Raw genomic sequence first — 115,343 nt, 5'->3', positions numbered from 1 at the left:
CCCGCTCAGGAGGCGATGCGGGACGCGCTGGCCCGACAGACGACGCTGATCGGCTCAACGGCGGACGTGGTCGCCCGCTCGGGCGGGCAGCAGTCCGCCCAGGCGGATGCGATCGCCGTGGCGGCTCGGACCCAGTTGGAGGCCCTGGGCGGGGTGTGGGACCCGTGGGCGACGCCGGTGCCCACCACCTATGAGACGGTCTCCCCTGCGCCGTCGGCCGCCGCGGATGCCGACGTCGACGACCTGGTCTCCGCCCTGACCGACGGGTTGGGGCAGGCGCGTGCGGCGGCGGCCGCCTGCGAGGATGCCGCGACGGCACGGCTGTACGCCGCCCTGGCGGTGGCGTGGTCGCTTCAGGCGCGCACGCTCAATGCGGATGCGGTGGAGGTGAGCGGCCGTGACGCCTCGGCCCTGGCCGAGGCGCTGCCCGGCGTGCTGCTGGCCGCCTACGACGCGACCCGCTATGCGCTGGAGGAGGTGGCCGCGCGTTCGAGTGACGAGGCCCGCACCCGTGCCGAGGCGGACGTGGTCTACACCAAGGCGGTCATCAGCGCGTCGCTGGCGCTGGGCGGGGAGGACACGCGGCTGGCGGCCTACGCCGCCCCGACGCAGGCGGCGGACTCCGCCACCTCCCTGGACGTCACTTGGGCGCGGCAGGCGTGGCTGCGGGTGGAGGAGACGGAACTGGCGCAGGTCGCCCCGGCGGGCGGCGAGGCCACCGAGGCGGCGATCGACGCGGCCCTGTATGCGGCGGAGCGTGCCCGCGCGTGGGGCGCCGCCGCGGACGACCCGCTGCCCGGCTACTCCGCCTGAGGGGGCGGAGCATCGATCCAGGCGCGTTCACGCACGGCATGCACCAGTTCGCCGGCGCCCAGTGGTCCCCGCGCCGCGACCAGGGCGTGCAGGTCCCCCTCTTCACGCACCAGGCGCAGGCGACAAGGACCGGTCTGCAAACTCCAGGACTCGACGAAGGCCGTGACCACCCGTCGGGATCGCCCCAGGGTGCGCGGTACCGCCAGGTACAGGCGGTCGCGTCCGCGTACCCGGTCCAGGGCGTCCAGGCCGCGGGCGAGCAGTCGTCGCAGCCTCCCGGGCGGGGTGGTCACGCGCAGGGTCCAGCGGGGCACCTCGAGCACGAACCGTGGACGGTGCTTCGGTGCGGATACCAGTTCGACGAGGGTGTCCGCTGCCAGTCTGCGGTCGGCGGCGGCCCCGCCGGTGAAGGCGATGCGCGACGCGCCGGCCTCCGTCAGGCTGAGGGCCCCGATACCGGCATCGGCGTCAATGCGATCGGCGGCGATGAGTCCGGCCAGGACGCTACACGCTGCGCCGTACCACAGCTCGGCGGGATCGCCGCGCCGTAGCAACCCGTCCTCGGCGGTCAGTACCACCGTCTGCGCCTCCTCGCCCAGGCTCTCGAGTGCCGAAACGCGCTCCTCTGCGACGGTGGCGGACGGCGGGGTGCTCCAGGCACGTCGCTCCCACTCGCGGGGGCCGAGCACCGTCGCGGCATTGAGGGCACCGACAATGTCGGCATCTGCGCCGCCCGCGACGGCGCCGAGCAGGCGGCGCTGGTGCGGTTCCAGGGCGGCGTCCAGCCCGGTGCGAATGGCGGCGGTACCGGCCTCGGGATCGGGGACGGCACTCCACAGGTATTCGTGGCGTCGCCGGAGCCGGTCCAGGTCGCCTCCGGGGCCCGCTCCCGCCCGGCGGGGCAGCAGGCAGGTGACGGACCAGTTGTGGGCGGTCTTGTCGGGCCAGGCGGAGTCGAGCCGCAGCGTGCGCCCGCGCAGCTGCTGAACGGAAGTGGCGGTGGTCACGGTGGTCAAGTCGATCAGGGTGTTGACGGCCGGGCAGTCCCACCCCTCCCCCAACAGGCCGCGGGTGCCGACGACGAGCTGCACGGCTCCCCGGTCCATCAGCGTGCTCACGGCGCGCACGAGTCGAGCGGTGCCAGCACCCACGCCCTGCACGCGCAGAGTCCAGCCGTCGTCGATTGCGGGCAGTTCCAATCCGGTGTCGGCACGCAAACGGTCGAGCAGCTCGTGGTCGGCCGAGGCGAGTTGCAAGTGTCGGCCGGTCAGAAGCACGGGGTGCAGTTCACGCACCAGGGCGTCGGCCAGGATCGTCATGTAACAGCGCAATGCACCGCCGCGTGAGGCCCGTTCCTCCGAGCCGGTGGGCGGTCCGAGGACGTCCAGAGCGCGGTGGGCGGCCGAGCGCTCGGCCGCATCGGTGACCACCACGGCGCGCAGCCTGTCCCCAAGGCAAGCGTGTTCGGCGTGCAGGATGTCCACGACGGCTACATCCTTCGCCCTGGATGCCGCGCATATCGCGTCCTGTGGCGAGCGGCCGGGACGCAGTCCGGAGTCGGTGAGCCGGTAGCCGTAGCCGGCCAACAGCTCCTTGACATCCTGCCACTGACGGCGGCGCCCCGGGACGGGCAGCAGCCGGGTCAACGCGTACCGGCCGAGCAGTTCCAGGTTCTCGACCACGTCCAGCACGCGGGTGGCCGGCAGGAGAGGCACCAGCGCCGTCGTCTGCTCGGTGGGGACATATTCGCCCAGGCGGTCGCGCAGCAGTGCTCCGGCCGCGATGGCGGCCTGCGGATCGGCGTCAAAGCCGGCTACCAGGCGGACGGTGAGGGCGTCGTCGTCGGTGGCCGTCGGCTCGGGCAGATCATCCACGGGAGGCGCCACGGTGTGCACCAGGAAGTCCACACCGTCCGGGGCCAGCAGGAGCTCATCGAGGCGATGGTCCAACTCGGCACCGGCGTCGGCCAGGAATGCCCGTTCCTGTTGATCCGGGAGGGTGAAGCGCACCAGGCTGCGGCTCGGTGCGAGACAGCCGGCACGAACTACGGCGGGAACCGGGATCTCGTAGTCGACCTCGCCCAGCAGCGCTTGGTACCGGCTGCGGGAACGATCCTCCACAGACGGGAGCGTGGCGGTGAGCCCGATAAGGGTGGGACGGGCGCCGACCGAGTCGAGACGGGCCAGCAGGTAATGGATGACGGCCGCCCAGTGGGCGCGCAGATGGTGACATTCATCGACGACGACGGTGGCCACGCCCGCCTTCACCAGCGCGTCGATCCGAGCCCGGGCCGTCGGATGCAGCAGGGAGGCCAGGTGATCGGCGTCCAGCGAGGCCAGCGAGGCGCGAACGGCGGAGGCTCGACGGGAGATGCCGGAGCGGTAGGCCGCAGGGTTCTTCGCGGCCAGGTCCTCCAGCCACGCCTCGGCGCCGCCCGGAGCCTGTCCGGAGTCAGCGAGTTCCTCGAGCCAGCGCTCTCGAGCGGCCGCCCGCCAGGGCGCGGCGGTGTCGACCACGGCCAGGGACTGGTAGGTCAGTACCGTCAGGTCTGCGGGGACCGTGGAGCCGTAGTCGTCTAGGGATGCATCTTCGCCGTCGCTCACATGGTCGCGCACGCGTGGCGGGCGGCCGTCGACGTCGCGTAAGTGCCCCCTGGCCTGCTCACACCACTGCTGACGGATCAGGGTGGTGGGGGTCAGTACGAGAGCCCGCCGCCCGTTGGCGCGCGCGAGGGCCAGGCCAATCAGTGTCTTGCCGGATCCCGGTGGCGCCACCAGGTGCAGACGCGCGCCGTCGACGGGATCCACGGCGCGCAGCATGTCCACCTGATAGCCGCGCAAGTTCGCCGTCAGAGTCCAATCGGACAGCGGGCGCGGCGGGCGGATCGCCCCGCTATGGGCGGGCGGCATCGTCCCCGGCCAGCGCCGCCTGCACCAGTTCGCGCACGCGGTCGGCGGCCTGCGCCACCGGCACGGAAACCCGCTCGCCGCTGCGGCGGTCGCGGATCTCCACGGTGCCGTTCTTGGCCAGGTCGCGCCCGACCACCACGATGAAGGGCATGCCGAGCAGCTCGGCGTCCTTGAACTTCACGCCGGCGCTGACCCTGCGGCGGTCGTCGTACAGGACCTCCACCCCGGCCCCGTCCAGCGCGGCGGCGAGGGATGCGGCGGCCTCGAAGACGGCGTCGTCCTTGCCGGTGGCCAGGACCTGCACCTGGTAGGGGGCAACCTGGATGGGCCAGGCCAGGCCCTGCTCGTCGTGGTTGGACTCGGCCAGGGCCGCCAGGGCGCGGGTGACGCCGATGCCGTAGGAGCCCATGGTGACGATGCGGGACTTGCCGTTCTCATCCAGCACGGTCAGGTCCAGGGCGCGCGCGTACTTGCGTCCCAGGGCGAAGATGTGCCCGAGCTCGATGCCGCGGGCCAGGTGCAGGGGGCCGGAGCCGTCGGGGGCGGGGTCGCCCTCACGCACCTCGGCGGCCTCGATGGTGCCGTCGGCGGTGAAGTCGCGGCCGGCCACCAGGTCGAGCACGTGCCGCTGGGGGGCGTTGGCACCGGTGACCCAGGCGGTGCCGGGCACCACCCGCGGGTCCAGCAGGTAGCGCACCGAGCCGGTGAGCACCTCATTGCCCTCCGCGTCCCGCTCCACGCGGCGCTTCGGCGAATTGGGGCCGATGACGGCGGGGCCGATGTAGCCGCGCACCAGCTCGGGGTGGGCGGCGAAGTCGGAGTCGGTGGCCATCTCCACCTCGGCGGGGGCGACGGCGGCCTCCAGGCGCCGCATGTCGACGTCGCGGTCCCCGGGAATACCGACGACCAGCAGCTCCCGCTCACCGCCGGGATGAGTCAGGGCTACGACGACGTTCTTGAGCGTGTCCGCGGCGGTCCAGGCGCGCCCGTCGGCGCGTGGGTGTTCAGCATTGACGAAGTCGACCAGGGTTTCGATGGTGGGGGTGTCGGGCGTATCCACCTCATGGGCGGGACCGACCCCGGAGGCGTCCACGTCCGCGGGCACCGGCGTGGTAACCGCCTCCGCGTTGGCCGCGTAGCCGCCGTCGGTACGCACGAAGGTGTCCTCACCGATGGGCGAGGGATGCAGAAACTCCTCGGAGTGGGAGCCGCCCATGGCACCGCTCATGGCGTTGACGATCACGTACTCCAGGCCCAGCCGCTTGAAGATCCGCTGGTAGACGGCGCGGTGCGCCTGGTAGGAGGCCTCCAGGCCGGCGTCGTCGATGTCGAAGGAGTAGGAGTCCTTCATGACGAACTCGCGGCCGCGGATGACGCCGGCGCGCGGGCGGGCCTCGTCACGGTACTTCGTCTGGATCTGGTAGATGGACACCGGCAGGTCCTTGTACGAGGAGTACAGGTCCTTGACCAGGAGGGTGAACATCTCCTCGTGCGTGGGTGCCAGCAGGTAGTCCGCGTCCTTGCGGTCGGTCAGCTTGAACAGGGTGGGCCCGTAGTCGTCCCAGCGGCCGGTGGCCTTGTAGGGCTCCGCGGGCAGCAGTGCCGGGAAGAGCACCTCCTGGGAGATGGTGTCCATCTCCTCGCGGACGATCGCCTCGATCTTGCGCAGGGTGCGCAGGCCGAGCGGCAACCAGGTGTAGACGCCCGGGGCGGTACGGCGGATGTAGCCGGCGCGCACCAGCAGCTTGTGGCTGTCTACCTCCGCGTCGGCGGGGTCCTCGCGCAGGGTTCGGATGAAGGCCTTGGACATGGTCTGAAGCACGGGGCCGATCTTACGTGCTGACGGCGCGGGGCCAAGTCGAAGACCCGCCGCCACGGGAGTCAACCGGCCGAGGCCAAGTGCGGCCACGGCCCGCGTCGAGGCGGAGCCGCACCCGACGAGCGCCGCAACCGATGAAAACAGACCGAGCACCATGGGTTTGCGTCACAAACTAGTTCGTGTACACTTAAAGCAGCGGTTTGCGTGGCCAACCACTTTGTTCTACTTAAGGAGCAGTCATGGACCCGACACCGGTTTCCCCCAACAACGCAGACGGCGGACTCGAGCCCGCCGCCGCACTCGCCACCATCAGCGAGCAGCAAACCGCCTACCTACGGCACATGGAGGTCCACTCCGCCCCGCTCTACCTCGCCTGGGGCCTGGCCTGGCTGATCGGGTACGGCGTCTGCGGTCTCAGCGTGGGCGGCGATTATGAACTCCCCCGCAATTCCTGGCTAGCCTTCATGGGCTGCCTGGCGGCCGCCGCCGTCTTCACCTGCGTATACATCGCCCGACGCTCACGCGGACTGCGCGGCCGCACCTCCTGGATCGGCATGCTGTACGGACTGGCCTGGGCGGGCGGCATGATCCTGGCCTTCACCACCACCGCCAGGCTGGGAGCATTCCTCAACGAACTGGGGACCGCCCAGGCGGCGAATGTGGGCTCAATCGTCGCCAACGCCCTGCCGTGCCTGGTGGTCGGGGTACTGTTCCTCGCCGGAGCCGCCATCTGGGAGGAGACCACGATGGCCGTCACCGGCGGCTGGATACTGGTAGTCACCACAGCGGCCACCGTCGTCGGCGGACACGCGCTGTGGGCCATCATGGCCCTGGCCGGCGGAGGTGGCCTCCTGGCGGCAGGGATCCTGACGGCGCTCCTCGGCCGCCGTCAGAGCGCAGCCGTGCGGGACTGACGATGCCCACCAGCGAACCGCTCGACCCGGTCATTCACGCCCAGTCCCGCCTGCGGATCATGGCCACCCTGGCCGCGGTCCCCCAGGGAGACGCCCTGGTCTTCCCCCGTCTGCGCCAGCTGCTGGGCATGACGGCGGGCAACCTGTCCACCCACCTGTCACGGCTGGAGGAGGCGGGGTACGTGGAGCAGAACAAGACCTTCTCCGGGCGCATGCCCGCCACGTATGTCTCGCTCACGCCTCGAGGCCGCGCGGCCTTCGCCGAATACACCCAGCAGCTACGCGCCTTGCTGGATGCCGAGTGACGGCGACGCCCGCTGTGAGTGCACCAGACACCTGGTGCACTCATAACACATCACTGTATGATGCAGTCATGCGCACTACCGTCGATCTGCCACCCGCCGTACACAGCCAGATCAAACGGCTCGCCGAGGAAAGGAAGACTTCCATATCCTCGCTGGTGGCGGATCTGACGCGTCGCGGTTTAGAACAACTCGAGCCCGAGATGCCCCTAGAGATCGATCCCGAGACCAATCTTCCGGTCATGCATGTTGGACATCGGGTCACCGCGGCAGATGTTGATGCCTTTCTGGCGGATTCCGAATGACTACGTATCTCTTGGACGCCAATGTCCTCATAGCTTTGCTGGTTCCGGAGCACGAACACCACGATCCGGCTCGCGCCTGGCTGGTGTCCTGCCCGGATGAGGCGGCGTTCGTGCTCAGCCCCATCACCGAGGGGGCCTATTGCCGGTACATGGTCCGCTGCGGTTACTCCATAAAGACATCACAAGCCGCCTTGAACCATCTCCATTTGCTGGAACAATGGGCCTTTTGGCCGGACGACGCATCGTATGCGGACATCGACATGAATGACGTTCATGGGCACAAACAAGTCACGGACACATACCTGGCTGAGTTGGCCCACTCCCATGGCGGGCTACTGGTCACCTGCGATCACTCCTTGGCACAGCGCCGTCAGAGCACAACCATGCTCATTCCCGGAGTCATTCCCGGCGCCTAAGCCGCTCGACGCCTCACCGGGCCCCGATTATCGGTTCTTCAGGTTTGGGGTGTGGTGGTTGTCTCGGGCTGCGGCAGGAGTGCTGCCGATGTCCTGGGATATGGCATGGGGTGGGGTGGGTGGCGTGGGGTGTCTGGTGCGCCGGCTGGGCGTTAACAACGCTACTTAACGCTCTGCTGTATACCCCAGGGGCCTTCAGCAGACGGTTAACTGGCGTTGTTAACCCCGAAGTGGCGTAGCAGACGGCGAAGCGGCGCAGTAGACCGGGAAGTGTCGCAGCAGACGGCCCCGCTCCCGGGCGCCGGAGCTATCGGCAGCCAAGTGCAGCCAGGCCTGGCATGACGAGCCGGCGCCGTGGAGGTTTAACCCGCGTCCTCGAGCACTCCGCCTGGCCGCGGCGAGGGCGTCCCTACCGGGCCGAGGACGTCCTCGCCAGCCCGAACACGACCCCGCCGGCCACATGTCCTCGTCAGCCTCAGAACGTCCGCGCAGACCCCACGCCGACCTCGTGCGCCCGGGCACGACCACCCGCGGGCCCGAACCACCACACCCACAAACCGCAGCGCCCATGAACATTCGATGGTGCTCCCAGCTGTCACAGATTGCACCACTTTGCTGGGACATGCCGGAACCTTGGTCGACAGAACCGCATGATTTCAACGATGTGCGCTAGGTGGCTCGTGTCCGGGCAGGTAAAGTGGTGCAATCAGTGACAGCTGGGCGGCGGTCACCGTGGTGAACCGGCAGGCCCACCGGTTTCCTCACCCGGAGACACGCCGGCCGCCACATCCACAAGCACGACGAGCCGGTCCGGATGGCCTGGCGGGGTTGTTCAAGGACACGCCCCGGCCCTCGAGGACGCCTCCCGGGAGAGCGTCCTAGGCGGCCCGACGACGTCCCCGCCGACCCGAGCACGCCCCCATCACCCCAACCACCACCCCACACCACAGCCCCGGCCGGACCCCACACCCGCAAACCGGAAGCACCCGATTATCGGTGTGAACGTGTTGCTTTAGGTCGTGTTGTGCAAGTCGGCGTGGTGTGCGGGATAGGGTGAGGCCTTTGGGGTATCACGGGTGGCGTGAGAACAGAAGGACCGCAACGCCGTAGAGCGCTGCTTCGGTCAACTCAAGCAGAACCGGGCCATGGCCACCAGGTACGACAAACTCGCCGTCCGCTACCGAGCCACCACCCACATCGCCAGCATCGATCACTGGCTCAAACGACCTATATAACACGACCTCGACGTCTTCCCGCATCCACTCACCGATTCCATACCCACAGTTGACAGTTGCATGCTATACTCTATGTGCGGGGTATTTCTCGCCACTTCAACGTCGAAGGAGATCATCATGCGCCCCCCATCAAGATTGCCGCATTGATTGCCGTATTCTGCCTGGCACTGCTCGCGCCGCCGAGCCAAGCCGCGACAACCGCCGATGAACAAGCACCGCGGGACTGGTTGACCTCATACGGGGTTCCATCCGAACTGCAGCAGTACGCGATCGACAAGGTCAAGAACGACGAGACGCTTGACGCCGACAAGGAGGGAAGCGCTCCCATCATTACAGAGGACAGAACATCGGGCACATCTATCATTCACGTCAAGATCTATGCCGACGGCTCCTTCACTGCCGACCAGGAGTATACGGCATCTAGCCAAGCTACGGGTCACGGATCACTAATTTCTGGGGCGCAGGCGGTGATGCGACCTATGGCGGTGGCTCCTTCCGCGCTCAGCGAGTCGCCTCGAACAGAATTCTCGTCCTCGGAGACTTCGCTAGTTACGGCGGTTCGGGAACCCACACCAGGGGAATGTACGTCACACCGTACGGTTCACATCTCACAACGTCGTCCTACTACTGAGCACTGACGGAATCAGGACAAAGGAGGGTGTCGAGGAGCCATGACGACTTGGGTTGACTACTGGACTCTAATCCAGGATCTAGTTGTTTTCATCGGTATCATTGTTGGAACCTGCACGCTCGTAAACATCGCTCGGTCACTAGGTGAAATAGTGCGCATGTTGCGGCATCAAGAAGAGTCGAACAGATTGAGGGACGCCAACAGACTCGCTCACAAGCATTGAGGCCAACACTCCTGCGGCAGAAAACACGCACAGGCGCGCTCTCCCTCACAGCAGCACGGTGGCGAAGGTGCCCACGCGTCTGAAGCCCAGACCGTGGTACAGCCCCAGGCCGGCAGCGTTGAAGGAGTTCACGTACAGGCTCACCGCACCGTCGGCACCCACGTGGTCGCGGCGCACCGCGTCCACCACGGCTGCGAGCGCCACCGAGCCGATGCCGCGCCCGCGCAGGTCCGGGCGGGTCCACACACCGGTCAACTGCGCCACCGAGCCGCCCGGCCGCAGCCACAGGGAGCCCACGTCGACCTTGAAGGCCACGGCGGCTCCCCCGCCGGCAACCGCATCCGGCCCGACGGGACCGCCGGCGCCGTCGTCGAGCAGCACATAGCTGCGGCCGGAGCCCACCAGCCAGCCGACGTGCCGGGCGTAGGAGGACCCGGAGGTGGTCGGGTCGTAGCCGAGCTCGCCGGTGAACATGGCCACGCTCGCCGGCAGCACCAGCGCCTCCTCCGTCGGCGCCGCCCGATGCACTCCCGCCGCCACCCAGGCCAGTTCCGGGCGCCGTGCCAGGGCGTCGGCCGCCAACGTGCCGCCCGTCCCCCGCGGCGCCACCAGCAGCGGCTGCTCCCAGCGCTCCTCCCGCGAGCGCATGCCGGCCGCCGCCAGGTGCTCCCACACGGCGGCGACGTCCGCCACCAGTCCGGCCACCGAGCCGCGGCGAGTCAGGCGCCGGAAGGCGTGGTCCGCGAGCGCGCGGGCCACCTCGTCCCCGGCGCCCGGGTGCCCCAACTCCGGCCGGGCGGCCAGGCCGAAGGGCATGAGTGAGCCGGTGGCCCAGGCGCCGGCCACAGGCCGCCAGGGGTCGGCGGCGACCACCACATCCCCGCGCGCCCAACTGGGCCAGCGCAGCACCTGGTGCGCCAGGGCGACGCCGGCGACCGGGTCGAGGGCGCACAACTCGAGCAGCCCGTCCAATTGGGCCGGGTCGAGCGGGGTGAGCGGCGACGTCGGGCGGCGGCCGAACAGGTTCACGCGGATGCGGGCGGTTGCAGGAATCGGAGCATAACGGCGGGGCTCAGACGCTGGCGACCACACTCGGTGAGGTGCCGGCCAGAGCCGCCTCGCCGAACTCGGAGCGCATCTGCTCGGCCATGATCTGGGCCTGCTCCAGCAGCGTGTCCACCACCTGGTCCTCGGGAACCGTCTTGATGACCTTGCCGCGCACGAAGATCTGGCCCTTGCCGTTGCCCGAGGCGCAGCCGAGGTCGGCCTCGCGGGCCTCACCGGGGCCGTTGACGACGCAGCCCATCACGGCCACGCGCAGCGGGGCGGACACGTCCTTCAGCCCCTCCTCCACGGATTCGGCCAGCGACCACACGTCCACCTGGGCGCGCCCGCATGACGGGCAGGAGACGATCTCCAGCTTGCGTTCGCGCAGCCCCATGAACTCCAGCAGCTTGGTGCCGACCTTGACCTCCTCCACGGGCGGGGCGGACAGGGACACGCGAATGGTGTCGCCGATGCCCTGCGCCAACAGGATGCCGAAGGCGGCACAGGACTTGATGGTGCCCTGAAATGCCGGGCCGGCCTCGGTCACGCCCAGGTGCAGCGGCCAGTCGCCGCGCTCGCTGAGCATTTGGTAGGCCTGCACCATGGTGACCACGTCGTGGTGCTTCACGGAGATCTTGAAGTCGTGGAAGCCGCACTCCTCGAACAGGCCGGCCTCCCAGACGGCGGACTCCACCAGGGCCTCGGGGGTGGCCTTGCCGTACTTCTTCAGCAGGCGCGGGTCCAGGGAGCCGGCGTTGACGCCGATGCGCAGGGAGGTGCCGTGGTCGGAGGCGGCCTTGCAGATTTCGGCGACCTTGTCGTCGAACTTGCGGATGTTGCCGGGGTTGACGCGCACGGCCCCGCAGCCGGCCTCGATGGCGGCGAACACGTACTTGGGGTTGAAGTGGATGTCGGCGATGACGGGGATGCGCGACTGCTTGGCGATGATCGGCAGGGCCTCGGCGTCCTTGTCCGTGGGGCAGGCGACCCGCACGATGTCGCAGCCGGCCGCCGTCAGTTCCGCGATCTGCTGGAGGGTCGCCCCCACGTCGTGGGTCTTGGTGGTGGTCATCGACTGCACGGAGATGGGGGCTCCGCCCCCGACCTCCACGTCACCGACGCGGATCTTGCGGGTGGGCTTGCGGGGCGCCAGCACCGGGGGCTCCTCACGCACGGTTGGCATGCCTAGGGCGATCGCTTCTGTCACGCCTCACAGTATGGCACCGGGCGAGCCCGGTCGCCGTGGTGGCCGGCTCACACCGGGGTGCGATTCGCCTCCCGGGGCGGCGTTTCCGCAGCCCGCGCCGCCCACCGCTCAAATGGGCGCGACGATGTCAACCCAGATGAGTAGCACGGCCATGAGAATCAGCAGGTAGAAGACGACCTGCCCGACCGGCAGCATCCTGGCGGTATCGGCGTAGCCGGGATCGGGGTTGCCGTGAGCGCGGGCCCACAGGCGACGGATGCCCTCCCAGCAGGCGCCGGCGACGTGCCCGCCATCCAGCGGCAGCAGCGGAATGAGGTTGAAGGCGAACAGGGCCAGATTCAGCGAGCCGAGCAGGCTGAGCATGGAGAACAGGCGCACCGAGAAGGGCAGTCCCATATCCGTGCCGGTGCCGGCGCTGGACACCTCCCCGGCGATGCGCCCCACCCCGACCAGGCTGACCAGGCCCTCGGCGTTGCGCTCCTCCAGGCCCAGTCCGGCGGCGACGGCGTGGTACAGGCCCGCCGGCAGGGTCACGATCGCCTTCAGGGTCTGTCCGACTGCGTCACCCACCACCCGCGGGATCTCCCCGGCCGGGGTGCGCACCGTTCCCAGCGAGGGGCCGATGCCCACATACGGGCGCGGCTCGGTAATCACCTCTCCGGAGGCGTCGGTGGCGGGGTTGCCCTCGGCGTCGTAGACGGTGCGGGGCACCTCCACGGCCGTGATGGTCAGGGTCAGCGCCTGCCCATCGCGCTCGACGACGACGTCGGCCGGCTCGGTGCCGGAGGCGGCGATGGCCGCCTGCACCTCGGCCCAGGTGGCGGTGGGCTCACCGTCCCAGGACACGATCGTGTCGCCTACCTGCAATCCGGCCGCGGCGGCCGGGGAGGTGGGGTCGGCGTCGGTGCACGCGGCGCCGGCGTCGATGTCGGAGGAGACGCATTCGGACACCGACGCGAGGGTGGCGGTGTAGGCGGGCTGCCCGATCACCCCCAGGGCGACGGTCAGGCAGATGACGCCCAGGGCGAGGTTGGTGAGGATGCCGCCGGCCATGACCAGCAGCTTCTTCGGGACGCTCAGGCGGTAGAAGGCGCGGTCCTGCTCGTCGGGGCCGAGCTCGTCCAGGGACTCCGCGCGCGCCTCGGCGACCATGGAGCCGGGCTTGTCCGGGTGGCCTGGGCGGGCGGGCGGCAGCATGCCCAGCAGGCGCACGTAGCCGCCCAGCCAGATGGCCTTGATGCCGTACTCGGTCTCACCGCGGCGGGTGGACCACAGCTTGGGGCCGAAGCCGATGAAGTACTCGGGTACCTTCACGCCGAAGTGCTTGGCGGGCAGCATGTGGCCCAACTCGTGCAGGGCGACGGACAGGCCGATGCCGATGATGAGGATGACGATGCCCAGGATGTAGGCAAGGGTGTGGCTCAAGGGGTCTCCTGGTCAGCGGGTACGGGCGGCGATCAGCTCGTCGGCGCGGGCGCGCGCCCAGGCGTCGGCGGCCAGCACGTCATCGAGGCCGGGGTCGGCGTGCCCGGTGTGGGCCTCCAGCACGGCGGCGTCGATGGCGACGATGTCCAGCCAGCGCAGGCGCCCGTCCAGGAAGGCGGCGACGGCCTGCTCGTTGGCGGCGTTGAAGACGGCCGGGTGGGTGGGTGAGGCGGCCACGGCGGCGCGGGCCAGGTCCACGGCCGGGAAGGTATCGGCGTCGAGCGGCTCGAAGGTCCAGGCGGTGGGATCGGTCCAGGGCTGGGGCCGGACCAGGCCGGCCAGGTCGGGGCGGTGCGGCCAGGTCAGGCCCAACGCGATCGGCAGGCGCATGTCCGGCGGGGAGGCCTGGGCGATGGTGGCGCCGTCGATGAACTCGACCATGGAGTGGACCACGGACTGGGGGTGTACGGCCACGGTAATGTCGGCGGGGTCGACGTCGAACAGCAGGTGCGCCTCGATCAGCTCCAGCCCCTTGTTGACCAGGGTGGAGGAGTTGACGGTGACCACGGGGCCCATCGCCCAGGTGGGGTGGTTCAGGGCCTGGGCGGCGGTGACGCCCGCGAGTTCGGCGCGGGTACGGCCGCGGAAGGGCCCGCCGGAGGCGGTCAGGATCAGCCGTCGCACTTCGCTGCGGCCGGTGACGTCGGGGCTGGTCAGCCCCTTCTCGTGGACGCCGGCGCGCAGGGCCTGGGCGATGGCCGAGTGCTCGGAGTCGACGGGCACGACCTGTCCGGGACGGCGCAGGGCGCGCTTGACCAGGGCACCGCCGACCACCAGGGACTCCTTGTTGGCCAGCGCGAGGGTGGCGCCGGAGCGCAGGGCGGCCAGGGTGGGGGCCAGGCCGACCGAGCCGGTGATCCCGTTGAGGACCACGTCCCCCTCCCCCACGCCGGCGGCCTGAATCAGCTCGGTGGCGGCGTCGGGGCCGGCGAGGATCGCGGTGACGGGGTCGGGCCGGCCCGCACGGGCGGCGGCGTCGGCGAGGGCCGCGCGCAGCCGGGGTACGACGTCGTCGGCGGAGGCGGACACCGCCAGGCGGGGCACGCGGTGGGCGACAGCCTGCTCGGCCAGCAGTTCCAGGCGGCCGCCGCCGGCGGCCAAACCGGACACGCGCGGCGCCGGGACCCGGCCGGGTTCACCCGGGGCGCCGGGGTGGGCGGCCAGGTGGTCGATGACCTCGAGGGCCTGGGTGCCGATGGAACCGGTGGAGCCGAGCAGGACGACGGCGCGCGCGGGATCACCCGAAGCGGTTGCGGTCATGGTGTGCCCTACTCCACCGACAGCAGGACCTCGACGGTCCGGGCGAGAAAGCGGTCGACGCTGGCCTCGTCATAGGCCTTGTCCCCGCGGGCGGCGGGGAAGACGGCGGCACGCACCTGGGTGGAGGTCAGGGCGCCGTCGGAGTCGAAGTAGGCGGCAATGCGGTCCATGAGGGCGTCGACGGCCTCCTTTTCGTACCCCCGCCGGGCGGCGGGGGCGAAGCGCTCACCGGCCGGGCGCAGCAGCCGCGGGTACAGGGTGGTGGCCAACTGGGCCACCTGGTCCATCCAGGCCTTGCGGCCGTTGGTGGCCACGTACTCGGCGCGGCGGCGCTGCAGGAAGGCGGCCTCGAGCCGGTCCAGCGCGGCGTCGACGGCGTCGGGCCGGTAGCCGCCGTGGACGATGTCGAAGGCGACGGTGCGCACCCCCTCGGAGTCCATCTCGGCCAGTTCGCCGGCGTCGTAGATCTCGTGGGCGGTCTCGAAGTAGCCGTCCACCTGCTCGACGCGGTAGCCCTGCTTAAGCATGCCGACCCTGGGGAACATGTCGCTCATCGCGTGTGCGCCGCCCTTTCCTGCTTGAGCACCTCGGTGGCCAACTGGCCGCAGGCGCCGTCAATGTCGCTGCCACGAGTGTCTCGCACCGTGGTGGTGATGCCGGCACGCCGGAGCGTGTCGACGAAACGGTCCTGGACCTCCGGCTCGGAGCAGGTCCAGATGGAGCCGGGGGTGGGGTTCAGGGGAATGGGATTCACGTGGGCCCAGCCGTGGCCGCGGCGGTTGAGCTCGTCGGCCAGCAGCTGCGCGCGCCAGGCGTGGTCGTTCATGTCCTTGATCAGGGCGTACTCGATGGAGACGCGCCGGCCTGTGGCCTCGAAGTAGTCGTGGGCGGCGTCCAGCAGCTCGCCGACCTTCCACTTGGAGTTGACGGGAATGAGGGCGTCGCGCAGTTCGTCGTCGGGGGCGTGCAGGGAGACGGCCAGGGTGACCGGCAGGCCCTCACCGGCGAGCTTGCGGATCAGCGGAACCAGGCCCACGGTGGAGACGGTGACGCCGCGGGCGGACAGGCCGAAGCCCTCCGGGGCGGGGTCGATGATTCGGTGCAGGGCCGCCACCACGTTCTTGTAGTTGACCATCGGCTCGCCCATGCCCATGAACACGACGTTGGACAGGCGGGCGGGGCCACCGGCCAGACCGCCGGCCTCGGACAGGGCGCCGGCGTGACGAATCTGCTCGATGATCTCCCCGGTGGACAGGTTCCGGGTCAGCCCCATCTGGCCGGTGGCGCAGAAGGGACAGGCCATGCCGCAGCCGGCCTGGGAGGAGACGCACAGGGTGGTGCGGTCCCGATAGCGCATGAGCACCGACTCCACGCGCACGCCGTCGTAAAGCTCCCACAGGTGTTTGATGGTGCGGCCGCCGTCGGCGCGCAGGGCACGCACCTCGTGGATCAGGTCGGGCAGCAGTTCGGCGCACAGTTGCTCGCGCTGGGCGGCGGGCAGGTCCGTCATGTCGGCGGCGTCGCGGGTGAAGTGAGTGAAGTAGTGGCGTGAGAGCTGGTCGGCGCGGAAGGCGGGCAGACCGGCCTCCCGCAGTGCCTGCTTGCGGCCGGCCAGGTCCAGGTCGGCCAGGTGCCGGGGGGCCTTGCCACGGGCGGGGGGAACGGCGAAGGACAGGCGGGGGCGAGCGTCGGGGCTGGTGGCGCCCTCGGGCGGCTGATCGGTGGGCAGCACCTGGACGCGGTCGGAGTCGCGGCGCGGCGTGGCCGTACGGGCGGCCCCGGCACGTGGGCCGCGTGCGCGGATGACGGCGGAGGTGCTGCTCACTGGGGCCATGATCCTTCCGATTGTGAGAGTCGAGCGCGTTCGCGGACACGAGCGGCCGAAGCGGCAGCGTACTCGGGCCAAGCCGCCACTGCCACGGCGTCGGTCACAGTCCCGGGGCGACGGCGCAGCATCTGGTGCATCGCCGGGTCACCCGACCAGGAGGCTGAATACGTAGACCACCGGGGCGGCCACCAGGATGGAGTCGAGCCGGTCCATGAGACCGCCGTGGCCGGGCAGGAGGGTGCCCATGTCCTTCAGTCCGAGGTCGCGCTTGAGCAGGGACTCCCCCAGGTCGCCCAGCGTCGAAATGACCACCACGGTGGCGCCCAGCAGCGCGCCCGCCCACACCGGCCCGTCCAACGCCCACAGGCAGACCGCGCCGGCGCCGACGGCGGCCAGCAGGGAGCCGGCGAAGCCCTCCCAGGACTTCTTCGGCGACACGCTCGGCGCCATGGGATGCCTGCCGAAGTTGATACCGGCCAGCCAGCCGCCGGTGTCGTTGGCGACCGGCAGGGCGATCAGGGTCAGGACCTTGCCGACCCCGTGCGTCTGGGCGACCAGCAGCACGGCGAACCCGGCGAGGAAGGGCAGGTAGGTGGCGGCGAACACGGAGGCGGAGGCGTTCACGGAGCGGGAGCGACGCACGGCGTCGTGGGCCTCGGTGCGCAGCACATCATGGCCGGCCTCCTCCAGGGCGGTGCCGGACTCGGCCTCCGCCTGATCCAGGAAGCACCAAACCACGCAGGCGCCGGCGGTGGCGATGTAGGCGCCCAGGGCGGCCTCCGCGCCCGCCCGCCAGGCGCACACCGCCACCCCGAGGGTGCCGATCCACAGCGGTGCCAGCGGCAGTCGGATGCCCTTGCGGGCGAAGGCACCGGCCAGTTCCCATAGGGCCCCGCACACGGCCACGACCACCACGCCGACGAACACGATCTTGTTGAAGACCAGCGAGGCCAGGATCGCCCCGATCAGGACGACGGCGACCCCGACGGCGGCGGGCAGGTTGCGTCCCGCCCGCCCGGTGGCGGGTAGGGGGGCGCGGTTGCGCGTCGGCGGCGGGGCGAGCAGGGTGGACAACAGGCTCACGGTGGGCGGCGTACTGGTGCGGTTCGGGGTCGAGGCGGGGCTCAGACCTCGAGGAGCTCGGCCTCCTTGGTGGCCAGTGCGGCGTCGATCTGCTCGACGTAGCGCTTGGTCAGGGCGTCCAGCTCCGCCTCGGCGCGCTTGACGTCGTCCTCGCCGGCCTCGCCGTCGCGCTTGATGGCCTCCAGCTCCTTCTTGGCCTTGGCGCGCACACCGCGCACCTGCACGCGGGACTCCTCCGCGCGGGAGCGGGCGAGCTTGACGTAGTCGCGGCGACGCTCCTCGGTCAGCACGGGCAGGGTCACGCGGATGACGGTGCCGTCGTCGGTGGGGTTCACGCCCAGGTCGGACTCGCGGATCGCGGTGACGATCTCCTTCATGGCGCCGCGGTCGTAGGGGCTGACGATCACGGAACGGGCCTCGGGAATGGTGATGGAGGCGAGCTGCTGCAGGGGCGTGGGCGCCCCGTAGTAGTCGACCACGATTCCGTTGAACATGGACGGGTTGGCGCGGCCGGTGCGGATGGCGGCGAGTTCGTGCTTGCCGGCGTCGAGGGCCTTGTCCATCTTGTCCTCGGCATCGAGCATGACGTCGTCGATCATGGTTGGTTCCTTCGGTTGTTAGCAGTGTTGATGGGCTGTCGGTCGGCTGTGGTTCAGCCTTTGGCGCGTTCGCCCGTACGGCCGAGCGCGGAGGGCGCCGCGCGGATGGCGCGGCCGGAGGCTAGTCGCGGGTGACGAGGGTGCCGATGTCCTCCCCCAGCAGGGCGCGGGTGATGTTGCCGGGCTCCCCCATGCCGAACACGCGCATGGTCAGGGCGTTGTCGCGGCTGAGGGCGAAGGCGGAAGCGTCGGCGACCTGCAGCCCGTCTGCCAGGGCGCGCGCATAGGTGAGGCGGTCGAGCTTGACGGCCTCGGGGTCGCGGCGCGGGTCCGCGGTGTACACGCCGTCGACCCCGTTCTTGCCGACCAGCAGCTCGTCGCAGTGAGTCTCCAGGGCGCGCTGGGCGGCGACGGTGTCGGTGGAGAAGTAGGGCATGCCGGCGCCGGCGCCGAAAATGACGGCGCGGCCCTTCTCCATGTGGCGGATGGCGCGCAGGGGAATGTAGGGCTCGGCGACCTGGGTCATGGTGATGGCGGACTGGACCCGGGCGGGTACACCGGCCTTCTCGATGAAGTCCTGCAGGGCGAGCGCGTTCATCACCGTGCCGAGCATGCCCATATAGTCGGCCCGGGCGCGATCCATACCCCGGGCGGACAGTTCTGCGCCGCGGAAGAAATTGCCGCCGCCGACCACGATGGCTACCTGCACGCCCTGCTTGATGGCGGTGGCGATCTGCTGGGCGGCGTCGGCGACGACGTCGGCATCCAGGCCGACCGCCCCACCGCCGAAGACCTCACCGGAGAGCTTCAATAGCACCCGCCGGGGATGGGTGCCGTGGGCGATGCGGTCGTCGCGGTCCGGGGACTCGCTCATGCGTGGTGCCTCCTGCTGGGTGCGGACGGTTCAGCGGCTTCGATGCGGGCGCTGCGCACAGCCTACCTGCACAGGGTGGTTCCGCGCCGGAGGTAACGATAGAGTCAGGGAGTGACGAAGCGTATACCGACGGGGTGAGCAGCCGTGTTCGGATTCAGACTCAGCGAGGCGTCATCCCCGGAGGAATGTCGGCACCTGACCGACAGGACGACGTGCCAAGACACTGACGCCAACGCTATCGAGGTACGCGCGCTGAGCAAACGCTTCGGCGGGCCCACGGTTCTGAACGAGGTCACCCTGGATGTCCGCTACGGCGCCATCACCTGCCTCCTCGGCCCCAATGGGGCGGGCAAGACCACGCTTATGCGGATCCTCGTCGGACACGAGTCCATCAGCCGCGGGAGTGCTCGCATCGTGCTGCCGGAGGACGGCGCGCTCGCGGACCGCACTGTCGGATACGTTCCCGACTCTTCGCTGGTATACCCGCTATTGACTGTGCGCGAGCATCTGCGGCTGGTGGAGGCGTTGTTCGGCCTCAGCCGGTTCAGCCGGGCGCAGGAGGAACAGTTTCTGAAGGCGCTGGGACTGGATGAGCACGCGGACCTGCTGGCCAGCAAACTCTCGAAGGGGTTGAAGAAGCGGCTGATGCTCGCCTGCGCGGTGCGCCAGGGCGCGCGAGTCCTCGTCCTGGATGAGCCCTTCGATGGGCTCGATCCGGCGGGCCAGGAGATGCTCATGTCGCTGGTGGAGCAGTTGCGCGACCAGGGGTGCTGCGTGCTGGTGTCGACGCATCGGCTGGACATCGCCGAGCGGGTAGCCGACGAGCTGTTGGTCCTGGACCACGGTGAGCTCGTGTTCTCCGGCACGCCCACCCAGTTCGTGCGTCTCGGCGAGCCCTCCCCCAACAAGACTGCCTTCGAGGCCGCCTTCGCCGCCGTCAGCCGCCGCTCCGATTCCCGACCCCGGCTGGCCGAATTCGACGGGACGAGTCCATGACCGCCGACGTTGTTCCCACCGCCGCGCGCCAGCGTGCCCGACAGCACGTCTCGCGACTGGTACTGGTACTGCTGGAGGCCCGTCTGCGCGGCGTTCGACACAAGGCGGTCGGACTGCTTAAGAGCTGGCCGGGGCGTCTTGCTGGTATCGCCGTGGTGGTCGTCAGCGGCCGGTTGCTTTGGATGCTGGTAGCGCCCCCATCCGGGCGCGCATCTGCCATCCCCGACTGGCTGCTGCGAGATGTGCTCGGCGCTGTACTGGTCGGTGCCCTCACGGTCTGGGGCGCCCATTCAGTCGCCCGGCCTCCCGTCATTCTGGGCACCGGTGATATCGGCGTTGTGGACTCCGGCTCCTTGATTCGCGTATCACTAACCGCGGGCATTCTCGCCCGTCTGTCGGCCTCCGTAATCGGCGGCCTGTACCTGGCCGCCGTACTCTCCGGGGTGGCCCCCACGCAGTGGGCGGAACTGGAGTCGCGCCTGTGTTTGTGGACAGTCCTGAGCAGTCTCGGAGTCTGGATGACCAGCGCGCGCTTGGCCTGCGGCTGCGCAACGTGGGCTTTTCCCCGCACGCGCCCGCTCCTGACCCTGGCATGGTGGAGTCCGACGACAGTATTGGTATGCAGTGTGCTCGCCCGCGTGTCGGAACAGGGGGTGAGGGCACTGAACCTGCTGGGCGACATCTTCATGACGCTGACCGGGCACTGGCGATCGGCCATACTGCTCGCCGCTGCCGCCGCCTTGATCTACGCGGTGGTGATCGCGGTGGCGCCCGGGCTGACTCCGCTGTGGGCGGCACCCGCGTACCAGCTGGCCGCAATCCTCGACCTGGCCGACAGTCGGGACGCCTCGGCGGCATTGGCCCTTATGCGCCCGGCACATGCGTCCAGCGGGAACATGCCCGCCGTCGTCCGTGGGGCGGCCGCCTTAGTAATCCGCCAGTGGTGGGAGGCGGGACGCCGCCATTCCGGCAGGGTCCTCGTATTCGAGGCGCTGGCGGCCTATGGGGTCGGCCGGCTGATCGGTTGGCTGCTCCCGGAGTGGTGGCCAATCGCGTTCCTGATCGTAGGCGGATTTGCAGCTTCCTCATGCGCGCTGGACGGCGCCCTAGCGGAAGCACGCTACCCCCTGTTCTCTGCGGCGAGCAGTACCCGCTGTAACGCACTGTACGTGGGTGCGTGGAGCTGTCTGTTGCCCGCATTACAAACGTGCCTGATCTGCCTGCTGACCGTCCTCGGCGGCGCCCAGGCTCGCCTGCCCGGCGGTGCCGTGGCCATCGCACTCGGTTGCGCATTCACCTGGCCGCTGTTCGCCGCGGCGTGTTCCGTGTCCGCCGCGCTCCTAGCAGCGCGAGGCATTTCGAACCACCTGACCAGCGGCGTCGGCGGGCTTGCCGCCCTCGGAGGGCCGCTGGTCCTCGCCGTCGGCCAGGGCACGGCAGCATTGGCACCCGGGTTTGCGGCAATCGCCGCTCAAGTCGGGGCCACCGCATTGGCCTCGTGGGCACTGCTGCACATCGCCCTCGCAAGCTGGTCCGCCTCGCGGTACGCGGTACGCATTGACAGCCGGACGGCCGCCAAACACCTCAACACAACCACTCAAAGTCCCGCCGAAACGGAGGAATGATCATGGCAGGAATGGACGAGAGCGCCAAGACGGTGCTCAAGGACGCCCGCGCGGTGGCGAAGGAACGGGGGGCAGGCAACGCCGAGCCCCTGGATGTGTTCGTCGCCGCGCTCCGCACCAGCCCCGAGGTGGAGGCGCTCGTCGGCACGCCCCACCAACTGAGCTGGGAGGAGTTGGTGCAGGAGGCGACCGCCGACGCTCCCCGCCGCGGCCTGGGGCGGCTACTGCCCCGGCCGATCGGCTTCGACGACCGCGCCAAGGCGGCCTCGGTGCGGGCGGTCGCGCTGGCGGTCGACTCCGATGTCTCCGCGCGTCATCTGGCGGCGGCCGCACTGGAGCAGGACGACGCCCGCCTGAATGAGTACCTCGTTGCCCACGGCACCAGTTGGAACCGGCTCGTCGAAATACTGGTGGCCTGAGCGCCCGTAAGCACCCGAGATATAACACGGGGTCCCCGCGAGCATGCGCTCACGGGGACCCCGGTGCTTGATCGCGTCAGCTCAGGCGCCGACGCGGAAGCGGACGAAGCCGTTCAGCTTGCCGCCGGTGGCCGTGATGACCTTGCCGACCGTGGTCTTGGGGTCCTTGGCGTAGGCCTGGTCCACCAGGCAGTTCTCCTTGTAGAAGCCGTTCATACGGCCCTCGACGATCTTCGGGATGGCCTTCTCGGGCTTACCCTCGGCGCGGGTCGTCTCCTCGGCGATGGCGCGCTCCTTCTCCACGGTCTCGGCCGGGACGGAGTCACGGTCCAGGTACAGCGGGGAGTAGGCGGCCACGTGCATGGCGACGTCGTGGGCGACCTCGGCGGCCTTGGCGTCGGTGCCGACCAGCACCCCCACCTGGGCGGGCAGGTCGGGGTTGGTGCGGTGCAGGTACAGCTCGACGTGGTCGGCGGCCAGGCGGCCGACGCGGCGCACGACGATCTTCTCGCCGATGACGGCCTGCATGGAGTCGGTGAGCTCCTTGACGGTGGTGCCGTCGACGGCGACCTCGGCCAGCGCCTCGGCGGTCTCGGCACCGGAGTCGATGGCGGCAGTGAGGACCTTGTCGGCGAACTCGATGAACTTCTCGTTCTTGGCGACGAAGTCGGTCTCGGAGTTGATCTCCACCAGGACGCCCACCTGAGCGTCGTCGGTGTCGACCACCTTGGCGGCGATCAGGCCGGCGGAGGCGGAGCGGCCCTCGCGCTTGGCGATGCCCTTCAGGCCCTTGACGCGGATGATCTCGATGGCCTTCTCGGCGTCACCGTTCGCCTCGTCGAGCGCCTTCTTGACGTCGAGCATGCCGGCGCCGGTCTTCTCGCGCAGCGCCTTGATGTCAGCGGTGGTGTAGTTGGGCATGGATATCTCCTGAAATTGCTGAGATTGGAGTGAACGGGCGGCTACTGGACTCAGGCCTGCTCGGCGGGAGCAGGCTCGCTATCCGAAGGAGCCACCGGAGCCTCACTCTGGACGGCCTCGGTGGCCGACTCAGCGGCAGCCTCGGTGACCGACTCTTCGCTCGGGGCGGCCTCGGCCTCGGCACCGGCCAGCAGCTGGGCCTCCCACTCGGGCAGCGGCTCGGCCTCGGCGGCGGGGACCTCCGCCTCCTCACCGGTGCGGGCGCGGCCGGCGGAGCGCGACACGAGCCCGTCGGCGACGGCGTCGGCGATGATGCGGGTCAGCAGCGCGACGGAGCGGATGGCGTCGTCGTTACCGGGGACGGCGTAGGTGACCTCGTCGGGGTCGCAGTTGGTGTCCAGCACGGCGACGACGGGGATGCCCAGCTTCTGTGCCTCGGAGATGGCCAGGTGCTCCTTCTTGGTGTCCACCACCCAGATGGCGGCCGGCGGCTTGGCCATGTCGCGGATGCCGCCGAGGGTCTTGACCAGCTTGTCCTTCTCGCGGCGCATCATGAGCAGTTCCTTCTTGGTGTGGCCGGAGCCGGCCACGTCGTCGAAGTCGATCTGCTCGAGTTCCTTCATGCGGTCCAGGCGACCGCGCACGGTGGTGAAGTTGGTGAGCATGCCGCCCAGCCAGCGCTGGTTGACGTAGGGCATGCCGACGCGCTGGGCCTGCTCGGCCACGGCGGCCTGGGCCTGGGTCTTGGTGCCGACGAACAGAATGTTGCCGCCGCGGGCGACCGTCTCCTTGACGAAGTCGTAGGCGGTGTTGATGCCGTCGATCGACTGCTGCAGGTCGATGATGTAGATGCCGTTGCGCTCGGTGAGGATGAACCGCTTCATCTTGGGGTTCCAACGGCGGGTCTGGTGGCCGAAGTGCACACCGTTCTCGAGTAGCTGGCGCATGGTGACAATCGCCATGAGGGTCCTTTCAGGCACGCCCGGCGGGCGTGCAGTCGAGGGGCGGCCCGCCGCGGTACGGACGGGGCGCCCGGTTATGGGTGGTTTTTCCCCTTTGACCGGAGGCCCCGTGGGCGGGGCGCGGCTGCCCGGAGGCCGGGCATGGGGCCTGGTGCCCGCGACGCCGGGCCACCCACCGTGCTTACGCAATGCGGGACCTCGGCCGTGGCGCTCGAAAGGACGTTCCCGCCCCGCCGACGGCGGAACGGGCGCGGACACGCGAAGTCAGCCACGCAACGGATCGACTAAGGCCGCCGAACCCGCGCGGGGCTGCGGGCGCGAGGTTATCACAGCGCCGGCGCGGATCATGCGGGCGGGGCCGCCGGGCAAGCCTCGTGGCACGGGACGAATCCGCAGGCCACAGCGGGGTGAGTCCGTGGGCGGGTGCGCTCGGCCGGAGGGGCGGGCACCTTCGGATTGGCGTACCGGCGTCCACAGGTCCGATTGGCGACATCCAACCGGATCGGTTATCCACAGGCGGACCATGCCGCAGATGCGCTCGGGGACCTACCCGCGCACGCTGGTGTCCATGAGCAACTTCACAGCCGCCGACACCGCTGTCGGCACCTCCGCTTCAGCCGTTACCGTCAACACGCCCCCCACGGATGGGCACTCCCCCGCGGCCCCGGGCGGGCACACCCGCCAGGATCCGGCCGACCGCTCCCCCGGCGAGGTCTCATCCGGCGGTCCCCCTCCACCGCGCCCGGGAGGGGCGCGACGTCGGGCCCGGCGCCTGGCGGCGACTTGGGCCGCGCTTACCGTCGGCGCCGCCCTCGCCCTGTCGCCGACGCCGGCCTCCGGAGTGGACGCAACATCCTTGGGGTCCGCGACCGTGCCGCGGCAGGTGGTGATGGCCTGGCGGGGCGGCGAGCCGAACCCGCTGCAGGCATTCGCGGCCGGGACGGCGGCGGAACCCGCCACGCCGCTGCCGGGGGTGGTGGCCACGAGGGTGCGCTACGCCTGGCCGACGGGCATGGCGACGACGGTGCTGGCCGATTTCGATCCGCCTGCGGTGGTCTGGGGCTCCGGGCACCGCGGCGTGGACCTGGCGCTGGCGGCGGGCTCGCAGGTGCTGGCGGCCGCGGACGGGACGGTCGCCTTCGCGGGGATGGTGGCCGGACGACCGGTGGTGTCCATCGACCATGCCGACGGCATCCGCACCACCTACGAGCCGGTGGATCCGTGCGTCGAGGCCGGCGAGGCGGTTGCGCGCGGCCAGGTGATCGGCACGCTGCAATCCGGCCACCGCGCCGACGGCGCCGACGCCCTGCACTGGGGTGCCCGCACCGGCCCGAAGACCTACGTCAACCCGCTGCGCCTGCTTCAGCCCGCGGTGATCCGCCTCAAGCCGCTGGGCTGACTGGAGGCCGACTTGCCGGCCGGGCCGAGCGGGGTCGGTGTCGCATACTCGGTAGCCGGGTCGTCAAGCCCTTGGGAAGGCCTGGGCGTAGACGGCGCGCAGGCGCTCGGCGGATACATGCGTGTAGCGCTGGGTCGTGGCCAGCGACGAGTGCCCGAGCAGTTCCTGCACGCTGCGCAGGTCCGCTCCCCCGCTGAGCACGTGGGTGGCGGCCGAGTGGCGCAGCCCGTGGGGGCCCAGGTCGGGCACGCCGGCGCGGGCGGCCGTGCGGTGGACAATCTCGCGTACGGCCCGCGGCCCGATGCGGCGACCGCGGGCGCCCAGGAACAGGGCCGCTCCGGCGTCGGCGGCGGCTACGGCGGGGCGTGCGTCCGCCCAGTCCTCCAGGGACGCGGCGGCGGGGCCGCCGTAGGGCACCGTGCGTTCCTTGTTCCCCTTGCCCAGTACCCGCATGGTGCGACGCGCGGCGTCCACGTCCCCCAGGTTCAGGGCGCACAGTTCGGACACGCGCACGCCGGTGGCGTACAGGATCTCCAGAATCGCCCGGTCGCGCAGCGCCAGTGCCCTGGCCACGTCGGCATCGGTGCCGTCATCCGCCGTCGTCCCGGCCGCGGCGACGGCGTCGGCCGCCGCGTCCAGCAAGGCGGCGGCCTGGGCGGGGGTGAGCACGGAGGGCAGGCGAGCATCGGCGCGGGGCGAGCGCAGCCGGGCGGCGACGTCGGCCCCCAGCAGTCCGTTGCGGTAGGCCCAGTTGGAGAAGGTGCGGCAGGCGGCGGCGCGGCGGGCCAGAGTCGCGCGGGCGGCGCCGTCGGCGGACATGGTGGCCAGCCAGGCGCGCAGGTCCGGCAGGTCCAGGCTGCCCAGGGCGGGCCCCACCGGCTCGTCGTCTCCCTCGCCGACGCCGAGGAAGGTCAGCAGCTCCGCCAGATCGCCGAGGTAGGCGCGCACCGTGTGCGCCGACAGCCCGCGTTGCAGGTCCAGGTAGCGGGCGAACGCGTCCAGCAGCCCGGCCCGGGTACCGCACCCGCTCCCGTTCGTCGGCCTCATCTGTTGTCCCACCGCCGGGGCCGCCGAGGAGGCCTCACCAGCCTTGGGATCCGCGCGCACGCCATCAGTCTAGTGACTCTTCTGGTTTGAGGATGTGGGTGGGACGCGGCTCGGCCCTTGAGCGCCGCCACGACCGGCATTGTCGCCATCCGGGACAAACGCACGCCGCCGGACCGGTCGCCGATCTTGAAGCCGCATAATTCCAACGATTCTGGAATCGAGGGCCGGTGCTCCAAGTATGTTTGTCCCGGATTCGGACAATGTTCGCCCCGACAAGCCAGGGAACACGTGACCAGGCCCGGTGTCCGGCTCACGGACCGGTATTGCCCCTCCGATATTGCCTCGGTAGCGTACTCAGAGATGCACTTCGCGCCCGCCGGGTGCCGAATGGGCACATGCCGTCGGCTCGGGAGGACTCATGTCGGCAGTTATCGCCACTCATTCGCTTCACAAGCGCTTCGGAGACGTGCATGCGGTGCGGGGCATCGATCTGCGGGTCGAGCGCGGCTGCGTGTACGGACTGATCGGCCCCAACGGGGCCGGCAAGACCACGGTGCTGCGCATGCTGCTCGGCATCATGCGCCCCAGCAGCGGCGGCATCTCCGTGCTCGGCGCCTCGCCCACCACGGACCGCCCACAGCTGCGCCGTCGCATCGGCTACCTGCCGGGTGAGCTCAACCTGGGCGAACGCACCAGCGGCGCCGCGCTGTTGAAGCATCTGGCCGAGCTCAGCGGCCCGGTCGCCCCAGGTCGGATCGAGGGCCTGGCCGAACGCCTCGATCTTGACCTGAGTCGCCCGGTGCGGTCACTGTCGAAGGGGAACCGGCAGAAGCTCGGGCTTATCCAGGCGTTCATGCACTCCCCCGAGCTGTTGATCCTCGACGAGCCCACCAGCGGACTGGACCCGCTCATGCAGCGCGAATTCTTGAACCTGGTACGGGAGGCACGCGACGCCGGACAGACCGTGCTGCTCAGCTCTCATATCCTCAGCGAGATTCAGCATGCCGCGGATGCGGCTGCCGTGCTGTCCCACGGCAGCGTTGTGGCCGAGGGCGAGGTCTCCTCCCTGCGCCCGGCGGCCGTATCCCGAGTGCGCGCGGTGCTCAGTGAGGTCACCGCGCGGGAGATTCGCGGCGGCCTGGCAGAGCCCGGGATATTGAGTGATCTGCAGATCGAGCCGGCGCCGGGCAACCAGTTGCGCGTTCAGGGGGCGTTCCGCGGACGGGCGGACGAACTCGTCAAGGCCCTGTCGCGATTCACGGTTCAGGAACTCACGATCGAAGAGCCCGATCTGGAGGAGTCGATCCTCAACCTGTACGCCCAGAAGGAGCAGGAGGAGTCAGCATGAGCGCTTCCAACACGCGGGCCGCCATTTCCGGTGCGGAATCCCGCGCCGCCGTGCCGATCCTGCGCCGGCACCTGGCCGAGGGCGCCCGCTCGCTGCTCGGCTGGAGCGTCGCACTCGCCGCGGTGCTGGCTCTGTACCTGCCGGTCTACCCGTCGCTGCAGACGCCCGAACTCGCGGACATCCTCGACACCCTGCCCACGGAGCTCGTGTCCCTCCTGGGGTACGACCAGATCGCCACGGGTGCGGGCTATGCCCAAGCCACCTTCTTCGGGCTGCTCGGCTTCGCGCTCGGAGCCATTGCCGCCACCGCCTGGGGTGCGCGGTTCATTGCGGGCATGGAGGAGAGCGGACGCCTGGAGCTCACGCTCGCTCACGCCGTGGGCCGCGTGCAGTACGTGGCAGAGACCGCCGCCGCATTGGTCATACGGGTGCTTGTGCTCTCCCTCGTCACGGTAGCTGTGTTACTGGTGCTCAACCCAGTCGTCGAGCTGGCGCTGTCCATCCCCAACGTGCTGGCTGCAACGGCCTCCTGGGCGGGTCTCGCCGTGCTCTCCGGAACTGCCGCGCTGGCGGCCGGCGCGCTGACAGGCCGGAGCGCCTGGTCGCTCGGTGCCGGCGCCACGGTGGCCGCGCTCGGCTACGCATTAAACGCAATCGGCGGCATGTCCGCCGATCTGGACTGGCTCGTGCACCTGTCGCCGTATTACTGGGCTTTCGACGAGCGCCCTCTGAGCAATGGCGTCGACTGGGGCGGCCTGGCGCTGCTATGGGGGTTCAGTGCCCTGCTGGTTGCAGTCGCCTGTGTGGCGCTATCACGCCGCGACATCGGGCGCTGAGACAAGGGGTAGGTGCCGGCTGCGTCCACCACTGGGCGCCGCAGCGCCTATCACCGGGTGGGGAAGCCACGGACGGGTGGGGTCTACTTAGCCCCCTCGGTGTTTACCAAGTCTTCGTGCTTGGGGACGCGACGGGCTGATGGGCAGCGGGTCGCCGGGGGTGGTGGACGCACGCGTGCCAGTTGCGTGGTGCGTGGCGCGATTGGTGGGAGTGCGCGTTGGCTGGGGGTGCGCGCTGGACCGCGGTGGGCCAGGCACGACGGCTCGTGCGTTCGGGTCAACGTTCACGCCTTCGCCTGACGCCGCCCCCGACGCCGCCCTCCACCGGCCCGACATCGTCCCCGCCGCCCCGAGAACGTCCTCATCAGCCCGACAACGACCCGGGCTCGACCAAAACGACCTCGTCAACCCGAAACCCTCCCGAATGTGGAGGGTTTGGGGACGACGAGGTCGTATTCGGCAAACCGGCGCCCGCCGAACACGACCTCGTCAGCCCGAACACGACCTCCCACACCCGAACACGACCACCTGGCGGGCCGGCTCTTGTCGAACAGGGCCCCGAACACGACCACCACACAGCAGCCCGGGCCCGCGCCCATAAACAAACACGAAGAGGCGGATTAGTGGCGCCTTCGGCTTGGCGGTTGTGGTGGGCCGATCCGGGGTGTAGGCCGCAGTGGAATGTCCAGATTCGGCACGAACGGTGCCAGCCGTGTCAACGGCCGCGAACAAAACGTTGAAATCATGCGGATGCCGCATCAGACTGCATCCGCATCGACGGCGTTAGTGCCGAATATGGACATTTCCGGCCTCCGCCCGGCACCACGCAGTGCGCAGCCGCGAGTCCTTCACAACCGTCGGCACCCCACCATCCGCACACCCGTACCCTCCCCGCCATCACGCCCTCGAACGCCAAGAGCCGAACCCGCGCACGGGTGGGCCCGGCGACGACCAGGACGCCCCGATCCGGGGCATGGCGCCGAACCCGCGCCCGGGTGGGTCCGGCGTGAGCACGCGCCGCACGCTCAGTTGTGGAGCTGTTCTAGCGATTTGGCGTTATTACGCGGATAACACATCAACCGGTGAACAGTGCGGCCGGCTCCCATGTGCGGTGATCCCCGCGGCGCACATGGGAGCCGAAGGGCCTCCGCCTGCCCAAAACCAAGAACATTGAAATACCAGGCAAAACCCGCCGACCGGTCGGAGCGGCAAGGTGATCGAGCGTGCGCCACCCCCGGGGCACTCACCCGACCCGCCCCTAACCACCCCCGCCTGGCACCAACACCCACACATACACGCCCACCCGAACCCACCACACCCCAAACAAACACGAAGAGGCGGATTAGTCCCCGCAGGCCGATACGTGCAACCGGCAGAAGATTACCGGACCACCGCTTGGCACCCCTCATACTTCATTTCAATGAAGTCGAAGACTCCCCCGTTGGTAACCTGTTTAAAGGAACGCACTCTACGAAATCCGCTCCGACGGTACACCGCAATTGCACGCTCATTGAAGCAGGCCACGCTCAAGCGAATCTCCCGACCGGGTAGATTCTCCTCCAGCCAGCCCAGATTACACTTCATGAAGCTTAACCCGAGGCCACGACCAGTGAGATCAGGCCGCGTCCCCACCCCAATCTCCAACACGCCTTCACCATCATCGACGTCAGCGGACAAGAATCCGAACAGCTCGCCCCTTGAGCGGACCTGCATGAGGACGTCGGGCCACTTCTCGGGAGTCACGAACTCCTCGTAGTCCTCTGGATCCGCCGTCATGTCATAGAAGTCATACGGTGGTGGATACTTCCAGCCGTCAGCAATCTCCAAAGCAGCCTGGAGGGTCATCGCACTGTACGACAGCTCGAGATGACTCCTACCGCTTCCCCCCAAACATTGCCCCCACCTGGATCACGCCGCGATGATACTCCGAGCCAATAAAGCTGATGCGGCGGTATTCTCGTCCTCCATCCTCGAACTACGACGATGGCTCCTTCCGACTGTGCTCCGTTCATTTGAGCCGAGATACAGAGCACCCTCCAATCGGACGAGTCCGCGAGACGCCGTCACGCCGAGACATAGGGTGGTGAGACTTGTCGGTGCTGGGGCGGTAGGCGGCTACTGGGCATTGACGAGGGGTGGTCCGGTAAGACTCGTCGGTGCTGGGGCGGCAGCGGTGCCAACCGGCATCGAGTTCACCGGTGCCCGCGGGCGCGGCGCCAGGCGGCGCCACGGCGTTCCACCCGGCCCTCGAGTTCCAGCAGTCCCAGGGCGGCGATGGTCTCGCGTTCGGTGAGCCCGGCGGCGCGCACGATCGACTCCACGCTGGCTTCGGCGCGGGCGGGTAGCGCGTCCAGGACGACGGCCGCGGGCCCATCCAGGCCGTCGAGCAGCCCGGATCCCGCATTGGCGGGGTCCGCGGCCTTGGCCGCATCGGGGTCGGTGGCTCCCAGGGGTGCGACCAGTTCCAGGGCCTCGTCGGCGTCGGTGACGCAGACGGCGCCCTGCCGCAGCAGCCGGTGACAGCCCACCGACGCCATGGAGGTGACCGGCCCGGGCACGGCCCCCACCGGCCTGCCCACCTCCAGGGCGTGATGGGCGGTGGACAGGGCCCCGGACCGCCAGGCGGCCTCTACGACGACGGTGGCGTCGCTCATGGCGGCGATCAGCCGGTTGCGAGTCAGGAAGCGGTGGCGGCCGGGCTGGCAGCCGGGCGGCACCTCGGCCACCAGGGCACCGGTGGCGATGACCTCCTCCAGCACGTCGGCGTTGCCGGCCGGGTAGAGCCGATCCACTCCCCCGGCGGACACAGACACGGTGACGCCGGTGCGCAGGGCGCCACGATGGGCGGCGGCGTCGATGCCGAAGGCGCCGCCGGAGATGACGACGACACCCTTCGCTGCCAGCCCACTGGCCATATCGAAGGTGACGTGCTCGCCGTAATCGGTGGAGGCGCGCGCCCCGACCAGCGCCAGCGCGCATCCGGCGCCGGGGCCGTCCGGCACCAGATCCTCGCGGGCCCGCGGCAGGGCGACGTCGGGCGCGCCACGGCGGGCGACGAGTAGGGCGGGATCGCCGCGCACCCATAGGCAATGGGGTGGGCGCTCCAAGTCGTTCAGCCCCGTGGGCCACCCCGGGTCGGTGGGGATGAGCAGGCTGCCGCCGAGGCGTTCCAACACATCCAGTTCGCGGCGGATGTCCAGGCCTTGCAGGCGCGGGGCCCAACGGGCGGCGGCCGTGGCCCAGTCCGCACTGGCGCGGGCGGCGTCTCCGTGGGGCGGCAGCGGCGGACGTGGGGCGGGCCGGGGCTCCCCGTCGGCGTCGAGGGCCTCATGGGTGAGCCAGTCCAGGGCGGCGGTGGCGCCGAGGCGGCCGACCAGGGCGCAGGCGTGGGCGTCTGCGGGCTCGGCGAGCCGCGACCAGGTGGCCCGGGCCAGGGCCTCGGCGTCGCCATCGACAGTGGCCTCGACGCCGACATCGGAGGCGGGCGGTGGGTCCGCGCAGGCGACGTGTGCGGTGGAGCCGGCGGCGGATGTGTTCGCGGCTCTCATGGGCGGGCTCCTCTCGTGCGCAGCGCCAGAGCGGCGCCGATATCGGTGGGGGTGGGCGCGGGGCGGGCGCCGAGGTCGGCCAGGGTCCAGGCCAGCCGCAGCACCCGGTCGACGCCGCGCAGGGTCAGGTCGCCCCGGTCCAGGGCGGTCATGAGCGGGGTGAGCAGAGAGGGGTCGGTGCCGGAGGCGGGCGAGCGCAGCCAGCCCCCGGGGACCTCCCCCATCAGTCGCCAGGGGGTGTCGGCCAGCCGCCGGGCGGCCCGTGCGCGCGCCTCGGCGACGCGGGCGGCGACGACGGCGCTGGGCTCGCCGGCGGTTCCGGCGGCCAGGTCATCGGCGGTGACGGCGGCGACCTCCACCTGGATGTCGACCCGGTCCAGCAGGGGGCCGGACAGGCGGGAGAAGTAACGGCGCCGCTGCAAAGAGGTACAGGTGCACTCCAGACCACGCCCCGTGGCGCGCCCGCAGGGACAGGGGTTGGCTGCCAGCACCAGTTGAAAGGCCGCCGGGTAGGTGGCGCGCCCGCCCACCCGGTCGATGGTCACCACTCCGGACTCCAGCGGCTGGCGCAGGCAGTCGAGCACGCCGGCGGAGAATTCGGGGGCCTCGTCCAGGAACAGCACGCCGCGGTGGGCGAGCGACACGTCACCGGGGCGGGGTGTGCCCGTGCCGCCGCCCACGACGGCGGCGCGCGTGGCGGTGTGGTGGGGCGCGCGCAGGGGCGGGCGGGTGAGCAGGCCGGCGTCGGCGTTGAAGGTTCCGGCCAGGGAATGGATGGAGGTGACGGTGACGGCGTCGTCGGGACTCAGGGGCGGCAGGATGGAGGGCAGGCGCTCGGCGAGCATGGTCTTGCCGGCGCCCGGCGGGCCGATCAGCAGCAGGTGGTGTCCGCCCGCGGCGGCGACCTCCAAGGCATGACGCGCCTGGGTCTGTCCCACCACATCGGCCAGGTCGGATTCGCGCACCCGGTCTCGGCCTCCGGCGGGGCGGGGAGCGTGGGCCGCCTCACGGCGGGCGCGGCGCATGAGTTCGCGGGCCCGACCGGGCAGCTTCCCGCCGTAGCGCTCCAGCAACTCGCCGATGTGACTGACGGCGGTCACGTCCACGCCCGGTACCAGGGCCGCCTCCCGGCCCGCGCCGGAGGCCACCACCACCTCGGTCACGCCGGCATCGGCGGCGGCGCGCACGGCGGGCAGGATGCCGCGGACCGGGTGGATGGAGCCGTCCAGACCGAGTTCCCCGATGTAGACGGTGCGGGCCATGTGGGCGATGGCACGAGCCGGCAGCTGGCCGCGGGCGCCCAGGACCGCAAGCGCCAGGGCCAGGTCGAAGCCGGTCCCGGTCTTGGGCAGGTCGGCCGGAGAGAGATTGACGGTCAGCCGGTGCTCGCCCCAGGTGACTCCGCAGGTGGACAGGGCGGCCCGGACGCGCTCGCGCGACTCGCGTATGGCCGCGTCCGGAAGGCCGACGAGGGTGAATCCGGGCAGTCCGTGAGCGGAGTGGGCCTCCACGTCCACCAGGTGTCCGGCCAGTCCGGTCAGGGTGACGGCAAGGGTGCGTGCCAGGCCCATTTCAATCCCCCACTCCCCGGTGGTGGCGCAGCAGGGCGGGACGGCCGGCACGCAACTGAACGGAGACGACGTCGAGGCGCAGCCCCGCGTGCGGCACCGGGTGTGTGGCGGCCCAAGCGACGGCCAGGGTGCGCAGGCGGGCTAGCTTGCGCGCGTCGACGGCCTCAGCCGGCGGTCCGGCGACGGCGGAGGTGCGGGTCTTGACCTCCACGATCACCAGCGTGCCGAGGCCGTCGGGATGTGGTTGCAGGGCAACGATGTCCACCTCGCCGCGCAGGCAGGGGCCGGGCCGCCAGTTGCGGTCCAGAATGCGCCAGCCAGAGTCGCTCAGATAGTGGGCGGCAATGGCTTCGCCGCGCTGACCGATGAGCCGGCGCGGGTCGGTCGGCGTAGTGGTTGGTGCTGGTTGCATGGGCTTGACCTCCACCACCAGCGTGCCCGTGGGGGCGTGGCGGGGCCAGCGCGCGATTTGATCTCTGTGGATTAGGGGTGCACGAACGATGCCTGTGGGATCTGGTGAATCCTCCGCGCGGTCATTTCAGGGCCGGCGGCCGGTCAGGAGGGGATGTCCATTTCCGGCTTGGTCAGCTCCTCGACGTTGACGTCCTTGAAGGTGACCACGTGCACGGACTTCACGAATCGGCTGGCCCGGTAGATGTCCCACACCCAGGCGTCCTCGAGGGTCAGCTCGAAGAACACCTCGCCGCCGTTGGTGCGCACCTGCACGTCCACGGCGTTGGCCAGGTAGAAGCGGCGCTCCGTCTCGACGACATAGGAGAACAGGGAGATGACATCGCGGTACTCGCGGTACAGGTCGAGCTCCAAGTCGTTCTCATACGACTCCAGATCTTCAGCACTCACCCGTCCATCATGCCCAATGGGCGTCCCTTCCGGCAGCAGGTCCCGCGGGCGCGTCGGCCACAGCCACGGTCCGGGTCGGCGCCTGTACCGGGGCGGCGGCGCGCAGCGGCGCGGGGTCGGCCCCGGCAGCCCGGGCCGTGAAGCGATCCAGTCCGGGCAGGTGCCAGGAGCGGCGGTGCTGATCGCTGGCGCCCAGGCGGGCCAGGCCCTCGATGTGGGCCGGCGAGGTGTAGCCCTTGTTGCGGGCCCAGTCGTAGCCGGGGTCGGGCAGGGCGGTCATGAGCGCGTCGCGCTCCACCTTGGCCAGAACGGATGCGGCGGCCACCACCGCGCAGTGAGCATCCGCCTTGACGGAGGTGTACACGGACGGGATGGGCCGCGCGGCGGACGCTACTGCAACGGACGCGGCCGGCCCCACCGGCGTCACCGCAGCCGGCGCCGTGGTCTGCTCGGCCGCGTCGGCCGGGGCAGGGCCGGTGGGAGGGCGCAGCCAGTTCATGGTGCCGTCCAGGATGATGGCGCCGGGCAGGTGACCGCGTAGGGCGACCTCGGCCAGGGCCCGCTGCCCGGCCAGTCGCAGTGCGCCGATGATGCCGACGGCGTCGATCTCCGCAGGCGCGGCGTGACCGACGGCGTGGTCAACCGCCCAGGCGCGGCAGGGCTCCACGAGCGCCTCCCGACGGCGGGGCGTGAGCTGCTTGGAGTCGGCCAGGCCCGCGGGGAAGGCAGCAGGCGTGGCCCGGGAGACGACGGCCAGGCCGACGCTGACGGGTCCGGCCAGGGAGCCCCGGCCGACCTCGTCCATGCCACCGACCAGCGGATAGCGGACCAGCAGCCGCTCCTCCAGGGCGCGGTCCGGCAGGATGCGGGCGCGGGTCACGGACCGGTCCCGGCGGTGGTGCTCGTGGCGGCGTCGGGAACGGCGTCGAAGGCGCCGCCGTCGTCAAGGGTCTCCAGGCGTGACAGCGGCCAGAGCACGACCTTGGCGACCCCGACCACGTCGTCCAGCGGGACGAATCCGCCGTTGGCGTCGTCCTGGTGGAAGCGGGAGTCGGCGGAGTTGGCGCGGTTGTCGCCCATCACCCACACATAGCCGTCGGGGACGGTGACGTCGAAGGCGACGTCGGAGGCGGAGCGGCCGGACTTCAGGTAGGGCTCGTGGACCTCGACGCCGTTGATGGTCAGCGACCCCTCGCCGTCGGCGACGATGCGGTCCCCGGCGACGCCGATGACGCGTTTGATCAGGTGGTGGCCGGAGTCCTCGGGCAGCAGGTGCAGGACGATGAGTGCGTCCTGGACGAAGCCCCTCAACCCGGTGGGCTCGGTGACGGTGAGCCAGTTGTCCGGGTCGGTGAATACCACGATGTCGCCGCGGTCGACGTCGTCGGCGTCGTACATGGTCACGGCCACCCGGTCGCCCTCAAGCAGGGTGTCCTCCATGGAGCCGGAGGGGATGCCGAAGGTCTGCACCACGAAGGTCTTGACCAGGGCGACGACCACCAGCACCGCGAGCACGATCAGCAGGGTGGAGCCGCGGCGGCGCGGCGCGGGCTCGGCTTCGGCCCGCTCGGGTGCGGCCAGTGGGGTGGGCCGGTGGACCGGCTCGTAGGAGGGGGGCAGCTCGTCCGCGCCGTCGGTGGCATCCGCGGCCGCGGGAGCGGAGGTACCGGCTTCAGGCAGGTCTTCGGCGTCTTCCTGCGGTGCGGTCACCGTTTCCCTCTCGAATAGTGGCTGGGCGGTTTCAGGGTTGGGGTCGGGTGGATGCGCCGGTGCCCGGGACCCGTGGGCCCCGGGCACCAGGGCTCGGAAGTGTTCCGGGCCGTCAGTTGGCGCGGTACTCCTTGATCTTGGCGGCCTTGCCGTGCAGGTTGCGCAGGTAGTACAGCTTGGCGCGGCGCACGTTACCGCGGGTGACGACCTCGATCTTCTCGATCGTGGGGGTGTGCAGCGGGAAGGTACGCTCCACGCCGACGCCGAAGGAGACCTTGCGGATGGTGAAGGTCTCGGAGACCCCGGATCCCTTGCGGGCGATGACGACGCCCTGGAAGACCTGGATGCGGCTGCGGGACCCCTCCACGACCTTGACGTGCACCCGCAGGGTGTCGCCGGCCCGGAAGTTGGGGATGTCGTCGCGCAGGGAGGCGGCGTCGATCTCGTCGATCAGGTTGGTCATTGATTTCTCTCCACGCCCGTGCCACTGGTCAGCGAGCGTTTAACAGGCGGCGCCGCCGGCCGGGGTGCCGGTCGGGCGGCTCGTGCCGCATGCGGATGCCAGCGGGTCCTACTCCTGACCGCCTCCCCAGTGGCAGGGGCGGTCCGAGGCCCGAGGCCGGTCCAGTCTGCCACAGGGGCCGCGCCGTCAGAGGGCTACGACGGCGCTTCGTGCCGGATTTCACGTCCGCCGGCTGCGCGGTGCGCCTCCCGCCGGCGGCCAGGTAACGTCTACGCGGCCGTTTCCTGCGGGTTAAGGGCCATGACGACGTCGCGGCAGCGCTCCCCGCCGACCTCGTAAGTGCGGGTACCGACCTTGCGGAAGCCGGCGCGCCGGTAGGCCTTCTGGGCGCGGCGATTGGCGTCATTGGTGCCCAACCACAGCGCGGTGACCCCCATGGTGGCGGCATCACAGACCGCCTCTGCCAGCAGGGTCGGGGCGATGCCGGAGGCACGCAGGCGGGCGTCGACGTACACCTTGGACAGTTCCGCAGCCAACCCACCGACGTCGTCGGGGCCGGTCGGGACGCCGACGGAGGGCGGGCGCGGGTCGAGTCCGGCGGGAAGGGCGCCGGCGGCGTCGAGGGACTCGGCGACCACCGCGCTGTAGCCCACCAACGCGCCGGGCGGCAGCGCCGAGGTGCCGGGGACCTCGGGGGGCGCGGGCAGGCCGTCGGGCAGCTCGGCCACGGTCAGGACCACGCGCGGGTCCGCCAGCCAGGTGGCCAGGCGCTGAGGGGAAAGATTCACGGCAATGTGGGCGGCGATCTGTTCGCTCGTCAAGAAGCTGGGGCAGGCGTCGGGGAAGGTGCGCGCGGCCAAGTCCGCGAGCGCAGGCAGATCCGCTTCCAGTGCGGGACGCACCACCAACGGCACCGGGTGGGAGGCGCCGGCCGGCGCGACCCAGCCGTTGCGGGTCAGGGCGGCGCGGTCGCCGGCGTCCAAGCGGGCCGGGTCCAGTCGGGCCATTAGGTCGGGGCGGCGCACGGCGGTGCGGGCCACCGCCTGGTCACGACGGTGGCGATCGATGCGGGCGTGGTCGCCCGACAGAAGCACCGGCTCGGTGGCGGCGAGGTCCAGGCCGCGCCAGGCCACGGGGCGGGTGTAGACGGGGTACTCCAGCAGGCCGGCGCCCGTGTGGGACTCCTCCACGATCGACTCGGGATTGCCCAGCACACCGGGGCGCAGGCGGGCGATAGCCTCGATCATGACCAGGACGGCGGCTTCCCCGCCGTTGAGCACATAATCGCCGATGGAGAGCTCATGCACCTCCACGCCGGACGACGCGTAGTGCTCGGCCACGCGGGCGTCGATGCCCTCGTAGCGGCCGCAGGCGAAGACGAGCTGGTCGGCGCCCGCCAGGTTCTCGGCGGTGCGCTGGGTGAACAGTTCACCGGAGGGGGTGGGGATCACCAGCACGCGCCTGGGGGCGGGCAGGCTCGCAACCTTCGTGGGCTCCGCGACCTCAGCGCTGGCCGGGGCGGCGGGCAGAGGGGCGGCCAGCACGTCGTCGAGGGCGGAGCCCCACACGTCGGGTTTCATCACCATGCCGGCGCCACCGCCGATGGGGGTGTCGTCCACGGTGCGGTGGCGGTCGTGGGTCCAGTCACGCAGGTCGTGGACATGCAGGTCCAGCAGCCCGTCGGCGTGGGCTCGTCCGATCAGGGACAGGTCAAGCACGCGCAGGTAGTCGGGGAAGATCGTCACCACGTCCAGGCGCAGGGGCCCGGAGGCGGACGCCGGGAACGCCTCCGCGACGGGCATCGGGGACGGCGCCGCGACGGCCTCGGTCTGGTCCAGGCGGTTCACCGGGCCTCCTCCGCCTCTCCCAGGCCGGGGAACAGGCCGCCGGGCGGGTCGATGGTGACGGTGCCGGCGTCGGGGTCGATCTCGGGGACGAGTTGCTCGACGAAGGGGACGGACACCTCCTGTCCGTCGGGGGTACGCACCAACAGGCGGTCCTGGGCGACACCCGGCTCCAGGCCACTCACCTCCCCCAGCTCCTGGGTGCTGCCGTCCGCCAGCACCCGGATGGCCCGCAGGCCGATCAGCTCGTGGGCGTACCAGGCGTCGTCGTCCTCCGCTTCCTCGGCGTCCGTCTCCACCAGCAGCTTCACCCCGCGCAGGGCCTCGGCGGCGGTGCGGTCCGGGGCCTCGACGAAGGCGGCGTACCAGCGGGTGCCGTCGAAGCGCAGCCGGGAGACGGTCAGGTGTCCAGCGGCAGCGGGGCCGGTGGCGGGATCGACGGGCAGCACACTACCGGGGGCGAGCCGGCCCTCGGGATCGTCGGTGCGGATTTCGAGGCGCACCTCGCCCTTGAGGGCGTGGGCGGGGCCGATGACGGCGACGGTTAGCAGCACGCACCCAAACCTACCGTGCGCGTCACCACCGCAAGCACCACCATGCGCGCCACCACCGCAAGCACCACCATGCGCGTCACCACCGCAAGCACCACCATGCGCGTCACCATCGCAGGCGCCACCACCGCAAGCACCCTCTGCTGCGAGCTTTTGTACCCTGGTGTGCGGCAAATACCCGCACACCAGGGTACAAAGGCTCGTAGTAGGCGCTAGCGCTGGGTGTGCGTGTCAGTTGGTCGTGGTTTGTGTAGGGTGCCCGTCCCGGCTTGATGCAGGAGAGTGATACTGCACGACCTCGGGCCGCGTTCCACGACCTTGGTGCATGTTGCACGACCACCCCGGGGTCGTGGAACGAGCACCAGGGTCGTGCAGTGTCGCCCAGGGTCGTGCAAAAACACGCCCCCCACACGCCGCCGGGCCAAAACACACGTCCGTGCCGACAACCCGACCTAAAGCAACACGTTCGCGCCGATAACCCACCCTCACGCCAATCCTCCGCGTCCGAGTTATCGAGTTATCGGCGGACACTGTTGAAAACGCCGCCGCCCGCATCCCGGGGTGGGATGCGGGCGGCGGCGCTGGTGAGACTTCGCGCCGGTGTCAGCGGCGGTCGGTGTCCACGACGTCCACGCGCACCGGCGAGTCGTCCAGCGCGCCGACGACCGTGCGCAGTGCGCGGGCGGTGCGTCCCGACCGGCCGATCACGCGGCCGAGGTCATCGGGGTTGACCCGGACCTCCAACAGGTCGCCGCGGCGCAGCGTGCGGGCGGTGACGGTGACGTCGTCGGGGTTGTCGACGATGCCGCGCACGAGGTGTTCGAGTGCGTCGGCAAGCACGTCAGGCCTCCTCGGCGGGGGCCTCGGTCGGCTCCTCGTCCGCGGCGGCCGCCTGGGCCTCGGCCTGCTTGACGGCGGCGTCGGCCTTGCGCTTCTCGGCGTCGTCGGCAACGGCCTTGACGGCGGCCTGCTTGGCGGCGACCTCCGCCTCGGCGTCCTTGACCTTCAGGCGGGGCTTAACGCCCTTCAGGCCCTTGAAGGTGTGATAGTCGCCGGTGATCTTGAGCAGGTTGAAGACGGCGTTGGAGGGCTGTGCGCCTACGCCGAGCCAGTACTGGGCCCGCTCGGAGTCGATGCGGATGAGCGAGGGCTCCTGCATCGGGTCATAAACGCCGATCTCCTCGATGACACGGCCATCGCGCTTCTTACGGGAGTCGACGACGACCACCCGGTAGAAGGGTGCGAACTTCTTGCCGAGGCGCTTGAGGCGAATCTTGACTGCCACTTGGAAAAAACTCCTGGTTCTCGATGGTTTGGCCCATGCCGATTCCCGGTGGGGTTACAGCAACGGGGGCCGGTTAGGGCCGAGACGCGATCGCACCGGGAGAGGGACCGGGAACGGTCGAGTACAGCCGTGCATTCTGCCAGAGCGACGCCGCCGCATGCCAGCCGTGGGACGCCCGCACCGCACCGATTCGGTGCGAGATCGCCCACAGAGCACGCCGCGGTCCGCCACTCCCCCGAACCGAGTGGCCCCCGCTTACGGCGCGGCGGCGTCTCCCGCACGGCGGCGGCACCGGGACCGGTTCAGATCTCCTCGTGGAGGCTGTCCTGTCGCAGAATGGCCCGGTCGGCGGTCCAGACGTCGCCGTCGAGCTCACCGGGCAGCAACGGGTTGCCGGAGGCGATGAACACCGGCTCGGCCACGCCGTCGCGCATCTGGGCGTCGTAGTCCCTCAGCGTGGCCACCACCCAGCCGGACAGCCATAGCACCGCCACCAGGTTCAGGATCGTCATCAGCGCCAGGGCCACATCCGCCATCACCCAGGCCAGATCCAGGGTGACCAGCGCACCCAACCCGGTGGCGACCGTCATGGCCAGACGCAGAGCAACGCCGGCCTGTTGCCCGCCGCCGAGGTAGCTGACGTTGATCTCGGCGAAGGCGGAGTAGCCCAGCACCGAGGAGTAGGCGAAGGTGAGCACCACGAAGCTCATGAACCAGATGACCCAGTTGCCGGGCACGGCGTCGCCCAGGGCGTGCTGTACCAGGGTGGTCTCCGCCCACTGCGGCTCTACCCCCGGCGCGTAGACCGCCGGAGAGGACAGCAGAATGGTCAATCCGGTGGCGGTGCAGATCAGGATCGTGTCCACGCATACGCCCAGCGCCTGGATGAGCCCCTGGGTGACGGGGTGGGCGACGTCGGCCGTGGCGGCGCCGTTCGGGGATGACCCCTGGCCGGCCTCATTGGAGAACAGGCCGCGCTTGGTCCCGTTGAGGAAGGTGGCGAAGATCCCGCCGCCGGTGCCGGCCAGGCCGGAGCGCAGGTTGAAGGCGCCGGCGAAGATGTCCATAAAGGCGCCGGGCACCCGGTCGATGGATACAACGATGACCACGAGTACCACCACCAGGTAGGCCAGGGCCATCAGTGGGACCAGCCACTCGGTCACCTTCGCCACCATCCGCATGCCGGCCAGGAGGATCGGGGCGGTCAGCGCCATAAGCACGATCGCCGTGACCGAGGTGCTCACGCCGTGCGCCTCACGCAGGGTCAGGGCGATGGTGTTGGACTGCACCATCGGGAAGATGAGCCCGTAGGAGAACACCAGCATCACCGCGAACACGACGCCCATGTAGCGGCCCAGGCCACCGCCGATGCCGCGCTGCATGTAGTAGGCGGGACCGCCGCGGAAGATGCCGTCGACGTTGCGGACCTTGAACACCTGGGCCAGGGTCGACTCGGCGAAGCTGGTCGCCATGCCGAGGATCGCCACCACCCACATCCACAGCAGGGCGCCCGGGCCGCCGAGGGTGACGGCCAGGGCCACGCCCGCAATGTTGCCGGTGCCCACGCGCCCGCCCAGACCAATCACGAAGGCCTGGAAGCTGGACAGGGAACCGCGTTGGTGACGGGAGTGGGCCACGAGGCGAAGGGCGCGTACGAAGAGCCGCAGCTGGACGGCGCGCGTGCGCACGGTCAGGTACAGGCCGGTGCCCAGGAGGATCCAGATCAGAATATTGCCGGAGACGAAGCCCTCGAAATTGGACAGGGCTTCGGTGAGTGCAGCGGACACGGTGGTTTCCGTCCGTCGGGGATGGCGGGGCGGGTGTGAGGTTACCGCAGACGGCGGGCGCAGATAGCCGACGTGCAAGGAGTGGGACGCAAGTCCGAGACCGAGTGTCATGATCGGGGACAAACGCCTGCCGCCGGCTCGGTCTCCGATCGTCGAGCCGCATGACTCCAACGAGTCTGAAACCGAGGATCGGTACTCCAAGCACGTTTGTCCCGGATTCGGACAATCCACCGGCACGCTTGACCATACCGTAATGTTTGGGGCATGAGTGTGTTCTCCCGACGCGGTATCCGTCCTCCCGGCGCCCCCAGGTCTATCCGCCCGCCACGTCAACTGATCGGCTCCAGCCCCGTGCGCCCGGCAACCGCGGATGGGGAGCCGACCGCCCCCACACGGCCGAGCCCTCCAGCCGGTAGCACACCCCGCAACTCACATGGCCTCAACCAACCGCCGCGCAACACGGGCAGCCTGCCGCAGTACGTATCAAGCCGCAGACGCTCACGGACTCTCCCCGCCGGCATCATCGCTGTCGCCGCAGTCGTCATTGTGTGCGCCAGCGTTCTCGGCAACCGGTTCGGGTCAGCCACCGAAGCTGAAATCACTCCTAGCCCCGCATCCCCCACGCCCCGCACCGTGAACGCCGTCGTGGAACCACCCGCACAAACCGGCTGCTCGACGACGGCCGTCCTGGACACCCCCACCGACCCGACCGGCTGGGCGGAGGAATGGCGCCTGGACAGTGGTCGAGGCGATTTGCTGGACGTGCCGAACTGGCAGGCGTTCTCCGCCGGAGACTGCCTGGTGATCGTCTCCGAACGACACCTGGACACGCCCGCCAAGGTCACCGGTTATCACCTCACCAGCACGGGCGCCGAGGAGCTCTGGACCCGCTCCGGCGATGACCCTGACGGCAAAGACATCAACAGGCTGTACCCGGGTGAGTACGCCCAGTGGTGGGGCGGGTATCTGGCGACCGGGCGCCTGCTGCTCGACCCGTCGACCGGCGACCTGACCCAAGCTCCCTGGGCCGATGAGTCAGGCGTCGTCATCTCCATTGCCGAGGAACTGGCCATCAATTGTCGCCACGCCTACAGCAGCTCCGCCGCCACCTGCTCCGCCTGGGACTGGAATGATGGCAATCCATCACAGCGGTGGAAGCAGGACTATGAGGAAGACATGGTCTATCCGACTATCGGCTTCGGAATGAGCGGCAACGTACAGGATGGCTCGCTCGTGGCCAATACGGAATCCGACGCCGAAAACACCCGCACCTACACCCTGATGTCTCTGGCGGACGGCTCACTTCACGGTAACTGGCCCAGATCAACGGACGCCGGCGGCTTCCCCGTATTCATTCCAGCACGTGACGGCTGGCTGCTGCTGTCCAAATCCCAGAATCAGGCCGCATTGATCACTTCAGGCGGGGAGGAGGGACAACCGTTCCCGGTCATCGCCGAGCTCCCCACGGTGCTGCTGACCGACGGCGAGCTGCCAATGCTCGCGCAGTTGCGCGCCGCCTACCGCGACGGAGACTTCGACTGGGCGGATGTGGTCCTGCAGTGCCGGGACACTTCTGCGTGCACATTGAACGGGAACGAGGTTGACCTGCCCGAAAGCGTGCTCATAGATACGTATCTCCAAGGCGGCTACTACCAGAGGATGGCGGCACTCACCGCCGATGGTCGCAGCCTGGTACTCCGTTCACGGCCAAATGTGAACGCATGGGCCATTGTCTTCGACACGGAGTCGGGAGAGGTGCTGGTCCCGGAGTATTCGCAGGATCGTTCCAAGGGCCGAGCCCTGGTACGCACGACCGATGACCTGATCCTCATGGGCGTCGATTCCGAGGTAATCGCCTATACCCCGTCCTGACTGATTCGAACGCCGTTCCGGGCTGTGCGCACACGCCGGTCCGCCGGCGGCTCCGCCCGCTCGGGAAGCGGGCGGAGCCGGAGTCCGCGTGACGCATCGGTTTTGCCGATCGGGTCCGGACGGCGAAAGACCGACGAGCCCCTTGCCGTGCCGGTGGCCGTCGGCGGGCTTACAGGCCCAGGTGACGGCGCAGATCCTCCGGCAGGGCGGCCATGGCGTCGGCCACCTCGTCGTCACTCGACTGCGGCTGGGGCTGTGAGGCGTTTGCCGCCCCCTGCCCCGGCATAATGCCGTAGCTGGGGGCCGCCGCGGCTGGCTGGCCCAGTCCGAAGGCGGAGCCGGCCGGGGCGGGCGCGGGGGTCTCCACGGCGCCGTCGGCCCTCTGCGCGCGGGCAGCGGCCGCCTCACGCGCCTGCCGGGCGGCCTTGGCGGGGTTGCCGGAGCGCCCCTTCTTGCCGCCCTTGCGCTTCTTGCTCTTGGGGGCCTGCCGGGCCTTGGCCCGCTTGCCGGTGGAGGGCAGCGAACCCATGCCCGGGACGCCGCCGGGACCGCCCATGGCGCCCGGGCCGCCGCCGGCCGTCATGGCCTCCATCATCTTCTTGGCGGCCTCGAAGCGGCTGACCAGCTCGTTGACGGCCTGCACGGTGGTGCCCGAGCCCTTGGCGATGCGGGAGCGGCGCGAGCCGTTGAGGATGGACAGGTCACGGCGCTCGGCGGGGGTCATGGAGCAGACGATCGCCTCGATGCGGTCGACCTCGCGCTCGTCGAAGTTCTCCAGGGCCTCGCGCATCTGCCCCATGCCGGGCATCATGCCCAGCAGCTTCTTCATCGACCCCATCTTGCGCAGCTGGCGCAACTGGGACAGGAAGTCGTCCAGGGTGAAGGTGCCGGAGGCGAGCTTGGCGGCGGCGTCCTCCGCCTCCTTCTCGTCGAAGGCCCGCTCGGCCTGCTCGATCAGGGTGAGCAGGTCACCCATGTCCAGGATGCGGGAGGCCATGCGGTCGGCGTGGAAGCGCTCGAAGTCGTCCAGGCCCTCGCCGGTGGAGGAGAACAGGACGGGGGCCCCGGTCACCCCGCGCACGGACAGGGCGGCACCGCCGCGGGCATCGCCGTCGAGCTTGGACAGCACCACGCCGGTGAAGCCGACCCCGTCGCGGAAGGCGACGGAGGTGTTGACGGCATCCTGACCGACCATGGCGTCCAGGACGAACAGGATCTCGTTGGGGCTGACCGCGTCGCGGATGCGGATGGCCTGGTCCATCATCTCCGCGTCGACGCCCAGGCGGCCGGCGGTGTCGATGACGACGACGTCGTAGCCGTTTGCCCGCCCCTGCTCGACGCCGCTGCGGGCCACCGCCACCGGGTCGCCCACGCCATTGCCGGGCTCGGGGGCCCACACGTCCACGCCGGCGCGCTCGGCCACCACGCTCAGCTGGGTGACCGCGTTGGGGCGCTGCAGGTCGGAGGCGACCAGCAGGGTGCGCTTGCCCTGCTGCTTCAGCCAGCGGCCGAGCTTGCCCGCCAGGGTGGTCTTACCGGCGCCCTGCAGACCGGCGAGCATGATGACGGTGGGGCCGCGGTCCGCCCAGTTGAGCTCGCGGGATTCGCCACCGAGCACCTCGATCAGTTCGTCATTGACGATGCGGACGACCTGCTGGGCCGGGTTCAGGGCCTGCGAGCGGGCGGCGTCCTTGGCCTTCTCCCGCACGGCGGCGGTGAAGGAGCGCACCACCGGCAGGGCGACGTCGGCCTCGAGGAGGGCGCGGCGGATCTCGGAGACGGTGGCGTCCACGTCCGCTTCGCTCAGGCGGCCCTTGCCGCGCAGCGAGTTGAACGAGGCGGTGAGCCGGTCGGAGAGGTTGCCGAACACGCGGGGTCCTTCCTTGGCGCCGGGGCGCAGGTGGTTGGAGGAACGGATGGTGCGCGCCGACGCCGGGGCACGGCGCACGCTTCAGTTCAGGATAGCGGGGAGGGCCCGCGCCGTCCCACCCAAGGGGACGTGCGGGCCCTCACGGCGATGGCCGGGCGGCGTCAGATCGCGGCCTCGCCGCGCTCACCGGTGCGCACCCGGACCACCTCCTCCACATCGGTCATCCAGATCTTGCCGTCGCCGAGCGCACCACCACCGCTGGAGCGGGCAGCGCCGGAGATGGCGCCGATGATGGCTTCTACCTGCGCATCGGTGGTGAGGATCTCCAGGCGGAGCTTGGGCACATAGTCCACCTGGTACTCGGCGCCGCGGTAGACCTCCGTGTGCCCCTTCTGCCTGCCCGCGCCCTGGGCCTCGGAGATGGTCACGCCGCTGCTGCCTGCCAGTTCCAGCGCGGAGATGACGGCGTCGAGCCGGTAGGGCTGGATGATTGCGGTGACGAGTTTCATGGCTCAGGCCTCCTCGGCTGCGGCGGTAACGGGACGGTGCTCCCGGCGGGCGACGACGGTGGCCAGGCGGCCGCCGGTGAGCGACTCGTAGGCGGACTCGTAGTGCTCCGCCTTGTCGGCCCCCAGGTGCTCAGCGTCGGCGGACAGCCGCCAACCGCCCGGGGTGCGGGAGACGATGAACCAGCACAGGGTGGTGATCACCAGGCTGAACCCGACGGCGACGAGGGCGACCAGCACCTGGACGACCAGCTGGGCGGGGCCGTGCCCGTACAGCAGCCCGGTGTCCGCGGAGAGGAAGCCGACCAGGACCGTGCCCGTGAGCCCGCCGACCAGGTGGACGCCGACGACGTCGAGCGCGTCGTCGTAGCCGAAGCGGTACTTCAGGCCCACGGCCATGGCGCACAGGGCGCCGCAGATCACGCCGAGCACCAGCGCGCCCACGGGAGTGACGGAGCCGGCGGCCGGGGTGATGCCGACCAGGCCCGCGACGACGCCGGAGGCCGCCCCCAGGCTGGTGGCGTGGCCGTCGCGCAGGCGCTCGACCAGCAGCCAGCCCAGGACGGCGGCGCAGGTGGCCGCGGAGGTGTTGACCCAGGCCAGGCCGGCCAGGCCGTCCGCGGTGAAGGCGCTGCCGGCGTTGAAGCCGAACCAGCCGATCCACAGCAGGCCGGAGCCGAGCATGGTCAGGGGCAGGTTGTGCGGCCGCATGGGCATCCGCCCGAAGCCGCGGCGCCTTCCGATCAGCACCGCCAGGACGAAGCCGGCGACGCCGGCGTTGATGTGGACCACGGTGCCGCCGGCGAAGTCGATGGGCTCGGCGATGGAGGCGAACCAGCCGTCGCCGGACAGGGCGCCGCCGCCCCAAACCATGTGGGCCATGGGGAAGTAGGACAGGGTCACCCACAGCGGCACGAAGGTCATCCAGGCGCCGAAGCGGGTGCGGTCGGCGATGGCGCCGGAGATCAGGGCGACCGTGATCACCGCGAAGGTCATCTGGAAGGCGACCCCGACGATGACGGGCACGCCGTAGTCGTCGAGCAGGAACTGGCCGGATGAGTCGGTGATGGCGCCGTGCAGGCCGAGTTGGTCGAACGGGTTGGCCAGTATGCCGGCGATGTCGGTGCCGCCGTAGGACATGGACCAGCCGTACAGGATGTACAGGACGCCGACGACGGCGGTGCCGCCGAAGGACATCATCATCATGTTCAGGACCGACTTGGATCGGCTCATGCCGCCGTAGAAGAGCGCGAGCGCGGGAATGGTCATGAGCAGCACGAGCGAGGCGCTCACCAGCATCCAGGCCGTGGCTCCGGTGTCGAGGACCATGAGATCTCTCCCTTCAGTGTGCGAGGGGTTCGCACAGGAGGGAGCCAATCAGGGGCGCGTTCGCCGCCGGTGACGCGCCGGTGACGCGTGCGTGTCAGCACCTTGCAAGGTATTGCAACGGTGTTTCAGGCGAGCAGGGCGTCTACGAAGCCCTCGGGGTCGAAGGGCGCCAGGTCGTCCGCACCCTCGCCGAGCCCGACGAGCTTGACGGGCACGCCCAGCTCCCGCTGCACGGTGACGACGATGCCGCCCTTGGCGGTGCCATCGAGCTTGGTCAGCACGATGCCGGTGATGCCGACCGCCTCGGAGAAGACCTGCGCCTGGCGCATGCCGTTCTGCCCGGTGGTGGCGTCCAGCACCAGCAGCACCTCGCCGACGGGGGCGACCTTCTCCATGACCCGCTTGATCTTGCCGAGCTCGTCCATGAGTCCGGCCTTGTTCTGCAGGCGGCCGGCGGTGTCCACGAGCACCACGTCCACGCCGTCGCGGGCGGCCGCGCGGGTGGCGTCGTAGGCGACGGAGGCGGGGTCGGCGCCCTCCCGTTCGGAGCGGACGACCTCGACGCCGACGCGCTCGCCCCAGGTGGTCAACTGGTCGGCGGCGGCTGCGCGGAAGGTGTCGGCAGCACCCATGACGGCCGTCCTGCCATCGGCGACGAGCACCCGGGCCAGCTTGCCGCAGGTGGTGGTCTTACCGGTGCCGTTGACCCCGACCATGAGCACGGCAGCGGCCGGCTCGCCGTCGGCGGAGTTCCAGCCCGCGGCGGGGGTGGGCTTGGCCAGGTTCAGGGAGCGGTCCATGGACGGATCGACCAGCTTCAGCAGCTCTTCGCGCAGCACCCCCCGGATGGCGGCGGGGTCGGAGGTGTCCAGGACCTTCGCCTGGGTGCGCAGCTCGTCCATCAGGGAGGTGGTGACCTCGATGCCGAGGTCCGAGGTGAGCAGGGTGTCCTCGATCTCCTCCCAGTCGGCCTCGGTGAGGTCGCCACGGGACATGACGGCGAGGACGGCCCGGCCGAAGCCGCCGGCGCCGGCCAGGCGCGAGCGCAGGCGCTGCATGCGGCCGGGGATGGACTCGGGGCGCTCCAGGGTGGCGGGCGCGGCCGCCTCCGGCGTCGGCCCGGCCGGGGTCTCCGCTTCGGCGGGGGCCTGCTCCTGCGGCGGGGCGAGCAGGATGTCGTCGGCGCTGGTGGGCTTGTGAGCACTAACCTCCGGCGGCACCTCTCCGCCGCGGTTGCGCCCCGCGTAGAACCAGATACCGCCGGCGACGGCGAGTACGACGACGACGATGAGGACGATCAGCAAGGGATCCATGATCCCATCATGCCTGATCGCCTACGGGGGCCGGCAAGTGCGTGCGCCCGACGCCGGGCGCCGGCAGGGGCGCTAGTGCTGCGCCGCCGTCTCCCGGGTGCGGCGGGCCGCGGCGGCGTCCTTGTTGCGACGCACCTCGGCGGCCTTGGACTCGGCCGTGTCCATGGCCTTCTCGACCACGTCCACGAGTCCGGAGAAGGACTCGGTGCCCACGTATACGGCGGAGTCGTCCCGGGTCATGAGGTCCTCAAGGCGGGCGTCCTGCGGCACCACCTTGACGGGCTCCTCCTTCTCACGGGCCACCCCCGCCAGGTCACGCAGCCGGTCGCGCCAGGTGGCGACCGGGTAGCGCTCGGCGACGACCAGGCCGAGCACGATCAAGGCGGCGACGAGGACGACGGCGAGGGGGAAGATCATGGAACCCATGGGCATAATTGTGCCTTCCGTTTGTCACAATGCCGCCAAGGTGGGCGCGCTGTGTCGCCCACCGGACAGCGCCGTGTTGGTCACAGTCGGTCACGGTTACCCGCGCCGGCTGCTCGCCCACATGCTGAGCCCGGCTACTGGGCGGCGGATGAGAGCCGTTGGGAAACCGCCTGAGTCACGCCGTCGCGCATGGTGATGCCGTACAGGGCGTCGGCGATCTCCATGGTGCGCTTCTGGTGGGTGATGATGATCAGCTGACTGGAGGCGCGCAACTCGGTGAAGATGTCCAGCAGCCGCCCCAGGTTGGTGTCATCCAGGGCCGCCTCCACCTCATCCATGACGTAGAACGGCGAGGGCCGGGCACGGAAGATCGCCACCAGCAGCGCCACGGCGGCCAGCGAGCGCTCCCCACCGGACAGCAGCGACAGGCGCTTGACCTTCTTGCCGGCGGGGCGGGCCTCAATGTCGATGCCGGTGGTGAGCATGTCATCGGGGTCGGTGAGCACCAGGCGCCCCTCGCCGCCGGGGAAGAGCCGGTCGAAGACGATCGCGAACTCGCGGGCGGTGTCCGCGTAGGCCTGAGTGAACACCTCCTGCACGCGCTGGTCCACGTCTTCAACGATGCGCATCAGGTCGGCGCGGGACTGCTTGAGATCGGCGAGCTGCTCGGCCAGGAAGCGGTGGCGCTCCTCCAGAGCCGCGTGCTCCTCCAGGGCCAGCGGGTTGACCTTGCCCAGCCGCGCCAGGTCCCGGTTCGCCCGCGCCAGCCGCTTCTCCTGCTCGGCGCGCACGTAGGGCCGACCGGTCGGGTGCGCGGCGGGCTCGGACCGCCCCGTCCGGGTGTTCTCCTGCGCGTCGGGCGCGTCGGCGGCGCCGTCCCGGTCGGCAGCGGCCTCGGCGGCGGCTTCCGCCTCCGCATCCGGCACGAGCATGTGGGGACCGTACTCCTCCACCAAGGGGTCCAGCTCCAGGCCAAGCTCGTTCATGGCGCGCTCGGCCAGATTCTCCAGGCGCAGCTTCTGCTCGGCGCGGGCGATCTCGTCGCGGTGGGCGGCGTCGGACAGGGCGGCGAGTTCACCGGCCAGAGCATCCAGCTGCTTGCGCACATCGGCGGCCGCGGCGGCGGCATCGGCACGCTCGGCCTCGATACGGGTGCGTTCGCTCTGGGACTGTTCGACCCAGGTGCGAGCGGTCTCGGCGGCGGTGCGGGCCTGGTCGCGCACCTGCGCCGCCGTTGCCAGCCGCGCCTTGCGGGCCTGCTCCGCGCGGGCGGCGGCGGCGCGCTGCTCGCGTTCGCGCCGGGCGGCTCGGCGCAGGGAGTCGGCGCGGCCGCGGCCGCTGCGCTCCCGCTCCTCTGCGGTGCGCAGGCTCAGCCGCGCCTCCGTCTCGGCGGTGCGGGCCGCGGAGGCGGCTGTGGCAGTGGTCTCACGGGTGGCGCGAGCGGCATCGATGGCGGCGTCGAGGTCATTCTCCCCGGTGGGTGCGGCCCTGCCTCCGGGCGCGGACAGGACCGCCGGCGCCTGGTTCTCGACCTCGGCGAGGGCGGCCTGGGCGGTGGCGAGTTCGGCGGCGCGCTGCGCGGCCTCCGCCTCGGCGCGCTCCAAGACGCGGTGGGCACGACCGGTCTCCTCGCGGGCGGCGCGGGCCGCGGAGTTCAGCCGGGCGCGGTTCTCGGCCACGCGAGCGGCCTCGGCGTCGGCGGCGCGCAGCCGCTCCAGCGCGGTGGCGACGGCCTTGCGCGCGGCGGCCTCCTCGGCGCGGGCGGTATCGAGCTCGTCGGCGGCGGCGTGCTCGGCCTCCTGCGCGGCGGCGGCGCGAGCGGCGGCCTCGTCGTGGGCAGCGGCCAGGGCGAGCACGGAGGAGGCGCCCTCCCCGGCGCCGGTGGCCCAGGTGGGGGCGAGCACGTCGCCGTCGCGGGTGGCGACCACGGCGCCGGGTTCGGCGGCGCGCAGGGCCTGGGCTGTCTCCAGGTCGGGTACCACCCAGGCGTCGGCCAGCAACGCGTTGAGGGTGCGGGTCAGCGCGGCGGATTCGGCGGTGACGAGCGCGGCGGCCGGCCGAGCACCGGCGGGGGCAGCTTCCGGGACCGCGGGTTCGGCAGCGGGCGGGTCTGCCGCGCCGTCGGCGTCGGGACCGGAAATGATCAGCCGCAACCCGCCGCCGTCTTCGCTGCGGGCGTGGGCGAGGGCGGCGACGGCGGCGTCGGTGTCGGCGACGACCGCGGCTCCGGCCAGCTCGCCTAGCAGGCCGGCCAGGGCCTCTTCCCAGCCGGCGGCTACCGTGACCGCGCCGGCGAGCGGGCCGAGTATGCCGGGCAGGCCGGCGTCGGTCAGGTCGGCGGTGGCATCCTGAGCGCGCAGGGACAGTGCGAGGGCGTCACGGCGGGCGGTCCAGGTGGCCAACTCGGCGGCCGCCTCACGACGGGTGTCGGTGGCGGTGGCGACGACGTCGCGGACGGCGTTCAGCGCGGCGGTGGCCGCCGCGTGGGCGGCGGCGGCACGGGCCTGCTCGCCGGCCGCGGTGTCGGGCCGGTCGGCGTCGGCCGATGCTTCGGGGCGGTCCGCGTCGGCGGACGTGGCCTCCTCCAGGGCCCGGAGGGCGGCGGCGTCGCGCCCCTCCGCGGCTGCCAGAGATGCCCGGGCCTGCTCGACGGCGGCGCGGGCGGCCTCGTGGCGGGAGCGGGCCGAAGCGACGCGGCCCCCAGCGCGGGCCAGCAGCTCGCGATGCTCGGCGCGCCGGGTCTGCAGCGCCGCGAGCGCCTGCTCGGCGGTGGCGGCGGCGGCCTCGGCGTCGACGCGTTCGGCGGTGGCGTCCGTCAGCGCGGTACGGGCGGCCTCAATGGCGGCGGCCAGTTCCGTCTCCTCGGCGGCGGCCTCCTGGGCCCGGCGCTCCAGTTCCTCCGGGTCGGTGCCGACGGCGGGGCCCGGCGCGGCGGCCAGCCCGCGCACGCGCTCCGCGGCGACGTCGGCCAGGGCGGCCAGGGATTGGGCGGCGCCCGTCAGCTCCTCCCAGGTGGCGGTGGCGCGGGCCAGCCGCTGCCCGGAGGTGGCCTCGACGGCGGTAAGTTCTTCCAGCCGGACGCGGGCGACTCGCTCGGACTCCTCAATGCCGGCGCGGCGGCGGTCCAGGCGGGCCCGATCCTCCTGGCCGGCGTCCAACAACGACTGGACCTGCACGACGTCGTCGGCCAGCAGCCGGGCGGTGGCGTCGCGGACCTCCGCCTGGATGACGTGGGCGCGGCGGGCGACGGCGGCCTGCCGGGCGAGGGGGCCGAGCTGTCGATGCAGTTCGGCGGTAAGGTCGGTGAGCCGGGTCAGGTCGGCTGCCATGGAGTCGAGTTTGCGCAGCGCCCGCTCCTTGCGGCGCCGGTGCTTGAGAACGCCGGCGGCCTCCTCGATGAAGCCGCGCCGCTCCTCCGGGGTGGCGGTGAGCACCGCGTCGAGCTGTCCCTGACCGACCACCACGTGCATCTGCCGGCCCATGCCCGTGTCGGACAGGAGTTCCTGGACGTCCAGCAGGCGGCAGGTGTTGCCGTTGATCTGGTACTCGCTGCCGCCGCCACGGAACAGGGTGCGGGTGATGGTCACCTCGCTGTAGTCGATGGGCAGGGCGCCGTCGGTGTTGTCGATCGTCAGGGAGACCTCGGCGCGGCCGAGCGCGGGGCGGGAGCCGGCGCCGGCGAAGATGACATCGGCCATGGAACCGCCGCGCAGGTTCTTTGCGCCCTGCTCCCCCATGACCCAGGTCAGGGCGTCCACCACGTTGGACTTGCCCGAGCCGTTGGGGCCGACCACGGCGGTGATGCCCGGCTCCAGGCGCAGGGTGGTCGACGAGGCGAAGGACTTGAATCCCTTCATCGTCAACGTCTTGAGGTGCACACGCCAACGATAGCGGGAAGCGGGCGAAAACCCGCAGTCCGCCGCCATGAACACGCGTTTGCGTCAGGCTCACGAGTTTTAGAGCTTTGCGGGCGCTGCGCACGTGCAAACCTCTAAAACTCGTGTATTCGAGAGGAAGGCGTGTGCGTCTGGCGCAGAGGGATGTTCTTGACGCACCGGCGTACGCGGTGCCCGGCGCTTCGCCCCTCACGGCGGTGGGGACAGCGAGCGCTCCAGCAAGCGACCTTGACACCAGCGCTTGCGGTCGAGCAGACTCTCCACGTCAAGCGGACTTAACACTACCCATCCCGATTGGAGTGCCCGTGCTCGACATTGCGAACCTGTCCAAACGCTTCGGGAGCCTGCAGGCTCTCGACGCCCTGTCCCTGCGCCTAGGTGACGGTGAGATCGTGGGCTTCGTGGGTGCCAACGGCGCCGGCAAGTCCACCACCATGCGCATCGTCATGGGGGTGCTGACCGCCGACGCCGGCTCCGTGACCTGGGACGGCGCGCCGGTGGGTGCCGCCGAGCGTCGTCGCATCGGCTACATGCCCGAGGAGCGCGGCCTGTACCCGAAGATGAAGGTCGGTGAGCAGCTGACCTACCTGGCCCGCCTGCACGGGGTGACGGCCGACGCCGCCCGGCGGGCCGGCGAGCAGTGGACCGAGCGGCTGGACATCGCCGCCCGGCGCGACGATGAGGTGCAGAAGCTCTCCCTGGGCAACCAGCAGCGCGTCCAGTTGGCGGCCGCCCTGGTCTCCGACCCCGACCTGCTGATCCTGGACGAGCCCTTCTCCGGCCTGGATCCGGTGGCCGTGGACGTGATGAGTCAGGTGCTGCGCGAGCGGGCAGCGGCCGGGGTGCCCACGCTGTTCTCCTCCCACCAGCTCGACGTCGTGCAGCGGCTGTGCGACCGCGTGGTCATCATCCGGGAGGGCCGGCTGGTTGCCGACGGCACCGTGGCCGAGTTGCAGGCGGGCGCCGAGCCGCGCTGGCGCGCCGTCGTCGAGGTCGCCGGCGAGCCCGATGCCGCCGTCGGCGCCGCCACCGCCATGCTGGCCGGAACCCCCGGAGTGGAGGCGAGCGCCGAGCCCATTGCCGAGGGTGCGCGGGTGACCGTCGTGGCCGGCGGCCCCGACGAACAGCGATTGTTGGAGGCGGCCCAGCGCCTGGGACGGCTGCGCGAACTGGGGCCCGTGACCCGCCCGCTCACCGAGATCTTCCGCGACGTGCTTGCCGCCCCCACCGCATCCCCCGCCCCCACGACCGGACAGGAGGCCTGAGCCGTGCCCGCCCCCGAACACTCCAACACCACCATCTCCCGCTCACAGGAGATCCGCCTGGTAGCCGGCCGCGAGCTGCGCACCCAGTTGTTCAAGCGCTCGGCGGTGATCTCCACACTCATCATGCTGGTCCTCGCCGTCGGCGGCATCCTCGTGGTCGCCCACCTGACGGGCGGCGAGGACGAGCCCTACCGGCTGGGCGTTTCCGCGCCCGATGCCGAAACAACCACGGCACTGGTCTCGGTCCTGGGCCAGGTCAGCGACAGCAACGGCCTGACCGTCCAGGTCACCGATGTCTCCGACACCGACGCCGAGGCGGCGCTCGGCATCACCACCGATGACGGCGACGTGGACATGGTGCTCGACCTGACCGGCCCCTCCCCCGCGCTGAAGGTCAGCGAGGAGGGCAACGCCGACCAGGCGGTGGTCGCCGCCGTAACGAACGTGCTCCAACAGTCGGCCCTGTCCGAACAGATCACCGCCCTGGGCGGCGAGCCCACCCAGGTGGCGGCATCGGTGGCGGGGGCCGTGCCCCAGGTGGAGGCCCTCGACCCGCCCGACCAGGACTCCGCCGACTTCGGCGCACGCTACTCCGTCCTGCTGATCGTCGACATCCTGCTGTTCATCATCGTCATGGGCGGCGGCCAGACGATCGCCATGGGCGTGGTGGAGGAGAAGTCCAGCCGCATCGTGGAGATCCTGCTGGCCTGCGTGCGGCCCACCTCCCTGCTGGCCGGCAAGGTGATCGGAACCGGCACCGCGGTGCTGGTCTCCTACGGGTTGATAGGGATCATCGCCGGCGTGACGGCGAAGCTGAGCGGCGTACTGCCCGAGGGCGCGGTCGACATCGATACCGTGCTGGTCGCCATGATCGTTTGGATGATCGTCGGCTACGCGATCTACGCGGTCGGCTACGCCGCCGCCGGCGCGCTGGTCAGCCGCCAGGAGGACGTGGCCAGCGCGGTCATGCCGCTGACGATGACGCTGATGATCCCCTACGTGCTCTCCTTCGTGATGGCGCTGGGCGACTCCTCATCCCTGCTGTACCGCGTGCTGGCCTACCTGCCGCCCTTCTCCCCATTCCTGATGCCGGCGCGGCTCGTGCTCGGCGTCTCGTCCTGGGGCGAGCAGGCGGCAGCACTCGTGCTCGCACTGGTGTTCATCCCGGCATTCGTGTGGCTGTCGGCGCGGATCTACACGCGGGCCGTCACGCGCACCGGCGCCCGGGTCCCCCTGAAGGAGGTCCTGTCCCGGCGTCCCGCCTGACAGCGGGCCCGTTCCCCGTCCCCTCACCGCATCGCCCCCTCACCGAGGTCGGCGGATGTTACGTACCGAGGTCGGTCTGAACGGCATGTGGGGTCGCCACCGCACTGGTGGCGACCCCACATGCCTTCCCGCTGCGTCCGCAGCTCGGTTCAGTTCGCCAGCTCGGGGAACCAGATCGCGATCTCACGCTCGGCGGAGGCGGGCGAGTCCGAGCCGTGCACCAGGTTCTGGATGGCGTTGGTGCCCCAGTCGCGGCCGAGGTCTCCGCGGATGGTGCCGGGCGCCGCGGACGTCGGGTCGGTCGCCCCCATGAGCGAACGCACCCCCTCCACCACGCGCTGTCCCTCGGCGACGGCAGCGACGACCGGGCCACGGGTCATGTACTCCACGACCCCGGGATAGAAGGGCTTATCGACGTGCTCGGCGTAGTGGGCAGCCAGAACCTCGGCGGTGGGGAGCACCAGTTTCAAGGCGGTGAGCTCGTAGCCCTTGGCCTCGATGCGGCGCAGGATCTCGCCGACCAGGTGCCGCTCCACGGCGTCGGGCTTGAGCAGGATGAGGATGCGTTCGGGGGCGTCAGTCATGACGTTCCTTCTGTCGTAGCGAGGACTGGAGAGCGTCCGCAGGCGCAAATGCCGACGGTCCGACCGAGTGTAGATGGTTCCGGCGACGCGTAGTGCCGGGTGCGGCGCCCCGGACGCGCCGGGACGGGCCATCATCTCCGACCAGGCCTTCCTGGACTGGGCGGCGCCCCGGACGCGCCGGGGCGGGGCTCAGGCCTTGCCGAACAGGGCGCGCGCCTCGGCGGCGAGCACCACGGACCCAACAATCAACACCCCGGAGGCAGTCATCGGGGCGTCGAAGCCCTCGGACAGGTTCACCGCCTGCTCCACACCGGCCGCCAGCGTGGGGGCCACCACCACCCGATCCGCGCCGAACACCTCGCGCGCAACCGCACCCAAGTCCTCCGTGTCCATGGCACGTGGGGAGTCAATGGGCACGCACACGACGGCGTCGCAGGCCGGCTCCAGGACGGACAGAATTCCCTCCACATCCTTGTCCTGCATGGCGCCGACGACGGCGACCAGGTGCTGGAAGCCGAAGGCCTCCTCGACCGCCGGGATCAGGGCGGCGACGCCGTGGGGGTTGTGACCGGCGTCGACGATCACGGTCGGGCTGGAGCGCAGCACCTCCAGGCGACCGGGGCTGGTGACGGAGGTGAAGCCGTCCTCGACGATCTTGGCGGGCAGGGGCCGGCCGCCGAAGACGGCCTCGGCGGCAGCCAGGGCGAGCAGGGCGTTGTGGGCCTGGTACTCCCCGTGCAGGGGCACGAACACGTCCTCGTACACGGCGGCGGCCGTGGCGAAGGCAACCATCTGGCCGCCCACCGCCAGGGCGCGGTCGAGCACGCGCAGCACGCCGGCGTCGGGGGCCTCGGGGTCCTCCTCCGGGTCGAGCTCACGACGCCACACGACCTGATGCTCGGCGGCGGCCGCGGCGATGACCTCCTGCACCGGCTCAAGCTGCCGGGAGGAGATCAGCGTGGCGCCATCCTTGATGATGCCCGCCTTATTTGCGGCGACCTCCTCCAGGGTGGTACCGAGCCAAGCGGCGTGGTCGAGCCCGATCGGGGTGATGACCTCGACGTCGCCGGGAACCACGTTGGTCGAGTCCCAGGTACCGCCCATGCCGACCTCGATCACCGCGACGTCCACGGGGTGGTCGGCGAAGGCGGCCAGTGCCATCACGGTGAGCACCTCGAAGAAGCTCAGCCGCGGCCCGCCGGCGGCCCGGGAACGGGCGTCGACCATCTCGATGTAGGGGGCGACGTCCTCCCAGGCGGCGATGAAGTCCTCCTCGCTGATGGGCTCACCGTCCAGAGCGATGCGCTCACGGATGGTGGCCAGGTGCGGACTGGTGAAGCGCCCGGTGCGCATGCCGGTGGCGGCCAGCAGCCGCTCGGTCATGCGAGCGGTAGAGGTCTTGCCGTTGGTGCCGGCGATGTGCACGATCCGGTAGCTGTGCTCGGGGTGGCCCAGGATGTCGAGCACGGCGGCCACCCGGTCCAGCGAGGGCTGCACCTGGTGCTCGGGAGCGCGGGAGAGAATCTCCGCCTCAACCTCACGCAGTCGCTGGGACACTTCGACGGCGTGGGCGGCCGCGGTCAGGTCGGCCCGGTGACGCTCGGCGTCGGAGCCGACCGCGGCGTCCGGGGTGGTATCGGGCAGGACCGGTTCCCAGTCCTCCCAGTCGTCGTTTTTATCGTCGTCGACCTCCGCCAGCAGGGCGTCCAGGCGCTCGAGGTCGCCGCCGGGCACCATGTTGGCGGCCACCAGCTCGCGCAGGGCCGCCAGGTCCTCCGCCTCGGCCTGCGCGCGGCTGCGGTCGGCGGCCGCATCGGCGTCGGCAACCTCGGCCAGAGACCGCCCGTCGGTGGCGTCGGCAGCCTCCAGATATGGCAGCAGGTCGGGGTCGATACCGGAGTGCGTACCGCCGGGCCCGTAGACGGCGTCGACGACGTCCTCCCCGCTGGCGCCGGCGGGGATGCCGAAGGCCGCGCCGGGGTGTGACTCGGCCTGGCCGCCGGCGTGAGCACCCCGGTCGTGTTGCTGCTTGCTGCTCATGTGCTGCTGTTCCTGCTTCCTGCTCGACGACGCGGGCCAGCCTAGATGATCGGCTCCGGGGAGGGCGGGGCAGGTGCTGGCGCCCTGACCGGAACCGGAACCGTATTGACCGGCCCGGTGGTAACAACGACCGATCTCGGTGGTTATTTCTACCGACCTCGGCGAGAGGCGGTGGCCTCGGCCACCCGGCCTCTCAGCGCTCGGCCTCGACCAGCTCGATGAGTTCGCCGATGCCCCCATGGATGCCGAAGGGCCGGAAGGGGAAGGCCTCGACCTGCTCCAGAGTGGTCGAGCCGGACAGCACCAGGTGCGTGCGCAGGCCCGCCTCGACGCCCGCCTGAATGTCGGTGTCCATGCGGTCCCCCACCATTGCGGCCGCCTCGGAGTGGGCGCCGATCTTGTTCAGCCCGGCCCGGATCATCACCGGGTTGGGTTTGCCGACGAAGTAGGGGGAACGACCGGTGGCCGCCTGGATCATGGCCGCGACGGCGCCGGTCGCCGGCAGCGTGCCCTCGTCCGAGGGGCCGTTGACGTCGGGGTTGGTGGCGATGAACTTCGCCCCGCCCTCGATCAGCCGGATGGCGCGGGTGATGGCGTTGAAGTCGTAGGTGCGGGTCTCCCCCAGGATCACATACTCCGGGTCCTGGTCGGTCATGATGTAGCCGGCGCCGTGCAGCGCCGTGGTCAGACCGGCCTCGCCGATCACGTAGGCGGTGGAGGCCGGGGACTGCTGGGTCAGGAAGGCCGCCGTGGCGTTGGCGGAGGTCCAAATGCGCTCCTCGGGCACGGAGAGCCCGGAGCGGGCCAGCCGGGCGGACAGGTCCCGGTTGGTGAAGATGGAGTTGTTGGTCAGCACCAGGAAGGGCATGCCCTTGCGCTCCAGGGCGTCCAGGAACTGCTGCGCGCCGGGCAGGGCGCGGTTCTCCCGCACCAGCACACCGTCCATGTCGGAGAGCCAGGCGGTGACCGGGGGCATTTCGTCGAGCGGCAGCGAGGCGGTGGTCGCGTCGTCGGCGGGAAGCGTTGGTGAGGCCATGGGGTAATCCTGCCATTGCGTTCCGCCGGCGTGCGTACCGCTGGCGCGGCTCAGTAGTGTTCCTCCGTGGACATCGCGGCAGGCCATCCGCTTTGAGAGCGCTTGGCGTCCTGGGCTCGGATCGCGCCGAGTTCCTCGTCACTGAGCCGGAAGTCGAAGATGTTGAGGTTCTCGCGGATGTGCTCCGGGTTGAGCGACTTGGGGATCGACACGATCCGGTTCTGCGTGAGGAAGCGCAGCAGCACCTGCGCCGGGCTCTTGCCGTGGGTCCGGCCTATCCGCACCAGGACCGGATCGCGGAGCATGCCCGACTGCCCCTCGCCGAGCGGCGACCAGGACTCGTGGACGATCCCGTGGGAGGTGAGGAAGTCGTGCATGCCCCACTGCTGCCAGTACAGGTGGGTTTCGATCTGGTCGACGGCGGGGACGACGTCGGCTGTGTCGATGATCTCCAGGACCTGCTTCCGGTTGAAGTTGGACAGGCCGATCGCGCGCAACTGGCCGGTCCGGTACGCCTCCTCCAGAGCCCGGTAGGTGCCGCGGCTGTCGGCATTGGGCCAGTGGATGATCATCAGGTCGAAGTAGTCCAGCCCGGCGGCCGCTAGGGAATCCTCGATGCCCGCGCGGGTGGACCGGTAACCGCTGGTCTGGGTCTTCGAGGTCACGAAGACCTCCTCGCGGCCAAGCCCGGATGCGCGTACCGCGGCCCCGACCTCGCGCTCATTGCCGTAGTTCTGAGCGGTGTCTATGAGCCGGTAGCCGGCGTCCAGGGCGTCGGCAACATGGCGCTGGGTCACGCGCCGCGGGGTCAAATAGGTGCCGTAACCCAGCACCGGCATCACCACTCCGTTGTTCAGTTCGACGTACTCCATGGGAATTGGTCCTGTTCGGTTGAAGTGTTCCTGGTTCTCAGATCGACTTGCCCAGCTCGTAGGCCTGCCGGGGATTGTCACCGAGCCGGCTGACCAGCCGGGCCCCGCCGGCATGGATACACCCATGGTCGCGCCAACGCACGTAGTCGGTGAGCATCCAGTGGTAGACGGGATACTCCGGTTTGTGGGAGTGGGTGGCGCGCGCCCGGGCGCCCCGCCGGGGGACGGAATGTCCGAATCCGGCACAAAGGCCGTCGACGACCGCAGGGGCCGATTTGAAAACCGCATGATTCCAACGTTCTTCCCACGGCCGCCGGCGACGGCGGAGTCGATTATGCCGATCCTGGACACTTTGGGCCACCACGCACGGGATCGCCCCGAAGCCGGTCGCCTCGCGCGGGTCAGGACTTTCGGCGTCACTGATCAGCAGCACGTCTACGCCCGCGGCGGGATGCCGGCGCGCGGTTGAGGACGGTTCCAAGTACCTCGGCTCCGCCCTGCTCGACTGCCAGCACCGCATCGTTCAGGTCCTCGCCGGTGGTCCGCGCCGATCGCACGACCATCAGGACCCCGTCGGCTTGTTCGGCGAGAATCGCACCGTCGGTGAACTGCAGCAGCGGCGGCGAGTCGATGATCACCGTGTGTGCAGTACTCAAACGCTGCAAAAGTGCGGACATGTCGGCGGACGCAAGCAGCTCGGACGGGTTGGACGGAGTCGCGCCGGCGGGAAGAATCTCCAGCCCGGGCGTGGAGGTGCTCACCAGTACCTCCTCGGGGCTCGCCGCACCCTCCAGCAGTTGCGACAATCCGGGGCCGTCCTCGGGCAGTCCGAGAACGTGGGCCAGGGAAGGGGCGCGCAGGTCCCCCTCGACGAGGACGACCCGCCGTCCCAGCGCGGCCATCACGCGGGCGAGGCCTACCGACACCGTCGTACGCCCCTCCTGCCTCCTCGCCGAGCTCACGACCAGTACCCGGATGTCGCCCTTCGGTCCGACGTGAAGCAGATTGGTCCGCAGGCGACGCAGCTCCTCCTCGGTATCCGGGTCGGCACCCCGCAGCGGGCCGTCCTCGGCGATCGACCTCGACGATGGGACGGCGCCGAGTGGCGCGGCGCGGCCGGCTGCGATGACAGCCTTCGCGCCGTGCAGGCGCCTGTCCGACAGCTCCCGGAAGATGATCCACAGATATCCGAGCACGAGGCCGCCGAGCGCGCCCAGACCCAGGTAGGCCCAGGCGTTCGGCGAACGCGTGACACCGGAGAGTCTGGAGGGAGTCATGAGGATGACCTCCACCGGCGAGGTCTCGCCCTCGAGCTCGCTGACCTCCTGCGCGGCCTGGAGGACCGCCTCGTCCGCGACCGAGCGCGCCTCGGCCGCGGAAGTCGCCGTCGCCGACACGCTTACGGTAGCCGTGTCCTCGGCGTGCGTCGCCGTCAGTGACTGAGCGACACTCGCGGCCGTCGCATCCAGACCAAGCGCGTCCACGACCCGCTGGCCGACCGCCTCCGAGGTGAAGACGGGAACGATCGCCGTGATCTTTCGGGGTGCCATCTGGGTTGCGGCGTAGTGCGCCTCCGTGTCGTCCTGCGCTCCGACGGGCACATTGACCCGGACGTAGGCGACTGCGGAGGCGGTGTAGGTGACCGGCGTCACCCGCACCACGACGGCGGCGGCAAGCACGCAGGCAACAATCACCGCCAGCAGCACGCCGGCGCGCCGACGAGTCAGGGATATGAAGCTCTCCAGCGTCATTTCGCATCACCGACTTAGGATCACGACAGGGGGGAACGGCGCCGTCAGACGCAGAAATGTAGTCTTCAGGGAGCACGTGAACGAACACGCCGAGCCTAGCACGCAAGATCCCCAAGCACCTTCATGGCGAGCGAACTCCACTCGCCTTGGCATGTGACCGCGCCGAACAGCGGATCGGCGCCGCAGCGTTTACAGCATGACCCCCTTAAACGGCTTCTTTGACGGTAGAACGAGCCTGTCACCAAACTCCAGGTTGTAGCAAGCGGGCCGGAAATGGGCCAGGCCGTCCGCGTCCGTGAAGGTAATCTCCCCGAAGTAGACGCGTCCGTCCACCTCATAGAAGTCGATTCTGGCGCAGGCGAACCCCTTGCCGAGCCGCTCGGCGACGGCGAGCATCTCATCGAGCCGCTCCGGAGCCGGCACATCCCCAGAACAGCGCGATTCACAGATGTACTCGAACGGTGCCCTGGTCCAGTCAGGCAGGTAGGTTCCCCGGCACACGCCGTCCGGGCCCCGGTCGACAGTGAACGCGAACTGGACGACGCCGTCGAAGGTCATGAACTTGTAGTCCCGCAGCCCCCCGGAAGCGTCCTGCAGGTATTGCTCGCACACGATCCGCGGCTCGCAGAACTCGTAGTGCATTTCGAAGCCGCCCTTCATCGCCTGCCGACGCTTCAGCCAACCCTCCAAGCGGCGCCGACAACCGGCAACGTCGAGCTCGCGCTTGTCGCGGACGACGATGTTCCAGCCTGAGCCATGAGTGGCCTTGAGGACGAAACTGTCGGGCAGCGCGTCGAAATCGATCTGCTCGGGCGAGTCCCAAACACCCAGCAGGGGAACCAGGTAGTCCTCCCCCACCGTTGCGCGGACCCACTCGCGCACAAGGTACTTGTCGGCGAGACGACCCTTGAGCGGGGTGGAGTCATAGAGCTTGAGCCAGTTGATCTTGTCGGTCATCGAGCGGGGATGGTCCAGATCGCAGGCGCGTCCCTTGAGCAGGCAGTGCCACCGCTTCAGCTCGGCGCGGTACCGAGAAGGATCGAGACCGCAATTGCGCCGGTAGACGGCCTCCTTCAGCCAGGTCTGTGCCGAGCCGGGCATAACGGCCACGGCCACGCCTTTGACGCTCACGATCAAGACTCCAGGGATCGGTATCGGCCACCCGGCGCCGATGCGTCGGATGCGGAACACGCGGCGCGAGCTGTTGAGCAACGGTGTAATACCGCCTCGGCTCCACCGCCCGAGCGGCCGCGCAGCCATAGAATTATCGCCCAGGCGGGCCCGCCATGTCGAATAACAGTGGGCGTGTTCGCCAACATATCGGTCACGATGCTCACACCTCGATACCAATTGCGCGAATAAGGGGATTTCTTAGCGACTTCCCGGACGCCCCATGAACGCCCGCCTCACGCGCAAGAACGACTCACGCAGTACCCCGACGTCGCTCACAAAAAGCAGCACCAGACACGCTCCCGCGAATAAGACCGGCCACATGCTTCCCTCGCACGACATGCAAATAGACATGACCGAGAGGAGCAACAGCTGGTAGGCAATTCTCGCACGGTCGATCGGCATGTCGATCCGCGTGGCGATGTCGCGTACACGGACCAGGAGAACGATCGCGTATGCCACCACGCCGGCGACGCACGCCCCCCAGGGCCCCATCGCCGGTACGAGCGCGACTCCCAGAAGCAGGTTTACGGCCGCACCGATCGCAGTCGAGATCATCAGCATCCGGCTCTTCATAAGTGCCTGGTAGAACGTGCCGAAGAACACCGACATGACGCCGAAGGCTGCGGCGAGCATCAGCAGCGGCACATAGCGCCAGGCATCCTGGAACTCCGACTGCAGCAGTAGCCCGGAGATCGGCCTGTTGAGTACTATCACCACCCCCGCCATCGAAAGCGTCACCAGGGAGTACCCGCGCAGCACGCGCCCAAAGAAGGGCCCGCTATCGGCCGCACCGATCTCCCGGGCGGTTGAGAATTGCCAGGCCTGCTGAAATACGGAGCTGATGATGTTGATCAGCGACGGCATCTTGGTTGCCGCCGTGTACAGCCCGGCCGCAGCCAGACCACTGCCCCACACGACCACATAGCGGCCCGATACGCTCACGATCCACCACGACAGGAGATTGGGGACCAGGGGGAGGCTGTAGATCAGCATCCGGCGTAGGAGCGCGCCGTCGAACCGCAGCGGCGCCACGAAACGGTACTCCGCCGAGCACACGAATGCGGCGGCGCCGGCCACCACGTATCCGATCGAGTACGACCACAGGTATCCGGCGACGCCGGCGTGCAGGTGAACGAGCAATGCGTACGTGGCGATAACGAGGACGAGGGCGTTTATGAAGCCGTACCCGACGAATCGCCGCACGTGCCCGAGCCCGCGCGCGAACTGGCTGGTCGCCTTGTAGATGCAGGCAGACGCGAATAGGAAGAAGAAGGGCACGGCGTGGGCGTAATCAAAGATCCTCCAGGCCAGCGTCGATAGAACGGCCGCGACGAGGATCCCGCCGCCGAGAACCAGGACCGAGTTGCAGAACAGCTCCCCCTTCCCCACCGTCTCGTCTATCGAGAAGCGGTACAGCGCCTCAATGACACCGAGCGACGCCAGCGGCAGAACGATCTCGATCCCACTGTTCAGCAGCTCGGCTGCGCCATAGTCCGAGGCGGTCATGGCGCTCGTGTACAACGGCATGAGCACCAGCGAGACCACCTTGACCGCCAGGCTTCCCAGGCCGAAGATCACGGTATTGCCGAGGAGCTCCGCCAGGCGGCCCCGACTACGACCCGACATTGAACTGGGCCTTCCACCGTTCGATCAGGGCGAAGTCCAGACCATCCAGCTTGGTCTCCCACCTACCCTCGATCATCCGGGGCAGCGCGACGGTGATGTCCGGGCGCTCGACTAGCGTGAGCGAGTAGTCCTTACCCATCTCTCGCGCACGGTAGTCGATCGAGATGATGATCGCGCGGCATCCCTGCTGGAGCGCGAATATGCCGCCGTGGAGTCGATTGCCCACGTAGTCCACCCCGGTCTCCAGAACGGCGCGGTAGGCATCGACATTCGGCGGCACGACCTCTATGCCGGACATGTCGCTCAAGGAGCGCAGGTAGGCGAGGTCGTCCACGCTCTGTGGCCAGAAGCAGATTCTGCGATAGTGCTCTCGCAGGATCCCGATCATCGCCGCATCATTGTCCCGGTCCGGCTGATAAGAGGTCAGAGTGAACACCACCGTGGAGCTCTTGGAATGCGGGATGCTCGCGCAGTGCTCGGGAGTCAGTCCCCACAGCGTCGGACAACCGGTGTTCCACGCCCTCAGGCCGATGGTCTCCAGGAGCCGCTTGGTTCGGTCGTCGCGTACGGAGTGCACGACGTCGTGCGCCAGTACCTTCCTGAACAGCGCCCGCGTGTAGAGGCTCACCGAGGCGCTGTTGACGCCCGCCCCGACCCCAAGGCACACCGTTCCCACCGCCAGGCCGCAGTTCAGGTAATTGATGTTCCAGGCGGGCAGCGGCCGCAGCATGTTGGTGTACAAGGCGTTCGTGCCGCACAGGAATTTCAGATCCGCGGTCTTGAACGGGGCGAGCTTGTGCCGATTGAGCATGCACTGCAACGGCGTGTACATCGGGGTGTGCGAAGCCATGCGCATGGCATAGTTCGACGCGAACAGCTCCGGCCAGTTGGCTGCGATCGACCGATTGATGATCTCGTCACCCATGTTCAAAGAGCCCACCGACGTGTCAAGGAGCAGGATCCGCTTCATCATGAGTCTCCCCGCCCGCCCTCGAGGATCCGCGCCGGCACGCCGACGGCGGTGGCGCCGCTGGGCACGTCATGGATCACGACCGCCCCGGCACCGATCACGGCGTCATCGCCTACCGTAACGGGCCCGAGGATAAGCGACCCGCATCCCACGGTGACACGGTCGCCGAGCCGCGGTAGGACGTTGATTCCCTTGCGTCCCCCGATTGTCACGTTCTGTCCCACCTTGCAGTTCTCACCGATTTCCGCAGCCGGATGAATGACAACCCCCAGCGCGTGGTGGGGAAAGAGAGTTCCTTTTCCAATCTTTGTGGCATAGGGAACGTCACACGCGAAGACCACCCGCATCACTCCTCTGATCAGGTAGGCCGCCGGACGCAGCCCGTGCCGGGCGCACCAGCGGGCGGCGGAATAAGAAGCATAGACGGGATCCATTACCAGGCTCCTTCCTCAAATACCGTGTGATAAGGAAACAGGGTGTACCAACCGGGTCGATATAGAAGCATGATCGTCATACTCACGAAGGCTACGAGTACGAGCAGCACCGAGACGTACCAGTTCCGCAGCCCCGGCTCGCGGGCGACGACATTCCCCAGGCCGACGACCATCGGGAGCGTCAAATACATCTCGAGACGGTCGAGCAGGTTGAATCCGAGGGAGACGATCATGATCGCGGCGTCGGCGACGGCGAAGGTGACCAGGATGCGGGTGACCCCGGTCTTGTCCGCCGCCACCGCGGAGTTCCATCCACACATCGCCACCAGACCGATCATGAGCAGCCGCACCCCCACCCCCATGACCGTGGCCATCCTGACGCCGCCCTCCGCGTACTGCGAACTCAGGTAGTGGCCGTAGTACGCAGAGAATACGGAGGCCTTGGTGAGGACCAAGCTCAGGCAACCGGTGCAGGCGCCGATGACCGCCCCCCATTTGACCCAGTCCAGGAAGCTGTTCAACCTCAGCATCGGAATGAAGTAGGCGGCGAGCAATAGTATGGCGGAGGCATGGAACTGCGCAGCAAGTAGTATCAGAATGAGGTAGCGCACGGGCCGCCGCTCCATCAGAGCCGGTACGGCGAACAGGAATATGGCCGCCGCGATGCCCTGCCGGGTGGCGAGCATGATGTCGTAGAACACGGACATGCCGAAGGCCAGGAGCAACGCCAGCGGGTTCGACCTCGCATACCTGTGGATGAAAAGCACAACCGACCAGAAGGAGAAGACGGAGACTACTAGCAGCAGCACATTGAAGTCGTCCGTGATACGGCTGATCAGGTAGTTGACGACCACGTATCCGCGTTCGAATCTGCTGACGGCAAAGGCCTCCGACAGGCCGTCCGTGTCAGTAATCTTCTCGAACACGTCGTAGTACCGGCTGGTGTCGTTTCCCACCGTTCTGGCACGCAGGCCCGCCATCGCCACGAACAGCAGCCAGGCGACGAGCAAGGGCGCGGTCGACTTGCGGCTCCCGTCTTCACGACGACCGCCGAGCAGCCCGCCCACCAGGGCCAATATCCCGAACAGGGCGTAGTGAACCCACATGGCCGTTACTCGCCCCGCGCCAGGGACAGGTAGCGCCGCGAGAGCGCCCCGGCCTCTGCGGCGACGTCGAATCCACTGCTGCGCGCCTGCTCGACGCCCTGCGCCCTGAGTGCCTCGGTCCCGGCCTGCGGGAGCACGTCCCTGACCCGCTGCGCCCAGTGTCCGGCGCCGAGTTCCAGCGCCAAGAAGGAACAGTCGCCAATGGACACCTCCTGCGGCACCCTGTCGGAGCAGACCAGCGGCAGACCCGCGCACTGCGACTCCACACCGACCATCGGCAGCCCCTCGAAGCGGGAGGGCAGCATCAGCACATCCATCGCCTGGTAGAGCGCCGGCACATCAGACCGGTCACCGAGGAACGTCACGCTCCCCGACAGGCCCCGCTCGCCAACCAGGCGCTCAATGTCCCCACGCAGCGGCCCGTCGCCTACGAGCAGCAGATGGCAGTCGGGCTCGAGTGCGAGCAGCTTCTCGAAGACCGCTACCAGGAACCGGTGGTTCTTCTCCTCGCTGAAGCGACCAACGTGCCCGACGACCTTGAGCCCGTTAAGGCCGAGTTCCGTCCGCTTCGCGTCCCGCATGCGCTGATCGAAGCGGTATCTGTTGACCTCCACGGCATTGGGAAGCACCTCGAACTGGCCCGCGCCGAACAGGAACTCGCCGGCGCTCCGGGAGCAGGCCAGCCGCACGTCGGAGTAGCGGCCCATGTTGCGGCAGACGATCTGGTTGCGTATCGAGTTCAGTCTCGAGTCGGAGTACGCCGTGGAATGGGAGTGCACGATCATGGACCTCACGCCCGCTCGGTGCAGGACCGGGTAGATGAAGCGGGCCAGCACCGGATCGTGAAGGTGCACGACGGGGTACTGCCCCGGATGCTCGTGCAGCAGCGTCGCGAGCTCCTTGCGGATCCGCAGGATGTTCTTGCCCGCGCGCCCGGGGAAGCACCTGCCCCCGAGCGACTCGATCTCCGCGCGCCGAGTCTCATCGGGGGTGGCGTAATAGTAGAAGTCGAATATCACCCGGCGCCGGTCGACGTTCCGGAAGTAGTTCATGACGACACTCGTCACGCCGGAGCGGCGCGAAATTGAGGAGTTGATATGCAGGATCCTGAGTGGGCCGCCGACGCCGACCTCCCGCCGAGTCCGATTGTCCATGGTTGCCTTCATCCTCTTACGATTACTCTCCCTGCCCGACGCGTCCCCGATACGAGCGATCGTCGAGCACTCACTTCAGCCTCAGCACCTTGATGACACCCCAGGCGCACACGTGGAATACCGACCGCACGACGCTCAGGTGCTCAATATCTCGATACAACCTCCAGTGATACTTCACCAGACTGAGCTTGTTGGCGGATATCGAGTCGCTGCGGACCCGGTACTGGGCGAGGACATCAGGGATACCCCATATATACTTCTCCCTCTTGAGCATGCGCAGCCACAGGGCGTCGTCATTGCGTTTCCGGATGTCAGGGACTTCGAATTTGCCTAGTCGAGACACATCGTACATCACCGTGGAGTTCCCCACCGGGCAGTCCAGCAGGAGCCGGTTGTAGCCGACTCGCCTCGGACTGGTCAGGACCTTGCCGGTGGGAGCCCCGTGCTCGTCCACCTGTTCGTACGCGGTACAGCACAGGGCGACGCCGTGGCTGCCCATGAACTCCAGCTGGCGGGTCAGCTTGTCCGGATGCCAGAGATCGTCGGCATCCAGGAAGGCCATGTATTGCCCCCGGGCCATCTCCATCGCGCGGTTGCGCGCCATCGCCGCACCGCTGTTGCGCTCCAAGCGCGTGCACCGCACACGCGCGTCGGCATCCGCCAGCAGCCTCGCGCGCTCGAAGGTCCGATCGGTGGAGCAGTCATCCACAATCAGCAGTTCCCACGAGGTATAGCTTTGCGCCTGCACCGATTTGACGGCCTCATCGATGAAGCGCTCCGCGTTGAACGCCGGCATGATGATCGACACTAGTCCGGGCACCACTGCCATTACGCCGTTTCCTTTCTTCAGTGGGCTCCGAACACTGCGCGCACCGTGGCCAGAATGATCCGTAGATCGCGACCGATGCTGAACTCACGAATATCGTCCAGGTTGAAACACATCTTCGCCGGAAGAATCTCCTCGATGTAGGCCCTATCTGCATCCGCGGCCGAGGTCAGTAGCAGCGCCTCGTCCTTGAACTCGATGCTCGCGGTGGAGGTCACTCCCGCAGGTAGCAGTAATGTGGCTTTCATCTCCTGCGTGTACTCGCGCACATACTCGGGAACCTCGGGCCGGGTCCCGACAAAGGTCATGTTCCCTTGCAGAATGTCTATGAGCTGGCTGGTCTCATCTATCCGGTAACGCCGCATGAAGGCGCCGACCCGGGTGATACGGGGATCGGCGTGCACCGTCACCTGTGTCCCGGGTTCGCTCGGACGGTCCACCATCGTGCGAAACTTGTGGATCTTGAACTCGCGGCCGAAACTGGTCACCCGTTGTTGCCGGAAAAACACAGGGCCGGGTGAGTCGAGCTTAATGATCAGCGAAAGCAGGACGAACATCCACCCGAGCGCGACCAGCATGAGCCCGGCTCCAACAACATCGAACAGCCGCTTCAGCCGTAGCTGCCCTTCATGCGCAACCAGGTGATCGTAATAGGGACGCACGGCGTCGTTCTGCATGTCCGCCGGGAGGTCGGACCAGGCGGGCATTGCCGCGCGACGTCCCCGCCGCGCGCCGACGGTGGCGGCCCGCCGTCGCGGCGCACCGCTCCGCCTCCCGTCCTCACGCCCCGGATCGGCAGTCCCCTTCGCAGTTGCCGCGGGTCCTCCCCGTTCCGGCATGGGGTTTGCGCCCGCCCGGAATGAGGAATAGCCGCCACGCATAAAACTACGTCGACAAGGCGAGAAGTGGTTATCAAGGCTCATTTCAGGGACCACCGGGGATTGAATCAGGAGGGGCGCGCACGACCGCGTGGGGCGAGCAACGACAGGCTTCAAGGATGGTTTTCGCTAATGCGCGGGACGCGGCACACAGCAATGAGCGCACCGACATACCGTTTCTCAGCCCGCGACGTCACTGCGCGGGCGTGAGGGGCTCATGCCTCCTTATTCGCCAGGGGACGGCGTTGACAGAGCCATCGTCAAACGCCGAATAACGCTCGCAACCTACGTCCCAAGTCGCCCCGAAGCAAGTAGCACAGAATACCGTTACCCTCTTGGAACTATGGAGGCAATTATTGCGCTTCACGCCACCGGCTAGGCGCGTCCCCCGCCTGCCCGGACACGATCGGGCGCCACGCCGGGGCCGGGCTGCAAGCGGCGTGCAACCCCGCCCCGATTCGGGGCCGGCACCCGGTTGCTCATTCGCCGATGGGGCAGCTCCACTCCCCCTCGGGGGTGCGGTCCAGCCGATCCAGGATGCCGGCATCACGGAAGGCCCGCAGCGTGGCTCCGGGGCCGTCGACGAAGTGCTCCCAGCCGGTCTGGTGGGCGACGACGACGTGCGGCGCCCCCAGCACCTGCGCTGCCGCGCTGGCCCGCTCGGCGGACAGGCTCAGCGGTCGCCCCGCGAACTTGGCGGGCACGGTCGCCCGACCGGCGTTCAGCACCGCATGGCCGATGCTCCCGAAGCGGGCCTTGACCTGTGCGATCAGCTCCAGGGAGGCGTTGTCCCCGGTCAGGTAGATGGTGGTGCCCGGCGTCTGGATGACGAAGCCGGTGACCTCGCAGTTGACGTGCCCGGCGGCGTCAACCTCCCCGTCCGCGGGTCCGTGCTGGGCGGGCACGGCGGTGACGGTGACGCCGTCCCCCACCACCACGGACTGCCACGGGACCAGCCCCTCGGCGCCCGCCCCGAGCTGTCGGGCCGAGCCGGGATTGGTCAGCAGGCGCGGGGCGGCCAGGGCGAAGACACGCCCGGAGACGTCGAGGTTGTCGGCGTGATCGGCATGACTGACCAGGACGGCGTCGGCGTCCGCGAGCGCCTCGGCCGCCACGGCCGGTCCACGGGTCTTGCGCAGGGCGCCGTAGTCGGTGGGCGGGTCGAAGGTGGGGTCGACGACGAGGCGCAGGCCGGCGACGTCGATGGCGACGGTGGGCCCGCCAACCACGAGGAAGGCGAGGTTGTGACGTGGAAACGGCGAGCGCATTATTTGGGTCCTTTCCGCGAGCGCGGTTGGGGTGGCTGAGATGGCGCCGCCGCCGACAGGGGCTCGGCCTCCTGTCGGCGGCGGCGGGATGGTACTCCCCCGGCTCGGTCCTCAGGCCCGCGCCACGGTGGCGCTGGGGGTGTCCACGTCGGCGGTGATCACTTGCAGGTCCACACAACTGACCTCGCGCTTGATCAGGTCCAGGTGGGCGCCGGTCCAGGCGTTCTTGTCCGCCGGGATCGTCAAGGTGGCGCGCGCCGGCTCGCCGACGTTCAGGCCGGTGGCCTTGCGCTCATCCATCAGCAGCCGCACCAGGTCGCGGGCCCAGCCCTCGGCCTCCAGGTCGTCGTCGAGCGCCGTGTCCAGCACCACGAAGGCGCCCGAGGGCAGCACGGTGGCGGACAGGGCGTCGTCGTGCACCTCGATGCGTGTGGACAGCGTGAAGGCGGAGTCCTCCGCCTCCAGCACCACCGGGGAGCCGTCGAGCAGAACCGTGTCGAAGCGAACGTCGCCGTCCTCGGTGACCTCCCACTCCCCCGCCTTGACGGCGGTGAACAGCTTCGAGGTCAACTTGCGCACCTGCGGGGCGAAGGCGCGCGGGTTGAGGGTCAGCTCCTCGGTCAGCTCGTAGCCGGCGTCGGCGGCGTCCAGCACCCGCACCTGCTTGACGTTGACCTCGTCGGCGATCAGGGCCGTGAACGGCGCCAGGCCCGCCGGGTCGGAGGTGGCGATGGTCAGGGTCCGCAGCGGCTGGCGTACGCGCAGCTTGTCGGCCTTGCGCAGGCTCAGCGCGGCGGACACCGCGTCGCGCGCCTGATCCATGGCGTCCACCAGGGCGCCGTCGGCCACATGCTCGGGCAGGACCGGCCAGTCGGTCAGGTGCACGGAGCGCTCCCCGGTCAGGCCGCGGTAGATCTCCTCCGCCGTCAGCGGGGCCAGGGGCGCCATCACCTGCGTCAAGACGCGCAGCACGGTGGCGAGCGTGTCGAAGGCGGGGCGCGCGACTTCGGCGCCGCCGTCCACGAACCGCGACCGGGAGGTGCGCAGGTACCAGTTGGTAAGCACGTCGATGAACTCGCGCACCGTGTGGGTGGCGCCGGTGACGTCGTAGGCGTCCAGCTGCGCGGCCACGGTGTCGGTCAGGTCCTTGGTGCGGGCCAGGATGTAGCGGTCCATCACGTCGAGGGAGCCCTTGCGGCCGAACAACGAGGCGTCGGCCAGGTCCACGCCGTCGGTGAGGTAGCAGGCCCCCGCGTCCCCCGCCTGGGCGGCGTACAGGGCGAAGAAGTACCAGGTGTTCCACAGCGGCAGCATCACCTGGCGCACCGTGTCGCGGATGGCCTTGTTGGTGACGGACAGGTTGCCGCCGCGCACCACCGGGGAGGACAGCAGGAACCAGCGCATGGCGTCGGCGCCGTCGCGGTCGAAGACCTGCTGGACGTCGGGGTAGTTGCGCAGGGACTTGCTCATCTTCGCCCCGTCGTTGCCCAACAGAATGCCGTGGGAGACGCAGGTGGTGAAGGCGGGCCGGTCGAACAGGGCGGTGGCCAGCACGTGCAGCGTGTAGAACCAGCCGCGGGTCTGGCCGACGTACTCCACGATGAAGTCGCCCGGGTTGTGCGACTCGAACCAGTCCACGTTCTCGAACGGGTAGTGCACCTGGGCGAAGGGCATGGAGCCGGACTCGAACCAGCAGTCCAGCACGTCGGGGATGCGGCGCATCATGGACTTGCCGGTCGGGTCGTCCGGGTTGGGGCGCACCAGCGTGTCGATGAAGGGCCGGTGCAGATCCTTGACCTCCACGCCGAAATCGCGCTCCAGCTCCGCGAAGGACCCGTACACGTCGGTGCGCGGGTAGGCCGGGTCGTCGCTCACCCACACGGGGATGGGGGAGCCCCAGAAGCGGTTGCGGGAGATGGACCAGTCGCGGGCGCCGGCCAGCCAGTTGCCGAAGATGCCGTCCTTGACATGCCCGGGCACCCAGGTGATCTCCTGGTTGAGTTCGACCATGCGGTCGCGGATGGCGGTGACCTTCACGAACCAGCTCGAGACGGCCTTGTACATCAGCGGCTTGCGGCAGCGCCAGCAGTGCGGGTAGGAGTGCACGTAGGACTGCTGGCGCACCAGTACGGCGCGCACGGCCGCCTCGCGGCGGGCCAGCGGGCCGGTGCCGTCGCGCAGGTCGGTGATGACCGGCTTGTTGGCGTCGAAGATGTGCATGCCGGCGTAGTCGGGGACTTCGCTGGTGAACACGCCGCCGTCGTCGACGGGGATGACCGTGCCGATGCCGTAGGGCTGGCAGGAGTACATGTCGTCCTCACCGAAGGCGGGCGCCAGGTGCACCAGGCCGGTGCCCTCGGTGGTGGTGACGTAGTCGGCGGTGATGATCTGCCAGGCCGCCGGCCCGGGGGCGGCGCCCTCCGCGCGGTGGGCGGCGTCGTCGTAGTAGTCGTAGATGGGCACGTAGCGCACGCCGACCAGGTCGGTCCCCTTGTAGGTGGCCAGCACCTGCGGGTCCTCACCCAACTCGCGGGCGTAGGCGCCCAGCAGGTCGCGGGCGAGCAGCACATCCTGCCCGGCGACCGGGGAGTCGAGGTCGGCGTCCACCCGGACGGTCACGTAGTCGACGTCGGGGCCGACGGCGACGGCGGAGTTGGACGGCAGGGTCCACGGGGTGGTGGTCCAGATCAGCGCCAGCTCCGGGGCGGCGTCGGGGTGGGTGTCATCCAGGCGCCGTTCCAGGCGCAGGCCCACCGTGACGGTGTTGTCCTGACGGTCCTGGTAGACGTCGTCATCCATCTTGAGCTCGTGGTTGCTCAGCGGCGTGCGGTCGTGCCAGCAGTAGGGCAGCACCCGGTAGCCCTGGTAGGCCAGGCCCTTGTCGTACAGGGTCTTGAAGGCCCACATGACCGACTCCATGTAGGTGGGGTCGAGGGTCTTGTAGTCATTCTCGAAGTCCACCCAGCGGGCCTGGCGGGTGACGTAGTCCTCCCACTCCTTGGTGTAGCGCAGCACGGAGGTGCGGCAGGCCTCATTGAACTTCTCGATGCCCAGCCCGCCGGGGCGGGTGATCTCGGTGACGTCGTCGATGCCGAGCTCGCGCTGCGCCTCCAGCTCGGCGGGCAGGCCGTGCGTGTCCCAGCCGAAGCGGCGCTCGACGCGGCAGCCCCGCTGCGTCTGGTAGCGGCCGACCGCGTCCTTGACGTAGCCGGTCAGCAGGTGGCCGTAGTGGGGCAGACCGTTGGCGAAGGGCGGACCGTCGTAGAAGACGAACTCGTTGGAGTGGCCGTTGTCGTCCAGCGCGGGGCGGGCATCGATGGAGGCCTGGAAGGTGCCGTCCTGCTTCCAGTAGTCCAGGACGTCCTTCTCAATCGCCGGGAAGGAGGGGGACGGCTCGACCTTCTGGCCGGGGCGGTGCAGGGGGTAGAAGGCGGCGCCCGCGTGCTGGGTGCCGGTGGGCTCTTCGGCCATTTGTCTTGCCTCGCGTCTCACTCGTAGTCGTTTGCGCCCGTTGGGGCGCGGGATCCACGAGGACGACGCCGCTCCGACCGCCGATGACCCGGCGGCGGTGCCGCACCGCGGTACCACCTCGCTTGCCCCTCCGGCAGTGCCGGGGTGGGCCGCTCGATTCGCAGCTGTGACGGGCTGTCCCGTCCGGTTCTACTGGGGGCCGCGCGCCAAATGTGAACGCGGCCCGGTTCTTCCGGAGGCTCGCCGGTGATGGCCGGGTCGGCGCCTGTGGCGGTGAGTGTAACCGCGCACCGCGCCCCCGGCCATCCCCGGGCGGCTCCAGACGGCGTCATCCTCGCCACATCCCGGGATCGCGGGGCCCCTGTGTGGTTTGTCAAGCGGCGGTGGGCGAGTGCGAGGAGGGCTTGGCCGAAGGCGCTTGCCCTGGGCGCGTTTGCGGTCGTAGTAGGCGCGGGATGTGGGGTCGGAGCGCAGTGAGGCGAAGGCTGACAGGAACATGGCTGGCTTGAGGCGCTTGTTGCCCGCGTGGGAGACGCACCTCACCCCGGATGGAGGACCCCGACCGCCGGGTGACTGGTGTCAGGCCGGCGTATGAGGCCAGCTGGGCGCCGGTGGGGAAGGCTCTGCCCGCGGTTTCGGCCAGGAACACAGCGGCGGCCGGGACCCCCACCCCGGGGCACGGGTGGTCAGGGGCCGGGCAGAAGAAGGATGGGCCACCCGCCAGGGCCACTATCTCGGGCGGCGACATCGTCGCGTTGGGCGCGGGTGGGCGATGAGCTGGCGGGCCAGCTCCAGGTCAAAACCGGTCAACATCGACAAGGATGCGGCGTCCTCATCCGAAGTGCTGATGGACCTGAGCGTGTGGGGCATGGTGCGGGCATCATCCGCGATCACCGCCGCATCGCGGGCCTCGGCATGCTCGACCTTGCCCACGCCCGAAACCGACGAAGACCTCGATATCGTCAACCTGCATGACAGGCTCCCTTACTTGGCGTCTACGTGGCCAGCCCTCGGACGATTGATCCCGCACCCACGCCTGCGAAAGGACTCCAAGGCAAAACCCCTCGGTCCGTTCCCCTAATCAGCGCCTCCCCATCCGCCCACCACCGGTGACACCCCCGGATCATTCGGTAAGACAGGAGCAAGACACCCGCGCCGGCCGCCGCTGGCCCAACCGCGAGGTGGTTCCCCACGACTACCCACAAAGTAACGGGCGGGGCTCGCAGTAGGGTGGCAATTCCCGTAGGGATCCCTTAAGCGGCGGGACGACGCTTGGTACCCTGACCCGACGGTTCGTACTTTCCGGTGGACGCTTCGTACCCTCCGGTGACGGTTCGGCACTCCAGGGTACGAACCGTCACCGAAGGGTACGAAGCGCTGATGCCAAGTGCCGAAGCGTCGTTGGAAGTGCCGAAGCGTCGGCGGCCGACCGTGCTTCGGCAGCCGACGTCAACCGCCGACAGCCGTAATCCCAATACCTGACAAGACGTCGTCTCACGATCCGACCGCATGGTTGTCTTTCCCGCCGCCGCGTCCCTAGTGTGCGCCGCATGACCCAAGCGCATCCCCTACTCGCCGCCGCGGAGTCCCGCGGGGCGTGGTTGCGCTCCACCCGAGTCATGTGCTGTCAGGCCTGTTAAGCGCCTGACCATTGCGGCTAAGCCGTACACGGAATCCGGCGCACTGAGGCGTCCGGAGCCGCACGGCACCAAGTGGATCACTCCCGGCCAGCAGCCGGCGGTCACTTGATAGCACCGATCCGGAGCGAGTCCCCGAAACGATGACTCCGGACGCTCATGCACCACCAGCCTGGAGGAGACATGAGCCCGATCAAGAACCCGCCCACAAGCGACGCCGGCGCCGGCCGCGCCATCCGCCCGCCGCGCGCCGGCCGCGCCAACGGCCAGTGGCGCATCGACGGCCGCAAGCCCCTGAACCCCAACGAGGTCGTCAAGCAGGACGGCGATCCGCTCGGCGCGCACGACCGCATCCTGTCCACCTACGCCGCCGCCGGCTTCGACGCGATCCCGGACGACGACCTCCACACGCGCTTTCGCTGGTGGGGCCTGTACACCCAGCGCAAGCAGGGCATTGACGGGGGCCGCACCGCCCAGCTCAGCCCCGCCGAGCTGTCCGACCGGTACTTCATGCAGCGGGTGCGCATGGACGGCCAGTCCCTATCCGTAAAGCAGATGCGCGTCCTCGGCCGGGCGTCGAACGAGTTCGCCCGCGGCACCCTGGACGTCACCGATCGACAGAACCTCCAGATGCACTGGATCCAGATCGAGTCCGTGCCGGAGCTGTGGCGCCGACTGGAGGAGGCCGGCCTGATCACCATCGAGGCCTGCGGCGACACCCCGCGCGGGATCCTCGTCTCCCCCGTGGCCGGAATCGACCCCGATGAGATCATCGACCCCTCTGCCGCCGCGGCCCAGATCCGCGACACGTTTCTCGGCAACCCCGAGATCTCGAACCTGCCCCGCAAATTCAAAACGGCCTTCACCGGCTCCCCCACGCTGGACATCCTCCACGAGATCAACGACATCGCCTACGTGGGCGTCAACCATCCCGAGTACGGTCCCGGCTACGACCTGTGGATCGCCGGCGCCCTGTCGACCGCGCCATTTCTCGGGCAGCGCCTGGGCGCATTCGTGCGGCCCGACCAGGTCAGCGACGTGTGGTGGGCCGCCATCCGGCTCTTCCGCGACTACGGCTACCGCCGCCTGCGCAACAAGGCCCGCCTGAAGTTCCTCATGGCCGAGTGGGGCCCGGAGAAGTTCCGCCGCGTCCTGCAGGAGGAGTACCTGGGCTACGAGCTGGCCGACGGCCCCGCCCCCGCGCCACCCGCGGGCGAGGCCGACCACATCGGCGTCCACCGGCAGAAGGACGGACACTACTGGATCGGCGGCATACCGCCGGTCGGCCGCCTGTCCGGCGACACCATGCTGGGGCTGGCGGACCTGGCGGAGACGGTCGGCTCGGACCGAGTGCGCACAACCCCGCTGCAGAACATCCTGCTGCTGGACGTGCCGGCCGAGCGCGTGGACGAGGCCGTGGCTGGCCTGCGGGAGCTCGGCATCGACCCGGACCCGGGGCCGTTCACGCGCTCGCTGCTGGCCTGCACCGGCCTGGAGTTCTGCAAGTTCGCGATCGTGGAGACCAAGTCCCTGGCCGCGCGGGTCGGCGCCGAGCTCGACGCCCGCCTGGCGGACCTCAACCTGGAGCGGCGGATCTCCATCAGCGTCAACGGCTGCCCCAACTCCTGCGTCCGCATCCAGATCGCCGACATCGGTCTCAAGGGGCAGATCATCACCGTCGACGGCCAGCAGGTACCGGGCTTCCAGGTGCATCTGGGAGGCGGCCTGGCGTCGGCCGGCCACGAGGAGGCCGAGCTGGGACGCACCGTGCGCGGCCTGAAGGTGGCCGCCACCGACCTGACCGACTACATCGAACGCGTCGTGCGCCGCTATGCCGCGGGGCGCACCGCGGGAGAGTCCTTCGCCCAGTGGGCGCAGCGGGCAGCGCAGGAGGAACTGGTATGAGTACCGAAGGTATCGCGCCCCTGGCCGGGCTGCGCGCAGCCACCATCCCCGTCCTGACGGCCGACAGCGCCCCGGCGACCGCCCCCACGGCATCCCCTGCGGGCGTCAACCCCTACGGCCGGCTCGTCGCGCGTGGCGCCAACCGTCCTCGCTCCGCACAGGCCCCCCGCCGCAGCGAGGCCGAACTGCGGCGCATCGCCGCCGACGGCGCCGCACGGTTGGGCTCGAACGCCTCGGCCGAGGCGGTGGTCGCCTGGGCGGCCGAGACCTTTCCCGGCTCCCTGGCCGTCGCCTGCTCCATGGCGGACGCCGTCCTGCCGCACGTCGTAGCCTCCCGCATTCCCGGCGTCGACACGCTGTTCCTAGAGACCGGCTTCCACTTCCCCCAGACCGAGCAGACCCGTGACGCCGTCGCCCGCACCATGGACGTCACCGTCATAGACGTCCTGCCCGAGCTCACCATCGCCCAGCAGGACGCCGAGTACGGACCGCGCCTCTATGAGCGCGACCCCACCAAGTGCTGCTACCTGCGCAAGGTGGCACCACTGGCACGCGCCCTGTCCGGCTACGAGGCCTGGGCCACGGGCCTGCGCCGCGAGGACTCCCCCACCCGCGCCGACGCGCCCCTGGTCGCCTTCGACGAGAACCACCGGATCGTCAAGCTCAACCCGTTGGCGGCCTGGAGCTTCGACGACCTGCTGGAGTACGCGACCGCGCACGACGTCGTCGTCAACCCACTGCTGGCGGACGGCTACCCGTCGATCGGCTGCGAGACCTGCACCCGGCGCGTCGCCCCGGGCGAGGATCCCCGCTCCGGACGCTGGGCCGGATTCGCCAAGACCGAGTGCGGCATCCACCTGTGACCGCCACCCCGCACGCCCCGAACACGAAACCGCGGAACCGATTGGAGAGCCCCATGACCACAGCCACAGACAGCGTTACCGGCGTTACCGGCGTTACCAGCGCCCCTGCGGATCACCTCGACGCCCTCGAGTCCGAGGCGATCGGCATCATCCGTGAAGTGATCGCCGAATGCCGGCGCCCGGTGCTGCTGTTCTCGGGCGGCAAGGACTCCGTGGTCATCCTGCACCTGGCCCGCAAGGCCTTCTGGCCGGCGCCGCTGCCCTTCCCCCTGCTGCACGTGGACACCGGCCACAACTTCCCCGAGGTGCTCGCCTACCGTGACGCGACGGTCGCCGCCGCTGGAGCGCGCCTGCTCGTCGCCCGGGTGCAGGACTACATCGACGACGGCCGCCTGCGCGAACGCCCGGACGGCACCCGCAACCCGCTGCAGACCCGCCCGCTGCTGGACACCATCCGCGCCGAGGGCTTCGACGGCGTCATCGGCGGCGCCCGCCGCGACGAGGAGCGGTCGCGCGCCAAGGAGCGCATCGTCTCCCTGCGGGATGAGTTCGGGCAGTGGGATCCCCGCAACCAGCGCCCCGAGTTGTGGCGGTTGCTCAACCTGCGTCACTCCCCCGGCGAGCACCTGCGCGTCTTCCCCCTGTCCGACTGGACCGAACTGGACGTGTGGCGCTACATCGAGCGCGAGGACATCGTCCTGCCAAGCCTGTACTACGCGCACCGGCGGGAGGTCTTCTCGCGCGACGGCATGTGGCTCGCCGTCACCCCGGTGACCCAGCCGCAGGAGGGCGAGACCATCACCACCCGCACCGTGCGCTACCGCACCGTGGGCGACATGTCCTGCACCGGCGCCGTGGACTCGACGGCGGCCAACAACCACGAGATCGCCGTCGAGGTGGCCGCCTCCACACTCACCGAGCGTGGTGCCACCCGGGCCGACGACCGCCTGTCGGAGTCCGCCATGGAGGACCGCAAGCGCGAAGGCTACTTCTGATTCCCATCCCACCCTGCGAACCCACCAGACACGCACCCTGGAGAAACCTATGACCATCACCCCCTCCGAGTCCGCCCGCGCCGCAGCGGACCAACCCACCCTGCAACCGTCTCCGACCGCCGGTCTGCTGCGCCTGGCCACCGCCGGCAGCGTCGACGACGGAAAGTCGACCCTCGTCGGCAGGCTCCTAGTGGATTCCAAATCCGTGCTGCGCGACCAGCTCGCCGCCGTGGAGCGAGTGAGCCTGGACCGCGGCCTGACCCACGCCGACCTGGCCCTACTCACCGACGGCCTGCGCGCGGAGCGGGAGCAGGGCATCACCATCGACGTCGCCTACCGCTACTTCGCCACTCCCCGCCGCTCCTTCATCCTGGCCGACTGCCCCGGCCACGTGCAGTACACGCGCAACACGGTCACCGGCTCATCCACCGCCGACGTGGTGGTCCTGCTGGTCGACGCCCGCCACGGCGTAGTGGAGCAGACCCGCCGACACCTGGCCGTGGCGGCAATCCTGAACGTCCCGCACGTGGTGGTCGCCGTCAACAAGATCGACCTGGTGGACTTCTCCGCCGACGTCTACGACGCGATCGTCGCCGAACTGGCCGCCGCCGGCGCCGAGCTGGGGGTCAAGGACCTGCGGGCGCTGCCGACCTGCGCCCTCGAGGGGGACAACGTGGTACGTCGCTCGTCGCGGACCCCCTTCTACAGCGGTCCCGCCCTCCTGGAGCTGTTGGAGACTATTCCGGCCGACTCCACGTCGGCGGACGGCGCCTTCCGGCTGCCCGTGCAGCTGGTCATTCGGCCGCAGGGGGCCGCGCCGGAGGGGCTGTCCGACTACCGCGGTTACGCCGGGCGGGTCGCCGCGGGATCGGTCCGTGTGGGCCAGGAGGTCGTGGTTCTCCCCTCACGGCGCCGCAGCCGGGTCACCGCCATCGACCTCGCGGACACCGCCCTGCCGGAGGCGCACGCCGGCCAGTCGGTGACCCTGCGGCTGGCCGATGACATCGACATCACGCGCGGTGATCTGCTCGCCGCCGCCACCGACCCGCCGCAACTGCTCCGGGATGTCGCCGCCCGCGTAGCCTGGCTGTCCGAGCACCCCGCCAAGCCGGGAGACCGGGTCCTCGTCAAACACGGAACGCGTACCGTCCAGGCGATCGTCACCGCGATCGAGGCCGTCCTCGGCCTCGACGACCTCACCGCCGAGCCCGCACAGACCCTGGTCCTCAACGACATCGGCACCATCCGCCTGCGCCTGTCCGAGCCGCTCCCCGTGGCCGACTACGCCCGCTCCCGCAGCGACGGCGCCTTCCTACTCGTAGACCCCTTCGACGGCTGGACACTCGCCGCGGGCATGGTGCACCTCGAGGGCGAGCGCGCGTCCGCACCACTGGCGGCATGAGCCGGACGAGCACGGCCCCGGGCATCGGGGGACGGCCCGCGCAGGAGGTCGAAAGCGTCCCGGATACCGACCGTCTCGGCACCGGGTGGGTGGCACTCATCGGAGGCGGGCCGGGGGACCCGGGGCTGGTCACGGTGCGCGGGCTGGACCTGCTGCGGCGGGCCGACGTCGTCGTCGTCGATCGTCTCGCCCCGCGCCAACTGCTGGAGGCCGCCGGTCCCGGCACGGAGGTGATCGACGTGGGCAAGCGTCCGGGGCACCATCTGCTGCCGCAGGAGCAGATCAACGCGGTGCTGGTGGAGCGGGCCCGCGCCGGGCAACGTGTAGCGCGCCTGAAGGGCGGCGACCCGTATGTGCTGGGCCGCGGCGGTGAGGAGGCGGCGGCCTGCCGGGCGGCCGGCGTCATCGTGGAGATCGTCCCCGGGGTCACCTCGGCCATCGCCGTGCCGGCCGCCGCCGGCATCCCGGTGACCCACCGGGGGCTGGCCCGGGGCTTCTCCGTGGTCACCGCGCACGAGGAGCTGGTCTCCACGGTGCCGGCGCGGCGCGACCACACGCTGATCCTCCTGATGGGAGTGGCGCACCTGCGTCGCTCGGCCACGATCCTCCTGCAGGCCGGGGCCGAGCCCGACACCCCGGCCGCCATCGTCGAACGCGGCTTCCTACCCGACCAGCGAGTAACCACCACCGTGCTGCGATGTCTGCCCGACGTCGCCACCGAGGTCGGCGTCACCGCTCCAGCGGTCATCGTCATCGGCGACGTCGTCACCGTCAGCCCCGCATGGAACACGCGGGTCGTCCCCGGCTAGTGCATCCGGCTACGACCCCGGCAGCCCTGAAGGATCATCATGCTCGCACTCATCCTCCTCGCCCTGGTCGGCCTGGTCGCGCAACTCGTGGATGGGACCCTGGGCATGGGCTACGGCGTCACCAGCTCCTCGCTGCTGCTCGCCGTCGGCCTGAGCCCGGCACTGGCCAGCGCCAGCGTCCACCTGTCCCAGATCGGGACCACGCTCATGTCCGGTGTCTCCCACCTGCGCCTGGGCAACACCGACCGGGCACTGGTGGCCCGCCTCGCCGTCCCCGGCGCCGTCGGCGCATTCCTGGGCGCCACCGTGCTGTCCCGGCTCGCCACGGCCGCGGCGACCCCCGTGACCACCACCATCCTGCTGGTGCTGGGCATATATGTGCTGGTGCGCTTCGCCGTGCGGCCGCCGACCGGCGCTACCGCACGCAACAGCCCCCACACCTCCCGGCTGCTGACGCCACTGGGCCTGATCGGCGGTTTCATCGACGCGACCGGCGGCGGAGGCTGGGGGCCGGTGGTCACCACCACCCTGCTGTCGCGCGGCCGCACCGCCCCGCGCACCATCGTCGGCAGTGTGGACACCGCCGAGTTCATAGTCAGTGTGACCGCGTCGTTGGGCTTCCTCCTCGGGCTGGGGACGGCCGGAATCGACTTCGGCGTCGTCGTCGCCCTGCTGGGCGGCGGCATGTTGGCCGCCCCGCTGGCCGCCTGGGCGGTGTCCCGGATGCCGGGCACGATCTTGGGAACCGCCGTCGGCGGCCTGATCGTGGTGACGAATACGGTGACGGTTCTGGAGACACTCGGTCTAAGCACCACGGTCACCGCGTGGACGCTGTCGGCGCTGGTTGCGGCGCTGCTGCCGCTCATCGCCCTCACGGTGCACCGCACCCGCCGCACCAACGTCGTCGCGGAGGTGCAGGCGGCATGAAGACGCGTCCCCTGGTGGTGCTGGCGCATGGCACCCGCGCACCCGGCGCGCTCCCGGTGCTCGAACAGGTCAGTGCGCAAGTGGCCGACCTCCTGCCAGGAGTCGTCGTGCGCCACGGCTTCGTGGAGTTCCAAAACCCGACGGCCCGGGAGGCCTTTTCGGGGCTGCACGATCCCGTCGTGGTCCCCTTCTTCCTGGGTGGGGGCTACCACGTCCTGCACGACCTGCCCGGTCTGCTCGCCGAGCACGGGTCCGGCAGCGCCACCCGGCATCTGGGGCCCGAAGCCACGATTATCACGGTGGTGGCCGACCGCCTCCGGCAGGCAGCGGCGGAGGCCGGCACTGCCGTCACCCGCCTCGACGGCGTCGTGCTGGCCGGCTCGGGATCGTTCAGGCGTCGACCCGTGCGGGAGACCGAGCAGGCGGCGGCGCTGCTGGCGCGGGAGCTCGGTGTTCCCGTCCGGCCCGCCTACCTGGCCAAGACCTCGCCCACGGCCCGGGAGGCGGTGGCCTCCTGGCGTCGGGAGGGCGCGCGGACGATTGCGGTGGCCCCGTATCTGCTCGCCGAGGGCAAGTTCTCCCGCGCGTTGTACCGGAGCGAGGCGAGCTTCGTCGCCGCTCCCATCGGCGCTCACCCGGCGGTCGCCCGCGTGGTCGCCCAACGCTACCGGGAGGCCGTCGGCAGCGAAATCGGTATTGAATGCGCCCGCGGGCGCGTCAGCTTAGCCCCCGTTGCCGCGGGCTAAGCTGCAACCGCAGCACCAGTGCGGGAGGGAACGGGACGTGCCTACAACCGATGCGACCGCGGTGAGCACCACACCGGAAGGCGCCGCATCCGCACGACGACGCACCTGGATCCTGATCACCTGCTGCATGAGCCTGTTCATCTCCACCATGAACGCCTCCGTGGTCAACGTCGCCCTGCCCGCGCTGCGCCGCGACCTGGGGGCCTCGACGGCCGCGCTGCAGTGGACTGTGGACGCCTTCACCCTCGTGGTCGCCGCCTTCCTGCTCATGGCGGGCACGACCGCCGACCGGGTGGGGCGGCGGCGCACCTTCGCCCTCGGTCTTTTCACCTTCGCCCTCGGCTCGGCGCTTAGCGCAATGTCACCCAATGTGGAGCTGCTGATCGCGGCCCGCTGCGTGCAGGCCCTGGGCGCATCCATGCTCAACCCGGTGGCGCTGTCCATCATCACCACCACCTTCACCGAACCGCATGCCCGCGCCCGCGCGATCGGCGCCTGGGGCGCGGTGGTGGGCGTTTCGCTGGGCGTCGGCCCACTGGTCGGTGGTCTACTGGTGGATGCCTTCAGCTGGCACGCCGTGTTCTGGATGAACGTGCCCGTGGCGCTGGCGGTTTTGGCCATGACGGTGGTCTTCGTGCCGGAGTCCCGCAGCGCGGTGCCCCGCCGTTTCGACCTGCCCGGTCAGGTGCTGCTGGTGGTGCTGCTGACCGCGGTGGTGGCCGTCCTGATCGAGGCGCCCGAACGGGGGCTGGGTGCACCGCTGACCGTGGGGCTGGGCGCGGCGGCGCTGTTCGTCGTCGTCGAGCGGCGCGTGAGTCAGCCGGTGCTGAATCCGCGCTTCTTCCACTCCGTGCCGTTCACCTCCTCGGTCATCACCGCCCTGGCCCTGTTCGCCGTCCAAGGTGGGTTCATGTTCATCATGAGCGTCTACCTGCAGGAGACGCGCGGCTTCTCCCCGCTGCAGGCGGGCGCGGCCCTGATTCCGCTGGCCCTGTGCCAGGCGGTGGCCGCGCCCGTATCGGGTCGTCTCGTCTCGGCGCGAGGCACCCGGCCGCCGCTCGTGCTCGGAGGCTTGATTCTGGCGGCTGCCGGCTGCGTTCTGGCGGTCATCCCCGACGACGTCGGCATGCCACCCCTGGCGGGCCTGTTCGCCCTGATCGGTCTGAGCCTGGGGCTGGTGAACCCGCCGATCACGACGACGGCGGTGGCGGGTATGCCGCTGTCCCAAGCGGGGGCGGCGTCCGGGGTGGCGGCATCCAGCCGGCAGGTCGGCATCGCGCTGGGGGTGGCCCTGGCCGGGCTGGTCTCCGGCAACGGCGGCCTGACTCTGGTCTCGGCCCGCCCCATCTGGGTGGCGATGGCGCTGGCGGGCGCGCTAATCACTGCCCTCGGCCTGCTCGCGGCCACCCCCTGGGCGCGCCGCACCGTCGACGATCTGGGCCCTCTGTTCGAGCCCGGGCACTGACGCCGGTCAGGCCGAGGTGTTCTCGTTCTGCAGCACGCCGGCGCTGTTGCCGTCCTCGGAGGTGGCGCCGCCGTCGGAGCCGCCGGTGGCGTCGTCGTTGGGCGTGGTGCGTCCGGCACCGCCGCCCTGCTCCCCCCGGCCGCCGGGCATCTGGCCGCCGCCCGGCATCTGACCATCACCCGGCCCGCCCTGCCGCGGGTCGAAGCCGCTGCGCTCGCTGCCGGCCGGGGCCTGGTCGGGCGAGAGCAGCTCGTTCGTGCCCCAGCCGGCGCCGAAGGCGGCCGCAGCGAGAGCGACCACGGCGACGACGGCGACCCAGGCGCGCCGGTACCAGGGACGCTGCCGCTTGGTCCGTGCGGGAGCGGCGTCGTTCGTCAAGCCCGCGTCGGCTCCATCGGCCGACGTCGGGTGCTGTGTGGAGGCGTCGGGGGTGGGGATGCGGGCGGTGACGTCGAAGTCGTCGGGCCTGGGCTCGGTCATCTGAGTCCTTTCGGTACGCGGTGGGCCTCGCAGTGTCGAGGCGAGGCCGAAGCTAGGCACCGCGGCTGAATCGCCCACGTACCGGCGCTGTGGCGCAGCTGTGTATTGGGCGCGCCGCCTCAGTCGCGGGCCACCACCGTGTTGGAGGCCTGCGCCCGGGGGCGCACGATGAGTGAGTCGATGTTGACGTGTGCGGGCCGCTCCAGCGCCCACACGATGCACTCGGCAATGTCCTCGGCCACCAGTGGCTCGGCGACGCCCGCGTAGACGGCGGCCGCGCGCTCCCTGTCGCCGTGGTAGCGGTTCAGGGAGAACTCGGGAGTCGCCACCATTCCCGGGGCGATCTCGATGACGCGCACGGGCTCGCCGACCAGTTCCAGACGCAGAGTGTTGGCGATGATCCGTTCGGCGTGCTTGGCGGCCACGTAACCCCCGCCCCCGGGGTAGGTGTCGTGCGCGGCGGTGGAGGTGAGGAACACCAGGTCGCCGCCCCGCTCACGCATCTCCGGCAGGAACGCCTGGGTGACCCGCAGCGCCGCCAGGACGTTGCGCTCGTACATGGTGGCCCATTCCTCGACGCTGCCCGTGGCCACCGGATCCGCGCCCAGAGCACCGCCGGCATTGTTGATGACGGCGTCGACCGGGCCGCCGGCCTGCACCTGCTCGACCAGGCGCGCGACGTCGGCGGGCTGCTGCAGGTCGGCAGCCACCCAGGTGCAGCCGGTCTCCTCACTCAGGGCGGCCAGGCGCTCGCTGCGTCGGGCGGTGGCGACCACCTCCCAACCGTGGGCGCGCAGCAGGCGGACGGTGGCTGCGCCGATGCCGGTGGAGGCCCCGGTGACCAGGGCGCGACGCGAAGTAGGGAACGAAATTGGGGCGGAAGTGGCTTGGCTCATGCCGCCATTGTCCTCTTTCACCGGGCCTTAGGTCGTGTTGTGTAAGTCGTTTGTGGTGGTGGGTCGGTGCTGGCGATGTGGGTGGTGGTCTGATAGCGGATGGCGAGTTCGTCGTACCTGGTGGCTACGGCGCCCCAGCTTGAGTGGGCTTGGTGTGCGCCCGTCGAAGGGGCAAGTGGGTCTTGCACCGCCCCGGTTGGACCGCCCACGCCCCGTTGGACCGCTGTAACCGGCGGCTACGGCGGTCCAACCGGGGAACAGGGGTCCAACCGGGGAACAGCGGTCCAACCGACAGGCTCAACAGCCACACACCACCACCCAGCCACACACCACCACCCAAGCACTTACACAACAGGACCTAGGGGCTCTTCGTGTTTGTGGGTGTGGTGGTTCGGGGGCGGGGCTGCGATTCCGATGGTCGTTATCGGGCGTAGGAGGACGTTTTCGGGGTGCGGGAGGTCGTACTCGGGACGGCGAGGTCGTACTCGGTAGGTGCCAACGCGCCGAATACGACCTCATCGGCCCCAAACCCTCCCGAATGTGGAGCGTTTCGGGCTGACGAGGTCGTTTTGGCCGAGCCCAGGTCGTCCTCGGGCCAAGGAGGACGTTTTCGGGTGCGGGAGGTCGTACTCGGGGCGGCGGTGCTGGCGACCGCGGGCGATTCGTCGGAGGCGTTGGAGTCATGTGGGCGCCGGGTCGGGGGCCGCGGCCCCTTGACGGCGCATGCCAGTGACATTGGGGCCGTCCCCCAGACGCCCCGGGGCGCGCACGCCCGGCAGTCCAAACACATGCCCCGCCCGCCGGCCCATCACACACCCGAACACGAAGACCAATAAAGGCCGCCGACGGAGCCGGACCCAAGAACCGCGAGCGCCTACCGGTCGTCTACTAGTCTGGAGGCATGGCGGTCTACGGCTTCATCGGTGCGGGCAATATGGCGGAAGCGATCGTGCGCGGCACCATCGCGGCGGGCACGCCCACCACCGACGTGCTACTGACCAGTGCACACGACTCCGCCTCCCGCCTGGCCGCCGCCACCGGGGCGCGGCACGTCCCGGCGCCGGCGGACCTGGTGGCGGCCAGTGATGTGGTGGTACTCGCGGTCAAGCCGCACGTAGTGCCGGAAGTGCTGGAGTCCCTCGCCGACGCGCTGGCCGCCCGCCGCCCGCTGGTGCTCTCGATTGCGGCGGGGCTGAGCACCGAGCGCCTGGCGCAGATGCTGCCCCCGAGGGCCCGCGTGGTGCGGGCCATGCCGAATATGGCGGCGGCGGTGGGCCAGTCCATGACCGCCCTGGCGGCGGGCGCCACAGCCGACGCCGCCGACCTGGAGACCGCGCGTGCCCTCATGAGTACCGTGGGCCGCACCGTGGTGCTGGCGGAGAAGGACTTCTCGGCGTTCACCGCGCTGGCGGGCTCCTCCCCCGCCTTCGTGTTCCAGTTCATCGAGGCGCTGGCGCGCGGCGGAGTGGCCGCCGGCATTCCCAAGGCGCAGGCGGTTCAGATCGTCACCCAGGCGGTGCTCGGCTCGGCCCTGACCGTGCAAGCCGAGGCGGCCGACACCGGGGACGCCGGGCGCGGCCGTACTCCCGCCGACCTGATCGACGCCGTCTCCTCCCCCGGCGGCACGACGGTGGCGGGGCTGGTGGCGCTGGAGCGGGCGGGCTTCTCCGCCGCGGTTGTCGACGGCGTGCAGGCGACCATTGCCAGGGATCGGGCGCTGGGCGCTTAATCTCTCACGCGTGCGCCGTGCACGCACCCCCGTAAAGCCGCTAAGCTGGCACTACTTGCCCCGTCCGTTACCGGATCCGTGCCTGTTCCTGATCATCTTGTTCCTGACCGTTTACCTCCTGACACCTGCCCATTCCTGACCGCTGCCCCGGTGAAGCCTCCGAAAGGGGAACTCCTATGGCGAACCAGGCGACCCTGAGCACCTGGAAGCAACCACGCACCTTCTATGCCCGCTACGGCAAGCGCGCCCTGGACGTGGGCGCCGCCCTCGCCGTCATGCCGGTGCTGGGGGTGCTGACCGTCGGCGTGGGCGCCGCCATCAAGCTCGACGACGGCGGCCCCATCTTCTACCGGCAGGAGCGCTGGGGACGCCACGGCCGCCCCTTCAAGATCTTCAAGTTCCGCTCCATGTCCGTGGGCGCACCCGATATCCGCAACGCGGACTCCTCCTCCGTCGCCTCCCGCACCGATACCCGTGTGACCCGTGTGGGCCGTTTCCTGCGCACCACCTCCGTCGACGAGGTGCCCCAGTTCCTCAACGTCCTGAACGGCACCATGAGTCTGATCGGGCCGCGCCCCAACCTGGCGACCAAGCCGCTGGAGCGCATGGGCGCGGACGAGCGGCGGCGACTCACGGTCAGGCCCGGCATCACCGGCTACAACCAGGCCTTCTACCGCAACTCCACCACCCTGCCCGAGCGCTACGCCGCCGACTGCTACTACGTCGATCACCTGTCCTTCGGCCTGGACCTGCGCATCGTGCTCAAAACCATCCAGACCGTGCTCACCGGCAAGTCCGTCTACTCCGACGCCAAGGAAACCGCCTGAGAACCGGCGTCAAGGAAACCAAGGAGTCACTTCATGACCGTCCCTGAAACCCCCGCCATCCAGCCCCACGCGGACGCCGACCAGTCGACGCGCCCCGCCGCCGAACGCCCACCGGTGCTGATCCTGGGAGGTTCTCCGCTCCAGGTGCCGATGATCCGCAGGGCCCGCGACCTGGGGCTGCGCACGCTGGTCGTGGACGCCAACCCCAACGTTCCCGGCGCCGCGCTGGCGGACGAGTTCGCCGCCGTGTCCACCACCGACGTGGAGGGGCTGCTGGCCCTGACTCGCGACCGCGAGCTGGCGGGGGTCACCTCTGTGGGCACGGACCGGCCGGTGCGGGCCATGGCGGCCGTCGCCCAGGCTCACGGTCTGCCCGCCGTCTCGCCGGACACGGCCGCGGCGTGTACCGACAAGGCGCTGATGCTTCAGGCCGTCGCCCGCGCGGGCGTACCCCACCCGCGCTTCGCCCTGGCCACCGACCTGGACGAGCTGCGCGCCGCCGTCGCCCAGGTGGGCCTGCCCTGCATCGTCAAGCCGTTGGACTCCTCCGGGTCCCGCGGGGTGGTGCAGGTGGACAGCGAGGCAGACCTGGCCCGGGCACTGGACTATGCCCTGGCTCCCTCCTACGAACCGACCGTGATCGTGGAGGAGCTGCTGGTGGGGCGGGAGATCAGCTGCGAGGTGCTGTGCGTGGACGGTACGTACCACGTGGTCGCCACCACGGACAAGGACACCACCGGCAGCCCCCACTTCATTGAGACCGGCCACACCCAGCCCGCCGACCTGGACGCCGACACCCTGGCCGCCGCCCACGCCCTGGTGGCCCAGTGCCTGGCCGCCGTGGACATGCACTTCGGCCCAGCCCACGTGGAGATGATGCTGACGGACAACGGACCCGTGCTCATTGAGTTCGGCTGCCGCATGGCCGGCGACTTCGTCTCCTCCCATGTGGTGCCCGGCTCCACCGGCATCGACTTCATCGGGCTGGTGCTGCGGCAGGCCTGCGGGGAGAAGATCGAGATGCCGGCCTCCTCCGGACGGGCCGCCGCCATTCGCTTCCTGACCGCCCCCGAGGGCGTGCTGCGCGCCTTCCACGGGGTGGAGGAGGCGCGCGCTGTACCCGGCGTCGACGCCGTCATCACCCTGGCGCAGCCCGGCGAGGCCATCGCCCCGCTGCACTCCAGCACGGATCGCCTGGGCGTGGTGGTTGCCTCCGCCCCCGACCGCGTCACCGCCGTCGCCGCCTGCGAGCGGGCCCGCGACCTGATCCGCATCGAGGTCGACGCGCAGCTCCCCTCCCCCGCCGCCACGCCGACGGCGGCCTCCCCCGGCCCCGCCTCCTCGACGCCGGCCGACCTGCCCGCGCGGGGCCGCCGCGTGCTGATCATCGGCGCCGGCCGCGGCCAGTTGGGGCTTATCCGCGCCGTCAAGCGCCTGGGAGCCACCGCGGTAGTCGCCAGCCTCACCGCCGGTCCGCCGCCGGGACTCAAGGAGGCCGATGAGGCCATCGACGTGGACCTGCTCGACCCGGCCGCGGTGGCCCGGGAGGCCCGTCTGGCCGGTGTCGACGCCGTCGCCACCAGCTGCCTGGACACGGGCCTGGAGGCGCTGGGCGCGGTGGTCGACGAGCTGGGGCTGCGCGGTATCGGCCGCGCCGCCGCACGGCTGTGCATGGACAAGCTGGCCATGAAGCGCCGCCTGGTCGAGCGCGGCGTATCAACCGCCCCATTCCGGGAGGTCACCAGCCGCGATGAACTGGACGCCGCCCTGGCCGCCGTCGGTCTGCCGGCCATGGTCAAGGCCGCCGACCTGCAGGGCTCCTCCGGCGTGTTCAAGGTGGCCTCATCCGACCAGGCCCGCGCCGCCTTCGATCGCGCCCACGCCCTCAGCCGCCACGGCACGGTGATCGTCGAACGCTTCCTGGACGGCCGCGAGTTCGGCGCGCAGGCGCTGGCGCACGACGGCGAGCTGATACACGTCACCGTCCACGGCGACGACCTGGCCGCCGGCCTGCCGATCCCCATCGGCCACCACGTGCCCCTCGACGACGCCGACCTGGCCGCCCAGGCTCGCGAGGTCACGGCCGCGGCGGTGGCGGCGCTGGGTCTGGACGACTGCGCCGTCAACATCGACCTGATGGCCTGCGACGGCCAGGTGTACGTGATCGAGCTGACCGGCCGCGCCGGGGCCAACGGACTGCCCGAGTTGATGGGTGCCGTGCACGGCCTGGACTACTACGAGCTGGTGGCCCGGGAGGCGCTGGACCTGGACGTGCCCGGCACCTGGGCGCGGCGCGAACCCGGGCCGGGCGCCGCCCTGGCACTGATGCTCACGGACCCTGACGCCCACGGCACCATCGCCGACGTGCTGGTGCCCCGGGACCTGCCCGACTGGGCGGTGGACCTGAGCCTGTTCCGCGGCCCGGGCGACCGCATCGACGGCTTCGCCTCCTCCAATGACTGTCTGGGACAGGTGGTGGTGCGCGGGCAAGACCTGGAGCAGTGTCGGCAGCGGGCCGCCGCCCTGGCCGCCCAGGTGACCTTCCGACTGCAGGAGGCGGCATGAAACGACTTGTCATCCTGGCGAACGCCTTCCCCTGGGGCAACTGGGAGCCGTTCCTGGCGACCGAGCTGGAGTACCTGACCGGTTTCGACCAGGTGGACATCATGTCTCTGTCGGTACGGGAGGACCAGCGCGCCAACGTGCGCCCGCTGCCGGCGGGCATGCGCGCGCATGCGATCCCGTTCCGCTCCCGCCTGTTCTACCTGCTCGGTTCCTTCCCGGTGCTGGGCGACGCCAACCTGTACCGCGAGCTGGCCGACCTGGCCCGCCGCCGCCGGCTCAGCCCCTCCCGCGTGGTCACCCTGTTCGTGTTCCTCAGCCGCGCCCGTCACGAGTCCGCCCAGGTCGCCCGGTTTCTCCGGGAGGCCGGGGCGGGCCCGGACGACGAGGTGGTCTTCTACTCCTACCGCTTCGCCTATCAGCCCCATATGGCTGCTCGACTGCGCCGCCGCTTCCGCCGCACGGCCTCGGTGGCGCGAGCCCACCGCGCGGACCTGTACGAGGAGTACTCCCCCCGCGGCTACCTGCCGCTGCGAGCACAGACGGTGGCCGACCTGGACCGCATCTACCTGGTGGCGGACCACGGACTGCGCTACCTGCTGGACCGGCAGCCGGAGGCGGCGGACAAGGCCGTCGTCGCCCGCCTGGGCACCACCGATCACGGTGTCCCCGCCGCGGTGCCGCCCCGCCGGGAGGGGCTGCGGATCGTATCCTGCTCGACCATCGTCCCCATCAAGCGCCTGGACCTGCTGGTCGAGGCGCTGGCCGGAACCGAACTGCCGGTCCAGTGGGACCACTTCGGTGAGGGGGAGCTGCGTGAGCAGCTGCAGGCGCAGGCCGACGCCGAGCTGCCCGCCAACGTGAGCCTCACCTGGCGGGGCTTCGTGCGCAACGCCGACCTGGTGGAGGAGTACGTGCACTCCCCCCGCCACCTGCTGGTCAACGTCTCCGCCTCCGAGGGCGTGCCCGTGTCGATCATGGAGGCGCTGTCGGCGGGCATCCCGGTGGTGGCCACGGATGTGGGCGGCACCGGCGAGCTGGTGCGCACCGGCGTCAACGGGGTTCTGTTGCCCGCCGATCCGACGCCGGCGCAAGTGCGGGGCGCCATTGAGCAGATCGCGGGCCTGGATGAGGATGCCTATGCCGACCTGCGCGCCGGCGCCCGGCGCACCTGGGAGGAGCGCTGCGACGCGCGCGCCCTGTACACCCGCTTCGCCGCGGAGCTGTCCGGCCTGCTGGAGGGGGCGGAATCCCGCGCCGCCGCGCAGGAGGGACGAGCATGAGCGGACAGGCTCCGGGACAGCAGTCATCAGCCGGCGACGCGGTGAACGGCGAGCCGAACCAACGCCGTCGGGTCGAGCGCGCTGTCTCGCGCCGCCCCGGGCTGGCGCTGGTCGCCGCCCTGTGCAACCTGGCGGCGGTCGCCCTGGCTCTGGCCACCCAGGCGTCGCTTCCCTGGGTCCTGATTCTGCTGCTGTGGCTGAACGCGCTGCTGTTCGCCGCCGCCCGCATGGCCGAGCGCACCATCCTGGCGGCCTTCCTGGTGTCCTTCTTCCTGCTGCTGCTGGGGCGCGAAATCACGGTGGACTTCTTCCACTATGAGACCAGCCAGGCGCCGCCGGGGCAGACTGAGCACCTGCAGCTGTGCCTGGCGCTGAGCCTGATCGGCATTCTGGCCGGGGCGCTGGCCGTGAGTGCCTGGCGCACAGGGAAGTCGCGCCTGCGGGCGGTGGGCGGCGCTGGTTCCGCCGGCTCCAGCCGCGGGCGCTTCGGCTCCGCCCGCATTGGCGTTCCCGAGGGCGCGACCGTGCTGGCGGACCCGTCGATCGTGCGCTTCCTGTACTGGGCCACGCTCGTCCTGTCACTGATATCGGTGGCGCTGCGGGCCCGCTACGTGCTGGCCAACGGCTACCTGTCCTATTACACGGATTTCTCCGATCTGGAGGACGCCTCCGGGTCCATGTACGGGCTGCGCCGCATCGAGATCATGCTGCCGCTGGTGCTGACGATCTATCTGGGCCTGTTCCCGCCGCGCCGCCAGGTCACGGCCGCCAGCGTCGGCTGGGCCGTTTACCTGGCACTGAGTCTGCTGACCGGGCAGCGCGGCACCTTCGTGGGCGGCCTGGTCATCATCCTCGCCTACTGGATCGTGCGTGCCCGCCAGGACCCGCCCGGCACCTGGCGCATCGGGAGGACGGGCCGGATCGTCGGCGTCGTCATGGTGCCGCTGGTCGCGGTCGCCTTGGCCGCGGTGGAGTCGGCGCGCGGCGTCGGTGCGGTCGCCTCGGACACCGCCGGCCGCAACCCGATCCTGCAGCTGTTGTACGGCCAGGGCGTGAGCTCGACTGTGGTGCGCAACGCCTACACCTACGCCGACTTCATTCCCCAGGACTGGTACACCGGTGAGTTCCTGCACTCCGGGCTGCCCGCCCGCCTGCTCGACGCCCAGGTCTACCACGGCAACACCGTCGCGCACGCCCTGCACGGCGGCTCCTTCACCCACGCCTTCGCCTACACGCTGCTGGGGCCGCAGTACCTCAGCGGCCGCGGCACGGGATCGTCCTTCATCGCGGAGCTCTTCTACGACTACGGCTACGCAGGCGTGCTGGTGGGCGGAGCCGTGTACGGCGCCGTGTGCATCTGGGCCTGCACCCTGATCAAGGGGCAGCCGCTGCGCAACGGCCTGCGCCTGGTGATCGTGCCGACGCTGCTGTGGGCGCCGCGCGGCAGTGCCACCGGCTTCCTGAGCACCTGGCTGACGCCCAGCGTGCTAGTGGCGCTGCTCGGCGTGACCGTGCTGTCCCTGGCCGCCGCCCTGCTGCGCGAAGCCGGCAATACCCCGAGGTCGGTAGAAGTTACGCACCGAGGTCGGTAGAAGTTACGTGGCCGAGGTTGGTAGAGATGGCGGGTCCCAATCCCGCCGGGCTGCACCCGGACCACCGGGCTGCCCTTGGACCGCCTCAGACGCACCCCAGGCGGTCAACCACAGAATCGCGGTCCAAGTAGGAGCCCGGGACAGGCACAGGCGCCGGGCCCGGCTGGCCTTACCGCCGTCGGCCGGCGCCCCGAGCGCAGAGCCGAGAGTCCCGGGCGGGCCCAAACCGGCTGTGTTGGTTGCCGTCGAGTACGGCAACGCCTTGGAGAGTCCCGGGCGGGCCCAAACCGGTTCTTCGGTTTGAGGGTGTGGTGGTTCGGGTGTGTGGGGTCGTTGTCAGGCCGGCCGGGTCATTGTCGCTTCCGGGCCATGTCCTCGCGGGCTAACCCACGTCCTCGATGGGACCCCACCGACCCGCCCGCCCGGGCAAACAACAACGCGCAACACTGACAACGACCTCACAAGCCCCAGAACGACCCGTCTTCGCCGGGCGAGTACGTCCTCTTCAGCCCGAACGCGACCCCGGCGGGTCGAGTACGACCTCCCCGCACCACACCCTCAAACCGGAAGAGCCCCCAAACCAGCTCCCCGGGGGGTGTGATGTTGCATTCCGGGGCGAGGTCGGGGGTGCGGGGGTAGGGGGCCTGTCCGCCCAAGGTTGCTCGCCGCTGGTGCTCGTTCCCGTGCTCGGCAGCCCAAAGTGTCCAGGATCGGCATAAACGACTCCGACGTCGCCGGCGGCCGTGGCCAGAACGTTGGAATCATGCGGTTTCAGAAACGACCATAGCGATCGCCGGCAGCCTTCGTGCCGAATTCGGACATTCTGCCCCACAGCGGGGCGCCCGAGGCGCGCACCACCCACCAGCACCCAACCCACCAGGCCGGCAACACCCACCACCCACCACGGGGTCAAAGCCCCAGACCCCTTGAGACTCAACCGTCCCAGAAGTTAGGAGACAACACAGCGGGGTACATGCGCCGAACCGTCGCAAGAAGTAGCGAAGCGTCCACCGGAAGACACGAACCGTCGTTGTACCCGGCGAACCGTCAGCGGCAGCATCACGCGGGCTAGTCGACTGCGCGCCGACCGCGGCGCCGGCCCCCCAAACCCGGCAGCGCATCGCGGTGAACATAGCCGTACAGGACCAGTGTGGCGTAGACGGCCAGTAGCCCCAGCGGCGGCCCGCCCGCGGCGACCACTCCCAGGAACACGGCACACACCAGTAGCTCGGTGAGGGTATCGGCCAGAATCGGCACGCCAATGAGCCGGTTGATCAACACCTCCGAAGCGATCGAGCGCACCGCCGAGACCATCGCAATCAGGAACACGGCCGCAGTCACCGAACCCCACAGGTAGACGGTCCACCACGTGCCCACCACGGCCAGTCCCAGGCAGGCCAGGTTTATGACCGCCATCAGGCGCTCCCGGCGCATCACCTTCAGGAACACCACCGACAGGCCCCTGCTCTTGGTCTCGTACACGCTCAGGGGGAACAGCAGCGCCAGGAAGAAGATCGCCTGCCCGTAGTTGGGCAGCCACAGGCCCAGCACCCAGGCCAGCGGGAAGTACAGGCCGAGCATGAGCACCAGCGGCGTGACGAACCGCGAGCGCAGGGTGGCATAGGCGTCGGCGTAGTGGGCGCGGTCCAGGTTGCTCAGCTGCGGGTACACGGAGATGGACACCGAGTTGACCAGCACCATGAACATGGTGGTGAACTGGAATGCCAGGGACACCTGCGCGAACATCTCGATACCCCAGTGGTCCTCCACCGCCCAGCGCACAACGAAGGTGATCAGGGCGGCGGCCAGGTTGGACACCAGCACGAACATGCCCGCTCCGCAGTCGACGAAGAACTCCCGCGTGGCCTGCCAGCTCAAGTCGGGGCGAGCAAGGAATACCCCGCGGGCGATGAGCACCGCGATCACCAGGCCCAGGGCCTTGCCCAGCACGTCGAAGACAATAAACACGATCACCGCGCGTACCCCGAACAGCAGGGCCCCACCGACGCCGACGAAGGTCACCATCCGCTCCACCACCGTGCCCAGGGCGAAGGCACGTGCCCGGCCGGCGATCTGCAGCACCACGGTGACCAGGGTGCGCGGCACGTAGAACAGGGCGCCCAGCCCGGCCAGCACCAGGATCAGGCCCCGCTGCTGCGGTGGGGCGGCCGCCCACACCCACGCCACCAGGCCGATGCAGGCCAGCAGGTCGAGGGCGAACAGGCGGATCAGGCCGGCGGACAGGCGTGGCCCGGGCATGTCCGCCCAGCGGCGGCCGCCCAGCCGCAGGTACACGCCATCGGTGTAGCCGAAGGTCACATACCCGAAGTACATGACGTACAGCTGGTACAGCTGCCACAGCCCGTAGTCGGCCACGGAGATGATGCGCGGCAGCACCAGCGTGAGCAGGGCCGCCGAAGCCATGTACAGGACGTTGCCGACCAGAACCCAGGGCAGGCCCCGGGTCAGGCTGCGGCTGGAGGGGGATGCGGTGGACACAGGGATTCTCCTCACATGTCATCGCTGCAGGGCGCAGACGGGTTCAGGGCACAGGCCTGTGATGACCTGCCAATGCTGACCCGCGCACACCGTGTCCGTCAAACGATTGGTATTTGACCAGAATCGCGTTTGCGCTTTAAATGTAATGGTCCCTCGTTCCGCTTCCCTGACGTTGCGCCGGTGCCGAAACCACTCTTCTGTGCGCGTTCGACGTTGCCGTGGTCGCGAGGGTGCCGCCCTGATCCCTGGGTCGGTCTCCAGCCGAGAGGTACGTGACCATTCATGCGACCAAGCACTTCCGCCCCTGATCGACAAACACTGCTCCTGCCCATACTAGACACCCTGTTCTGGCTGCTCGCCGCGTTCGTGCCCTGCCGGCTGCACGGGGACGCCTTCGCCTCCCCCGCCGCCCTGAGCGTGCTGGCCTGCGCCGCCGTCGCCGCAGTCGTCAGCCTGTGCCTGGGCTACTTGTGGCTGCTGACTTACCGCCGACGTTACCCGGCCGGTTCCTTCGACGAGGTCACCGCCGTCGTCACCCAGTTCGGCGTATCCGCCCTGGTCATGTTCGGGGTGGCGGCGATCTGGGGGCTGATCACCGACACGCCTCTGCGTGCACTCACCCTCGCCGCCGTCTTCGCACTGGCGCTCCTGGCCGCGCTCACGGCCCGCTTCGCGGCACGGCTGGTAAACACCTACCGGGCCTCCCAGTACTACCAGCGCGTCGCCCGCGGCCAGGACCGCATCGTCGTCGTCGGCGCCGGCCGGGTGGGCCAGCAGATCATCCACCTGACCAAGTTCGACGCCGCCTCCCCCTTCACCCCGGTCGGCCTGGTCGACGACGACCCCGCCAAACGCAACCTGCGGATCCTGGGCGTGCCCGTGCGCGGCGGCGTAGACGATCTGATCGACGTTTGCGCCGAGTTGTCCGCCTCCACGGTGGTGATCGCCGTCGCCGACTTCCCCGCCGACCGGCTCAAGACGGTGACCACCGGCTGCGCGGAGCACGGCATTCGAGTGATGACGATCGTGCCGGTACGCCAGCTGGCCCACCGCGCCCTGCAGATCTCCGATATCCGTGAGATCGACCTGGCCGAGGTGCTCGGCCGCCGTGAGATTCACACCGATGTCTCCCAGATCGCCGGCTACCTCTCCGGCCACACCGTGCTGGTCACCGGAGCCGGCGGCTCGATCGGCTCCGAGCTCGCCCGGCAGATCCACCGTTTCGGCCCCAAGGAGCTGGTGCTGCTGGACCGGGACGAGTCCGCCCTGCACGCCGTACAGCTGGACATCTACGGCAAGGGCCTGCTGGACACCCGCGACATGGTGCTGTGCGACATCCGCGACCGGGCGGCCCTGGAGGCGGTCTTCGCCGAGCACCGCCCGCAGGTGGTCTTCCACGCGGCGGCGCTCAAGCACCTGCCGATGCTGGAGATGTACCCGGAGGAGGGTTGGAAGACCAATGCGTTGGGATCGCGCAACGTGATCGAGCTGGCCCGACGCTACGAGGTGCAGACGCTGGTCAACATCTCCACCGACAAGGCGGCCGATCCCACCTCCGTGCTGGGCCGCACCAAGCTGGCCGCCGAACGCATGACGACGGCGACCGCCCTGGACTGCGGTCGGCGCTTCGTCTCGGTGCGCTTCGGGAACGTGCTGGGCTCACGCGGCTCCATGCTGTGGACCTTCAAGCGGCAGATCGAGGAGGGCGGACCGGTCACGGTCACTCACCCGGACGTGGAGCGCTTCTTCATGACCATCCCCGAGGCCTGCCAGCTGGTGCTCCAGGCCGGTTCCTTCGGCCGCCCCGGCGACACCATGGTGCTGGACATGGGCGAGCCGGTGAAGATCGTCGACGTCGCCCGCCGGCTGATCGCCCAGTCCGGCAAGGACATCCCGATTGAGTACACCGGGCTGCGCCCCGGCGAGAAGCTGTCGGAGGACCTGGTCGCGCACTCCGAGCACGGTGAGCGCCCCTTCCATCCGCTGGTGAGTCACGTGCGCGTACAGCCGCAGCCGACGCCGCAGGTGGAGGAGTTGCACGCCTGGGCGGTGGGTGAGGACCCGCTGGCGGGGGCCGCGCAGGTCCGGCCCGACGGCGTCCCCGCCGGCCCGGCCCCCGGAGTCGCCGCCGGCTCCACCGCCGATCCCACCGACACCGCCCTACCGGTTCCTGACTCCGCGGAGGCCCTGCGATGATTCCCTTCTCCCCGCCCACCTTGACCGAGGACGACATCAACGCGGTGGTGGAGGTGCTGCGCTCGGGCTGGATCACCTCCGGGCCCGTCGGCCGCCGCTTCGAGGAGCAGCTGGCCCAGTGGGCCGGCACCTCCGGCGCGGTCGCGCTCAGCTCCGCCACCGCCGCCCTGGAATTGGCGCTGCGCGCCGCGGGCGCCGGCCCGGGCGACGAGGTGGTCGTGCCGGCCTACACGTACACGGCGTCGGCCTCCGTGATCGACCACGTCGGCGCCCGGATCGTCATGGTCGACTCCGAGCCCGGCTCCCCCTTCCCCAGCGTGGAACGCATCGCCGCCGCGGTCACCGACCGCACGCGCGCGGTGATCACCGTCGACCTGGCCGGCATCCCCTTCGACTCGCGTCCCCTGGCCACGCTCCTGGCCGGGCGGGGCCGGATCGACACCGGACTGGGGGCCGCCCTGGGACGGCCGGTCATCATCTCCGACTCGGCGCACTCGCTGGGTGCCTCGCTGGAGGGGACGCCCGCGGGCTCCCTGGCGGACCTGACCGCCTTCTCCTTCCACGCCGTAAAGAACCTCACGACGGCGGAGGGCGGGGCCCTGACCTGGCGCGCCGACCTGCCCACCGACCGCGAGGAGCTGGCCCGCTGGGTGCGCACCTACTCGCTGCACGGGCAGACCAAGGACGCCCTGGCCAAGTCCCGCGGTGCCTCCTGGGAGTACGACGTGATCGCCCCCGCCTACAAGTGCAACCTGCCGGACACGCTGGCCGCACTGGGACTGTCCCAGCTGGGACGCTATGAGCAGACCCTGCAGCGGCGCCGCGAGCTACTGGCCCACTACGCGCAGGGCCTGGCCGACACCGGCGTGCAGCTGCTGGAGCACGGCGGCGACGGCGTGGCCTCATCCGGCCACTTGGCGATCGCCACGCTGCCGGTGCCCGGGGTCACCGAACGCAACCGGGTCATTCAGGACCTGTACGCGGCGGGAGTGTCGGCGAACGTGCATTACAAGCCGCTGCCACTGCTGACCGCCTACCGCGATCTCGGCTTCGACATCGCCGACTTCCCGCACGCCTACGCCTTCTACACCCGGGAGCTGACCCTGCCGCTGCACCTCGCACTCAGTGACGCGGATGTGGATCGGGTGTGCGCGGCGCTGGCCGGCTCGCTGCGGCACATCTCTCACAACTCCGCGGGCAGCGCTGCCTCCGCCGCCTGACACCCGCCCGACCTACCTGCCGAAAACGGGAAGGATTTGAAAACAATGCAGGAACTTATGACGCTTGTGCGCCGTGGCCTGGTCTGGATCATCGTCCTGGGCATCGTCGGCGGCGGGGCCGGGGCCGCGGTCGCCGCGACCACCGACCCCACCTACACCGCCGGCTCGATGGCCTATGTACAGGTGGAGGTGGACCCGGAGGAGGGGATGACCGGCTACTCCTACGCCTCCACCGTCGCCGACTCCGCCACCGACGGCTTCCTGCCGGTGATCACCTCCCCGGCGGTGGCCCAGGAGGTGATCGACGAGCTGGGCCTGAGCCAGTCCCCGACCGAGGTGGCCTCCTGGGTCTCCGCGACGCGGGTAACGGACTCCCCCGCCATTGAAATTCAGGTGTCGGCGCCCTCGCGCGAGGACGCGATCGCGGTTGCGGACGCCGTCGTCGCCCACGCCTCCGACGACCTGGGGGCGTTGGCCGGTGACGACTACCCGGTCAGCCTCGCCCTGCTGAGCTCGGCGCAGGTCGGCGCGGTCACGCAGACGCCCTCACTGCTGCGTTACGCGGCCGTCGGCGTGGTCGTCGGCGTTATCGCCGGGTTGGTCGTGGCCTTCGTCCTCGCCACTCGTCCCGCTCCTCGCCGAGATCGGGCGGAATAGCCGGCGCGACCGCTCCACGCCACCCGCGGCGGCCGATTCCGTCGCCTCGGCCGAGGCGCCCCGCTCGGCCAGCGGCAGCCACGCCGCGGCCAGCGCGGCCTCATCCGGGGAGTTCAGCACCACTACCTGCGCCGACGACGCCGGCAACGGGCCGGCCGGTGTTCGGCCACGCCCCGTCACGTACACGAAGACGTGCTCGGCCGCAGCCGCCACGGCGTCAAGCCGCGCCAGCAGGGCCGCCGGGTCGTGGGCGTCGTCGACGAGCAGCACCGTATCGGCCCAGCGGTGGCCCGCCTCCGCTTGCGGCGTGCCCGGCCGCGGCATGCGCATGCGCACGTCAACGCCCAGGCGGCGCAGCAGCGCCGCCGCCTCCAGCACGGTGGTGCGCACACTCGCAGCGGCGGTCTCGCCGCCCGGCCACAGCACATTGAAAGTAGGGCTCCCCCCGGCTCGGGAACTGCCCGCCTGCTCCATATCCATCCGTTCTTGCTGCCCACCCACCTGGTTCCGGCCTCTCAGTCGAAGGCTCGCATGCGCCTTGTAATCCGGAGGCACATCCTGCCATTGCCGATGCCCCCACAGCGCCCAGGGGCGGCCGCCGTCGCCCACCTGAGCCGCGGTTGCGTCCGGCTCGCAATGGAACGCCGGGCCGGTTGCCCACCTCACATGGCCTGCGCGGGTGCTGGCGCAGGCGGGCCCGCCCGGCCGTGACAGAATCGGGCACATGTCTGAGTCAGCCGCCGAATCCGCTGCGCCCACGCCCGCCGCCCCGGCCGGGGACCGCTTCCTGCCCTCCGAGCTCCACTCCCCCAACGTGCCCGAAAGGGTCAACGCCGACGGGCTGGAGGAGACCTGGAAGGAGCGCTGGGAGCAGGACGGCATCTACGCCTTCGATCGCAGCGCGCAGCGCCATGAGGTCTTCTCCATCGACACTCCCCCGCCCACCGTCTCCGGATCCCTGCACGTGGGGCACGTGTTCTCCTACACCCACACCGACACGCTGGCCCGCTTCCAGCGCATGCGCGGTAAGGCCGTCTTCTACCCCATGGGCTGGGACGACAACGGCCTGCCCACCGAGCGGCGCGTACAGAACTACTTCGGGGTGCGCTGCGACCCCTCCCTGCCCTACGACCCCGACTTCGTTCCCCCGCACACCGGCGGCGAGGGCAAGTCCATCAAGGCCCGCGACCAGGTGCCGATCTCGCGGCGCAACTTCGTGGAGCTGTGCGAGCGCCTGACCGCCCTGGATGAGGCGCAGTTCGAGGCCCTGTGGCGTCACCTGGGGCTGAGCGTGGATTGGAAGCAGAACTACCAGACCATTGGGAAGCGCGCCCGCAAGGTCGCACAGACCGCCTTCCTGCGCAACCTGGCCCGTGGCGAGGCCTACCAGGCGCAGGCGCCGGGCCTGTGGGACGTCACCTTCGGCACCGCCGTCGCCCAGGCGGAGATCGAGTCGCGCGAATACCCGGGCTTCTACCACCGCCTGGCCTTCCACGTCGTCGACCCCCAGGCCGCAGCCACCGCCGCCGCGGCCGGCGCCCCCATCGAGACCGGCCCGAACGGCACCGCCGACGTGTGCATCGAAACCACCCGGCCGGAGCTGCTGGCCGCCTGCGTGGCCCTGGTCGCCCACCCCGACGACGAGCGCTACCAGCCGCTGTTCGGCACCACCGTGGCCTCCCCCGTATTCGGGGTGGAGGTTCCCGTGCTGCCGCACCCCGAGGCGGAGATGGACAAGGGCGCCGGCATCGCCATGTGCTGTACCTTCGGCGACACCACCGACATCGACTGGTGGCGGGACCTGAACCTGCCGCTGCGGGCCATCCTGCGCAAGGACGGACGCATCGAGACCGAGACCCCGGACTGGATCACCACCGACGCCGGCCGCCGGGCCTACGCGGACATGGCGGGCAAGACCACCTACTCGGCCCGCCAGGTGATGGTGGAGGCGCTGACCGCCTCCGGCGAGATGCGTGGCGAGCCCACCAAGACGGTGCGCCAGACCAACTTCTTCGAGAAGGGCGACAAGCCACTGGAGATCGTCACCTCCCGCCAGTGGTACATCCGCAACGGCGGCAAGGCGTGGACCAACCCCGCCTCCGGGAAGAACCTGGCCGACGAGCTGCTTGAGCGCGGGAAGGAACTGAACTTCTATCCCGACTTCATGCGGGTGCGTTACGAGAACTGGGTGGGGGGCCTCAACAACGACTGGCTGATCTCCCGTCAGCGCTTCTTCGGCGTGCCCTTCCCGCTGTGGTACCGGGTGTGCGAGGACGGCGAGGTCGACTACGACGCCGTCATCACCCCCGAGGAGTCCGCCCTGCCGGTGGACCCCTCCAGTGACGTGCCCGCCGGCTACACCGAGGACCAGCGCGGCAAGCCCGGCGGCTTCGTCGGCGAACTGGACATTATGGACACCTGGGCCACCTCCTCCCTGTCCCCGCAGCTGGCCTCCGGCTGGCTCACCGACGAGGACCTGTTCGGTCGCGTCTACCCCATGGACCTGCGCCCGCAGGGACAGGACATCATCCGCACCTGGCTGTTCACCTCCGTGGTGCGCGCGAACCTGGAGTTCGGCGCCCTGCCGTGGGCGAACGCGGGGCTGTCGGGCTGGATCCTGGACTCCGACCACAAGAAGATGTCCAAGTCCAAGGGCAATGTGGTCACCCCCATGGGACTGCTGGAGCAGTACGGCTCCGACGCCGTGCGCTACTGGGCGGCCTCAGCCCGGCTGGGCCTGGACGCCGCCTTCGAGGAGACGCAGATCAAGATCGGCCGCCGCCTGGCCATCAAGCTGCTCAACGCCTCCAAGTTCGCCCTGTCCATGGGCATCCCGTGGGACGCCGACGCGGCCACCAAGGCGGCCGCCCCCGCCCCGAGCCTGAACGCGGCCGAGGTGACCGAGCCCATCGACCGGGCGCTGCTGGCGGCGCTGGCCGATGTGGTCGACGCGGCCACCACCGCCTTCGAGGGCTTCGAGCACTCCCGCGCCCTGGAGGCCACCGAGTCGCTGTTCTGGACCTTCTGCGACGACTACATCGAGCTGGTCAAGGACCGTGCCAACGACTTCGACGGCTCCCACGACCCGGCCGCGGTACGCAGCGCCCGCACCACCCTGGCCATCGCCGTGGACACCTTCGTGCGCCTGTTCGCCCCGTTCCTGCCCTTCGCGACCGAGGAGGTGTGGAGCTGGTACCGCACCGGCTCCGTGCACCGGACCAACTGGCCCGTCGCCGCGCCGCTGCGCGAGGCGGCCGGCGACGCCGACGCCGAGCTGGTCGTCCACGCCGGTGCCGCCCTGGCGGCCCTGCGCAAGGTGAAGTCGGAGGCCAAGACCAGCCAGAAGACGCCGATCCTGGCGGTGACCCTGGCCGTGGCCGCGCCGGCGACCCCCGCCGTCGAGACGGTGCGCGCGGACCTGGTGGAGGCCGCCAAGGTCACCGGGGAGCTCACGCTGGCCCCGGCCGCCGAGGCCGCCGCGCCGGTGCAGGTGGTCGCGGTCGAGCTCGGGGAGCCCCCGGCCAAGCCGGCCAAGCGCCGCTGACCCGAGCGCCGTCGGGCCCGGAGTCGCCCGGGCCCGACGGCGCACTCGTGCCTGGCGCGGGACGACTCGAATGCACGCAGCCAGCACCCGCCGGCGGTATGGTGAGTAATCCATAACCGAAGCCGGGGTGCACGTGCCCCATCCCGTGTCGTTGTGCCGCCCCGGCTCGAGGAAGAAGAAACCATGACCTCCACCCCCGTGGAACCCGCCTCCCAAGCAGATGGGGCCAGCTCCTCCGATCCCGCCCCGACCGGTGGTCGGCCCGGGCACGCCCTCGAGTGGCAGGCGCCCACACTCATCCGCATCGACGAGCACACCACCATCCCCTCCATGCTGCAGGACCGCGTGCGCCGCTCCGCCGCCCGCCCGCTGATCGCCCGCAAGCAGGAGATCGGCGAGACCTGGCGCAACATGACCGCCCAGGAGTTCTACGACGACGTGCTCTCGGTGTCCGCGGGCCTGATCGGTATGGGACTCGAGCCCGGCGACCGAGTCGCCATCATGTCCCGCACCCGGTACGAGTGGACGCTGCTGGACTTCGCCTGCTGGACGGCGGCGCTCGTGCCCGTCCCCATCTACGAGACCAGTTCCGCCGAGCAGATCGCCTACGTGCTGGCCGACGCCGACGCCCGCCTGGTGATCGCCGAGACCATCACCACCGCGGAGCTGGTGCGGGCGGCCGCGGCCTCGCTGAACCAGGACGGCCTGAAGGTCCTGTCCCTGGACACCGGCGCCCTGCACACCATCACCGAGGCCGGCCGGGACGTGTCCCGCGAGCAGGTGCGCACGCGCACCGACTCCCTGACCACCGAGTCCATCGCCACCATCGTGTACACCTCCGGGACCACCGGCTCGCCCAAGGGCACGGTCCTGTCGCACGGCAATTTCACCAACCTGTGCTCCAACGCGCACCTGTGGATGCCGGAGATCGGCATGGGGCGGGGTTCGCGGCTGCTGCTGTTCCTGCCGCTGGCACACGTGTTCGCCCGCTTCCTGGAGGTCTTCCAGATCTCCGGCGAGGGGATCATGGGACACGCGCCCGATACCAAGAACCTGCTGTCGGACCTGGCCTCATTCCGTCCCTCCTACCTGCTGGTGGTCCCCCGGGTGCTGGAGAAGATCTACAACTCCGCCGATGCGCAGGCGGGAGGCGGCGGCGCCCGAAGGATCTTCCGCTGGGCCGCGAAGGTAGCGATCGAGTACTCCCAGGCGCAGGACACCCCGGCCGGGCCGTCCCGTGCCCTGCGCGCCCAGCGCGCCGCGGCCGACCGGCTGGTCTACCAGCGCATCCGCACCCTGGTGGGTGGCAACGCCGACTGGATCATCTCCGGTGGCGCTCCCCTGTCCACCCGCCTGGCCCACTTCTACCGGGGCCTGGGCATCCCGGTGCTGGAGGGCTACGGGCTGACCGAGACGGTCGGCCCGATCGCCGTGAACACGCCGCGGCTGTCCAAGATCGGCACCGTCGGCCCGCCGCTGCCGCCCATGGCGGTGCGCATCTCGTCCGAGGGCGAGATTCTGCTCAAGGGCCCGTCCGTGTTCCAGGGCTACCACCACGACCCTGAGGCGACGGCCGCCGCATTCACCGACGACGGCTGGTTCCGCACCGGCGACCTGGGCTCACTGGACCGGGACGGCTACGTGACCATCACCGGGCGTGCCAAGGACGTCATCGTCACCGCCGGCGGTAAGAACGTCTCTCCGGCTGCGCTGGAGGACTCCCTGCGCGGTCACCCGCTGATCAGCCAGGTGGTGGTGGTCGGCGAGCAGCGGCCGTTCGTGGCCGCCCTGATCACGCTGGACGCGGAGATGCTGCCGACCTGGCTGCGCACGCACGATCTGGAGCCCATGACCGTGGCCGAGGCCGCCGTCCACCCGCAGGTGCTGGCTGCGCTGAACCGCGCCGTGGACCGTGCCAACAAGCACGTCTCCCGGGCCGAGTCGATCCGCAAGATCCGGGTGCTCACGGACGACTTCACCGAGGCCAACGGCCTGCTCACCCCGTCGCTGAAGGTACGCCGCAGTGCGGCCCTGAAGCACTTCGCCGCCGACATCGACGCCATCTACGGCGGGCCGGCGGGCGTGCAGTCCTGACGGGCACCGATACGCACGCCCGGTGTCGGCGGGGGACCGGTCACGCCGGCCCTCCGCCGCACCGCGGCCGATTCGCCCCTTCTCCCATCCACCACCTGGAGGTTTTCTCCAATACTGGCAGCCGGTTTCGTCGCTCCAATCCGCGCACAACCGGCGCTCGACCTGAAAGAATGTTGCAGTGGCCCCACAATCCTCCGCACCCATGTCCACCGGCGTCCCCTCCGAGGCGGGCAGCCCCACCGCCGTCGACGGCGTCGCCGTCAGCCCGCTGATCAAAGAGCCGGAGTCGGATTGGACCGTCCCGTGGCTGCTGGCCGACCGCATCGCCCGCACACCCAACGCCACCCTGATCGAGCGCAAGACGCAGCTGGGCAACTCGTGGGTCAAGGTGACCGCCCGCGCCTTCGGTGAGGACGTCGCCCGGGTCGCCTCCGGGCTGATCGGAATGGGCCTGGAGCCCGGAGCCTCGGTGGGCATCATGGCGCACACCTCTTACGAGTGGACGCTGCTGGACATGGCGATCGCCCGGGCCGGCCTGGTGTCGGTGCCCATCTATGAGACGGACTCCGCCGAGCAGGTGGAGTGGATTCTGGCCGACGCCGACGTTCGGCTGGTGGTGACCGAAAGTGCCGTCCTGGCGGAGCTGGTGCGGGGGGCCGCGGCCGCATACGCGTCCGCCCAGCCCGACGCGGCGGTGAAGGTGCTGTCCCTGGACCATGACGCCATCTCCACCATCGTCGAGGCCGGTCGGGGCGTGCTCCGCGAGGAGCTGGAGTCCCGTTCGGAAGCCCTGACCTGCGATGACGTCTACTCGATCATCTACACCTCCGGCACCACCGGGCGCCCCAAGGGCGTGGAGATCACCCACCGACAGGCCGCCGGCCTGGGCTGGAACGGGGTGCGCTGGATCCCGGAGCTGCTCAACTCCCCCGACACGCGCCTGCTCCTGTTCCTGCCCCTGGCCCACGCCTACGCACGCTTCCTGCAGCTGCTGGCCATCGCCGGCAACGGCGTGCTCGGCCACACCCCCGACGTCAAGACTCTGCTGCCCGACCTGCAGGGCTTCGCCCCCTCCTACGTGCTGGCGGTACCGCGGGTGATGGAGAAGATCTACAACGCCGCCGACGCCAAGGCCGGCTCCGGCGTCAAGCTGCGGACCTTCCGCTGGGCGGCCAAGGTGGCGATCGCCTACTCCCGCGCCCTGGATACCCCCGAGGGGCCCTCCCGGCAACTGCGGGCCGCGCACGCCCTGGCCGACCAGCTGGTATACCGCACCATCCGTGCCCTCCTGGGACCCAACGCCCGCTACGCCATCTCCGGCGGCGGGCCGCTGGGCGAACGGCTGGGCCACTTCTACCGGGGTATCGGCCTGGTCATCCTGGAGGGCTACGGCCTGACCGAGACGATTGGCCCCACCGCCGTCAACCTGGACATCCGCAACAAGATCGGCACCGTCGGCCCGCCCGTGTGCGGCAACCGGGTGCGCGTCGGCGCCGACGGCGAGCTCGAGGTCACCGGCCTGGGTGTCTTCTCCCGCTACCACAACAATCCCGAGGCGACCGCCGAGGCCTTCACCGACGACGGCTGGTTCCGCACCGGCGACATCGGCTCCGTGGACGCCGACGGCTGGGTGCGTATCACCGGCCGCAAGAAGGAGCTCATCGTCACCGCCGGCGGCAAGAACGTGGCCCCCAACATTCTGGAGGACCGACTGCGCGGCCACCCGCTGGTCAGCCAGGTCCTGGTGATTGGCGACGGCGAGCCCTTCATCTCCGCCCTGGTCACCCTGGACAAGGAGATGCTGCCGCAGTGGCTGGCCAACCACAACCTGCCGGAGATGGACGTGACCACCGCCGCCTCCCACCCGCAGGTGCTGGCCGCCCTGGACCGGGCAGTGGCACGCACCAACCGGGCGGTCTCCCGCGCCGAGTCGATTCGCACCTACCGGGTGCTCACCTCCGACTTCACCGAGGCCAACGGGCTGCTGACCCCCTCATTGAAAGTCAAGCGCTCCCTGGTGATGGAGACCTACGCTGACACCATCGCCGACATCTACTCCACCACCAAGAAGGGGCCGCAGGAGTGAGCCAGGAAACCAACTCCGCCGAGGCGGGCGCGCCCACCGTTTCCCCGCGCGAGCATTCGACACCGCTGCTGGTGCCGGCGCACGCCGCCATGACGGCACCTTGGGCGCTGGCCGAGCGGGTACGCACCAACCCCACCGGCGCAGTGATCGCCCGCAAGTCCTCCGTGGGCGGGCGCTGGCGCGACATGTCCGCGCAGGCCTTCCGCGACCAGGTGCGGGAGGTGGCCGCTGGACTGGTCGCCCTCGGTCTGGAGCCCGGCGACGCGCTCGGCATCATGGCGCACACCTGCTACGAGTGGACACTGCTGGACTTCGCCGCCTGGGAGGCCGGCCTCGTCGTCGTCCCCATCTATGAGACATCTTCCGCCGAGCAGGCCCGCTGGATCCTCACCGACGCCGCCGTACGGCTGGTGGTCGTCGAGGACCAGCCCATGGAGACCATGCTGACGGCGCTGGCCGGCCAAGACCCGGCGCTGGCCGACCTGCGCGTGCTGAGCCTGGCCCGGGAGGCCATCACCGAACTCATCACCGCAGGCAAGGACGTGCGCGCCGCCGAGCTCGACGCCCGCACCGCCCAGCTGACCAGCACCGACCTGGCCACCATCGTCTACACCTCCGGCACCACCGGCCGCCCCAAGGGCGCCGAGCTCACCCACGGCAACCTGGTCCACCTGTGCGTCAACGCCTGCGCGCACGTGCCCGAGGTGCTGGAGGCGCCCGAGACGCGCACGCTGCTGTTCCTGCCCCTGGCGCACGTACTGGGCCGGTTCGTGGAGATGGCGATCGTGTGCTCCTCGGCCGGCGTGCTGGGGCACGCCCCCAATGTGAAGAACCTGGTCACCGACCTGGCCTCCTTCCGACCGACCTTCGTGCCCGCGGTACCGCGCGTCTTCGAGAAGATCTACAACGCGGCCGACGCCCGCGCCACCGGCGCCAAGCAGAAGGTGTTCCGCCTGGCCGCCAAGACGGCGATCGCCTACTCCCGTGCCCTGGACACGCCCGCCGGACCGAGCCGCGGACTGCGTGCCCAGCGCGCCGCCTTCGACCGGCTGGTGTTCTCCACGCTGCGCAGCCTGCTCGGCGGGCGCGTCACGCATGTGATCTCCGGCGGCGGCCCACTGGGTGAGCGGCTGGGCCATTTCTACCGTGGCGCCGGGGTGACGGTGTTGGAGGGGTACGGGCTCACGGAGACGTCGGCCCCCTGCACGGTGAACCTGCCGGCCGCCACCCGCATCGGCTCGGTCGGCCTGCCCCTGCCGGGCACCGCGGTCCGCCTGGACGACGACGGCGAGGTGCTGATCAGCGGCATCGGCGTCTTCCGCGGTTACCACAACAACCCCGAGGCGAGCGCCGAGGCGTTCGTGACACTGCCCGATGCCGCGCCCGCGCAGACCGCCGGCACGGACCCGGCGCCGACGAAGGCAGCGGGTGCGAGCGGCACCCGGTGGCTGCGCAGTGGGGACATCGGCACCCTGGACGCCGACGGCTTCCTGCACATCACCGGCCGCAAGAAGGAACTCATCGTCACCGCCGGCGGCAAGAACGTCGCGCCCGCCGTGCTCGAGGACCGGCTGCGTGGGCACCCGCTGGTCAGCCAGGTGCTGGTGGTCGGGGACAACCGGCCGTGCATCGGGGCCCTGGTGACGCTGGATGCGGAGATGCTGCCACTGTGGCTGTCCAGTCACGGCCTGCCGGACATGGATCCGATCGACGCCACCAAGGATCCGCGCGTGCGTGCGGCCCTGGAGCGGGCCGTGGCCCGCGCCAACGAGGCGGTCTCCCGGGCCGAGTCCATCCGCACCTTCACGGTGCTGCCGGGCGACTTCACGGAGGCCAACGGGCTGCTCACCCCGTCGCTGAAGGTGCGGCGGGATGAGGCCACCAAGCGCTTCGCCAAGGAGATCGACGAGCTCTACACCCGGGTGTGACGGCCCCCGCCTCACCGGGACCGATGCTCACGCACCAAGACCGGTCGAGACGACTGCCGGGCACCGTCTTGCAGCCCCTCCCGCTTGGGAGATGTGTAGCCGGTTGCCGTCGGCAGGGTTCTGCCAGGGACACCGCTTGACGGTTCACGACCTTGGGGTATGTTCCACGACCCCGGGGTGGTCGTGGAACATACCCCAAGGTCGTGATTTGACGCCGGCTGGCACCAACGGGACGACGAGCCCGCCCGGCCCGGGAAGTCACCGGAGCGCTGCTTCCGCTCCGGAGACCTGGGCGTGATCGACGCCGAGGGACTGTTGCACATCACCGGCCACAAGAAGGAGCTCATTGTGACAGCAGGCGGGAAGAACGGCTGGCCCGCCATCGTGGAAGACCGGCTGGGCCGGCCCCCTCTCATCAACCAGGTGCCGGTGGTTGGCGACGGGCTCCCCTGCAGATGCGCCCTGATCCCGCTCACCACCGACATGCGAAGGGCCGCCTGTAAGCTTCCCCCATGAGTCCCGTCCCTCCCCCGCACCAATCCGAGTCCAGCACCGATCCCTACGCCGCGCCTCAGCCCACGCCCCAGAACCAGGAAGCGGTCGGCTACTCTCCGGAACCGCCCGCGCCCGCAGGGCCGTCGGCCAAGAAGAACCGTATGCCGCTGATCATCGGGGCGGTCCTGGGCGTCATCGTCCTGGTGGCCGCTGGCGTCGGCATCGGTGCGCTGCTGCGTTCCCGCGGCACGTCCGGCAACGCCACTGCCTCCGCGAGTGTCTCTGCCGACTGGGCGGAGGGATCACACCAGACCTGGTCCCTGGAGCTGGAGCCGGACTCCTACATTCGAGGCAACGGCAGCCAACTCGCCGTCGCCTCCCCCACCGATTCGCTGGGGGTTTGGAGCGTTGCCGCCTACGACACCGCTGACGGCGCCCCGCAGGAGCAGTGGAGCGTTGAGGTAGAAGTAGGCACCGATGAGTTTCGCTTCGAGTATTGGGGCGACTACCTCGTCGTCGGCGGCACCCTGCTGGAGACGTCCGACGGCGGCGCCTACACCGCCCCGTGGGAGTCCCGTGACGCCCCGGAGTTTCTGGACGAATACGCCTTGCTGTGCACATACGACGGCACCTGCGCCAGTTGGGCCGCCGACGACCCGAGTACCTCCCTGTGGGAACAGCAAATAGACGAGCCCGAAAACATCTTCACCGACCAGTCCACAGCATACCCGGACCCGTCCCGCGTCTATCAGGACGACCAGGTAGCCTACGTGAGCGTCTCCCGCAGCAAGGCGGTGGACCTCGCCACCGGCGATGTCATCGACTTCGACCTCGGCGACACGTACGGCCTAGGTGCTCTTGCCGACGGCTGGGTCAAGGTTGATCACGACACTGGGCGCTACACGTTGCTTTCTCCAACCGGAAAGGAGAGGGACAGCTTCGAGGCCGCCGCTGATGAGAACCCGCTGGGGGCCGCGCGCCTGTTCGACGCCCCGAACGTCACCGCCGAGCAGATCACGAAGCTCGCGAAGGACGGTGACCTCAGCTGGGCGCGCGCCCAGGTCAGGATCGATGAGGACGCCGAGACCTGCACGGTAGCCTTCCTCGTAGACGGGACCGAGCTTGACACCACGCAGGAGGACTGGGGCTGCAGCTTCGACTACACGCCGTACCTGCTGATCTCGGATGACGACTCACTGGTCATGATGACCGCCTCCTCCCCCATGCAGACCGCGTCAACCATCTCGCTGCGCGGCATGTGGACCACCGCGGACGGCAAGCTGATCAGCTTGGGGGAAAACGAGTTCGGCACCGACGAGTTCTACCTCATGAACCCCGAGTTGATCGTCGCCTACGACCCGACCAGCGGGGAGGCGACGGGCTACGCGCCCGGCGCCGAGTAGGACCCCGCCGGGCCGGACGCGTCCCGATGACCGGCTGCGCGCCCGGCCCGGCGCATTTGTACATCCTCGTAGGCGTGATTGGCGCCATGTTCTAGTATCGCCGTATGAGCGCCGCCACACCGCCCCCACAAGCTGGCAACGCCTACGTACCGGGCACACCGTACGGCTATATCGTTGCGCCCCCACTCCCTCCGAAGAGGCGCAGACGCCCCCTGATCATCGGAGCCGTGGCCGCCGTAATACTTCTGGTATGCGCCGGTGTGGGCACCTTCGCCGTGTTGCGCGCTCTCCACTCCTCCAGCCAACAGATCATTTCCTCCCGTTGGGCCGATGGTGCCCATGAAGTTTGGACACTCGACGTCGAGGCCGACTCCCAGGTCATAGCAAACGGGAATCAGCTTCTTACCCTTGACACAGGCTCCTCGGACGACGTTTCGCGGCTAACCGCCTACGACATCAGCGGCAAGACACCTACCCGGAGCTGGAGTACCGACGTCGGCCCCCAAAACAATGTCTTCATGTATTGGGGCGACGTCATAATCGCGGGAGGCCAGTTGCTGACCACATCCGGCGAACTGATCTCCGACGTCCCATGGGAGTCCCCAACCCCGCCGGTAATAGTCGGCACATACGCATTCACCTGCGCTTACGGAACCTGCACCGGCTGGTCCTCGGCAAACCCTACAAGTGAACTGTGGCAGACCCGCATCGAGGACTACTACAATTACGTTATGGCCTGGACTCCTGGATTCGTATACGTGGGAGAGGACGCCACCTACGCGCTAGTCAACGATGACACCGCAATAGATCTTGCTTCAGGAGAAACGATTGACTTCGACCTAGAGGCAGGTCATCTCGTTCTCTCCCTGGCCGATGGCTGGATCACAGCTACCGACAATGAGGTAACAATATTCTCACCAGACGGCGAACCGGTAGACGTTTTCGAGATTACAGATCCGGAGCGTCTAGAGGACTCACTGGGTCCCGCAACAGAACTCGCACTCAGCCCTTTGTATCAGTCACCACGGCCTACCGCCGAGCAGATCAAACTGTTCCTCACCGAGGGTGACCTGAGCGGACAGAAGATCCAGGTCGAATACGACGACTCCGTTTCTCCCTACGACGATAAGTGCCCTCTGATCATCACCGTCAACGAAACCGAGATCATTCCTGAGGCAGCCGACGGCAGCTGCGACTTCACATCCGGCCGATTCGTCCTGTCGAACGATCAGTCGGTCGTGGCGATGACCTATTCCACTCCTATACGTACGAGTTCGACGCTGTATCTTTCTGGCATGTGGGCCGTGACCGACGGCTCGCCCATTGCGCTGGGTATCTCGGGCTCAGAGCACGACGCCATCCTATTGACCAACCCGTCCCTAATCGTCACCTACGACGCACGCCCGGGACGAGTAACCGCCTACGCCCCAGGCCGCTAAGCACACCGCAAGAGGCGGCCATGGCCTCTATCGGCTCCGCGACGCCTTAGAAGGGGGATGTCGGCGCGAACCTGGTGCAATTGACCGGGCCTTGCCCCTAGCAGATCGGGCAGAGTCTTGCCCGCAGGGGCCGTGTTCCCACCAGTCCGCACGCTTACCCGTATACCCGCGAGTGTCGAGCACTGCCCCGGAATCACCCGCCAGACCATGTTCGCCCGGATTCTCCCGCACCACACCAACCAGAATCTGACCTGAGTCCTGACAGTTTAGTGCCCTGCGGCGTTCAGGTTGTTGAGGATTTGCTGTGCGGTCTGGGTGAGCTGGGGCTGGGCGGTTATTTGGTGGCCGTTGATGGTGATGGTGACTTCCTGGAGGGGCCGCAGTTCGCGGACGAGTCGTTTGATGCTGATGCCGGTGGCGGCTTGTAGGTGGCGGGCGACGGCCAGGGATGCCATCACCGCGGTGAGATGGGCTTGAATGGCGTCGTGGGTGTGGTGGAAGACGGGCCTGGCCCGCAGGTCGTGCTTGCTCATGCGGAATGATTGCTCCACGTGCCACAGCTCGTGGTAGGAGGCGATCACCTCACCGGCGGGCATCACCGTGGCGGGG

General features: G+C 69.8%; 91 protein-coding genes and 2 pseudogenes (1 of these 93 running past the window's edge). 38 read left to right on the top strand and 55 right to left on the bottom strand.

Translation table 11 applies throughout. The features are described 5' to 3' along the window. Positions 1-813 carry the 3' portion of a hypothetical protein gene (locus ACGLYG10_RS13300; RefSeq protein WP_073332995.1) on the top strand. It extends 225 nt beyond the left edge of the window, so only the last 813 of its 1,038 coding nucleotides appear in the window; the start codon falls outside the window, past its left edge; its stop codon occupies positions 811-813. On the opposite strand, the gene ACGLYG10_RS13295 is transcribed toward ACGLYG10_RS13300, so the two are convergent. Next, complete coding sequence (locus ACGLYG10_RS13295) at positions 801-3,722, bottom strand: DEAD/DEAH box helicase family protein (RefSeq protein ID WP_073332992.1); 2,922 nt, start codon at positions 3,720-3,722, stop codon at positions 801-803. The genes ACGLYG10_RS13300 and ACGLYG10_RS13295 overlap by 13 nt on opposite strands. Further along, a complete protein-coding gene (locus ACGLYG10_RS13290; protein WP_073332989.1) occupies positions 3,706-5,544 on the bottom strand; it encodes a proline--tRNA ligase in 1,839 nt (612 codons plus the stop codon). Before ACGLYG10_RS13290 ends, ACGLYG10_RS13295 begins: the two co-directional genes overlap by 17 nt. Before the next feature lie 236 nt (positions 5,545-5,780). Here ACGLYG10_RS13290 and ACGLYG10_RS13285 point away from each other — a divergent pair, with 236 nt between their 5' ends. From ACGLYG10_RS13285 to ACGLYG10_RS13265, 5 genes and pseudogenes are all read left to right on the top strand, one after another. Then, positions 5,781-6,455, top strand: a complete 675-nt coding sequence (locus ACGLYG10_RS13285) for a hypothetical protein (protein ID WP_073332987.1) — start codon at positions 5,781-5,783, stop codon at positions 6,453-6,455. 2 nt (positions 6,456-6,457) lie between these two features. After that, complete coding sequence (locus ACGLYG10_RS13280; protein ID WP_073332984.1) at positions 6,458-6,760, top strand: winged helix-turn-helix domain-containing protein; 303 nt, start codon at positions 6,458-6,460, stop codon at positions 6,758-6,760. A 68-nt stretch (positions 6,761-6,828) separates the two neighbouring features. Then, entirely contained in the window at positions 6,829-7,062 is a 234-nt protein-coding gene (locus ACGLYG10_RS13275) for a ribbon-helix-helix domain-containing protein (protein WP_073332982.1), read from the top strand. Further along, a complete protein-coding gene (locus tag ACGLYG10_RS13270; protein ID WP_073332979.1) occupies positions 7,059-7,478 on the top strand; it encodes a TA system VapC family ribonuclease toxin in 420 nt (139 codons plus the stop codon). Before ACGLYG10_RS13275 ends, ACGLYG10_RS13270 begins: the two co-directional genes overlap by 4 nt. 1,103 nt (positions 7,479-8,581) lie before the next feature. Continuing rightward, positions 8,582-8,713 (top strand): annotated as a pseudogene (locus tag ACGLYG10_RS13265) (IS5/IS1182 family transposase); the annotation flags it as partial. An 899-nt stretch (positions 8,714-9,612) separates the two neighbouring features. Here the strand turns inward: ACGLYG10_RS13265 and ACGLYG10_RS13260 are convergent. From ACGLYG10_RS13260 to pyrH, 9 genes are all read right to left on the bottom strand, one after another. Beyond that, positions 9,613-10,596: a GNAT family N-acetyltransferase gene (locus tag ACGLYG10_RS13260; protein WP_073332976.1), complete on the bottom strand. Its 984-nt coding sequence runs from the start codon at positions 10,594-10,596 to the stop codon at positions 9,613-9,615. Positions 10,597-10,639: 43 nt separating this feature from the next. Continuing rightward, positions 10,640-11,821: a flavodoxin-dependent (E)-4-hydroxy-3-methylbut-2-enyl-diphosphate synthase gene (gene ispG / locus ACGLYG10_RS13255; RefSeq protein ID WP_073332953.1), complete on the bottom strand. Its 1,182-nt coding sequence runs from the start codon at positions 11,819-11,821 to the stop codon at positions 10,640-10,642. Positions 11,822-11,929: 108 nt separating this feature from the next. Continuing rightward, positions 11,930-13,246, bottom strand: coding sequence for a M50 family metallopeptidase (locus ACGLYG10_RS13250; protein ID WP_073332950.1), 1,317 nt, complete (start codon positions 13,244-13,246; stop codon positions 11,930-11,932). A gap of 12 nt (positions 13,247-13,258) precedes the next feature. Further along, on the bottom strand, positions 13,259-14,566 hold the full coding sequence (dxr, locus tag ACGLYG10_RS13245) for a 1-deoxy-D-xylulose-5-phosphate reductoisomerase (RefSeq protein ID WP_073332948.1): 1,308 nt from the start codon (positions 14,564-14,566) through the stop codon (positions 13,259-13,261). A gap of 8 nt (positions 14,567-14,574) precedes the next feature. Continuing rightward, the gene (locus tag ACGLYG10_RS13240) at positions 14,575-15,120 is read right to left on the bottom strand and encodes a DivIVA domain-containing protein (protein ID WP_073332945.1); all 546 of its coding nucleotides are present in this window, start codon (positions 15,118-15,120) and stop codon (positions 14,575-14,577) included. After that, positions 15,117-16,370 (bottom strand): dual-specificity RNA methyltransferase RlmN, encoded by a 1,254-nt coding sequence (rlmN, locus tag ACGLYG10_RS13235; protein ID WP_432416233.1) that lies wholly within the window; start codon positions 16,368-16,370, stop codon positions 15,117-15,119. The genes ACGLYG10_RS13240 and rlmN overlap by 4 nt, the downstream gene beginning before the upstream one ends. Before the next feature lie 168 nt (positions 16,371-16,538). After that, a complete protein-coding gene (locus tag ACGLYG10_RS13230) occupies positions 16,539-17,468 on the bottom strand; it encodes a phosphatidate cytidylyltransferase (RefSeq protein WP_073332940.1) in 930 nt (309 codons plus the stop codon). A 50-nt stretch (positions 17,469-17,518) separates the two neighbouring features. Further along, a complete protein-coding gene (gene frr, locus ACGLYG10_RS13225) occupies positions 17,519-18,076 on the bottom strand; it encodes a ribosome recycling factor (RefSeq protein ID WP_073332937.1) in 558 nt (185 codons plus the stop codon). Positions 18,077-18,197: 121 nt separating this feature from the next. Further along, entirely contained in the window at positions 18,198-18,950 is a 753-nt protein-coding gene (pyrH, locus tag ACGLYG10_RS13220; RefSeq protein WP_073332934.1) for a UMP kinase, read from the bottom strand. A gap of 144 nt (positions 18,951-19,094) precedes the next feature. On the opposite strand from pyrH, the gene ACGLYG10_RS13215 reads away from it, so the two are divergent. From ACGLYG10_RS13215 to ACGLYG10_RS13205, 3 genes are read left to right on the top strand one after another with little or no spacing between them, the layout of a single operon-like run. Then, a complete protein-coding gene (locus tag ACGLYG10_RS13215; RefSeq protein WP_073332932.1) occupies positions 19,095-19,946 on the top strand; it encodes an ABC transporter ATP-binding protein in 852 nt (283 codons plus the stop codon). Further along, positions 19,943-21,571, top strand: a complete 1,629-nt coding sequence (locus ACGLYG10_RS13210; protein ID WP_073332929.1) for a hypothetical protein — start codon at positions 19,943-19,945, stop codon at positions 21,569-21,571. The genes ACGLYG10_RS13215 and ACGLYG10_RS13210 overlap by 4 nt, the downstream gene beginning before the upstream one ends. Positions 21,572-21,573: 2 nt before the next feature. Then, positions 21,574-21,990 carry a hypothetical protein gene (locus ACGLYG10_RS13205; RefSeq protein ID WP_073332927.1) on the top strand — a complete coding sequence of 139 codons (417 nt, stop codon included), beginning with the start codon at positions 21,574-21,576 and terminating at the stop codon, positions 21,988-21,990. 81 nt (positions 21,991-22,071) lie between these two features. Here the strand turns inward: ACGLYG10_RS13205 and tsf are convergent, their stop codons facing one another. Together tsf and rpsB are read right to left on the bottom strand one after the other, a co-directional pair. Further along, complete coding sequence (gene tsf, locus ACGLYG10_RS13200) at positions 22,072-22,911, bottom strand: translation elongation factor Ts (protein WP_073332924.1); 840 nt, start codon at positions 22,909-22,911, stop codon at positions 22,072-22,074. A gap of 50 nt (positions 22,912-22,961) precedes the next feature. Next, entirely contained in the window at positions 22,962-23,873 is a 912-nt protein-coding gene (rpsB, locus tag ACGLYG10_RS13195) for a 30S ribosomal protein S2 (protein ID WP_073332923.1), read from the bottom strand. Between the two features lie 568 nt (positions 23,874-24,441). On the opposite strand from rpsB, the gene ACGLYG10_RS16725 reads away from it, so the two are divergent. After that, the gene (locus tag ACGLYG10_RS16725; protein ID WP_244542685.1) at positions 24,442-25,272 is read left to right on the top strand and encodes a M23 family metallopeptidase; all 831 of its coding nucleotides are present in this window, start codon (positions 24,442-24,444) and stop codon (positions 25,270-25,272) included. 63 nt (positions 25,273-25,335) lie between these two features. Here the strand turns inward: ACGLYG10_RS16725 and ACGLYG10_RS13185 are convergent, their stop codons facing one another. After that, complete coding sequence (locus tag ACGLYG10_RS13185) at positions 25,336-26,319, bottom strand: tyrosine recombinase XerC (protein ID WP_073333251.1); 984 nt, start codon at positions 26,317-26,319, stop codon at positions 25,336-25,338. Positions 26,320-26,737: 418 nt separating this feature from the next. On the opposite strand from ACGLYG10_RS13185, the gene ACGLYG10_RS13180 reads away from it, so the two are divergent. Together ACGLYG10_RS13180 and ACGLYG10_RS13175 are read left to right on the top strand one after the other, a co-directional pair. Continuing rightward, a complete protein-coding gene (locus ACGLYG10_RS13180) occupies positions 26,738-27,667 on the top strand; it encodes an ABC transporter ATP-binding protein (RefSeq protein WP_073332920.1) in 930 nt (309 codons plus the stop codon). After that, the gene (locus ACGLYG10_RS13175; RefSeq protein ID WP_073332918.1) at positions 27,664-28,503 is read left to right on the top strand and encodes an ABC-2 transporter permease; all 840 of its coding nucleotides are present in this window, start codon (positions 27,664-27,666) and stop codon (positions 28,501-28,503) included. The genes ACGLYG10_RS13180 and ACGLYG10_RS13175 overlap by 4 nt, the downstream gene beginning before the upstream one ends. A gap of 1,380 nt (positions 28,504-29,883) precedes the next feature. On the opposite strand, the gene ACGLYG10_RS13170 is transcribed toward ACGLYG10_RS13175, so the two are convergent. The 13 genes from ACGLYG10_RS13170 to ACGLYG10_RS13110 form a co-directional block, all read right to left on the bottom strand. After that, positions 29,884-30,348, bottom strand: coding sequence for a GNAT family N-acetyltransferase (locus ACGLYG10_RS13170; RefSeq protein WP_073332915.1), 465 nt, complete (start codon positions 30,346-30,348; stop codon positions 29,884-29,886). A 347-nt stretch (positions 30,349-30,695) separates the two neighbouring features. After that, positions 30,696-32,051 carry a DNA-processing protein DprA gene (locus ACGLYG10_RS13165; protein WP_083565917.1) on the bottom strand — a complete coding sequence of 452 codons (1,356 nt, stop codon included), beginning with the start codon at positions 32,049-32,051 and terminating at the stop codon, positions 30,696-30,698. Further along, positions 32,048-33,622 carry a YifB family Mg chelatase-like AAA ATPase gene (locus ACGLYG10_RS13160; protein ID WP_073332913.1) on the bottom strand — a complete coding sequence of 525 codons (1,575 nt, stop codon included), beginning with the start codon at positions 33,620-33,622 and terminating at the stop codon, positions 32,048-32,050. The genes ACGLYG10_RS13165 and ACGLYG10_RS13160 overlap by 4 nt, the downstream gene beginning before the upstream one ends. A gap of 1 nt (position 33,623) precedes the next feature. Further along, positions 33,624-34,034, bottom strand: a complete 411-nt coding sequence (locus ACGLYG10_RS13155) for a YraN family protein (RefSeq protein ID WP_073333246.1) — start codon at positions 34,032-34,034, stop codon at positions 33,624-33,626. A 143-nt stretch (positions 34,035-34,177) separates the two neighbouring features. Next, entirely contained in the window at positions 34,178-34,483 is a 306-nt protein-coding gene (locus ACGLYG10_RS13150; protein ID WP_073332911.1) for a DUF2469 domain-containing protein, read from the bottom strand. Between the two features lie 7 nt (positions 34,484-34,490). After that, the gene (locus ACGLYG10_RS13145) at positions 34,491-35,363 is read right to left on the bottom strand and encodes a ribonuclease HII (protein ID WP_073332908.1); all 873 of its coding nucleotides are present in this window, start codon (positions 35,361-35,363) and stop codon (positions 34,491-34,493) included. Next, complete coding sequence (gene lepB / locus ACGLYG10_RS13140; protein WP_073332906.1) at positions 35,360-36,193, bottom strand: signal peptidase I; 834 nt, start codon at positions 36,191-36,193, stop codon at positions 35,360-35,362. The genes ACGLYG10_RS13145 and lepB overlap by 4 nt, the downstream gene beginning before the upstream one ends. A gap of 112 nt (positions 36,194-36,305) precedes the next feature. After that, entirely contained in the window at positions 36,306-36,656 is a 351-nt protein-coding gene (gene rplS, locus ACGLYG10_RS13135) for a 50S ribosomal protein L19 (RefSeq protein WP_073332903.1), read from the bottom strand. A gap of 269 nt (positions 36,657-36,925) precedes the next feature. Then, positions 36,926-38,416 (bottom strand): tRNA (guanosine(37)-N1)-methyltransferase TrmD, encoded by a 1,491-nt coding sequence (trmD, locus tag ACGLYG10_RS13130; protein ID WP_170866526.1) that lies wholly within the window; start codon positions 38,414-38,416, stop codon positions 36,926-36,928. Positions 38,417-38,499: 83 nt separating this feature from the next. Further along, the gene (gene rimM / locus ACGLYG10_RS13125; RefSeq protein ID WP_073332900.1) at positions 38,500-39,054 is read right to left on the bottom strand and encodes a ribosome maturation factor RimM; all 555 of its coding nucleotides are present in this window, start codon (positions 39,052-39,054) and stop codon (positions 38,500-38,502) included. A 600-nt stretch (positions 39,055-39,654) separates the two neighbouring features. Then, a complete protein-coding gene (locus ACGLYG10_RS13120) occupies positions 39,655-39,891 on the bottom strand; it encodes an RNA-binding protein (protein WP_073332898.1) in 237 nt (78 codons plus the stop codon). A gap of 1 nt (position 39,892) precedes the next feature. Beyond that, positions 39,893-40,336: a 30S ribosomal protein S16 gene (gene rpsP, locus ACGLYG10_RS13115; RefSeq protein WP_073332896.1), complete on the bottom strand. Its 444-nt coding sequence runs from the start codon at positions 40,334-40,336 to the stop codon at positions 39,893-39,895. A gap of 302 nt (positions 40,337-40,638) precedes the next feature. After that, positions 40,639-42,123 carry an alanine/glycine:cation symporter family protein gene (locus ACGLYG10_RS13110; protein ID WP_073332894.1) on the bottom strand — a complete coding sequence of 495 codons (1,485 nt, stop codon included), beginning with the start codon at positions 42,121-42,123 and terminating at the stop codon, positions 40,639-40,641. A gap of 633 nt (positions 42,124-42,756) precedes the next feature. Between ACGLYG10_RS13110 and ACGLYG10_RS13105 the strand changes: the two genes are divergently transcribed. After that, positions 42,757-43,995 carry a hypothetical protein gene (locus ACGLYG10_RS13105; protein WP_139240996.1) on the top strand — a complete coding sequence of 413 codons (1,239 nt, stop codon included), beginning with the start codon at positions 42,757-42,759 and terminating at the stop codon, positions 43,993-43,995. Between the two features lie 169 nt (positions 43,996-44,164). Here ACGLYG10_RS13105 and ffh read toward each other — a convergent pair whose 3' ends face one another. The 6 genes from ffh to smc all read right to left on the bottom strand — a co-directional run bounded on the left by ffh (position 44,165) and on the right by smc (position 53,317). Next, positions 44,165-45,865, bottom strand: coding sequence for a signal recognition particle protein (ffh, locus tag ACGLYG10_RS13100; protein WP_073332889.1), 1,701 nt, complete (start codon positions 45,863-45,865; stop codon positions 44,165-44,167). 161 nt (positions 45,866-46,026) lie between these two features. Further along, positions 46,027-46,374, bottom strand: coding sequence for a P-II family nitrogen regulator (locus ACGLYG10_RS13095; RefSeq protein ID WP_073332886.1), 348 nt, complete (start codon positions 46,372-46,374; stop codon positions 46,027-46,029). 3 nt (positions 46,375-46,377) lie between these two features. Continuing rightward, on the bottom strand, positions 46,378-47,700 hold the full coding sequence (locus ACGLYG10_RS13090) for an ammonium transporter (RefSeq protein WP_073332883.1): 1,323 nt from the start codon (positions 47,698-47,700) through the stop codon (positions 46,378-46,380). Between the two features lie 125 nt (positions 47,701-47,825). Then, positions 47,826-49,013 carry a signal recognition particle-docking protein FtsY gene (gene ftsY, locus ACGLYG10_RS13085; protein WP_073332880.1) on the bottom strand — a complete coding sequence of 396 codons (1,188 nt, stop codon included), beginning with the start codon at positions 49,011-49,013 and terminating at the stop codon, positions 47,826-47,828. 72 nt (positions 49,014-49,085) lie between these two features. Further along, positions 49,086-49,439 carry a hypothetical protein gene (locus ACGLYG10_RS13080; RefSeq protein WP_073333241.1) on the bottom strand — a complete coding sequence of 118 codons (354 nt, stop codon included), beginning with the start codon at positions 49,437-49,439 and terminating at the stop codon, positions 49,086-49,088. 134 nt (positions 49,440-49,573) lie between these two features. Beyond that, on the bottom strand, positions 49,574-53,317 hold the full coding sequence (gene smc, locus ACGLYG10_RS13075) for a chromosome segregation protein SMC (RefSeq protein WP_073332878.1): 3,744 nt from the start codon (positions 53,315-53,317) through the stop codon (positions 49,574-49,576). Between the two features lie 323 nt (positions 53,318-53,640). Between smc and ACGLYG10_RS13070 the strand changes: the two genes are divergently transcribed. Both ACGLYG10_RS13070 and ACGLYG10_RS13065 read left to right on the top strand, forming a co-directional pair. Continuing rightward, positions 53,641-54,600, top strand: a complete 960-nt coding sequence (locus ACGLYG10_RS13070; RefSeq protein WP_073332875.1) for an ABC transporter ATP-binding protein — start codon at positions 53,641-53,643, stop codon at positions 54,598-54,600. A gap of 3 nt (positions 54,601-54,603) precedes the next feature. Next, a complete protein-coding gene (locus ACGLYG10_RS13065; protein WP_073332872.1) occupies positions 54,604-55,866 on the top strand; it encodes an ABC transporter permease in 1,263 nt (420 codons plus the stop codon). Between the two features lie 149 nt (positions 55,867-56,015). On the opposite strand, the gene ndk is transcribed toward ACGLYG10_RS13065, so the two are convergent. The 17 genes and pseudogenes from ndk to ACGLYG10_RS17000 all read right to left on the bottom strand — a co-directional run. Further along, positions 56,016-56,450, bottom strand: a complete 435-nt coding sequence (gene ndk / locus ACGLYG10_RS13060; protein WP_073332869.1) for a nucleoside-diphosphate kinase — start codon at positions 56,448-56,450, stop codon at positions 56,016-56,018. A gap of 189 nt (positions 56,451-56,639) precedes the next feature. Further along, the gene (locus tag ACGLYG10_RS13055; protein WP_073332864.1) at positions 56,640-58,490 is read right to left on the bottom strand and encodes a bifunctional folylpolyglutamate synthase/dihydrofolate synthase; all 1,851 of its coding nucleotides are present in this window, start codon (positions 58,488-58,490) and stop codon (positions 56,640-56,642) included. A gap of 193 nt (positions 58,491-58,683) precedes the next feature. After that, positions 58,684-59,526 carry an HAD-IIA family hydrolase gene (locus ACGLYG10_RS13050; protein WP_073332862.1) on the bottom strand — a complete coding sequence of 281 codons (843 nt, stop codon included), beginning with the start codon at positions 59,524-59,526 and terminating at the stop codon, positions 58,684-58,686. 50 nt (positions 59,527-59,576) lie between these two features. Continuing rightward, positions 59,577-60,398 (bottom strand): aldo/keto reductase, encoded by an 822-nt coding sequence (locus ACGLYG10_RS13045; RefSeq protein WP_073332859.1) that lies wholly within the window; start codon positions 60,396-60,398, stop codon positions 59,577-59,579. Positions 60,399-60,435: 37 nt separating this feature from the next. After that, complete coding sequence (locus ACGLYG10_RS16055) at positions 60,436-60,831, bottom strand: hypothetical protein (protein ID WP_139240995.1); 396 nt, start codon at positions 60,829-60,831, stop codon at positions 60,436-60,438. Beyond that, on the bottom strand, positions 60,815-62,149 hold the full coding sequence (locus tag ACGLYG10_RS13040; protein ID WP_073332856.1) for a polysaccharide biosynthesis tyrosine autokinase: 1,335 nt from the start codon (positions 62,147-62,149) through the stop codon (positions 60,815-60,817). The genes ACGLYG10_RS16055 and ACGLYG10_RS13040 overlap by 17 nt, the downstream gene beginning before the upstream one ends. Positions 62,150-62,338: 189 nt before the next feature. Next, positions 62,339-63,280, bottom strand: coding sequence for an ATP-grasp fold amidoligase family protein (locus ACGLYG10_RS13035; RefSeq protein WP_073333239.1), 942 nt, complete (start codon positions 63,278-63,280; stop codon positions 62,339-62,341). 240 nt (positions 63,281-63,520) lie between these two features. Beyond that, positions 63,521-64,948 carry a lipopolysaccharide biosynthesis protein gene (locus ACGLYG10_RS13030; protein WP_073332853.1) on the bottom strand — a complete coding sequence of 476 codons (1,428 nt, stop codon included), beginning with the start codon at positions 64,946-64,948 and terminating at the stop codon, positions 63,521-63,523. Beyond that, positions 64,935-65,921, bottom strand: a complete 987-nt coding sequence (locus tag ACGLYG10_RS13025; RefSeq protein WP_244542684.1) for a polysaccharide pyruvyl transferase family protein — start codon at positions 65,919-65,921, stop codon at positions 64,935-64,937. The genes ACGLYG10_RS13030 and ACGLYG10_RS13025 overlap by 14 nt, the downstream gene beginning before the upstream one ends. Next, a complete protein-coding gene (locus ACGLYG10_RS13020) occupies positions 65,918-66,352 on the bottom strand; it encodes a serine O-acetyltransferase (RefSeq protein WP_073332848.1) in 435 nt (144 codons plus the stop codon). Before ACGLYG10_RS13020 ends, ACGLYG10_RS13025 begins: the two co-directional genes overlap by 4 nt. Beyond that, positions 66,352-67,458, bottom strand: a complete 1,107-nt coding sequence (locus ACGLYG10_RS13015) for an EpsG family protein (protein ID WP_073332845.1) — start codon at positions 67,456-67,458, stop codon at positions 66,352-66,354. Before ACGLYG10_RS13015 ends, ACGLYG10_RS13020 begins: the two co-directional genes overlap by 1 nt. A 5-nt stretch (positions 67,459-67,463) precedes the next feature. Further along, positions 67,464-68,612 carry a glycosyltransferase family 1 protein gene (locus ACGLYG10_RS13010; protein ID WP_073333237.1) on the bottom strand — a complete coding sequence of 383 codons (1,149 nt, stop codon included), beginning with the start codon at positions 68,610-68,612 and terminating at the stop codon, positions 67,464-67,466. 70 nt (positions 68,613-68,682) lie between these two features. Next, entirely contained in the window at positions 68,683-69,441 is a 759-nt protein-coding gene (locus tag ACGLYG10_RS13005) for a glycosyltransferase family 2 protein (RefSeq protein ID WP_073332842.1), read from the bottom strand. A gap of 17 nt (positions 69,442-69,458) precedes the next feature. Beyond that, positions 69,459-70,145: a sugar transferase gene (locus tag ACGLYG10_RS13000; RefSeq protein ID WP_073332840.1), complete on the bottom strand. Its 687-nt coding sequence runs from the start codon at positions 70,143-70,145 to the stop codon at positions 69,459-69,461. 650 nt (positions 70,146-70,795) lie between these two features. After that, positions 70,796-71,584 carry an MBL fold metallo-hydrolase gene (locus ACGLYG10_RS12995; RefSeq protein ID WP_073332837.1) on the bottom strand — a complete coding sequence of 263 codons (789 nt, stop codon included), beginning with the start codon at positions 71,582-71,584 and terminating at the stop codon, positions 70,796-70,798. Between the two features lie 111 nt (positions 71,585-71,695). After that, positions 71,696-75,055, bottom strand: a complete 3,360-nt coding sequence (gene ileS / locus ACGLYG10_RS12990; RefSeq protein ID WP_073332835.1) for an isoleucine--tRNA ligase — start codon at positions 75,053-75,055, stop codon at positions 71,696-71,698. A gap of 17 nt (positions 75,056-75,072) precedes the next feature. Beyond that, a pseudogene (locus ACGLYG10_RS17000) lies at positions 75,073-75,958 on the bottom strand (transposase); the annotation flags it as partial. A 917-nt stretch (positions 75,959-76,875) separates the two neighbouring features. On the opposite strand from ACGLYG10_RS17000, the gene ACGLYG10_RS12975 reads away from it, so the two are divergent. From ACGLYG10_RS12975 to ACGLYG10_RS12940, 8 genes are read left to right on the top strand one after another with little or no spacing between them, the layout of a single operon-like run. Beyond that, positions 76,876-78,597, top strand: a complete 1,722-nt coding sequence (locus ACGLYG10_RS12975; protein ID WP_073332828.1) for a nitrite/sulfite reductase — start codon at positions 76,876-76,878, stop codon at positions 78,595-78,597. After that, positions 78,594-79,460 carry a phosphoadenylyl-sulfate reductase gene (locus ACGLYG10_RS12970; protein ID WP_073332825.1) on the top strand — a complete coding sequence of 289 codons (867 nt, stop codon included), beginning with the start codon at positions 78,594-78,596 and terminating at the stop codon, positions 79,458-79,460. The genes ACGLYG10_RS12975 and ACGLYG10_RS12970 overlap by 4 nt, the downstream gene beginning before the upstream one ends. A 53-nt stretch (positions 79,461-79,513) precedes the next feature. After that, complete coding sequence (gene cysD, locus ACGLYG10_RS12965; protein WP_073332822.1) at positions 79,514-80,455, top strand: sulfate adenylyltransferase subunit CysD; 942 nt, start codon at positions 79,514-79,516, stop codon at positions 80,453-80,455. A 49-nt stretch (positions 80,456-80,504) separates the two neighbouring features. Further along, positions 80,505-81,857, top strand: a complete 1,353-nt coding sequence (locus tag ACGLYG10_RS12960; RefSeq protein ID WP_073332819.1) for a sulfate adenylyltransferase subunit 1 — start codon at positions 80,505-80,507, stop codon at positions 81,855-81,857. Beyond that, positions 81,854-82,666 (top strand): uroporphyrinogen-III C-methyltransferase, encoded by an 813-nt coding sequence (gene cobA / locus ACGLYG10_RS12955; protein ID WP_083565914.1) that lies wholly within the window; start codon positions 81,854-81,856, stop codon positions 82,664-82,666. The genes ACGLYG10_RS12960 and cobA overlap by 4 nt, the downstream gene beginning before the upstream one ends. A 39-nt stretch (positions 82,667-82,705) precedes the next feature. Continuing rightward, positions 82,706-83,593 carry a sulfite exporter TauE/SafE family protein gene (locus ACGLYG10_RS12950; protein WP_073332817.1) on the top strand — a complete coding sequence of 296 codons (888 nt, stop codon included), beginning with the start codon at positions 82,706-82,708 and terminating at the stop codon, positions 83,591-83,593. After that, positions 83,590-84,339, top strand: a complete 750-nt coding sequence (locus tag ACGLYG10_RS12945) for a sirohydrochlorin chelatase (protein WP_073332814.1) — start codon at positions 83,590-83,592, stop codon at positions 84,337-84,339. The genes ACGLYG10_RS12950 and ACGLYG10_RS12945 overlap by 4 nt, the downstream gene beginning before the upstream one ends. A gap of 37 nt (positions 84,340-84,376) precedes the next feature. Next, positions 84,377-85,804: an MFS transporter gene (locus tag ACGLYG10_RS12940; protein WP_211483024.1), complete on the top strand. Its 1,428-nt coding sequence runs from the start codon at positions 84,377-84,379 to the stop codon at positions 85,802-85,804. A 6-nt stretch (positions 85,805-85,810) separates the two neighbouring features. Here the strand turns inward: ACGLYG10_RS12940 and ACGLYG10_RS12935 are convergent, their stop codons facing one another. Then, complete coding sequence (locus tag ACGLYG10_RS12935) at positions 85,811-86,284, bottom strand: hypothetical protein (protein ID WP_073332812.1); 474 nt, start codon at positions 86,282-86,284, stop codon at positions 85,811-85,813. 119 nt (positions 86,285-86,403) lie between these two features. Beyond that, positions 86,404-87,180: an SDR family NAD(P)-dependent oxidoreductase gene (locus ACGLYG10_RS12930; RefSeq protein WP_073332809.1), complete on the bottom strand. Its 777-nt coding sequence runs from the start codon at positions 87,178-87,180 to the stop codon at positions 86,404-86,406. A 901-nt stretch (positions 87,181-88,081) separates the two neighbouring features. Between ACGLYG10_RS12930 and proC the strand changes: the two genes are divergently transcribed. The 5 genes from proC (at position 88,082) to ACGLYG10_RS12895 (ending at position 95,173) form a co-directional block, all read left to right on the top strand. Further along, a complete protein-coding gene (gene proC, locus ACGLYG10_RS12920; RefSeq protein ID WP_073332804.1) occupies positions 88,082-88,909 on the top strand; it encodes a pyrroline-5-carboxylate reductase in 828 nt (275 codons plus the stop codon). A gap of 176 nt (positions 88,910-89,085) precedes the next feature. Then, on the top strand, positions 89,086-89,736 hold the full coding sequence (locus ACGLYG10_RS12915; RefSeq protein WP_073332802.1) for a sugar transferase: 651 nt from the start codon (positions 89,086-89,088) through the stop codon (positions 89,734-89,736). 33 nt (positions 89,737-89,769) lie between these two features. After that, positions 89,770-92,301 (top strand): ATP-grasp domain-containing protein, encoded by a 2,532-nt coding sequence (locus ACGLYG10_RS15635; protein WP_083565913.1) that lies wholly within the window; start codon positions 89,770-89,772, stop codon positions 92,299-92,301. After that, on the top strand, positions 92,298-93,581 hold the full coding sequence (locus ACGLYG10_RS12900) for a glycosyltransferase (RefSeq protein WP_073332799.1): 1,284 nt from the start codon (positions 92,298-92,300) through the stop codon (positions 93,579-93,581). Before ACGLYG10_RS15635 ends, ACGLYG10_RS12900 begins: the two co-directional genes overlap by 4 nt. Then, positions 93,578-95,173, top strand: a complete 1,596-nt coding sequence (locus ACGLYG10_RS12895; RefSeq protein WP_073332796.1) for an O-antigen polysaccharide polymerase Wzy family protein — start codon at positions 93,578-93,580, stop codon at positions 95,171-95,173. Before ACGLYG10_RS12900 ends, ACGLYG10_RS12895 begins: the two co-directional genes overlap by 4 nt. A gap of 1,068 nt (positions 95,174-96,241) precedes the next feature. Here ACGLYG10_RS12895 and ACGLYG10_RS12890 read toward each other — a convergent pair. Then, positions 96,242-97,672 carry a lipopolysaccharide biosynthesis protein gene (locus ACGLYG10_RS12890; RefSeq protein ID WP_073332793.1) on the bottom strand — a complete coding sequence of 477 codons (1,431 nt, stop codon included), beginning with the start codon at positions 97,670-97,672 and terminating at the stop codon, positions 96,242-96,244. Positions 97,673-97,954: 282 nt separating this feature from the next. Here ACGLYG10_RS12890 and ACGLYG10_RS12885 point away from each other — a divergent pair, with 282 nt between their 5' ends. The 3 genes from ACGLYG10_RS12885 to ACGLYG10_RS12875 are packed head-to-tail and all read left to right on the top strand — an operon-like array spanning position 97,955 to position 101,745. Next, a complete protein-coding gene (locus ACGLYG10_RS12885; protein ID WP_073332791.1) occupies positions 97,955-99,868 on the top strand; it encodes a polysaccharide biosynthesis protein in 1,914 nt (637 codons plus the stop codon). Beyond that, complete coding sequence (locus ACGLYG10_RS12880) at positions 99,865-101,088, top strand: DegT/DnrJ/EryC1/StrS family aminotransferase (RefSeq protein WP_073332789.1); 1,224 nt, start codon at positions 99,865-99,867, stop codon at positions 101,086-101,088. Before ACGLYG10_RS12885 ends, ACGLYG10_RS12880 begins: the two co-directional genes overlap by 4 nt. Positions 101,089-101,133: 45 nt before the next feature. Then, positions 101,134-101,745 carry a Wzz/FepE/Etk N-terminal domain-containing protein gene (locus ACGLYG10_RS12875; RefSeq protein WP_073332786.1) on the top strand — a complete coding sequence of 204 codons (612 nt, stop codon included), beginning with the start codon at positions 101,134-101,136 and terminating at the stop codon, positions 101,743-101,745. Here ACGLYG10_RS12875 and ACGLYG10_RS12870 read toward each other — a convergent pair. Further along, complete coding sequence (locus tag ACGLYG10_RS12870) at positions 101,635-102,225, bottom strand: hypothetical protein (RefSeq protein ID WP_139240994.1); 591 nt, start codon at positions 102,223-102,225, stop codon at positions 101,635-101,637. The two genes, ACGLYG10_RS12875 and ACGLYG10_RS12870, sit on opposite strands and share 111 nt — an antisense overlap. Before the next feature lie 244 nt (positions 102,226-102,469). Here ACGLYG10_RS12870 and valS point away from each other — a divergent pair, with 244 nt between their 5' ends. The 7 genes from valS (at position 102,470) to ACGLYG10_RS12835 (ending at position 114,734) form a co-directional block, all read left to right on the top strand. Then, a complete protein-coding gene (gene valS / locus ACGLYG10_RS12865; protein ID WP_073332781.1) occupies positions 102,470-105,289 on the top strand; it encodes a valine--tRNA ligase in 2,820 nt (939 codons plus the stop codon). 183 nt (positions 105,290-105,472) lie between these two features. Further along, positions 105,473-107,383 carry an AMP-dependent synthetase/ligase gene (locus tag ACGLYG10_RS12860; protein WP_073332779.1) on the top strand — a complete coding sequence of 637 codons (1,911 nt, stop codon included), beginning with the start codon at positions 105,473-105,475 and terminating at the stop codon, positions 107,381-107,383. A 202-nt stretch (positions 107,384-107,585) separates the two neighbouring features. After that, on the top strand, positions 107,586-109,469 hold the full coding sequence (locus ACGLYG10_RS12855; protein ID WP_073332776.1) for an AMP-dependent synthetase/ligase: 1,884 nt from the start codon (positions 107,586-107,588) through the stop codon (positions 109,467-109,469). An 89-nt stretch (positions 109,470-109,558) separates the two neighbouring features. Beyond that, entirely contained in the window at positions 109,559-111,397 is a 1,839-nt protein-coding gene (locus ACGLYG10_RS12850) for an AMP-dependent synthetase/ligase (protein ID WP_083565928.1), read from the top strand. Between the two features lie 294 nt (positions 111,398-111,691). Continuing rightward, on the top strand, positions 111,692-111,913 hold the full coding sequence (locus ACGLYG10_RS12845) for a hypothetical protein (protein ID WP_073332771.1): 222 nt from the start codon (positions 111,692-111,694) through the stop codon (positions 111,911-111,913). Next, on the top strand, positions 111,910-113,295 hold the full coding sequence (locus ACGLYG10_RS12840; protein ID WP_139240992.1) for a hypothetical protein: 1,386 nt from the start codon (positions 111,910-111,912) through the stop codon (positions 113,293-113,295). Before ACGLYG10_RS12845 ends, ACGLYG10_RS12840 begins: the two co-directional genes overlap by 4 nt. 104 nt (positions 113,296-113,399) lie before the next feature. Continuing rightward, entirely contained in the window at positions 113,400-114,734 is a 1,335-nt protein-coding gene (locus tag ACGLYG10_RS12835; protein ID WP_139240991.1) for a hypothetical protein, read from the top strand. A gap of 266 nt (positions 114,735-115,000) precedes the next feature. On the opposite strand, the gene ACGLYG10_RS12830 is transcribed toward ACGLYG10_RS12835, so the two are convergent. After that, a partial coding sequence (locus ACGLYG10_RS12830) for an IS1634 family transposase (RefSeq protein WP_432416217.1) occupies positions 115,001-115,343 on the bottom strand: 343 nt, incomplete at its 5' end.

Source organism: Actinomyces glycerinitolerans, assembly GCF_900098745.1.
Lineage (GTDB): Bacteria > Actinomycetota > Actinomycetes > Actinomycetales > Actinomycetaceae > Actinomyces > Actinomyces glycerinitolerans.
This window is presented reverse-complemented; position numbering and strand designations above follow the sequence as displayed.

Coding starts and splice junctions, on each gene's coding strand:
- ACGLYG10_RS13295 (WP_073332992.1), bottom strand. CDS start 3,722: ATGCCGCCCGCCCATAGCGGGGCGATCCGCCCGCCGCGCCCGCTGTCC.
- ACGLYG10_RS13285 (WP_073332987.1), top strand. CDS start 5,781: ATGGACCCGACACCGGTTTCCCCCAACAACGCAGACGGCGGACTCGAG.
- ACGLYG10_RS13280 (WP_073332984.1), top strand. CDS start 6,458: ATGCCCACCAGCGAACCGCTCGACCCGGTCATTCACGCCCAGTCCCGC.
- ACGLYG10_RS13275 (WP_073332982.1), top strand. CDS start 6,829: ATGCGCACTACCGTCGATCTGCCACCCGCCGTACACAGCCAGATCAAA.
- ACGLYG10_RS13270 (WP_073332979.1), top strand. CDS start 7,059: ATGACTACGTATCTCTTGGACGCCAATGTCCTCATAGCTTTGCTGGTT.
- dxr (WP_073332948.1), bottom strand. CDS start 14,566: ATGACCGCAACCGCTTCGGGTGATCCCGCGCGCGCCGTCGTCCTGCTC.
- ACGLYG10_RS13240 (WP_073332945.1), bottom strand. CDS start 15,120: ATGAGCGACATGTTCCCCAGGGTCGGCATGCTTAAGCAGGGCTACCGC.
- frr (WP_073332937.1), bottom strand. CDS start 18,076: ATGATCGACGACGTCATGCTCGATGCCGAGGACAAGATGGACAAGGCC.
- pyrH (WP_073332934.1), bottom strand. CDS start 18,950: ATGAGCGAGTCCCCGGACCGCGACGACCGCATCGCCCACGGCACCCAT.
- ACGLYG10_RS13210 (WP_073332929.1), top strand. CDS start 19,943: ATGACCGCCGACGTTGTTCCCACCGCCGCGCGCCAGCGTGCCCGACAG.
- ACGLYG10_RS13205 (WP_073332927.1), top strand. CDS start 21,574: ATGGCAGGAATGGACGAGAGCGCCAAGACGGTGCTCAAGGACGCCCGC.
- tsf (WP_073332924.1), bottom strand. CDS start 22,911: ATGCCCAACTACACCACCGCTGACATCAAGGCGCTGCGCGAGAAGACC.
- rpsB (WP_073332923.1), bottom strand. CDS start 23,873: ATGGCGATTGTCACCATGCGCCAGCTACTCGAGAACGGTGTGCACTTC.
- ACGLYG10_RS16725 (WP_244542685.1), top strand. CDS start 24,442: ATGAGCAACTTCACAGCCGCCGACACCGCTGTCGGCACCTCCGCTTCA.
- ACGLYG10_RS13185 (WP_073333251.1), bottom strand. CDS start 26,319: ATGAGGCCGACGAACGGGAGCGGGTGCGGTACCCGGGCCGGGCTGCTG.
- ACGLYG10_RS13180 (WP_073332920.1), top strand. CDS start 26,738: ATGTCGGCAGTTATCGCCACTCATTCGCTTCACAAGCGCTTCGGAGAC.
- ACGLYG10_RS13175 (WP_073332918.1), top strand. CDS start 27,664: ATGAGCGCTTCCAACACGCGGGCCGCCATTTCCGGTGCGGAATCCCGC.
- ACGLYG10_RS13170 (WP_073332915.1), bottom strand. CDS start 30,348: ATGACCCTCCAGGCTGCTTTGGAGATTGCTGACGGCTGGAAGTATCCA.
- ACGLYG10_RS13165 (WP_083565917.1), bottom strand. CDS start 32,051: ATGAGAGCCGCGAACACATCCGCCGCCGGCTCCACCGCACACGTCGCC.
- ACGLYG10_RS13160 (WP_073332913.1), bottom strand. CDS start 33,622: ATGGGCCTGGCACGCACCCTTGCCGTCACCCTGACCGGACTGGCCGGA.
- ACGLYG10_RS13155 (WP_073333246.1), bottom strand. CDS start 34,034: ATGCAACCAGCACCAACCACTACGCCGACCGACCCGCGCCGGCTCATC.
- rplS (WP_073332903.1), bottom strand. CDS start 36,656: ATGACCAACCTGATCGACGAGATCGACGCCGCCTCCCTGCGCGACGAC.
- ACGLYG10_RS13095 (WP_073332886.1), bottom strand. CDS start 46,374: ATGAAACTCGTCACCGCAATCATCCAGCCCTACCGGCTCGACGCCGTC.
- ACGLYG10_RS13090 (WP_073332883.1), bottom strand. CDS start 47,700: ATGGTCCTCGACACCGGAGCCACGGCCTGGATGCTGGTGAGCGCCTCG.
- ftsY (WP_073332880.1), bottom strand. CDS start 49,013: ATGGATCCCTTGCTGATCGTCCTCATCGTCGTCGTCGTACTCGCCGTC.
- ACGLYG10_RS13080 (WP_073333241.1), bottom strand. CDS start 49,439: ATGGGTTCCATGATCTTCCCCCTCGCCGTCGTCCTCGTCGCCGCCTTG.
- ndk (WP_073332869.1), bottom strand. CDS start 56,450: ATGACTGACGCCCCCGAACGCATCCTCATCCTGCTCAAGCCCGACGCC.
- ACGLYG10_RS13055 (WP_073332864.1), bottom strand. CDS start 58,490: ATGAGCAGCAAGCAGCAACACGACCGGGGTGCTCACGCCGGCGGCCAG.
- ACGLYG10_RS13050 (WP_073332862.1), bottom strand. CDS start 59,526: ATGGCCTCACCAACGCTTCCCGCCGACGACGCGACCACCGCCTCGCTG.
- ACGLYG10_RS13045 (WP_073332859.1), bottom strand. CDS start 60,398: ATGGAGTACGTCGAACTGAACAACGGAGTGGTGATGCCGGTGCTGGGT.
- ACGLYG10_RS13040 (WP_073332856.1), bottom strand. CDS start 62,149: ATGACGCTGGAGAGCTTCATATCCCTGACTCGTCGGCGCGCCGGCGTG.
- ACGLYG10_RS13030 (WP_073332853.1), bottom strand. CDS start 64,948: ATGTCGGGTCGTAGTCGGGGCCGCCTGGCGGAGCTCCTCGGCAATACC.
- ACGLYG10_RS13025 (WP_244542684.1), bottom strand. CDS start 65,921: ATGATGAAGCGGATCCTGCTCCTTGACACGTCGGTGGGCTCTTTGAAC.
- ACGLYG10_RS13020 (WP_073332848.1), bottom strand. CDS start 66,352: ATGGATCCCGTCTATGCTTCTTATTCCGCCGCCCGCTGGTGCGCCCGG.
- ACGLYG10_RS13015 (WP_073332845.1), bottom strand. CDS start 67,458: ATGTGGGTTCACTACGCCCTGTTCGGGATATTGGCCCTGGTGGGCGGG.
- ACGLYG10_RS13010 (WP_073333237.1), bottom strand. CDS start 68,612: ATGGACAATCGGACTCGGCGGGAGGTCGGCGTCGGCGGCCCACTCAGG.
- ACGLYG10_RS13005 (WP_073332842.1), bottom strand. CDS start 69,441: ATGGCAGTGGTGCCCGGACTAGTGTCGATCATCATGCCGGCGTTCAAC.
- ACGLYG10_RS13000 (WP_073332840.1), bottom strand. CDS start 70,145: ATGCCCGCCTGGTCCGACCTCCCGGCGGACATGCAGAACGACGCCGTG.
- ACGLYG10_RS12995 (WP_073332837.1), bottom strand. CDS start 71,584: ATGCGCTCGCCGTTTCCACGTCACAACCTCGCCTTCCTCGTGGTTGGC.
- ileS (WP_073332835.1), bottom strand. CDS start 75,055: ATGGCCGAAGAGCCCACCGGCACCCAGCACGCGGGCGCCGCCTTCTAC.
- ACGLYG10_RS12975 (WP_073332828.1), top strand. CDS start 76,876: ATGAGCCCGATCAAGAACCCGCCCACAAGCGACGCCGGCGCCGGCCGC.
- ACGLYG10_RS12970 (WP_073332825.1), top strand. CDS start 78,594: ATGAGTACCGAAGGTATCGCGCCCCTGGCCGGGCTGCGCGCAGCCACC.
- cysD (WP_073332822.1), top strand. CDS start 79,514: ATGACCACAGCCACAGACAGCGTTACCGGCGTTACCGGCGTTACCAGC.
- ACGLYG10_RS12960 (WP_073332819.1), top strand. CDS start 80,505: ATGACCATCACCCCCTCCGAGTCCGCCCGCGCCGCAGCGGACCAACCC.
- cobA (WP_083565914.1), top strand. CDS start 81,854: ATGAGCCGGACGAGCACGGCCCCGGGCATCGGGGGACGGCCCGCGCAG.
- ACGLYG10_RS12950 (WP_073332817.1), top strand. CDS start 82,706: ATGCTCGCACTCATCCTCCTCGCCCTGGTCGGCCTGGTCGCGCAACTC.
- ACGLYG10_RS12945 (WP_073332814.1), top strand. CDS start 83,590: ATGAAGACGCGTCCCCTGGTGGTGCTGGCGCATGGCACCCGCGCACCC.
- ACGLYG10_RS12935 (WP_073332812.1), bottom strand. CDS start 86,284: ATGACCGAGCCCAGGCCCGACGACTTCGACGTCACCGCCCGCATCCCC.
- ACGLYG10_RS12930 (WP_073332809.1), bottom strand. CDS start 87,180: ATGAGCCAAGCCACTTCCGCCCCAATTTCGTTCCCTACTTCGCGTCGC.
- proC (WP_073332804.1), top strand. CDS start 88,082: ATGGCGGTCTACGGCTTCATCGGTGCGGGCAATATGGCGGAAGCGATC.
- ACGLYG10_RS12915 (WP_073332802.1), top strand. CDS start 89,086: ATGGCGAACCAGGCGACCCTGAGCACCTGGAAGCAACCACGCACCTTC.
- ACGLYG10_RS15635 (WP_083565913.1), top strand. CDS start 89,770: ATGACCGTCCCTGAAACCCCCGCCATCCAGCCCCACGCGGACGCCGAC.
- ACGLYG10_RS12900 (WP_073332799.1), top strand. CDS start 92,298: ATGAAACGACTTGTCATCCTGGCGAACGCCTTCCCCTGGGGCAACTGG.
- ACGLYG10_RS12895 (WP_073332796.1), top strand. CDS start 93,578: ATGAGCGGACAGGCTCCGGGACAGCAGTCATCAGCCGGCGACGCGGTG.
- ACGLYG10_RS12885 (WP_073332791.1), top strand. CDS start 97,955: ATGCGACCAAGCACTTCCGCCCCTGATCGACAAACACTGCTCCTGCCC.
- ACGLYG10_RS12880 (WP_073332789.1), top strand. CDS start 99,865: ATGATTCCCTTCTCCCCGCCCACCTTGACCGAGGACGACATCAACGCG.
- ACGLYG10_RS12875 (WP_073332786.1), top strand. CDS start 101,134: ATGCAGGAACTTATGACGCTTGTGCGCCGTGGCCTGGTCTGGATCATC.
- ACGLYG10_RS12870 (WP_139240994.1), bottom strand. CDS start 102,225: ATGGATATGGAGCAGGCGGGCAGTTCCCGAGCCGGGGGGAGCCCTACT.
- valS (WP_073332781.1), top strand. CDS start 102,470: ATGTCTGAGTCAGCCGCCGAATCCGCTGCGCCCACGCCCGCCGCCCCG.
- ACGLYG10_RS12860 (WP_073332779.1), top strand. CDS start 105,473: ATGACCTCCACCCCCGTGGAACCCGCCTCCCAAGCAGATGGGGCCAGC.
- ACGLYG10_RS12855 (WP_073332776.1), top strand. CDS start 107,586: ATGTCCACCGGCGTCCCCTCCGAGGCGGGCAGCCCCACCGCCGTCGAC.
- ACGLYG10_RS12850 (WP_083565928.1), top strand. CDS start 109,559: ATGACGGCACCTTGGGCGCTGGCCGAGCGGGTACGCACCAACCCCACC.
- ACGLYG10_RS12840 (WP_139240992.1), top strand. CDS start 111,910: ATGAGTCCCGTCCCTCCCCCGCACCAATCCGAGTCCAGCACCGATCCC.
- ACGLYG10_RS12835 (WP_139240991.1), top strand. CDS start 113,400: ATGAGCGCCGCCACACCGCCCCCACAAGCTGGCAACGCCTACGTACCG.